Origin of the sequence: Schaalia odontolytica (genome assembly GCF_009730335.1) — a bacterium.
In the GTDB taxonomy this organism is placed as follows: domain Bacteria; phylum Actinomycetota; class Actinomycetes; order Actinomycetales; family Actinomycetaceae; genus Pauljensenia; species Pauljensenia dentiphila.
Window position 1 is genome coordinate 749731 of the sequence record NZ_CP046315.1, and the last position, 115343, is coordinate 865073.

Annotated in this window: 97 protein-coding genes, 1 tRNA gene and 1 riboswitch (2 of these 99 only partly in view); of the genes, 60 read left to right on the plus strand and 38 right to left on the minus strand. The window is 66.3% G+C overall.

Annotation, left to right across the window (positions count from 1 at the left end; genetic code table 11):
* From FOC40_RS03285 to FOC40_RS03300, 4 genes are all read right to left on the minus strand, one after another.
* On the minus strand, positions 1–1087 hold the 5' portion of the coding sequence (locus FOC40_RS03285) for an alpha/beta hydrolase (RefSeq protein WP_003795591.1). 488 nt of this gene lie to the left of the window's left edge; only the first 1087 of its 1575 coding nucleotides appear in the window; its start codon is at positions 1085–1087; its stop codon lies beyond the left edge, outside the window.
* Positions 1084–3747: a bifunctional lysylphosphatidylglycerol flippase/synthetase MprF gene (locus FOC40_RS03290; protein ID WP_003795588.1), complete on the minus strand. Its 2664-nt coding sequence runs from the start codon at positions 3745–3747 to the stop codon at positions 1084–1086. Before FOC40_RS03290 ends, FOC40_RS03285 begins: the two co-directional genes overlap by 4 nt.
* A 146-nt stretch (positions 3748–3893) precedes the next feature.
* Entirely contained in the window at positions 3894–5063 is a 1170-nt protein-coding gene (locus tag FOC40_RS03295) for a glutamate--cysteine ligase (RefSeq protein WP_039929423.1), read from the minus strand.
* 65 nt (positions 5064–5128) lie between these two features.
* On the minus strand, positions 5129–6370 hold the full coding sequence (locus tag FOC40_RS03300; protein WP_039929422.1) for a class I SAM-dependent methyltransferase: 1242 nt from the start codon (positions 6368–6370) through the stop codon (positions 5129–5131).
* Between the two features lie 231 nt (positions 6371–6601).
* Between FOC40_RS03300 and groES the strand changes: the two genes are divergently transcribed.
* Entirely contained in the window at positions 6602–6898 is a 297-nt protein-coding gene (groES, locus tag FOC40_RS03305; protein ID WP_003790486.1) for a co-chaperone GroES, read from the plus strand.
* A gap of 109 nt (positions 6899–7007) precedes the next feature.
* Here groES and FOC40_RS03310 read toward each other — a convergent pair whose 3' ends face one another.
* Together FOC40_RS03310 and FOC40_RS03315 are read right to left on the minus strand one after the other, a co-directional pair.
* A complete protein-coding gene (locus tag FOC40_RS03310) occupies positions 7008–7820 on the minus strand; it encodes a DsbA family protein (RefSeq protein ID WP_003795582.1) in 813 nt (270 codons plus the stop codon).
* 90 nt (positions 7821–7910) lie between these two features.
* Positions 7911–8207, minus strand: a complete 297-nt coding sequence (locus FOC40_RS03315) for a WhiB family transcriptional regulator (protein ID WP_003790481.1) — start codon at positions 8205–8207, stop codon at positions 7911–7913.
* Positions 8208–8499: 292 nt separating this feature from the next.
* Here FOC40_RS03315 and FOC40_RS03320 point away from each other — a divergent pair, with 292 nt between their 5' ends.
* From FOC40_RS03320 to FOC40_RS03335, 4 genes are all read left to right on the plus strand, one after another.
* On the plus strand, positions 8500–9420 hold the full coding sequence (locus FOC40_RS03320) for a MerR family transcriptional regulator (RefSeq protein WP_003795577.1): 921 nt from the start codon (positions 8500–8502) through the stop codon (positions 9418–9420).
* A gap of 117 nt (positions 9421–9537) precedes the next feature.
* Positions 9538–10812 carry an AGE family epimerase/isomerase gene (locus tag FOC40_RS03325; protein ID WP_003795575.1) on the plus strand — a complete coding sequence of 425 codons (1275 nt, stop codon included), beginning with the start codon at positions 9538–9540 and terminating at the stop codon, positions 10810–10812.
* Between the two features lie 100 nt (positions 10813–10912).
* A complete protein-coding gene (gene guaB, locus FOC40_RS03330) occupies positions 10913–12436 on the plus strand; it encodes an IMP dehydrogenase (protein WP_003795571.1) in 1524 nt (507 codons plus the stop codon).
* A 105-nt stretch (positions 12437–12541) separates the two neighbouring features.
* Complete coding sequence (locus tag FOC40_RS03335) at positions 12542–13231, plus strand: transaldolase family protein (RefSeq protein WP_003795568.1); 690 nt, start codon at positions 12542–12544, stop codon at positions 13229–13231.
* An 854-nt stretch (positions 13232–14085) separates the two neighbouring features.
* Here the strand turns inward: FOC40_RS03335 and FOC40_RS03340 are convergent.
* Positions 14086–14838, minus strand: coding sequence for an exonuclease domain-containing protein (locus tag FOC40_RS03340; protein ID WP_003795564.1), 753 nt, complete (start codon positions 14836–14838; stop codon positions 14086–14088).
* Between the two features lie 80 nt (positions 14839–14918).
* On the opposite strand from FOC40_RS03340, the gene FOC40_RS03345 reads away from it, so the two are divergent.
* The 15 genes from FOC40_RS03345 (at position 14919) to FOC40_RS03415 (ending at position 33481) form a co-directional block, all read left to right on the plus strand.
* The gene (locus tag FOC40_RS03345; RefSeq protein ID WP_155844114.1) at positions 14919–16043 is read left to right on the plus strand and encodes a GuaB3 family IMP dehydrogenase-related protein; all 1125 of its coding nucleotides are present in this window, start codon (positions 14919–14921) and stop codon (positions 16041–16043) included.
* 214 nt (positions 16044–16257) lie between these two features.
* Complete coding sequence (locus tag FOC40_RS03350; RefSeq protein ID WP_003795555.1) at positions 16258–18624, plus strand: ExeM/NucH family extracellular endonuclease; 2367 nt, start codon at positions 16258–16260, stop codon at positions 18622–18624.
* Positions 18625–18692: 68 nt separating this feature from the next.
* Positions 18693–20972, plus strand: a complete 2280-nt coding sequence (locus tag FOC40_RS03355) for a bifunctional metallophosphatase/5'-nucleotidase (protein WP_003795552.1) — start codon at positions 18693–18695, stop codon at positions 20970–20972.
* 154 nt (positions 20973–21126) lie between these two features.
* The gene (locus FOC40_RS03360; RefSeq protein WP_003790451.1) at positions 21127–22221 is read left to right on the plus strand and encodes a BMP family lipoprotein; all 1095 of its coding nucleotides are present in this window, start codon (positions 21127–21129) and stop codon (positions 22219–22221) included.
* A 92-nt stretch (positions 22222–22313) separates the two neighbouring features.
* Entirely contained in the window at positions 22314–23879 is a 1566-nt protein-coding gene (locus FOC40_RS03365; protein WP_003795551.1) for an ABC transporter ATP-binding protein, read from the plus strand.
* On the plus strand, positions 23876–25015 hold the full coding sequence (locus FOC40_RS03370) for an ABC transporter permease (RefSeq protein ID WP_003795550.1): 1140 nt from the start codon (positions 23876–23878) through the stop codon (positions 25013–25015). The genes FOC40_RS03365 and FOC40_RS03370 overlap by 4 nt, the downstream gene beginning before the upstream one ends.
* Positions 25002–26282: an ABC transporter permease gene (locus tag FOC40_RS03375; RefSeq protein WP_039929417.1), complete on the plus strand. Its 1281-nt coding sequence runs from the start codon at positions 25002–25004 to the stop codon at positions 26280–26282. The genes FOC40_RS03370 and FOC40_RS03375 overlap by 14 nt, the downstream gene beginning before the upstream one ends.
* An 8-nt stretch (positions 26283–26290) precedes the next feature.
* Positions 26291–26746 (plus strand): cytidine deaminase, encoded by a 456-nt coding sequence (locus tag FOC40_RS03380; protein ID WP_003795547.1) that lies wholly within the window; start codon positions 26291–26293, stop codon positions 26744–26746.
* Complete coding sequence (locus tag FOC40_RS03385) at positions 26733–28019, plus strand: thymidine phosphorylase (protein WP_003795545.1); 1287 nt, start codon at positions 26733–26735, stop codon at positions 28017–28019. The genes FOC40_RS03380 and FOC40_RS03385 overlap by 14 nt, the downstream gene beginning before the upstream one ends.
* A gap of 36 nt (positions 28020–28055) precedes the next feature.
* Positions 28056–29039, plus strand: a complete 984-nt coding sequence (locus tag FOC40_RS03390) for a sugar-binding transcriptional regulator (protein WP_003795543.1) — start codon at positions 28056–28058, stop codon at positions 29037–29039.
* 112 nt (positions 29040–29151) lie between these two features.
* A complete protein-coding gene (gene deoD, locus FOC40_RS03395) occupies positions 29152–29859 on the plus strand; it encodes a purine-nucleoside phosphorylase (RefSeq protein WP_003795542.1) in 708 nt (235 codons plus the stop codon).
* A gap of 20 nt (positions 29860–29879) precedes the next feature.
* Positions 29880–30533, plus strand: a complete 654-nt coding sequence (gene deoC / locus FOC40_RS03400) for a deoxyribose-phosphate aldolase (RefSeq protein WP_003795539.1) — start codon at positions 29880–29882, stop codon at positions 30531–30533.
* Positions 30534–30537: 4 nt separating this feature from the next.
* A complete protein-coding gene (locus tag FOC40_RS03405) occupies positions 30538–32211 on the plus strand; it encodes a phospho-sugar mutase (RefSeq protein ID WP_039929414.1) in 1674 nt (557 codons plus the stop codon).
* Between the two features lie 80 nt (positions 32212–32291).
* Positions 32292–33113 carry a class I SAM-dependent methyltransferase gene (locus FOC40_RS03410; protein WP_003795536.1) on the plus strand — a complete coding sequence of 274 codons (822 nt, stop codon included), beginning with the start codon at positions 32292–32294 and terminating at the stop codon, positions 33111–33113.
* Complete coding sequence (locus FOC40_RS03415; RefSeq protein WP_003795534.1) at positions 33110–33481, plus strand: cupin domain-containing protein; 372 nt, start codon at positions 33110–33112, stop codon at positions 33479–33481. The genes FOC40_RS03410 and FOC40_RS03415 overlap by 4 nt, the downstream gene beginning before the upstream one ends.
* Positions 33482–33590: 109 nt before the next feature.
* Here FOC40_RS03415 and FOC40_RS03420 read toward each other — a convergent pair whose 3' ends face one another.
* The 7 genes from FOC40_RS03420 to FOC40_RS03450 all read right to left on the minus strand — a co-directional run bounded on the left by FOC40_RS03420 (position 33591) and on the right by FOC40_RS03450 (position 41152).
* Complete coding sequence (locus FOC40_RS03420) at positions 33591–33947, minus strand: hypothetical protein (RefSeq protein WP_003795532.1); 357 nt, start codon at positions 33945–33947, stop codon at positions 33591–33593.
* Positions 33948–34096: 149 nt separating this feature from the next.
* A complete protein-coding gene (locus FOC40_RS03425) occupies positions 34097–34852 on the minus strand; it encodes an ABC transporter ATP-binding protein (RefSeq protein ID WP_003795531.1) in 756 nt (251 codons plus the stop codon).
* On the minus strand, positions 34849–35934 hold the full coding sequence (locus tag FOC40_RS03430) for an iron chelate uptake ABC transporter family permease subunit (RefSeq protein ID WP_003795529.1): 1086 nt from the start codon (positions 35932–35934) through the stop codon (positions 34849–34851). The genes FOC40_RS03425 and FOC40_RS03430 overlap by 4 nt, the downstream gene beginning before the upstream one ends.
* Positions 35931–36956 (minus strand): ABC transporter permease, encoded by a 1026-nt coding sequence (locus FOC40_RS03435; RefSeq protein WP_003795527.1) that lies wholly within the window; start codon positions 36954–36956, stop codon positions 35931–35933. Before FOC40_RS03435 ends, FOC40_RS03430 begins: the two co-directional genes overlap by 4 nt.
* A 58-nt stretch (positions 36957–37014) precedes the next feature.
* Positions 37015–38043: a siderophore ABC transporter substrate-binding protein gene (locus tag FOC40_RS03440; protein ID WP_039929583.1), complete on the minus strand. Its 1029-nt coding sequence runs from the start codon at positions 38041–38043 to the stop codon at positions 37015–37017.
* A 251-nt stretch (positions 38044–38294) separates the two neighbouring features.
* Positions 38295–40376, minus strand: a complete 2082-nt coding sequence (locus FOC40_RS03445; protein ID WP_003795523.1) for an NAD(+) synthase — start codon at positions 40374–40376, stop codon at positions 38295–38297.
* Positions 40377–40396: 20 nt separating this feature from the next.
* Entirely contained in the window at positions 40397–41152 is a 756-nt protein-coding gene (locus FOC40_RS03450; RefSeq protein ID WP_003795519.1) for an NUDIX hydrolase, read from the minus strand.
* A 104-nt stretch (positions 41153–41256) separates the two neighbouring features.
* Here FOC40_RS03450 and FOC40_RS03455 point away from each other — a divergent pair, with 104 nt between their 5' ends.
* Together FOC40_RS03455 and FOC40_RS03460 are read left to right on the plus strand one after the other, a co-directional pair.
* Positions 41257–42267 carry an SPFH domain-containing protein gene (locus tag FOC40_RS03455; RefSeq protein WP_003795518.1) on the plus strand — a complete coding sequence of 337 codons (1011 nt, stop codon included), beginning with the start codon at positions 41257–41259 and terminating at the stop codon, positions 42265–42267.
* A 2-nt stretch (positions 42268–42269) separates the two neighbouring features.
* The gene (locus FOC40_RS03460; RefSeq protein WP_003795516.1) at positions 42270–43175 is read left to right on the plus strand and encodes an NAD(+)/NADH kinase; all 906 of its coding nucleotides are present in this window, start codon (positions 42270–42272) and stop codon (positions 43173–43175) included.
* A gap of 279 nt (positions 43176–43454) precedes the next feature.
* On the opposite strand, the gene FOC40_RS03465 is transcribed toward FOC40_RS03460, so the two are convergent.
* The 3 genes from FOC40_RS03465 to pta all read right to left on the minus strand — a co-directional run bounded on the left by FOC40_RS03465 (position 43455) and on the right by pta (position 47075).
* Entirely contained in the window at positions 43455–44210 is a 756-nt protein-coding gene (locus FOC40_RS03465) for an NAD-dependent protein deacylase (RefSeq protein ID WP_003795514.1), read from the minus strand.
* An 88-nt stretch (positions 44211–44298) separates the two neighbouring features.
* Entirely contained in the window at positions 44299–45498 is a 1200-nt protein-coding gene (locus tag FOC40_RS03470) for an acetate/propionate family kinase (protein WP_003795512.1), read from the minus strand.
* A gap of 98 nt (positions 45499–45596) precedes the next feature.
* The gene (pta, locus tag FOC40_RS03475; protein ID WP_155844115.1) at positions 45597–47075 is read right to left on the minus strand and encodes a phosphate acetyltransferase; all 1479 of its coding nucleotides are present in this window, start codon (positions 47073–47075) and stop codon (positions 45597–45599) included.
* Positions 47076–47250: 175 nt separating this feature from the next.
* On the opposite strand from pta, the gene FOC40_RS03480 reads away from it, so the two are divergent.
* The 4 genes from FOC40_RS03480 (at position 47251) to pgi (ending at position 53299) form a co-directional block, all read left to right on the plus strand.
* Positions 47251–47541 (plus strand): hypothetical protein, encoded by a 291-nt coding sequence (locus FOC40_RS03480; protein ID WP_003795507.1) that lies wholly within the window; start codon positions 47251–47253, stop codon positions 47539–47541.
* 168 nt (positions 47542–47709) lie between these two features.
* Complete coding sequence (locus tag FOC40_RS03485) at positions 47710–49041, plus strand: dicarboxylate/amino acid:cation symporter (RefSeq protein WP_003795505.1); 1332 nt, start codon at positions 47710–47712, stop codon at positions 49039–49041.
* Between the two features lie 172 nt (positions 49042–49213).
* The gene (locus FOC40_RS03490) at positions 49214–51469 is read left to right on the plus strand and encodes a 6-phosphofructokinase (RefSeq protein ID WP_003795499.1); all 2256 of its coding nucleotides are present in this window, start codon (positions 49214–49216) and stop codon (positions 51467–51469) included.
* A 150-nt stretch (positions 51470–51619) separates the two neighbouring features.
* A complete protein-coding gene (pgi, locus tag FOC40_RS03495; protein ID WP_003795496.1) occupies positions 51620–53299 on the plus strand; it encodes a glucose-6-phosphate isomerase in 1680 nt (559 codons plus the stop codon).
* Positions 53300–53405: 106 nt separating this feature from the next.
* On the opposite strand, the gene FOC40_RS03500 is transcribed toward pgi, so the two are convergent.
* From FOC40_RS03500 to FOC40_RS03530, 7 genes are all read right to left on the minus strand, one after another.
* Entirely contained in the window at positions 53406–54026 is a 621-nt protein-coding gene (locus FOC40_RS03500) for a toll/interleukin-1 receptor domain-containing protein (protein WP_003795494.1), read from the minus strand.
* A 17-nt stretch (positions 54027–54043) separates the two neighbouring features.
* Positions 54044–56383: a hypothetical protein gene (locus FOC40_RS03505; RefSeq protein WP_131240532.1), complete on the minus strand. Its 2340-nt coding sequence runs from the start codon at positions 56381–56383 to the stop codon at positions 54044–54046.
* A gap of 301 nt (positions 56384–56684) precedes the next feature.
* Entirely contained in the window at positions 56685–57116 is a 432-nt protein-coding gene (locus FOC40_RS03510) for a hypothetical protein (protein WP_039929408.1), read from the minus strand.
* Positions 57117–57260: 144 nt separating this feature from the next.
* Positions 57261–58010 (minus strand): ABC transporter permease, encoded by a 750-nt coding sequence (locus FOC40_RS03515; protein ID WP_003795490.1) that lies wholly within the window; start codon positions 58008–58010, stop codon positions 57261–57263.
* A 3-nt stretch (positions 58011–58013) separates the two neighbouring features.
* Positions 58014–58937, minus strand: a complete 924-nt coding sequence (locus tag FOC40_RS03520) for an ABC transporter ATP-binding protein (protein ID WP_003795489.1) — start codon at positions 58935–58937, stop codon at positions 58014–58016.
* A 30-nt stretch (positions 58938–58967) separates the two neighbouring features.
* Positions 58968–59273, minus strand: coding sequence for an AbrB/MazE/SpoVT family DNA-binding domain-containing protein (locus tag FOC40_RS03525; protein ID WP_003795488.1), 306 nt, complete (start codon positions 59271–59273; stop codon positions 58968–58970).
* Between the two features lie 211 nt (positions 59274–59484).
* Entirely contained in the window at positions 59485–60867 is a 1383-nt protein-coding gene (locus FOC40_RS03530) for an endonuclease/exonuclease/phosphatase family protein (protein WP_131240530.1), read from the minus strand.
* Between the two features lie 163 nt (positions 60868–61030).
* Here FOC40_RS03530 and FOC40_RS03535 point away from each other — a divergent pair, with 163 nt between their 5' ends.
* Complete coding sequence (locus FOC40_RS03535) at positions 61031–61849, plus strand: YhfC family intramembrane metalloprotease (protein WP_231126056.1); 819 nt, start codon at positions 61031–61033, stop codon at positions 61847–61849.
* A 24-nt stretch (positions 61850–61873) separates the two neighbouring features.
* Here the strand turns inward: FOC40_RS03535 and FOC40_RS03540 are convergent, their stop codons facing one another.
* From FOC40_RS03540 to FOC40_RS03550, 3 genes are read right to left on the minus strand one after another with little or no spacing between them, the layout of a single operon-like run.
* A complete protein-coding gene (locus tag FOC40_RS03540; protein ID WP_155844116.1) occupies positions 61874–63475 on the minus strand; it encodes an ABC transporter permease in 1602 nt (533 codons plus the stop codon).
* Positions 63472–64386, minus strand: a complete 915-nt coding sequence (locus FOC40_RS03545; protein ID WP_003795478.1) for an ABC transporter ATP-binding protein — start codon at positions 64384–64386, stop codon at positions 63472–63474. The genes FOC40_RS03540 and FOC40_RS03545 overlap by 4 nt, the downstream gene beginning before the upstream one ends.
* A complete protein-coding gene (locus tag FOC40_RS03550; protein ID WP_050755238.1) occupies positions 64379–65254 on the minus strand; it encodes a MerR family transcriptional regulator in 876 nt (291 codons plus the stop codon). The genes FOC40_RS03545 and FOC40_RS03550 overlap by 8 nt, the downstream gene beginning before the upstream one ends.
* A gap of 136 nt (positions 65255–65390) precedes the next feature.
* Here FOC40_RS03550 and FOC40_RS03555 point away from each other — a divergent pair, with 136 nt between their 5' ends.
* The 4 genes from FOC40_RS03555 to FOC40_RS03570 all read left to right on the plus strand — a co-directional run bounded on the left by FOC40_RS03555 (position 65391) and on the right by FOC40_RS03570 (position 68404).
* Positions 65391–66698: a protoporphyrinogen/coproporphyrinogen oxidase gene (locus FOC40_RS03555; protein ID WP_003795474.1), complete on the plus strand. Its 1308-nt coding sequence runs from the start codon at positions 65391–65393 to the stop codon at positions 66696–66698.
* Between the two features lie 754 nt (positions 66699–67452).
* A complete protein-coding gene (locus FOC40_RS03560; protein WP_003795472.1) occupies positions 67453–67662 on the plus strand; it encodes a hypothetical protein in 210 nt (69 codons plus the stop codon).
* On the plus strand, positions 67644–68081 hold the full coding sequence (locus FOC40_RS03565; RefSeq protein WP_039929404.1) for a hypothetical protein: 438 nt from the start codon (positions 67644–67646) through the stop codon (positions 68079–68081). The genes FOC40_RS03560 and FOC40_RS03565 overlap by 19 nt, the downstream gene beginning before the upstream one ends.
* Before the next feature lie 26 nt (positions 68082–68107).
* Positions 68108–68404 carry a ferredoxin family protein gene (locus FOC40_RS03570; RefSeq protein ID WP_003790375.1) on the plus strand — a complete coding sequence of 99 codons (297 nt, stop codon included), beginning with the start codon at positions 68108–68110 and terminating at the stop codon, positions 68402–68404.
* A 103-nt stretch (positions 68405–68507) separates the two neighbouring features.
* Here FOC40_RS03570 and FOC40_RS03575 read toward each other — a convergent pair whose 3' ends face one another.
* Entirely contained in the window at positions 68508–69539 is a 1032-nt protein-coding gene (locus FOC40_RS03575) for a cation diffusion facilitator family transporter (RefSeq protein ID WP_003795468.1), read from the minus strand.
* Positions 69540–69741: 202 nt separating this feature from the next.
* Between FOC40_RS03575 and FOC40_RS03580 the strand changes: the two genes are divergently transcribed.
* A complete protein-coding gene (locus FOC40_RS03580) occupies positions 69742–70731 on the plus strand; it encodes a malate dehydrogenase (protein WP_003795464.1) in 990 nt (329 codons plus the stop codon).
* Positions 70732–71596: 865 nt separating this feature from the next.
* On the opposite strand, the gene FOC40_RS03585 is transcribed toward FOC40_RS03580, so the two are convergent.
* Positions 71597–72106 (minus strand): GNAT family N-acetyltransferase, encoded by a 510-nt coding sequence (locus FOC40_RS03585; RefSeq protein WP_003795463.1) that lies wholly within the window; start codon positions 72104–72106, stop codon positions 71597–71599.
* Positions 72107–72627: 521 nt separating this feature from the next.
* Between FOC40_RS03585 and purU the strand changes: the two genes are divergently transcribed.
* From purU to FOC40_RS03620, 7 genes are all read left to right on the plus strand, one after another.
* Positions 72628–73482, plus strand: coding sequence for a formyltetrahydrofolate deformylase (gene purU, locus FOC40_RS03590; protein ID WP_039929403.1), 855 nt, complete (start codon positions 72628–72630; stop codon positions 73480–73482).
* Between the two features lie 270 nt (positions 73483–73752).
* Entirely contained in the window at positions 73753–74250 is a 498-nt protein-coding gene (locus FOC40_RS03595) for an adenylyltransferase/cytidyltransferase family protein (protein ID WP_003795458.1), read from the plus strand.
* The gene (locus FOC40_RS03600) at positions 74247–75041 is read left to right on the plus strand and encodes a CDP-alcohol phosphatidyltransferase family protein (RefSeq protein WP_003795455.1); all 795 of its coding nucleotides are present in this window, start codon (positions 74247–74249) and stop codon (positions 75039–75041) included. Before FOC40_RS03595 ends, FOC40_RS03600 begins: the two co-directional genes overlap by 4 nt.
* A complete protein-coding gene (locus FOC40_RS03605; RefSeq protein ID WP_003795454.1) occupies positions 75034–75942 on the plus strand; it encodes a glycosyltransferase family 2 protein in 909 nt (302 codons plus the stop codon). Before FOC40_RS03600 ends, FOC40_RS03605 begins: the two co-directional genes overlap by 8 nt.
* Complete coding sequence (locus tag FOC40_RS03610; RefSeq protein ID WP_003795451.1) at positions 75939–77231, plus strand: hypothetical protein; 1293 nt, start codon at positions 75939–75941, stop codon at positions 77229–77231. Before FOC40_RS03605 ends, FOC40_RS03610 begins: the two co-directional genes overlap by 4 nt.
* The gene (locus FOC40_RS03615) at positions 77228–78571 is read left to right on the plus strand and encodes a glycosyltransferase family 2 protein (protein WP_003795449.1); all 1344 of its coding nucleotides are present in this window, start codon (positions 77228–77230) and stop codon (positions 78569–78571) included. Before FOC40_RS03610 ends, FOC40_RS03615 begins: the two co-directional genes overlap by 4 nt.
* Positions 78568–80085, plus strand: a complete 1518-nt coding sequence (locus FOC40_RS03620; RefSeq protein WP_039929400.1) for an O-antigen ligase family protein — start codon at positions 78568–78570, stop codon at positions 80083–80085. Before FOC40_RS03615 ends, FOC40_RS03620 begins: the two co-directional genes overlap by 4 nt.
* Here the strand turns inward: FOC40_RS03620 and FOC40_RS03625 are convergent.
* Positions 80006–80659 carry a hypothetical protein gene (locus tag FOC40_RS03625; RefSeq protein WP_003795444.1) on the minus strand — a complete coding sequence of 218 codons (654 nt, stop codon included), beginning with the start codon at positions 80657–80659 and terminating at the stop codon, positions 80006–80008. The two genes, FOC40_RS03620 and FOC40_RS03625, sit on opposite strands and share 80 nt — an antisense overlap.
* Before the next feature lie 59 nt (positions 80660–80718).
* On the opposite strand from FOC40_RS03625, the gene FOC40_RS03630 reads away from it, so the two are divergent.
* The 4 genes from FOC40_RS03630 to FOC40_RS03645 all read left to right on the plus strand — a co-directional run bounded on the left by FOC40_RS03630 (position 80719) and on the right by FOC40_RS03645 (position 90257).
* Positions 80719–82206: a flippase gene (locus tag FOC40_RS03630; RefSeq protein WP_003795443.1), complete on the plus strand. Its 1488-nt coding sequence runs from the start codon at positions 80719–80721 to the stop codon at positions 82204–82206.
* A 116-nt stretch (positions 82207–82322) separates the two neighbouring features.
* Positions 82323–85775 carry a fibrinogen-like YCDxxxxGGGW domain-containing protein gene (locus FOC40_RS03635; protein ID WP_003795442.1) on the plus strand — a complete coding sequence of 1151 codons (3453 nt, stop codon included), beginning with the start codon at positions 82323–82325 and terminating at the stop codon, positions 85773–85775.
* A 226-nt stretch (positions 85776–86001) separates the two neighbouring features.
* Positions 86002–89472: a fibrinogen-like YCDxxxxGGGW domain-containing protein gene (locus tag FOC40_RS10555; RefSeq protein ID WP_003795440.1), complete on the plus strand. Its 3471-nt coding sequence runs from the start codon at positions 86002–86004 to the stop codon at positions 89470–89472.
* Positions 89473–89477: 5 nt separating this feature from the next.
* Entirely contained in the window at positions 89478–90257 is a 780-nt protein-coding gene (locus FOC40_RS03645; protein ID WP_419555135.1) for a WecB/TagA/CpsF family glycosyltransferase, read from the plus strand.
* A gap of 853 nt (positions 90258–91110) precedes the next feature.
* Here FOC40_RS03645 and FOC40_RS03650 read toward each other — a convergent pair.
* Positions 91111–91806: a sugar transferase gene (locus FOC40_RS03650; RefSeq protein WP_003795432.1), complete on the minus strand. Its 696-nt coding sequence runs from the start codon at positions 91804–91806 to the stop codon at positions 91111–91113.
* A 309-nt stretch (positions 91807–92115) separates the two neighbouring features.
* Positions 92116–92200, plus strand: a riboswitch (ZMP/ZTP riboswitch).
* A gap of 39 nt (positions 92201–92239) precedes the next feature.
* On the opposite strand from FOC40_RS03650, the gene glyA reads away from it, so the two are divergent.
* From glyA to FOC40_RS03665, 3 genes are all read left to right on the plus strand, one after another.
* Positions 92240–93523 (plus strand): serine hydroxymethyltransferase, encoded by a 1284-nt coding sequence (gene glyA / locus FOC40_RS03655; RefSeq protein ID WP_003795428.1) that lies wholly within the window; start codon positions 92240–92242, stop codon positions 93521–93523.
* Positions 93524–93525: 2 nt separating this feature from the next.
* Positions 93526–94434: a bifunctional methylenetetrahydrofolate dehydrogenase/methenyltetrahydrofolate cyclohydrolase gene (locus tag FOC40_RS03660; protein ID WP_003795426.1), complete on the plus strand. Its 909-nt coding sequence runs from the start codon at positions 93526–93528 to the stop codon at positions 94432–94434.
* Positions 94435–94563: 129 nt separating this feature from the next.
* Entirely contained in the window at positions 94564–95391 is an 828-nt protein-coding gene (locus FOC40_RS03665; protein WP_003795424.1) for an exodeoxyribonuclease III, read from the plus strand.
* Positions 95392–95522: 131 nt separating this feature from the next.
* Here the strand turns inward: FOC40_RS03665 and FOC40_RS03670 are convergent, their stop codons facing one another.
* Positions 95523–96071, minus strand: coding sequence for a 2'-5' RNA ligase family protein (locus FOC40_RS03670; protein ID WP_003795422.1), 549 nt, complete (start codon positions 96069–96071; stop codon positions 95523–95525).
* 132 nt (positions 96072–96203) lie between these two features.
* Between FOC40_RS03670 and galK the strand changes: the two genes are divergently transcribed.
* The 12 genes from galK to FOC40_RS03730 all read left to right on the plus strand — a co-directional run bounded on the left by galK (position 96204) and on the right by FOC40_RS03730 (position 108855).
* Positions 96204–97451: a galactokinase gene (galK, locus tag FOC40_RS03675; protein ID WP_003795420.1), complete on the plus strand. Its 1248-nt coding sequence runs from the start codon at positions 96204–96206 to the stop codon at positions 97449–97451.
* 101 nt (positions 97452–97552) lie between these two features.
* Positions 97553–98416 carry an SGNH/GDSL hydrolase family protein gene (locus FOC40_RS03680; RefSeq protein WP_003795418.1) on the plus strand — a complete coding sequence of 288 codons (864 nt, stop codon included), beginning with the start codon at positions 97553–97555 and terminating at the stop codon, positions 98414–98416.
* Positions 98406–99008 (plus strand): aminoacyl-tRNA hydrolase, encoded by a 603-nt coding sequence (gene pth / locus FOC40_RS03685; protein ID WP_003795416.1) that lies wholly within the window; start codon positions 98406–98408, stop codon positions 99006–99008. Before FOC40_RS03680 ends, pth begins: the two co-directional genes overlap by 11 nt.
* Positions 99009–99061: 53 nt before the next feature.
* Positions 99062–102646 carry a transcription-repair coupling factor gene (gene mfd / locus FOC40_RS03690; protein ID WP_155844117.1) on the plus strand — a complete coding sequence of 1195 codons (3585 nt, stop codon included), beginning with the start codon at positions 99062–99064 and terminating at the stop codon, positions 102644–102646.
* A 54-nt stretch (positions 102647–102700) separates the two neighbouring features.
* Positions 102701–103297: a hypothetical protein gene (locus FOC40_RS03695; protein ID WP_003794515.1), complete on the plus strand. Its 597-nt coding sequence runs from the start codon at positions 102701–102703 to the stop codon at positions 103295–103297.
* 182 nt (positions 103298–103479) lie between these two features.
* Positions 103480–104757 carry a phosphopyruvate hydratase gene (eno, locus tag FOC40_RS03700; protein WP_034511751.1) on the plus strand — a complete coding sequence of 426 codons (1278 nt, stop codon included), beginning with the start codon at positions 103480–103482 and terminating at the stop codon, positions 104755–104757.
* A gap of 106 nt (positions 104758–104863) precedes the next feature.
* Complete coding sequence (locus FOC40_RS03705) at positions 104864–105625, plus strand: FtsB family cell division protein (RefSeq protein WP_003794513.1); 762 nt, start codon at positions 104864–104866, stop codon at positions 105623–105625.
* On the plus strand, positions 105622–106131 hold the full coding sequence (locus FOC40_RS03710; RefSeq protein WP_003794511.1) for a DUF501 domain-containing protein: 510 nt from the start codon (positions 105622–105624) through the stop codon (positions 106129–106131). The genes FOC40_RS03705 and FOC40_RS03710 overlap by 4 nt, the downstream gene beginning before the upstream one ends.
* A gap of 61 nt (positions 106132–106192) precedes the next feature.
* Positions 106193–107161: a Ppx/GppA phosphatase family protein gene (locus FOC40_RS03715; RefSeq protein ID WP_003794509.1), complete on the plus strand. Its 969-nt coding sequence runs from the start codon at positions 106193–106195 to the stop codon at positions 107159–107161.
* Between the two features lie 52 nt (positions 107162–107213).
* Positions 107214–107287, plus strand: a tRNA-Leu gene (locus FOC40_RS03720).
* Between the two features lie 155 nt (positions 107288–107442).
* On the plus strand, positions 107443–108423 hold the full coding sequence (locus FOC40_RS03725) for a Bax inhibitor-1/YccA family membrane protein (protein WP_003794507.1): 981 nt from the start codon (positions 107443–107445) through the stop codon (positions 108421–108423).
* Positions 108424–108456: 33 nt separating this feature from the next.
* The gene (locus tag FOC40_RS03730) at positions 108457–108855 is read left to right on the plus strand and encodes an FKBP-type peptidyl-prolyl cis-trans isomerase (RefSeq protein WP_003794505.1); all 399 of its coding nucleotides are present in this window, start codon (positions 108457–108459) and stop codon (positions 108853–108855) included.
* A 67-nt stretch (positions 108856–108922) separates the two neighbouring features.
* Here FOC40_RS03730 and msrA read toward each other — a convergent pair whose 3' ends face one another.
* Positions 108923–109549 carry a peptide-methionine (S)-S-oxide reductase MsrA gene (gene msrA / locus FOC40_RS03735; protein ID WP_003794502.1) on the minus strand — a complete coding sequence of 209 codons (627 nt, stop codon included), beginning with the start codon at positions 109547–109549 and terminating at the stop codon, positions 108923–108925.
* Between the two features lie 99 nt (positions 109550–109648).
* Here msrA and FOC40_RS03740 point away from each other — a divergent pair, with 99 nt between their 5' ends.
* Positions 109649–111133 carry an AI-2E family transporter gene (locus FOC40_RS03740; protein WP_039929256.1) on the plus strand — a complete coding sequence of 495 codons (1485 nt, stop codon included), beginning with the start codon at positions 109649–109651 and terminating at the stop codon, positions 111131–111133.
* Positions 111134–111244: 111 nt separating this feature from the next.
* On the opposite strand, the gene greA is transcribed toward FOC40_RS03740, so the two are convergent.
* Together greA and trhA are read right to left on the minus strand one after the other, a co-directional pair.
* Entirely contained in the window at positions 111245–111724 is a 480-nt protein-coding gene (greA, locus tag FOC40_RS03745) for a transcription elongation factor GreA (protein WP_003794499.1), read from the minus strand.
* A gap of 115 nt (positions 111725–111839) precedes the next feature.
* The gene (gene trhA, locus FOC40_RS03750; protein WP_003794497.1) at positions 111840–112523 is read right to left on the minus strand and encodes a PAQR family membrane homeostasis protein TrhA; all 684 of its coding nucleotides are present in this window, start codon (positions 112521–112523) and stop codon (positions 111840–111842) included.
* A 187-nt stretch (positions 112524–112710) separates the two neighbouring features.
* Between trhA and FOC40_RS03755 the strand changes: the two genes are divergently transcribed.
* Entirely contained in the window at positions 112711–113472 is a 762-nt protein-coding gene (locus FOC40_RS03755) for an isoprenyl transferase (RefSeq protein ID WP_003794496.1), read from the plus strand.
* Between the two features lie 82 nt (positions 113473–113554).
* On the opposite strand, the gene FOC40_RS03760 is transcribed toward FOC40_RS03755, so the two are convergent.
* The 3 genes in view from FOC40_RS03760 to xseA are tightly spaced (at most 50 nt apart) and all read right to left on the minus strand, a layout consistent with a single transcriptional unit that may run on beyond the window.
* Positions 113555–114490, minus strand: coding sequence for a carbohydrate kinase family protein (locus FOC40_RS03760; RefSeq protein WP_003794494.1), 936 nt, complete (start codon positions 114488–114490; stop codon positions 113555–113557).
* Between the two features lie 43 nt (positions 114491–114533).
* Positions 114534–114764, minus strand: coding sequence for an exodeoxyribonuclease VII small subunit (locus FOC40_RS03765; protein WP_003794492.1), 231 nt, complete (start codon positions 114762–114764; stop codon positions 114534–114536).
* Between the two features lie 50 nt (positions 114765–114814).
* Positions 114815–115343 carry the 3' portion of an exodeoxyribonuclease VII large subunit gene (xseA, locus tag FOC40_RS03770; RefSeq protein WP_003794490.1) on the minus strand. It continues 800 nt past the right edge of the window, so the window shows 529 of its 1329 coding nt (coding positions 801–1329); its start codon lies off the right edge, out of view; its stop codon occupies positions 114815–114817.

Sequence of the window (115343 nt, forward strand, 5' to 3'; positions counted from 1 at the left end):
TCGGAATGTGCTCGCGCCACAGCGGGCCCGCGTGCCCGCCGCTCGGGGGAACGTCCGTGGTGACGCTGTCGGGTTCCTTGACGGCTGAGGCCATCTTGAGAGCGGTGTACGCGCCCCCAACGGCGTCGTCGCCGGCGGCCATCGCGTAGATGCGCATCCCGTCGGGGGTGCGATTAGCCAGCATGGTTGACAGCGTGTTGTCAGCCAGGTACTGCTCGCCCTGGTTGGTCATCTGCCCCTCGATCTGAGTGTCGTAACCGGACAGCGAGGCGGCGGCACCGTAGGTTTCGGGCGTGCGCAGGGCCGTCCAGATCGCGCAGTAGGCGCCGGCGGAGAAACCCCCGATCATCCAGGCGTCTCGATGAGACGTCGTATTGGGGAAGTTGTGTCGAATCATCGCGGGGACGTCGTGGGATACCCACGTGTAGACGGCGGGGCGCCCCTCGATGTCGGCACAGTCGTGGGCTTCTTCGTCGACGTTGAGGGAGGGGCCGACGACGATTGTCGGCGGGATGATCCCCTCGTCGATGGCGTTGTTCAGGGCTTCCTGCACCTGCGCGCCCTGCATGGTGCCGTCGGGGCCGCCAGGGTAGCCGTGGAGAAGCTCAATGACCGCATAGGTCTTGCCGTCATTGGGGGAGTAGTCGCGTGGGGTGATAACGAAGACGGGCTGGGTGATCCCGCTTGACGGGCCGGTCCAGGTGGTCTGGAGCATGCCGTCCTCGGTCTTCGTGAAGGTCGCGTCCAATTCGGATACGGCAGCGGACTGCGCGTTGACGTCGGCCTCGCCGCCGGACTGAGCGGTCGTTCCTACGACGGATAACAGGGCGAGTTTCGCTAGATCACCGCTGGTTTTCACAAGGCCGAGCGAGCGATTGAAAACGAGAGCCCCCGCGGAAGCGATAAGGAACGTGGGCACGAGGAGGATGACCGCGCGTCCCAGCCAACGCCTCGCGCGTCCCGGGCAGCGCGACGGGGCCGAGCGCGCAAGCAGAGAAGCCCCAGCCAATAGAGACAGAATCGCCAGGACGGCGACTACCGCGAGGGTCTTGAGTGAGGTGAGGGGGATGTTTCCCAGGGCACTCATCGGTGCTCCTTTCCGCTCCCATCGGACGAGGCCGTGGCAGCGAGTGCGTCCGCAGCGGATGTGCTTTCCCGCGAGGTCGCTCGGGTCGATCGCAGGTCACCGACCCCCTTCGCGGCGAGCTTGGCGAGGCCTCCGGCGACCGAGGCGACGAGCGTGAGGGTCTGCGCGGGGGATACGTGGGGCACGTAGGCATGCGAGATGGCCAGTCCGACCGTCGCAAGGGAGGCCGGATCCGGCACCGCCAGGTACAGGGACTGCGTGCGGGGCTTGAACTTGCGCTTGAACGCGTGCAGCGAGGTGAAGCCGTAGAGCGGCTCCATGATGGCGGCCAGCGCGTCGGTGAGGGGGCCAAAGGCCGAGGTGTCATCGGCCGAGCGCGACAGGGGAGCACCCGACAGAGACAGGATCTCCAACCCCTCTTCCTGCGCTGCCAGGGCGGCCTTGCCGATGAGGAACTCGATCGCGGGACGCCACCCGGTTGTACGCCGACGCATGACGTCCAGGGTCAGGCCGACGACTGTTCCGTCACGGTAGATTGGCAACCACGAGGTCACGGCGTGGATCGTCGATTCCTCATCGATGGCGACCAGGATGCGCGTCTCGGGGACAGCGAGTTCGGGTACACCGCCGAGCGTAAAGCCCATCTCAGGTAGGGCCTTGTCATCGCTCCACGTATCGGAGATGACGGTGATCTGATCGCGCCAGCCCGCCGGGCACTCCTCCCAGGTGGTCCACACGGCCTCAACGCCCTCGCGGGTTGCGTGGTTCATGGCGGTGCGCACGTCCTGGTAGGCCTTGCCCTTGAAAGCGAGCTCGGGCAGGTCCAGCAGTGACTCTTCGGCGACCTGCATGATCGTCCAGCCCTCCTCGCGCGCGGCCTGCGCGAGCTCCTCGTGGACCGAGTAGAGCGCGGGTGTCAGGCCCGAGTCGGACGCGAAGGCTGAGAACAGCGCGATCGCCTCGGAGGCCTTGCCCGGCTCGTACGCCAGGTCTGTGACCGTCAGCGCGACGCCGCCCGACCCGCGGTAGGCGACCCCGGCCTCGCCGGTAGGGGACACCCACACCTGGTTCCCCTCCCAGGTCTGCATCCATCCGAGGGTGCCCGCTCCGTGGGCGCGCAGGAGAGGGGTGAGGCTCTCGAGCGGGGAGGACAGCGGGATACGGGGCCGGGCGAGCAGCGCGCTCAGGATGATGGCGAGGGTGCCGCCCCAGGCGACGAGGGGCACCCACAGGACGGGTGCCTCGGCGAAGAGAGTCATCGGAACCAAGGACGGCTCGAAGATCGAGGCGGTCGCAGTGGGGAGCAGCGCGAGGGTGTAGTCGTGGAGGATCTGCAGGGGAGTCGCGTTGCCGGTGACGGTCAGGTCGTCGCCGGAGTTGAGGGCTTCAAGGGGGACGAACGAGTCGCTCGTGAGGAACCCGAGGACGAGGACCGCGCCCGCGCAGCCGACCATGAGGAGCAGCCAGCGCCGCAGCAGGGTCGAGGTCGTGGAGGGCTCCGCGTGAATCGTGAAGGAGCGGCGCACCCACCACGTGATGATGCATAGGGCAGCGTTGAGGATCACCGGAACGAGAAGGAGCGAGGCTGTGGTGACGAGCTCGGGCCTGGCCATCCCGTTCTCGTCGGCGCCCTGGGCGAGAGCAACACCCGTCGCAGCGACTGTTGACAGGCCGAGGATCAGCTGGAGAATGAGAGTGCCGAAGTAGGCGGCGCGCCTGCCCTTGCGCAGCCCGTAGGCGAAGATCAGCTGGAGCGTGATCGGGGCCAGACACAGGAGAGTTGTGATGACACCCGTACGCCCCTCAAGCCACCACGCGGGGCCCAGCGACCAGCGCATCTGAGCGAGCGGTCCCTCGGGGGCCGAAGAAACAACTGTCAGCGCCGCAGCGCAGGCCCAGCACAGGGCGGCGACGGAGGCGAGCTGACGTCCGATCGTAATGTCGTTTCCGGAATCGCTGCGTGCGCCGCGAACCCCAGCCAGGCGCGCGGCGACCATGCCCGCGAGGAGTGACCACACGCGCGCATACGAGATCGCAGATCCCAGGATCGCGGCCGACAGGATGAGGATTCCGATGAGGAGGAAACGGGCGCGCCAGCGCCAGTGAGAGGCCAGTGACTGCGCTGCGGCGCCCACGAGGGCGACGAGGATGAGGCTCGTGCCCCACAGGCTCCCCGCATCGATCGTCTGCCCCCACGTGGAGAACACCCTGGTGAGCAGGGGGAGTGTCAACCAGGTGGCAGCGACGCCGACGACCTGGCCGGAGGCAGCTGCGGCCACCCATGCGCGTGTGCCCAGGTGTCGCTCCGCAGCACCGCCCGCAATGATCATCGTGACGATGCCGAGCACGGCGGTGGCGATGAAGTTTCCGGGCACCGCGCCGACGGAGGAGAGAACCGACCACCAATGGGGGCTGGACGGGTCGGCCTCGAGGGCCGTGAATTGATCGCGCCACACCCAGTAGGTCGCCGACACGATCGTCAGGGCGACCGTAAGGACGGCGGTAGCTGGGCATCGTGACAGCCAGCGGATGGTGAGGTGGGCCAGCGAGGAAAGCAATAGCCACACAGTCTGCAGGGTTGCCCCGACGGGGGAAGCGATCCTGACCAGCGCGGATGGTGCGCCCTCGGATTCCGGTGACTGTGTTGCTTCCTGCACCACGGGCGAGTGTCCTCTCAGCGTCAGTTGTCGAGCTACATCAAGGATACGGCGGCATTCTGAAAGTCAGCTGAAAGCAATCTGAAAGAGTATGAGAATGGCGACAGTGCCCCGCACCGGTGAAGATGCGGGGCACTGCTGCGACGGAGTCAGACGTTCAGGGTTGCGAACTCGGCGAGAGCCAGGGGGCGCCCCGCGCTCATCTCCGCGCGCATGAGGTCCACGACTGCGTCGAGGCCCTGGCCGGGTCGCGCGGCTGCCGCAACGGCCCGCTGGCGCTCGTAGGAGGCGCCGATCGTCAGGATCGTCTCCAGGCCTGCGAACTCGCGCGTACAGTTCAGGTCGGTGGCCACGGGGGCCAGCTCTTCCTTCAGTCGCGCGATGCCATCGCGCGCGTTCTCGGTCGTGCCGTCGCGCGAGATGATGAGGGTCGCGTCCATGCCGTATCGCGCCGAGCGCCACTTGTTCTCGGCGACGAACCAATCCGGCAGGGAGGGAAGCGGCTCGCCCGCGTCGTACAAGCGCGAGAAGTGCTCGACGAGGACGTGGGTGAAGGCCGCGAAGGTGGCGACCTCGGTCGCGTTCGTCGCAGCGTCGTACACGCGGTTCTCGATCGTGCCGAAGGTCGGAGAGGGGCGGATGTCCCAGCGGACCTCGTCGAAGCCCTCGATGACGCCCGTGCGGATCATGTCATCCGTGTAGGCCTCGAGATCCTCCCACGTTGCGAACTGGCGCGGGATGCCGGCGGTGGGCAGCTGCTGGAAGACCATCGCGCGGTTGGACGCGTAGCCCGTGTCTTCGCCCGCCCAGAAGGGGGAGGACGCAGAGATAGCCTGCAGGTGGCCCAGGTGGGCGGTGAGGGCGGCCTGGATCGGGAGGATCTTCGCTCGGTCTTCGACGCCGACGTGCACGTGGACGCCGTACAGAAGCATCTGGTGTCCCCAGTAGGCGGTGCGCTCCACCAGCTGTGTGTAGCGCTCCGAGTCTGTGACGCGCTGGCGGCCCGGGCGCGCGAAGGGGTGTGTACCGGCGGTGGCCAAGTCGATGCGCAGGTCCGAGGCCAGGGGGGTCAGGTAGTCGACGCAGTCCATCAGGTCGGCCATGCACTCGGCGACGGTTGAACGCGGCTTGGAGACGACCTCGATCGTGTTCAGCAGCATCTCGCGGTGGACGCCCGGGTCGAGCTTCCCGTCGGTCGTGGCGCGGTCAATGATCGCGTCCGCGCTCTGACGCAGGTCGTGGGAGTCGCGGTCGACGAGCTGGAGCTCCCACTCGACACCGATCGTGGAACGCTGGGAGGAACCGAAGGGCAAAGACATGTCAATCCTTTCGCTTGCTTCCTCCATTGTGGCAGGGCAGCGAGCGGTGTCGGCGGAGAGCTTTCTTACAGGTTTTTAGCCAACCGTCGGCAGATGATTGCGCGGTGGCGTCCGTTCACGCGCGTCGCGATGACGGTCAGCTGCTCGTTGCCTCCGCCCAGTTTCAACGATTTACGCAGGTTGTCGGGGTTGATGTCGGCGCCGCGCTTCTTGATCTCGACGCTGCCCGCTCCGCGCGTGCGCAGCTCGGCGGAAATCGCCTTTGCTCGCAGGTTGGTCACCGCGAGGACCTCGAAGCGGTCGTAGAAGGGGCAATCGGGCAGTTCATCCCCGGTCAGGTAGGCGATCTTGTCGGACACGATGCCCGCGCCGACCTCGTCCGCGAGGCGTCCCAGGAGACCCGAGCGGATAACCGCGCTGTCGGGCTCGGCGACCATAGCGCCCAGGGGCGCGACCTCCACGCGGGCTGCGGGGGCGTTGGGTGCATACCCCTCGGGTGTGGAGAGCGAATGGGCGGCCCCGGCCTCATCCAGGAGGAGACAGGAGCGTCCACGGCCCTCGGGGGACAGTGCGGGGGACCAGAGCGAGGCCTCGACGAGATCGCCGCCCACGCTCACCCACTGCGCGTGCCAGGAGGAGGGGATGCGCTCGTACGCGATGCCCGGCGCCACCTTGATACCGACGCGTTCGATCGTGGAGGCCCAGCCGAGGGCGAGCGAGAGGGGAGGGGACCACTGCTGTGGGTCCGTGATGCGCGCCGACCCGCGCGAGGCGCCTGTGCGGCGGGCCGGGTCTGCGAAGATCGCGTCGACGCCCTCGGAGGCCAGCTCGTCCATGTCGAGGTCGGCGACGTCCCCCAGGCGTACCTCGGATCCCTCGAAGGCCCGCAGGTTCGCGGCCGCGGCCCCGGCGGTATCGGGGTCGATGTCGACAGCCAGCACGTTCATGCCCAGGCCGGCGATCGCCATGGCATCCGATCCGATGCCGCAGCCAAGATCCGCGACGCGCGTCGCGCCGCAATCCTTGAATCGCTGAGCGTGGCGAGCTGCCACGACGAGGCGTGTCGCCTGCTCGAGGCCGTCGCGGGTGAACACCATGTGGGAGGCAAACGGGCCAAATTTTGAGCGTGCTGCCTGGCGCAGGGCCAGCTGGGTGAGGACTGCGACCACGAGGTCCGCGTCGAGGCCGGAGGCGCGCAGGGCGGATCCGAGCTCGGGCAGCGGGATGGGGTTGGTTGCCTGCTTCGCTTGTAGGGACTCCAGCAGCTCCCAGCCGGGGGAGGACAGAATAGGGGTCAGGGCGCTCACCCGCTCATTGTCCCATCTCTTCAGGGACGAGGCCGTGCGGGGCCTGCGGTCGGGCGCGGGTGTCGTCTCGCCCAGGGTGAACGCGCCTGGCACTCAGCTTGCCCGAGTGCCAGGACCGTGCCTACACTCGTGGAGGAAACGCGGGAACACCCGCGACCGGTCCTGCACCTGACCCCCGCGACGGCAGGGAAAGGACGAGCACCTTCGTGACAAAGAAGAAAGGGAGCGACAATGTCGATCTCCATCAAGCCCCTCGAGGACCGCATCGTCATCCGCCAGGTTGAGGCCGAGCAGACCACCGCCTCCGGCCTGGTCATTCCGGACACCGCCAAGGAGAAGCCGCAGGAAGGCGAAGTTATCGCCGTGGGCCCCGGCCGCGTGGACGACAACGGTAACCGTATCCCCGTCGACGTCAAGGTCGGCGACGTCGTCATCTACTCGCGCTACGGCGGCACCGAGGTCAAGTACGACGGCCAGGAGTTCCAGATCCTGTCCTCGCGTGACGTGCTGGCGGTCGTGGAGCGCTGAGCGCTTCGCACACTGAACGCTACAGGGGCGGCCCGGAAGGAATCCTTCCGGGCCGCCCCTTGTGTTCGTGTCTCCCGCGCCGAGCATCCTTGCGGCGCGGGGCCTCGCGTCAGGACGCGGACTGTGCCGCCTGGTCGAGGATTGTGTTGCGGATGTAGGCGGCGTCGCGGTAGCCGCTGACGTACGCCTTATTAATGAACATGGCGGGGGTGCCGGTGATGCCGGCCTGGTGAGCCCGCTCCTTGGCCGCCTTCACCGTGGTAGCGGTGTGGTCGGAGAGCATCGTCTCGCGGAACTTGTCCAGGTCGGGCACACCTGCCTTGGCCGCAAAGTCAACCAGGGCCTGCTCGGAGTACTGGGGGTGACCGGTCGGGTCGGACGCCGCGTACACCACGTCGTGGAACTCCCAGAACTTACCCTGTTCGCCCGCAGCGATGCCCGCCTGGGCTGCCAGGGGAGAGGTCTCGGTGATCTGGGCCAGGTCGTACCACTCTACGCGCAGGGTGCCATCCTCGACGAGGTCGGCCAGTGCGGGGTCGATGTCCTGGGCGTACTTCGTGCAGTAGGGGCACGCAAAGTCAGAGAAAAGAACCATCGTCACGGGAGCGTTAATGTCGCCCTTCGCCTGAGTGTCGTTCTCCTGGTGACGCACGAACGACTTCATGATCTCCAAGTTGTTCGGGTTCGTCTGGCTGGGGGCCGCCGTCTCCGTGTTCTGCGGTATCTGCGCGGCTGCGGTCGGCGTGGCCGCCGGGGTTGCCTGGCTCGCCGGAGAGGTGGAGGGGAGCTGAACACCCATCCACACGCACGCCCCTGCGAGGGCCGCAGTGATCGGTGCGGTGACGAAGAACAGGGTCTTGTACAGGTTGGTGGAGGTATCCTCGGCCTTTTTCTGCGAGGTCTTGGTGTCGTTGCTGGTCATGCGAGCTCCCGGAGAGGATGGGCGTTGTGTCGGGCAGTAAAATGGTGCGGCATCGCGGTGGCGATGCCGCACCGGAAAAATGGATGCGCGTTAGGAGACGCGGCGACCGCGTCCAGAGGAGCGGATCTCTTCGCGTCGTTCTTCTTCAGTCATTCCACCCCAGATGCCGTAAGGCTCCTGAGCGGCCAGAGCGTAAGACCGGCACTGCTCGATAACCGGGCAGGTCGCGCAGATTGCCTTAGCGTTTGCTGCACGGCGTCGGCGCGTGGAGCCGCGCTCACCCTCGGGGTGGAAGAACAGCTCGGTGTCCAGGTCTCGGCACGCCGCTTCGTACTGCCATTCCCACGCGTCGATCATGGGTCCGGGCAGACGGGAGACGTCAGTCATTGGGTGCCTCCTTCATGTCTGTCGTGCCGACATTTTCGGCACACGATGTCGGCAAGAATAGACACTTGTGCGGTAGTTATTCAAGGATCTTTCTCGAATTATGAGCCAGTTCTCAGATCGAGCGTGCCCGTACTGTGAAAACGTGGAGAAACGTATGGTGTGCAGTGTGAACAGATTGTGAATAACTTTTTGAACAACTTGGATGTGGGTGTCATATCCCTTCCTGTGGCGTGCGCGCTGCGAACACGCAAGAATCAGAGCAGGGTACGGACAAGGACCGGAGGGAGCGGACATGCCACGAGCCATACTGGCGCAATCGGCGCACGCCGACCGCTCCCGCACCATGTCCTCGGTGTCCGATGAACTGGGAGTATCCCCCTCCACCCTGCGCACCTGGGAACGACGCTACGGCCTCGGCCCCGCGCAGCGTGAAGCCGGTGAGCGACGTCGTTACCAGCCCGAGGACGTTGACCGTCTGCGCGCCATGATCCACCACGTGCGTGCCGGCATGTCCGCCGCCGAGGCCGCCAAGCGGGCCCTCGCAGAAAGCACACTTCTGCCTCGTCGAGGCCCTGCGAACGCCGCCCAGCTGCGCTCCGTTGCCCTCTCCGACGACTACCAACGCCTCGAAGAAGTGATCGAGGCGGCCGTCGCCAGCCATGGCCTCGTCCATACGTGGTCGCGATTCGTCGAACCCACCCTCAAATCTCTGCGCTCTGCTCCGGGTGGCGAACCCATCGGCAGTGCGCCCGCCCTCATGCTGGTCAACGCCTTCCAGCGCGTGTGCCGCTCCGTCTATCAGTCCCGCCCCGCCCGCTCCCTCGTCGGAGGGGACCGCGTTGCGATCATCTCCGACTCGCTCCACGAGACCGCCGCCCAGGTCATCGGCGTCGCTCTGGCCTGGTACGGCTGCGACGTGCGCATGCTCTCCAGCGAAAACTACGGCGGTGTCAGCACCACCGAACGCTTCCGCGAGTATGTGCGCGGAGGCGTCCCCGCGCTCACCGTCGTCCTCGGATGCGGTCCCGAATGCGCGCAAACGGTGGCAAACCTCGTCGCACGATACGGGGTTCCCACGATCATGGTGGGAGCGGACGCCCCCGAGATCCTCTCGCCACAGGTTCAGCGCGTGCGCACCATTAGTGCCTGCGTCGAGGAGGCCCTCGCCCTCCTCGCGCCCCAGGCCGACCTGGAGCTCGTCGGTCGCTCCTGACGCCTTTGACGGCTCGCGCGCAGTTGCGCCCTCAACTGCGCGCACGCGGCCCCCACGTTCGCCCGCGGTGCCTGGACAGGTGATACCGTGAAGGCACGTACCGGCAGGAGAACAGTCATGAACGCCCCCTGGAACAACGAAGATCTGCGCCGCGCTTTTGACGCCGATTTTGGCGCGCTCGTCGCCTTTGCTTCCCGGTCGAAGGCGCGGGTCGGTTTCGCCTTCCTGCGCGCCGATGGTCAGGTCGACCTCGGGCGTCCCCTCGACGCGCGCATCAGCGCCCGGATGACCCACGTCTTTGCCCTCGCGCAGATGCGAGGCATTGAGGGTGCCGTGCACCTCGTCGACCACGGCCTGGCCGCCCTCGCAGGTCCCCTGCGCGCTCCGAATGGCTCCTGGTACGCGGAGGTTGTGCCCACCTCAGAGAACAGCGCCACCCCCGTTCCTCGCGCGGTCTTGTCCCAGCGTGCACAGTCCGCGATGATCGGTGCGGCCGCCGCTGCCGCCATGGTCGGGCACGAGGAGGCGCGTGGCCTGCTCGCCGACCTCGAAGCGGACCAGGATCAACGCTGGTGGGACGCGTGCGCCGGAGCCGTGCGCGAAGAGGTTGATGCCGCGACCGGCGCTCGTTCGCCCCTGCGTCGACTCTCCACCAACCTCGACACCGCCCAGGCCTACCTGGCCGCCTGGGAAGCGACGGGGGAGCGCGTCTGGTTCGACCGCGCGCGCTCGATCCTGCGCCTCGTCGGAGAGATCGCCGCGCGCTGCGCCTTCGCCCTGCCCGACCTCTACGACGAGGAATGGCGCCCCCTGCCCGCCTCCTGCGATCAGGCTCCCGTTGAGCTCATCCGACCCGGAGATACGCTCCCCGGCCTCGGATTCAAGGCCGCCCGCCTCATCGGGCAGACCTACGCGATCCTCACCCACATGGGCGAAAAACCCGGCCCATGGATGATCGACACCGCGACCGCGCTCTACGACCGCGCCCTCGCCGACGGATGGACCACCGAGGGTGTGGGCGGCATCGTCTACACCCTCGATCCCACCGGCAGTGTCGCCGCCCCCCAACGCATGCACTGGGTCGTGTGCGAGGCTGCCAGCGCCGCCCGCGTCCTTGCCGAGGTCGTGGACTCCTCGCGCGCCGAGGACCTCGCCGTCGACTACGCCCGCGCCATCGCTTGGGCCGACTCCCACGCGCGCGCCGGCATGGGCCGTTGGATCCATGAGGTCGCCCCCGACGGCTCCGTCTCCATGCTCGTGTGGGAGGGGCGCCCCGACGCCCTCACCGCCGCCCGCATGCTGGCACGAGGCGCCGCCCCGATCCATCTGACAGTCACCGGAGCGACCGCAGCCCGCTACGCCTCTCAGGCCAGCCAGAGCGCATCCTCCTGACGATTGCTGACGGTCCCCGGCCTCGTCCCCCGATACCCGGCTTCGAGGCGTGCGCGGAAGCGACTACGCGAAAGCGCCACCGACCGCCTACAATTGGCCTATGGGAGAACTCGCTACACATGATCCTTTCGGCCTGACCGGCCTCACCTACGACGACGTCCTGCTCCTACCCGAGCTCACGGACGTCGTTCCTTCATCCGTTGACACGAGCAGTCGCCTGACGAAGAACACTTCGCTGCGCATCCCGCTCCTGTCCGCCGCTATGGACACGGTCACCGAGGCGCGCATGGCCATCGCCATGGCCCGCCAGGGCGGCATTGGCATCCTTCACCGCAACCTCTCTATCGAGGAACAGGCCGCGCAGGTCCGCCAGGTCAAGCGCAGCGAATCCGGCATGGTTGAAGACCCGGTGACCGTCGGCCCCGACGCCACCATCGACGAACTCGACAGCCTGTGCGGCCACTACCGCGTCTCCGGCCTGCCCGTCGTGAACGAGGACGGTACCCTCCTGGGCATTATCACGAACCGCGACCTGCGCTTCGTCCCCCAGGACGAGTGGGCCACCCTGCACGTGCGCGACTGCATGACCCCGCGCGACCAGCTGGTCGTCGGCCAGGTCGGCATCTCCCGCGAACACGCCAAGCACCTGCTGGCCGAGCACCGCGTCGAAAAGCTGCCCATCGTCGACGACAACGACCACCTGACCGGCCTCATCACCGTCAAGGACTTCGTTAAGACCGAGCAGTACCCCAACGCCACCAAGGACTCGCGCGGCCGCCTCGTCGTCGGCGCGGCCGTCGGCTACTGGGGCGACACCTGGGAGCGCGCCACCGCCCTGGCCGAGGCCGGCGTGGACGTCCTCGTCGTCGATACCGCGAACGGTGGCGCCCAGCTCGCTCTCGACATGATCCGCCGCATTAAGGCCGATCCGACGTTTGAGGGCATTGACATCATCGGCGGTAACGTCGCCACGACCGAGGGTGCCCAGGCGCTCATCGACGCGGGCGTCGACGCCGTCAAGGTTGGCGTGGGCCCCGGCTCGATCTGCACGACCCGCGTCGTCGCCGGCGTCGGCGTCCCCCAGATCACCGCGATCCACCTGGCCGCCAAGGCCTGTGGCCCCGCCGGAGTCCCGCTCATCGCGGACGGCGGCTTGCAGTACTCGGGCGACATCGGCAAGGCCCTCGTGGCCGGCGCCGACACCGTCATGCTCGGCTCCCTGCTGGCCGGCTGCGAGGAGTCCCCGGGCGAGGTCGTGTTCACCAACGGCAAGCAGTTCAAGCGCTATCGCGGCATGGGCTCGCTCGGCGCGATGAGCTCGCGCGGGCGTAAGTCCTACTCCAAGGATCGCTACTTCCAGGCCGACGTCACCTCCGACGACAAGATCGTCCCCGAGGGCATCGAGGGTCAGGTGCCCTACACCGGCTCCCTCGCCCAGGTCATCTACCAGCTCGTCGGCGGCCTGCACCAGACCATGTTCTACCTGGGTGCCTCGACGATCTCCCAGGTCAAGGCCAACGGCCGCTTCGTGCGTATCACCAGTGCGGGCCTGCGCGAGTCGCACCCGCACGACGTGCAGATGACGACGGAAGCGCCGAACTACCACTCCTCTTCGGCGAGGTAATCGCAGGCAGAGTGTTCGTAATGGGCGGGAGCAGTCGGTGGGCTGCTCCCGCCCGCGCTATCCTAGGGGTGCGAAAACTCACAACAGCGCAAAGGAGCTGCTCACATGCTCATCCTCATCGATCATGCGAACGTCGATTCCATCGCCAAGACCCTCGAATACCTGCCCATCGACGGCGTGACGACCAACCCGACGATCCTGTACCGCGAAGGCAAGGAACCCCTCGAGGTCCTCCACGCGATCAAGTCCGTCCTGCCCGATGGCGCCCAGCTGCACGTTCAGATCGTCTCCCAGCGCGCCGACGACATGGTCGCCGAGGCCCGCGCCCTGCGCGGCGAAATCGGCGGCAACCTCTTCATCAAGCTCCCCGTCACGCGCGAGGGCTTTGCTGCTATCCCGCGCATCGTGCGCGAAGGCATGCAGGTGACCGCTACCGGCATCCACTCCTCGATGCAGGGCTTCATGGCCGCCAAGGCCGGCGCCCGCTACGTTGCCCCCTACGTCAACCGTATGGACAACTACGGCATCGACGGCGTGCGCGTCGCCTCGGAAATTCACCGCACCCTGCGCTCCTACGACCTGAAGGCCGATGTCTTGGCCGCGTCCTTCAAGAACTCCGAGCAGGTCCTCGAGCTGGTCCGCCAGGGTGTAGGCGCCATCACCGCCGCCCCCGACGTGCTGGCCGCCCTCATCAAGAACCCCGCGACCGACGCCGCCATCGCGGACCAGAACCGCGACTTCGGCTTCCTCGTGGGCGAGCGCCGCACGTGGCTGGACCTCATCAAGGAAAAGTGAGCCTGTAGCGCCACCGGTGTTCCAGGCGCCGTCGGGCCCGCCGGCGCTCTCCACACTGGTGGCGCGTGGCGCGTGTTAAGCACCTCGCGCACGGACGCGATGACGCGGCTCTGTTATCTGGATGTGTGCCGCATTTATGCTTGTTGCTAAGTGGTGTTACACCACTTAGCTGGGTATTGCACCAGTTCGGAGGTGGCGTCATGCCCCCTAACTGGTGCATGACGTCCAGGTTTGAGGCACAACCAATCGCAACAATGCTCGTCGCTGAGGGTGTAGCTGTGTTGGCGCTCCCGACTTCTTCGGTTGCTTGGGGCATGCTACTCGAGCGGTTCGAGAGACGCCGGAACTGGATAGGAAACAACCTTCTGGATAGGTTAATAACCTATCCAGAACTGTTTTTCTTATCCAGAACAGCGTTTCCTGTCCAGAATTCCAACGCGTACCTGAAGGCCGTCTGGATAAGCAGGTTCCCTGCTAGCTATGCCGCCGGCACCCTCCAAGCCTTCCTCACCAATGTCGCGCGTAATTCCCCTACGACTACCGCAAACCTTGAAATGGCATCGTTGGAATTGCAACGTTTTGGATGGTGCTCGAAGAATGACCGCGGGTAATTATGTGCGACTTTATCCGGCAAGGTGTGGTGATTCCGCTGTGGCCACGCTCTGCTCTGCCGCGGCCCGTCGCCCGCGGCGCCCCAGGATTCCACCGGAACCCCGCCACTGCCTCGTCCAGGTATCTCCACGCAGCTCGTACAAGCGCCCTCCAGGCTTTTCATGCAAGCCCCGTGCGCGTTGGACACCTCAGACACAACGAAAACGGGGGCCGGCACCCGCCGACCCCCGCCCGAAGCGTTCTTACTCCTGGTCGTCGCCGCGGCCTCGCGGCGTGATCTGGGGCCATTCGCGGTCGATGTTCGCGTCCTTGCCCTGCTCACGCAGGTACTTCTCGAAGTCCTCGGCCCAATCCTGGTGAGCCTGGAGCTGGTAGTCCATGAGCTCCAGGGCGCTCATGGACGCCAGCTGCGGGTACTTGTCCACCATGCCGGCGAGCACGTCGAGCGTCATGGCGACATCGACCTCGGCCGTGTGAGCGTCGGGGGAGGCGACCGCCCCGTAGACGGGCGCCATCTCCGTCAGCGTCTTCTTGCCCTTGCGGAAGCGGTCGAGCTTACGGTCCAACACCAATGGGTCGACGATTAGCATCGGCGCGCCCTCCAGGCGTTCCTCGAAGGAGCCCAGGCGGTGGCGGCGCAGCTCCTGGTTGACCAGCGTGATGTCGTAGGTGGCGTTGAAGGCGACGACCGGGTAGCCGCGCAGCCAGTGCTCGACGATGGAGCCAGCCAGTTCGTGCAGAACCTCCTCGATGGGGCGGCCATCGCGTCGTGCCTGCTCGGTCGTGATGCCGTGGACGGCCGTGGCCTGCTCGGGGATCTCGACGCCCGGGTCGGTCAGCCACGTGGCCACCTGGTCGGGGGCGCTGACGCCGCTGCGGTAGGACGCGCCGTCGATGCGCAGCACCAGCGCGGCGGTGACGAGGCGGTCCTTGAGCGCGCGCACGCCCGTCGTCTCGGTGTCAAAACCCATCCACGGGTCGTCGATCCAGCTCATGATTGCTCCTAGCCTTGCCGGTGACCCCAGTGTGGCAGAGGGTGGGCACATCTGCGTCCCGTAGGCAGTAGAATCGGGTCATGAGCGACGAAGTGGAAATCGGTCGTGGCAAGCGCGGACGCCGCGCCTACACGCTGGACGATATCGCCCTCGTGCCCTCGCGGCGCACCCGTGACCCTGAGGATGTCAACGTTGGCTGGCAGATCGACGCCTACCACGTCGATATCCCCCTGATGGCCGCCCCGATGGACTCGGTGATGAGCCCGGAGACCGCGATTGCTTTCGGTCGTCTCGGTGGCATCGGCGTGCTCGACCTGGACGGGCTGTGGACCCGCTACGAGGACCCCACGCCGATCCTCGACCGCATCGCTCACCTGGGTGAAGAGGAGTCGATCGCGACCCTTCAGCGTGTCTACTCCGAGCCGATCAAGCCCTCGCTGATCACCGCGCGTCTCAAGCAGCTGCGCGAGGCCGGCGTGGTTGTCGCCGGCAAGCTCTCGCCCCAGCGCGTGCAGAAGTACTGGCGCGCGGTCGTGGACGCGGGCGTCGACCTGTTCATCATTCGCGGCTCGACCGTGTCTGCCGAGCACGTGTCCTCGCGCCGCGAGCCCCTCAACCTCAAGCGCTTCATCTACGAGCTGGACGTCCCCGTCATCGTGGGCGGCGTCTGCACGGATACGGCGGCCCTGCACCTGATGCGAACGGGCGCGGCTGGCGTCCTCGTCGGCTTTGGTGGGGGAGCGGCCCACTCGACGCGCCAGTCCCTGGGCGTGCACGCGCCCATGGCGACCGCGATTGCGGACGTGGCCGCTGCCAGGCGCGACTACATGGACGAGTCCGGCGGCCGCTACGTGCACGTCATCGCGGACGGCGGCATCGGCCGCAGCGGCGACCTGGCGCGCGCGATCGCTTGCGGCGCGGACGCCGTCATGCTCGGCGCAGCCATCGCCCGCGCGGAGGAGGCTCCGGGACGGGGCTGGCACTGGGGATCCGAGGCGACCCACCCGGACATGCCGCGCGGCCAGCGCGTCCACGTCGGCACGACGGGCACGCTTGAGCAAATCCTCTACGGCCCCTCGACGCGCGCGGACAGTTCCCTGAACTTCGTGGGAGCCCTCAAGCGGACCATGGCCTCGACGGGATACTCGGAGGTCAAGGACCTCCAGCGCGCCCAGGTGGTCGTCTCCCCGTACTCGGCGTCCTGACTCGCGCTCACTGAGCGTGACGAGGCCGGGGCGGCCGTGCGCTCGTGTGTGTGCTCCCGACGAAGGCTTGTATTTCAGGGAATGTTCTCAATCGCTTCCGCACGTATGCGCACGACGTTACACTTGTTATAACTCGTGTTGCCGTTGGTAAAGACGTCTGCGGCATGGGGCTCGTCGGCCCCTCACGGTGAGGTGAGGTTGAGAGGATATCCCGATGAGGTACGGGACACGAACACTAGCTGTGTTCGGCGCGCTTGCGCTGTCCGCGGCGGGGCTTGTACCCGCGTCGTGGGCGGTCGATGCGCACCGGTCGGATTCTGCGCAGTCCGGTCAGGTAACGCAGTCGGGAGGGCCGGGAGTGTCGCAGGCTGATGCGGTGCAACCCCAGTCGGCCGCTGCGCAGCCTGTTCAACCGACGCAGCCGGCGGAGACTTCCCTCCCCGAGGGATCCGCGCAGTCCGCAGAGTCCAGCGCCGGCCTCGTCGATACTGCGATCCCCGACATTCAGGCCGTAGGCGGCGGGGACGATTCCGCGATGGTGGGGGCCACCGTGACGACGGTCGGCGTCGTGACCGCCGCTTACCCCGCCAACGAGTCGGGGCTGGGCGCGACGATTGATGGATACACGATCCAGACCCCCGGCTCGGGTGGAACGTGGGAGCCGGGGCGCACGCGCTCCGACGGCCTCTTCGTCTACGCGGGCAAGAAAGGCGAGATCCCGGCCCCGGGCACCTGCGTGCGCGTCACCGGCACGGTCGGTGAGTTCCCCGCGACGAGTGCGAAGGGCAACCCCCAGAGCCTCACCCAGCTGGCCGTGACCTCCGTCAGCGTGGTCCAGGGATGCCAGGAACCGACGCCCATCCCGGCGACCCGCGTCCCCACGTCGGACGAGGCCGAGGCCCTCGAGTCCATGCTCCTCGCACCCCAGGGCACATGGACCATCACCGACAACTACCAGACGAACCAATACGGCACCCTGACCCTCACCCCGGGTGAGAGCCCGCTGCGCTCGGCCACGGACGTGGTGGCTCCCGGGCAGGCCGCCCGCGACTACGAGGCCGCCAACGCGGCCCGCGCGATCGCGCTCGACGACGGCACCAACACGAACCTGCTGAAGGGGGCCGCCACCGAGGTGGCCTACGCTTACCTGGCGAACGGCTCGCCCGCGCGCGTCGGCTACCACGTGTCCTTCACCAAGCCCGTGGTCCTCGAGCCCCGGCACGGTTCATTGGTCTTCCAGCCGACCTCCATGGTCGCTGGGCACCCCGATCGTTCGCCCGTGACCATCACCGGGGAGCGCCCGAGCCCGCCCACGGTTGGTGGGGACACGCGAGTAGCTACGTTCAACGTGCTCAACTACTTTTCCGACCTGGGCGTTGACGAGTCCGGTTGCTCGGGTTACCCGGACCGTACGGGTGCCTTCGTGACGGCCAAGAAGTGCAAGGTGCGCGGCGCATTCTCGCGCGAGGCCTTCGCCAACCAGGAGGCCAAGATCGTCAGCGCGATCAACGCTCTGGGTGCCGATGTGGTCGCCCTCGAGGAGATCGAAAACCCCGTCGCGGTGGGCGTGGGAACGGACCGAGATGCCACCCTCGCGCGCCTCGTCGAGGCCCTCAACAAGGCAGCGGGCGATGGAACGTGGGCGTACGTGCCCTCGCCGCCTTCCGTCCCCCAGGGCGAAGATGTCATCCGCATCGCGTTCATCTACAAGCCCGCGACCATCGCCCCCGTCGGCCCCTCGCTGATCCACGACGACCCGGCATTCACGGGACTGGCGCGACAGCCCCTGGCCCAGGAGTTCGCGCGCGTCACCGGGCAGAGAGCCGCCCCCGCCACCTTCGTCGTCATCGGCAACCACTTCAAGTCCAAGGGGTCCGTGCCCGAGGGCGCGCCTCCCGGCAACGTCGACAACGGGGATGGGCAAGGAAACGCGAACGCGATCCGCGTCGCCCAGGCCACGTCGCTCGCCTCCTTCGCCGCCCGCTTCGCGGACAAACCGACCCTCCTCGTCGGCGACTTCAACTCCTACTCGCAGGAGGACCCAATCAAGGCCCTCGAGGCCTCGGGCTGGGCGCGCGTGTCTGGAGCGGGCGAGGCCTCCTACGTCTACGCCGGGCGCTCCGGCTCCCTCGACCACGTCTTCTCGAATGCGGCAGCGAAGCCCCTCCTCTCCGGAGTCACCAGCTGGGCCGTCAACGCTCAGGAGTCCATCGCCTTCGAATACTCGAGGGCAGGGATGAACGCCCACCTGACCATTGAGGCCGACAACCCCTACCGCTCCTCGGACCACAACCCCGAGATCATCGGCCTTACGCTCCTTCGCGCCGATGATACCGCGCCTTCGCCCACCGCGCCTGAGACCCCTGCCCCCTCCGAGACCCCCTCACCCGCACCCCGGCCCGGCACCGCCCAGATGGACCCGGTCTTCTCCCACGGGGCACCCCCGCGCGCGACGCGTCCCCAGCGCGGCCTTCCGCACACCGGCTCGGACACCGACCGGGCGATCGGCCTCGGGATCATCCTCGCCGCAGCGGGCGGCGGACTCATCCTCCTCTCGCGCCGTACCCGTCGCCGCGGCTGACACCGGGCACGTCAAACCCACCACCCAGGATGCGGCACCGACACCGCACCGATGAAAGGAACACACCCATGCGCAGACCATGGACACGCCTCGCCCTCGCTTCGGCGGCCGCCCTGACCCTGGCCTCCCTGCCGGCTGCCGCGCTCGCGGCTCCGCCAGGTGCCGACGCGCCGATCACCCTGGACCTCTACAACCTCACGGACGTGCACGGACACATCCAGCAGGTCGCCAAGAAGGGCACAGTGCGCGAGGCGGGGCTGCCTGCGATGAACTGCTACCTGAAGAAAGCGCGCCAGGCGAACCCGAACTCCTCGTTCACGCTGCTGGGAGACAACATTGGCGCGTCCCCCTACATCTCCGGCGCGCTGAAGGACAACCCGACCATCGCGGCCCTCAACACGATGAACCCCCTGGCCTCGACAATCGGCAACCACGAGCTGGACATGGGGCAGGCCGTCTTCAAACAGCGCGTCGACGGGTCCAACCCGGGCGAGTTCGTGCAGGCCACCTTCCCGTACCTGGGAGCCAACATCGAGGGCATGGGTACCTACGGGGACGGCACGCCCTACCTCGGGGACTACAAGCTGTGGACGTCACCGTCGGGCATGAAGGTAGCTTTCATCGGTGCGATCGCTCAGGACGTTCCCTACAAACTCAGTCCTGGAACGACGGCCGGCCTGACCTTCACGGACCCCATCAAGCGCATCAATGACCTGGCAGCCGAGCTCAAGGGCAGTGGGAAGGCCGACGTCGTCATTGCGATGCTCGACGACGACGTGAAGAACAACTACCCGAAGGTCGGCAAGGACGTGGACGGCCTGATGGGCGGCGACACCCACGTGCCCTACGAGTTCGACCACGTCAACTCCCACGAGCGTTTCGACTCGGCCAACCCCCTGCTGGCGGGTATCGCGTCGGGCTCCTACACGGACAATCTGGGACTCATCCGCCTGACGATCGATCCCGTGACGCGTCAGGTCACGAGTGCTGACTCGATCCTCATTCCGGCCGCAGAGGTTGCCCAGTGCGGCTCGGACCCCGACACCCAGGCGATCGTCGACCAAGCTGAGTCCGACTCGAAGGAAGCCGGGAAGCGCGTCGTCGCCACGGGCTACACGGAGGCCTTCAGGCGCGGCGTCTTTACGACGCCCGAGGGGGCCACGGACCCCGGATCGAACCGAGGCATCGAATCCTCCCTGGGCGACCTGGTGGCGGATTCCCTGCGCGAAACGATCCTGACCCCGGATGGAAAGAGCGTTGACATCGGCATGATCATGGCGGGCGGCCTGCGTGCCGACCTGGTGCCGAACGAGGACGGCACGATCACCTACGCGCAGACGTATGAGGTCATGCCTTTCTCCGATGAGCTGGGATACGTCACCCTGAAGGGATCGGACGTCAAGGACGTGCTCGAGCAGCAGTGGAAGACGGACCTGAACTCACAGAACTCCAGGCCGATGCTCAAGCTGGGCCTCTCCTCGAACGTGCGCTATACCTACGACCCAGCCAAACCCTATGGCCAGCGCATCACGTCGGTGACGATCAACGGTGAGCCGCTGAAGGCCGACGCGACGTACACGGTCGGCTCCGTGTCCTTCCTGCTGGAGGGTGGCGACTCCTTCGAGGCCCTGACCCGCGGGGGAGCTGCCACGACGAACGGCAACCTGGACCGCGATTCCTTCAACGCCTATCTGGGCGCGCACTCGGGAGGCCGGGCCCGTTCGGTCCAGGCTGAGGGAGGGCTGAGCCCGCGCGAGGCCAAGTCCTCCATCGGCCTGACCCTGCCCACCGAAGCGGTGGCCGACGGCTCGACGGTGACGATTCCGCTGCGCGGCCTGTCCTTCTCCGAGGGGCCCTCCATCACCTCGAAAGTGCGCGTGAGCGCCGGGGGAGCGCAGGCCGTGGCCGAGGTCGACAACTCCCTCGTGGACGCGCACGCCTCCGACGCCGCCTCGGTCATCACGACGGATGGTGCGGGACAGGCGAGCGTGGACGTGACGGTCGTGGGTGCCTGCGAGGGCAAGGCGGCCGGCGAGGTCGTGAACGTCCCTGTCACGGTCGCCACCGACTTCGCGACGGTCGTCGAGGCCGGGGATGGCCTCACGATCCCCGTGACCTGCGCCGGAGACAGTGCCGCCCAGCCGTCCCCGACCCCCGACGCCGGTGGTGACGCGACGCCGAGTGCTCCGACGCCCTCCGCCTCGCCCAGCCCGAGTGCTAAGCGGGGCGGGCTGGCCCGCACCGGTGCCTACGCCGAGGCGCTGCTCGGCGCGGCGGCCATCGCCGCAATCGGCGGCGCGGGGGTTCTCGCTCGTCGACGTGCGAATCGTTACCAAAGCGAGAACTAGTTGTTCTTGACACGCCGGTGGCGGCGCGGGAGACTCGGATCAGACGTAAAAGTCGATCATGACAAATGTTCGCGCATCGGCTGCGTGGACACGATCCGCGGCCCGCGCCGCCACCGGATCAAGGAAGAATCCACATCAACGGAGGAAAACACTCATGAAGCACCTCACGAAGCTCCTCGCCGCTGCGGGAGTTGCAACGCTCGCCTTGGCCGGCTGTGGCGGCGGCGGAGGAACCGCCACCAGCCAGTCCGGCGGGGCGAAGGATGCCACCTCGTTCAAGGCCTGCGCGGTCTCTGACGCCGGCGGCTGGGACGACAAGTCCTTCAACGAGTCCGCTTACGAGGGCCTCAAGGCCTCCCAGACGAGCCTCGGAATCCAGATCAACACGGCCGAGTCCAACTCGGACGCGGACTTCAACCCGAACGTTGAGTCCATGGTCTCCGACGGCTGCAACCTGATCATCGGCGTCGGATTCAACCTGGAGAAGGCCGTCCACACCTCCGCCGACGAGAACAAGGACGTGCACTACGCCCTCATCGACTCCAGCTTCAACGACGGTAACAACAACACGGTGACGCTGGACAACGCGCGTCCGCTGCTGTTCAACACCGCTGAGGCCGCCTACCTGGCAGGCTACGTGGCCGCGGGCATGACCAAGACCGGCAAGGTCGCCACCTTCGGCGGTATCCAGATCCCCTCGGTGACGGTGTTCATGGATGGCTTCGCTGACGGCGTCGCGGCATACAACAAGGCCAAGGGCACGAACGTGCAGCTGCTCGGCTGGGACAAGGCCACGCAGAACGGCTCCTTCACGCAGTCCTTCGACGATCAGACGCTCGGCAAGGAGCAGGCGCAGCAGTTCATCTCCCAGGGCGCGGACATCATCATGCCCGTTGCGGGACCGGTCGGCCTGGGCGCTGCGGCGGCCGCCAAGGCGGATGGAAACACCTGGATCATCGGCGTTGACTCCGACTGGTACGAGGCCAACCCCGACTACTCCTCGATCGTGCTGACCTCGGTCATGAAGGAGATCGGTGCCTCTGTCGAGCAGGCGATCCAGGACTCGGTGAACGGCAAGTTCAGCTCGACCCCGTACGTGGGCACGCTGGCCAACGGCGGTGTCTCGATCGCCCCGTTCCACGATTTCGACGACAAGGTGTCCGCGGAACTCAAGGCAGACCTGACCAAGCTCACGGACGACATCAAGTCCGGCAAGCTCGTCATCGAATCGCAGAACGCCCCGAAGTGATGCGACGCGTGTGGGGCTGGTGGCGGTGACGCTGCCAGCCCTACACGAGCATCGGGGCGGGGTGCGCCCACCTGCTGGGGAAGGTCGAAGGTATGAAATTAGAGTTGCGGGGGATCACGAAGAGGTTTGGTCCCCTCATCGCCAACGACTCGATTGACTTAACGATCGAGGAGGGGCATATTCACGCCCTGCTGGGAGAGAATGGTGCGGGCAAGTCCACGCTCATGAACGTCCTGTACGGGATGCATGCCCCCGACGAGGGGCAGATCCTCATCGACGGCGAGCCCGTGACGTTCAAGGGCCCCGGCGACGCGGTCGCGGCGGGCATCGGCATGGTGCACCAGCACTTCATGCTCATCCCCGTCTTCACGGTCGCCGAGTCGATCGCACTGGGCTTCGAGCCGACAGGCCCTGCCGGGATTATCAGTCGCGAGCGCGCCCGCCAGACGGTGCGCGAGGTCTCGGCGCGTTTCGGCTTCGACCTGGACCCCGACGCCCTCATTGAGGATCTGCCGGTGGGCGCCCAACAGCGCGTGGAGATCGTCAAGGCCCTGTCGCGCCAGGCGAAGGTCCTCATTCTCGATGAACCAACCGCGGTGCTCACCCCGCAGGAAACGGACGAGCTGATGACGATCATGCGTCAGCTCGCCGATGCTGGGACCTCGATCGTGTTCATCACCCACAAGCTGCGCGAGGTGCGCGCGGTCGCCGACGAGATCACGGTCATTCGCCGCGGTCGGGTTGTGGGGCACGCGTCCCCGAGCGATTCCGAGGCCTCGCTGGCCACGCAGATGGTTGGGCGCGAGGTGCTCATGCGCGTGGAGAAGGATCCCGCGCGTCCCGCTGGCGGCGGCCTGGCCTTCGAGGATGTGTCCCTGCTCGGCTCGGGGGGCGCCCCCCTCCTCGACCACGTGTCTTTCGACGTTCGTCAGGGAGAGATTCTGGCGGTCGCCGGCGTACAGGGGAACGGCCAGACTGAGCTCGCCGAGGTGATCCTGGGCCTGCGCACCCCCGACAGCGGTGTGATCCGGCTCGAGGGCGCGGACATTACCCGCGCGAGGCCTCGCGAGTCCCTGGACGCGGGAGTCGGTTTCATCCCCGAGGACCGGTCGACGGACGGCATCATCGCCTCGTTTTCGATCGCGGACAACCTGGTGCTCGACCAGTTCCGCTCCTCCTCCTTCTCGGCTGCGGGTTCCCTCAAGCGCGGCGCAATCGCGCGCAACGCCCGCGAGAAGGAGACGGAATACGACATCCGTCTGACGTCGATCGAGGACCCGGTCTCCTCCCTGTCGGGCGGCAATCAACAGAAGGTCGTCGTGGCCCGTGAGATGTCGCGTGACCTGACACTGCTGGTCGCCAATCAGCCGACGCGCGGCGTCGATGTCGGCTCGATCGAGTTCATTCACCGCAGGATCGTGGATGTGCGGGACCAGGGCTGCGCGGTCCTGCTCATCTCCTCGGAGCTTGACGAGGTCGTCTCACTGGCCGACCGCATTGCCGTCATGTACCGCGGCCGCATCGTCGGCATCGTCCCTGCGGACACGGGCCGCGATGTCCTCGGCCTCATGATGGCCGGCGTCCCCCTGGACGAGGCCGTGGCCGACTCCTCGGGATCGGCTCAGGAATCCGGGGCACCAAGGCAGGAGGAACAATGAGCGCACGTACGAGTAACGGGCTGGGCATCGCGACCCGGGTCTTTGGCTCCCAGTGGTTCGTGTCGGTGCTGGCCGTCCTCATCGCCTTCGCGATTGGAGCGATTCTCATCGCGCTGTCGGGGGCGTCCGTGGTGGATGCCTACTATGCGATGTTCCGCGGCTCCATCGTGGATCCGAACGCGGCGAACGTTGTTCGCATGATCAAGCCACTGACCGACTCCCTGTTCTATTCGATCCCGCTGATCATCTCGGGCCTGGGCTTGGCGCTCGGCTTCCGAGCGGGTCTGTTCAACATTGGCGGCAAGGGCCAGATCATCGTCGGAGCGCTCGCGGCTGTGTGGGTGGGCTTCGCGGTGAGCCTGCCACCGGTCCTGCACACGCTGGTGGCCCTCCTCGTCGCGGTGATTGCGGGTGGCCTCTATGGCGGCATCGCTGGCGTCCTCAAGGCAAAGACGGGCGCGAACGAGGTGATCGTGACGATCATGCTCAACTCGATTGCGACGCTGGGCTTGGGGTACACCCTCACGCAGAAGGCATGGCAGGTGCCCGGAACGAATCAGCCGGTGACACCCAAGGTCGCGGAGAGCGCGGCGCTCGCGCGACTCCTGCCCGCCCCCTTCAAGCTGCACGTCGGGTTCCTGGTTGCCCTGGTCGCCCTCGTCGCCTTCTGGTGGCTGATCGAGCGATCCACGCTGGGATTCCAAATCCGTGCGGTCGGCGCCAACGCGGCAGCCGCCCGCACGGCCGGTATCTCGGTCGAGCGCATCACGGCGATCACGATGGTTCTCTCGGGCGCGTTCCTCGGCCTGGCAGGGGCGAACGAGGCATTGGGGACCATCGGGTACGTCTCGCGTGACGTGGCCGGTTCGATCGGCTTCGATGCGATCACGGTGGCCCTCCTGGGCCGCAACAAGACGTGGGGAACCTTTGGCGCGGGACTCCTCTTCGGTGCCTTCAAGGCGGGCGGTTACACGATGCAGGCTAAGGGCGTGCCGATCGACATGATCCTCATCCTGCAGTCGGTCATCGTCCTGCTGATCGCAGCGCCCGCGCTCGTGCGGTGGCTGTTCCGTCTGCCCGATGTCCGCGCGCTCGCGGCTAACACGCGAAAGGGGAACGCCGATGAGCACAAGTGAGTCCGGCATGGTCACTCAGGTCGAGGCCAAGCCCTCCTGGAAGCTTCCCGGCATCTACGTGGCCGCCTGCGTGCTGCTCGTGGTCTTCGCGGCCACTGCTCGTGGCGACATGACCCTGCGCCTGAACGACAAGTCGCAGTCATACTCAATTCCCGACATCGTCACCGCGGGCGCGCCCATCGTGTGGGTGCTCGCGGCGGCGTCGATCGCCATCACCCTGTGGACGGTCGCGGCGACGCTGCGGCGTATCACCCAGCCCGAGTGGGCACGCGTCGGCGGCATGGTGTTCGTCGGGCTGTCCACGATCCTGGGATTCTTGTTCTACGCGGGCTCTGGGTCCTCGGGCGTCGTCACGCTGACCTCCACCCTGGTGTCCACCGTGGCGATCTCGACGCCGCTGATCTTCGGCTCGCTCTCGGGTGTTATCTCGGAGCGCGTGGGCGTCGTCAACATCGCGATCGAGGGCGATCTCTTGGTCGGCGCCTTCGCGGGCGTCATGGCGGCCTCATACTTCCAAACCCCTTATGCGGGCCTGGTCGCGGCTCCCCTCGCGGGTGCCTTCCTGGGATCCCTCCTGGCCCTCTTCTCCGTGAAGTACGGGGTGGATCAGATCATCGTCGGCGTTGTCCTGAATGTCCTGGCCCTGGGCCTGACGACGTTCTTCTACGGCACGATCATGAAGGACGCTCCCGGAAGCCTGAACACCAACCAGTTCTCGCTGTCCGACATCAAGATTCCCGTCCTGTCAGAGATTCCGATCGTCGGCCCGGTCCTGTTCAACCAGTCGATCCTCGTGTACTTGATGTACGCGGCCGTCATCGCCTTGGCCTTCTTCCTCTTCCGCTCCCGGTGGGGCCTGCGGCTGAGGGCCTGCGGTGAGCACCCGCGCGCCGCCGACACGGTCGGCATCAACGTGGGGCGTACGCGCACACTCAACACGATCCTGGGGTCGTCCTTCGCCGGCCTGGGTGGTGCGTTCTTCACGATCGGTTCCGGCCTGGCCTTCACGGACAATATTTCTGCGGGCAACGGCTACATCGCCCTGGCCGCCATGATCCTGGGCAAGTGGAACCCGCTGGGAGCTATGGGTGCGGCCGTCATGTTCGGCTTCGCGCAGGCCCTGGCCCGCATGCTGCCCAACATCGAGCCCGCGATCCCCGCCGACCTCGTCTCGATGATCCCCTACGTGGTCACGATCGTGGCCGTCGCGGGATTCGTCGGCAAGTCGCGCGCACCGGCCGCTGAAAACATCCCCTACGTGAAGTGAGATCCCGCATGGATCCAACAGAAATTGACTGGGACGCCCTGCTGGCCGAGGCTATCGACGTGATGAAGCACGCGTACTGCCCCTACTCGAACTTCCCCGTGGGGGCCGCGGGCCTGACGGCAGACGGCTGGCTCGTCAGCGGCTGCAACGTCGAAAACGCCGGCTACGGCGTCACCCTGTGCGCCGAGTGCGGCATGGTCTCCGACCTCATCCGCTCCGGCGGCGGTGCGCTCGTCGCGGTCGTCGCCGTCAACGGCAACGAGGAGCCGGTGGCCCCGTGCGGGCGCTGCCGCCAGCTTATCTACGAGCACGGCGGGCCCTCCTGCCTGGTTCTCATGCCCGATGGCGTCGCGCCCATGACCGAGGTGCTGCCCGGCGCTTTCGGACCCCACGACCTGTCGAGCGTCGCCCAGGCGGCACCGGCCTCGTCGGAAGAGAAAGAAGGACACGATGGCTCTCTTTGATGCCGTTGACATCATCCGCGTTAAGCGCGACGGGGGAGTGCTGACCCCCGACCAGATCGACTGGACGATCGACGCCTACACGAAGGGCGTCATCAAGGACGAGCAGATGGCCGCCCTGGCCATGGCGATCTTCCTGCGCGGCATGGACCGGGGCGAGATCGCCCGCTGGACGGACGCGATGATCCGCTCGGGTGCACGCATGGACTTCTCCGGCATCGGCAAGCCGACCGCCGACAAGCACTCCACGGGCGGCGTGGGAGACAAGATCACGCTGCCCCTGGCGCCGCTGGTCGCGTGCTTCGGCGTGGCCGTCCCCCAGCTCTCGGGTCGAGGCCTGGGGCACACGGGCGGCACCCTCGACAAGCTCGAGGCGATCCCCGGGTGGCGCGCGCAGCTGAGCAACGACGAGATCATGACCCAGCTGGGGCAGGGCTGCGGCGCGGTCATCTGCGCGGCGGGATCGGGCCTGGCACCCGCGGACAAGAAGCTCTACGCCCTGCGCGACATCACCTCGACCGTCGAGTCGATCGCGTTGATCGCCAGCTCCATCATGAGCAAGAAGATCGCCGAGGGTACGGGAGCCCTCGTCCTGGACGTCAAGGTCGGATCGGGTGCCTTCATGAAGGACCTGGACGCCGCGCGCGAGCTCGCCCGCACGATGGTCGACCTCGGACGCGACGCGGGGGTCGCCACGCGCGCCCTCCTCACCGACATGTCGGTGCCGCTGGGACGCAAGATCGGCAACGCCCTCGAGGTGGAGGAATCCGTCGAGGTGCTCGCCGGCGGCGGGCCCGCCGACGTTATTGAGCTGACGTGTGAGCTCGCGCGCAATATGCTTGACCTCGCGGGGGTCCGCGACGCCGACGTGGAGGCCGCCCTGGCGGACGGGCGCGCGATGGACCGCTGGCGCGCGATGATCCGCGAACAGGGCGGCGATCCGGATGCTCCGCTTCCGCGTGCAGCCCACACGCACCAGGTGCTCGCCGAGGCCGATGGGACAGTGGTTGGCATGGACGCGCTCAGCGTGGGTGTCGCCTCCTGGCGCCTGGGTGCGGGGCGCGCGGTCAAGGAGGATCCCGTGCAGGCGGGCGCCGGCATCGAAATCCACGCCAAGCCGGGCGAGTGCGTCGCGGCGGGCCAACCCCTGCTCACGCTCCACACCGACGACGAGTGGCGCATCGAGCGCGCCCTTGAGTCCCTCTCCGGCGCCATCGAGATCGCCGACGGGGTCACCCCCGAGCCGCGCAGCGTCGTCCTGGAGACGGTGTCCTAAGGGCGGAGCGGCGCGAGCGAACAGGAAGGAGGAATCGTGGAACGGCGTGACGAACAGGCGATCGAGGCCGTCAAGCTCTACTACCAGCAGGGCTTGAGCCAGGCCGAGGTCGCCACACGCATGGGCCTGTCGCGCCCCACGGTCGCCAAACTCCTCGCGCATGGCCGCGAGCGCGGCTTCGTGACCATCGAGATCCACGATCCGCGCGAGGATGCTTCGGAGATTGCGCTGCGGCTGGAGCAACGCTTTGGACTGGCCTGCGCTCGCGTTGCCCATGGCACGGGCGCGACCGAGGGTGAGGCTATTGAGCAGGTCGGTCGAGTCGGTGCGGATGTGGTGACTCAGCTCGTGAGCGACGGCATGAGCGTGGGGATTTCTTGGGGGCGCACGATGAGTGCGCTCGCGGCCCACTTGACCCGCGCCCCTCGCGTGGGCGTGCGCGTCGTCCAGCTCAAGGGAGGGGCGTCTTTCTCCGAGAGGGCGACGCACGATTATGAGATCATGCGTTCCTTCTGCGAAGCCTTCGGTGCGGAGCCGCGCTACCTGCCGCTGCCCGTCATTTTCCAGGACATGGCGATGCTCTCGATTGTGCGTCGCGACCGGGCGATCGAGCGGATCCTGGAGGAGGGGCGCGGGGTGGACGTGGCGGTGTTTACCGTCGGATCCCTGGGGTGCGAGGCCCTCTCGCTCAACCTCGGCCAGCTCGAGGACGACGAGGTGGAGGCGCTCCTGCGCGACGCGGTCGGGGACGCATGCTCGCGATTTTTCACGCGCGAGGGCGGCGTCGCCCTGGCGTCGGTCGACAGCAGGACGGTCGGCATCACGCTCGACGAGCTGCGCTCTCGCCCTGTGCGGGTGCTCGTTGCTGGAGGGCGTGTGAAAGCGGAGGCGCTGGACACGGCGCTTCACATGGGGTTGGCCACTCACCTGGTGGTCGACCAGGACCTGGCCCTCGCGCTGCTGGAACGGCCGCGTGGGGCAACCCCGCGCGGGGTGCGTGATCGCACCCCAAGCGGATGAGAACATTTGTCAAACCACTCGTTGACACATTTCAGTTGCACGGCATAGCCTTGCGACAAGGGTAAAGAAGCCTCGACGGAGCCCCGGGCTCCTCGACACCACAGGAGGACACATGCGCTCGACACCGCACATCAACCCCACCGCCCCCATCGCGCCGACGATCCTCCTCCCCGGAGACCCGCTGCGTGCGAAGTTCATCGCCGAGACCTACCTGGAGGACGCGCAGCAGTTCAACGCCGTGCGCAACATGCTGGGCTACACCGGCACGTACCGCGGCACCCCGGTCTCCGTCATGGGTTCGGGTATGGGCATCCCCTCGATTTCGCTGTACGCCCACGAGCTGATCCACGAGTTCGGCTGCACGCGCCTCGTGCGCGTGGGTACGTGCGGTGCCCTGCAGCCAGACGTCAACCTGTACGACGTGGTGGTTGCCCAGGCGGCGTGCTCGAACTCGGCGTTCCTCGATCAGTACCAGATCCCCGGCTCCTACGCTCCGATCGGCTCCTTCCGCCTCATCGACGACGTGGTGCGCCGCGCACGCGAGGCGGATGTGCCGATCCACGTGGGCAATATCCTCTCCTCCGACACGTTCTACAACGCGAATCCGACCTTCAACGAGGCCTGGCAGCGCATGGGCGTGCTTGCGGTCGAGATGGAGTCCGCGGGCCTGTACGCCACCGCCGCCCACGCGGGCGTCGAGGCCGTGGGTATCTTCACCGTCTCGGACTCCCTGGTGACGGGCGAGGCCACCGACGCCCAGGCGCGTCAGACGTCCTTTACCACCATGATGGAGCTGGCCCTGCCCCTGGCCCAGCTGTGATGCGACAAGAAAGTAGTTCCATGAACAAGCGTGACGTGGCCGCGATGATTGACCACACGATCCTCAAGCCCGAGGCCACCCAGGCGGACGTGGCCCGCATCGTCGAGGAAGGCGCCGCGGCCGGCACCTTCTCGGTGTGCGTGTCCCCCTCGATGCTGCCCCTCGACGTCCCCGAGGGATTGCAGGTCGCCTGCGTGGTCGGCTTCCCGTCGGGAGCCGTCAAGCCCGAAGTGAAGGCATTTGAGGCGGCCCTCGCCGTCGCGGACGGCGCCGACGAGATCGACATGGTCATCAACATTGAGCTGGTCAAGGATGGACGGCTTGCCGACTTGGAGGGGGAGATTGCTGCCGTTCGCCGGGTCGTTCCCTCCCCCCGCGTCCTCAAGGTCATTATCGAGGCTGCGGCCCTCACCGACGATGAGATCGTCGCCGCCTGCCGGGCGTCGATGGCGGCTGGCGCTGACTTCGTCAAGACGTCGACGGGTTTCCACCCCGCCGGGGGCGCATCGACCCACGCGGTCGCGCTCATGCGCGCCACGGTCGGAGAGGCCCTGGGAGTCAAGGCCTCGGGTGGCATCCGCGACGCCGAGACAGCCCTGGCAATGATCGAGGCCGGAGCCTCCCGCTTGGGAGTGTCCGCAACCAATGCCATCCTGGCAGGACTGGAGGACTGAGACGATGGAGCTGCTCGAGCGCGCCCGCCAGTGGGCGAGCCACGACCCGGACCCCGCGACGGCCTCGGCTCTGAGCTCCGACATTGAGGCTGCGGAGCGCGGTGATGAGGAGGCTGCGGCCCGCGTGGGTGCGGCCATGAATGGCCCCCTCCAGTTCGGTACCGCCGGCCTGCGAGGCGTCGTGGGTACGGGCGAGTCCCGCATGAACCTCGCGGTCGTCATCCGCGCGACTGCAGGCCTGTGCGAGGTCGTTAAGCGCCACGCCACGGGGACCCCAACCCTCGTTGTCGGGTGCGACGCCCGCTACGGGTCCTCCGAGTTCGCCACGGCCGCGTGCCGCGTCGCCTCGGCTGCCGGAGTGCGGGTCCTCGCGCTGCCCCAGGCGAACCCGACTCCGCTCACCTCCTTCGCGGTGCGCCACTTCGGCGCCGACGTGGGCGTCATGGTGACCGCCTCCCACAACCCCGCCCCGGACAACGGCTACAAGGTCTACCTGGGCGGCAGCGTCGTCACCGGCGACGGGCAGGGCGTTCAGATTGTGCCACCCTTCGACGCCGAGATCGCCGAGGCCATCAAGGCCACGCCGCCCGCCGACCAGGTGCCCATGAACGACGACCTCATCGAGGCGGTCGACCCCCGCGACGAGTACGTGGCCTGCGCGTCCGCCCTGGCCTCGGGCGAGGCATCGGCGCGTGAGGACCTGCGCATCGTCCTGACCGCCATGCACGGCGTGGGCGCCGCGATCACCTCGCGCGTCCTGGCTGAGGCCGGTTTTTCCAACGTCTCCCTCGTGGCGGCGCAGACTGATCCCGATCCGGACTTCCCGACCGTGCCCTTCCCCAATCCCGAAGAGGCCGGCGCCCTCGACATGGCGATCGAGCAGGCGCGTGAGGAGGGGGCCGACCTCATCATCGCGGTCGACCCCGATGCGGACCGCTGCGCGCTCGCGGTGCCCGACCCCACCTCGGAGACCGGTTGGAGTCCGCTGAGCGGAGACCAGATCGGCTCGCTGTTGGGTGAGTTCCTGGCCGCCCGCGGTATGACGGGCTCGCTCGCGAACTCGATCGTGTCTTCGCGCCTGCTCTCGCGTATTGCCCGTGCCCACGGCCTGGAGCACCACACGACGCTCACCGGTTTCAAGTGGATCGCCCGGGCACCGGGCCTCGGCTTCGGCTACGAGGAGGCCATCGGCTTTTGCCCCGATCCGGGCAACGTGCGCGACAAGGACGGCATCGCGACCTCGGTCGTCGCCGCCTCCCTGGTGGCCGCGCTTAAGGCGCAGGGGCGCAGCGTGTGGGACGAGCTGGAGCGCCTGGCGCGACTGCACGGCCTGCACGTAAGCTCGCCGCTGACCTTCCGCGTCGAGCAGATCGAGCAGATCGCCAGCGGTATGGCGCGCCTGCGTGCCCAGCCACCGAGCGTCCTGGCCGGCTCTCCCGTCGTCGAGGTCTCGGACCTGTCGCAGGGATACCGTGGTCTGCCGCCCACGGACGGCGTCCTCGTGCTCACCGAGGCGGGGGACCGCGTCATCGCGCGCCCCTCGGGCACTGAGCCAAAGCTCAAGTGCTACCTCGAGGTGATCCTGCCGGTCGCCGAGGGGGAGCCGCTGCCCTGTGAGCAGGCGCGTGAGCGTCTCGACGCAATTAAGGGAGCGTTTGCCGAGATTATCGGCCTGTAGAGGCGAATCGGGACTCCGTCAGCGTATTTTCTGTGGGTATAGCCCTGCGTGAAGAAATAGATAACGCTATACTTACGTATATGGCAACTCACAGTGAATCGCTGGCGGAGGCCCTTCCCTTCGCCGACCGGCCCGTCGAGAAGGCGCCCGGCCACTGGGTGCTCGCGCGCGCCGGAAAGACGGTGCTGCGCCCCGGCGGCCTCGCCCTGAGCACCTGGGCCCTCAAGCGTGCCGTCTTGCCCGGTTCGGACGTCGTCGAGTTCGCGCCCGGCCTGGGCGTCACGGCCTCGGCGATTATTGAGGTAGGCCCGGCCTCCTACGTGGGCGTGGAGCGCGATCCGAACGCGTCCGCGCGCGTGAATGCAATCGCCTCGGGCGTGGGGCGCTGCGTGAACGCCGACGCGGCCGAAACCGGCCTGCCGGATGAGAGCGCAGACGTCGTCATCGGCGAGGCCATGCTCTCCATGCAGGGAGAGAAAGCCAAGCGAGCCATCATGAGCGAGGCCGCGCGCATCCTACGCCCCGGCGGCCGCTACGTCATCCACGAGCTGGGGATGCGCCCCGACTCCATCGCGGAAGAGCCTGCCACCGAGATTCGCCGCGCGCTGGCACGCGCCATCAACGTCAATGCCCGGCCCCTCACGGTCGCCGACTGGAGGCGAGCACTCGAAGAGGTTGGCCTCGTCGTGGAAGAAACACGCACGGCCCCCATGGCCCTCCTCAAGCCTGGCCGCGTGATCGCCGACGAGGGCGTGCTCGGAGCCCTGCGCATCATGCGCAACGTCGCGCGGGACAAAGACCTGCGTGAACGCGTCACGACGATGGCGCGCACGTTTAAGAAATATGATCGACACCTGTGCGGCGTCGCCATCGTCGCACGCAAACCCAAGGAGAGCCAATGAGCCTGTCGCCCGAATCGAACACCGAGGTCCCCACGCCCATCATGACGGACCTGCAGGACATCGCCTCGATGATTCAGATCAACGAGGAAGCCACGGTCTCGCGCACCGTCATGAACGCAGAGGGCGTGCGCCTGGTCCTCTTCAGTTTCGACAAGGGTGAGATCCTCAGCGAGCACACCGCCGCGATGCCCGTCATCCTGCACACCCTCGAGGGCGCCCTCGAGATCGAGGCCGACGGCCGCACCGTTGTTCTCAAGCCCGGCGACGTCATCCACTTCGGCACGCGCCTGCCGCACGCCGTGCGCGCGCTTGAGCCCTCGAAGCTGGCACTGTACATGCTGGATCGTCGCGAGCGCCCCAAGGCCTGAGACCCCGACACTGTGCGGCGGGCCCCGTCCTCGTGAGGTGATGCACGAGGCCGGGGCCCGTTTGTCGTATCCGCGCAGGGTGGGCGGGGCGGCGGCGCCCCGCGGAGGGTTATGTCAGCGACGCCCTGCCGGCGCCCTTCGCGACCAGCCAGAGGCCGACCTCGACGATGAACCCTGAGACGATGAAGACGATGGGCACGGAGATGCGCGTGTCCATGAGGGTGGTGGCGGCCAGAGCGATGCCGTGGGCGGTGCCCAGGACGCCGCTGCCGAAGAGGATGGGCCAGGCGGTGCGGTGCGCGCGCTCCCAAGCCTGCGAGCCGGGCTCGACGCCCTGAAGGCGCAGCCCCAGGGGAGGTCGGCACATGCCGGCGCGCGCGGTGAGGCCCGAGGCAAACAGATAAAGGCCACCCGCGATCAGAGCGACGGCGAGAATCAGGAAGGCGGCGATTAGTCCGACGTGCACGGGAACCCCTCGAAAAATAAGCGTTTCACGGCCGTTTCACGAAGGGCCGCGCGACCATTCTACCCGGCCCCGGCCTCGTCGCCGCTGAGGCGGGCGGGGAGCGGTGACTGAGCGGCTGCTGCCAAGCATCGCGCCCGAGCCGGCCTCGATCAGAAGTAGCAGGCGATCGGACCGTTGGGACCCGGCACGACGGTGACGGGGGTGTTGAAGATGTCGGTGAGGACCTCGTCGCGCATGATCTCCTCCGGGGTGCCCATGAAGGCGACGGTCCCTTCCTTGAGCGCACAGATCTGCGAGGCGTAACGCGCCGCGAAGTTGATGTCGTGCAGGACGATGACAATCGTGCGCGAAAACTCGCGGGCCGCGCGCTCCAGCATGCGCATCATCTCGACGCTGCGCGCGATGTCCAGGTTGTTGAGGGGCTCGTCCAGCAGGACGTACTCCGTCTCCTGAGCGAGCACCATGGCGACGTAGGCGCGCTGACGCTGGCCGCCCGAGAGCTGGTCCAGGTAGCGCCCTTCGAGCTCCTCCAGGTTGAGGAAGCCGATGTAGCGGTCGATGATCGCCTCATCTTCGGCGCTCAGGCGTCCCTTCGAGTGGGGGAAGCGTCCGAAACCCACCAGCTGGCGCACCGTAAGGCGTGAAATGAAGTGGTTCTCCTGGCGCAGGATCGACAGGGTGCGTGCCAGCTCGGAGGACTTCGTCGTGGCCACGTTGAGGCCGCCGACCTCGATTGTGCCCTCGTCGATGCCCAGGAGGCGCCCGATCATCGTGAGGATCGTGGACTTTCCCGCGCCGTTGGGGCCCACGAGCGCCGTGATGCCGCCCGCGGGGATGTCGAGGGACACCTCGCCGATGCGCACCGACGGCGAATACTGCTTGACGACGGAATCGATGGAGATCACAGGCGACCCTTCCGCAAGATAGTGACGATGAACGCGAGTCCGCCGACGAACTCGATGATGATGGCGACGACGCCCTGCGTGTTGAACACGTGATTCATAACGAAGTACGCGCTGGCAAGGATCGCGGCGCCCAGGGCGACGGACATCGCGAAGATGTAGCGGTGATCGTGCGTGTCCGAGAACTGGTAGGCCAGCGTCGCCACGAGGAACCCGAGGAACGTCATGGGACCCACGAGGGCCGTCGACGTGGCCATGAGGATCGACACCAGGACGAGGACGAGCACGGAGGTGCGACGGTGATTGAGTCCCAGGTTGGTTGCGGTCTCGCGGCCGAGCGAGAGCACCGACAGCTGGCGAGTGAGCAGCACGAGGGCGATGGCCGCGGCCGCGACGAGCGGAACCGCGATCGGGAAATACTCCTTCTGGGCGTTCGCGATCGACCCGAAGAGGCGCGCGGTCAGCACGTCGAACTCCGAGGGCGTGAGTAGCCTCTGCATGAAGGTGGAGATCGACCCGAGGCCCGCGCCCAGCATGACGCCGATGAGGAGCATCGCGTGCATCGAGGCCCGCTGCGAGGTGAGCAGCCACGAGTAGAGCGCGAGCGTTAGGGCGATCATGAGGGCGAGCTGCCCGACGAAGTTGCCGACCGTCGCCGACGCGTTGAGGCCTGCGACTCCCAGGAAAAAGACCGTGGAGGTGTGGATCGCCCGGTACAGGGACTCGAATCCGAGGATTGAGGGCGTGATGATGCGGTTGTTCGCCACGGTTTGGAAGGCGACCGTCGCCATGCCCTGGCACACCGCGACGATGGCGATCGCGAGGACCGCGAAGGCGCGCCGGCGGGCGAGCCTCCAGAACACCGGGGTGCCGAAGTGTGCGGGGTTCTTCCACGCAAGGAGGCCGATGCAGGCGAGGATCGCGACCGTGCACACGACCCCGAAGAGGATCCACCAGCGGCGCCGTGCGGCCGGGGACGTGAAGGCGCCGGTATGCCGGGCGGGGCGCTTCGTGCGCGCGGACGAAGTCGGGGTGGGTGCCGGGGTGGAGGCCTCGCGGTGCGCGGGGGAAGTCAGGACGCTCACAGGACGGCTCCCTTCTTGGCCTGGCGCAGCACGAGCACGATGAAGACGAAGGCTCCGAGGATGCCGAGGATAACCGAGACGGGCATTTCGAAGGGGGAGATGATCGTGCGGGCCAGCAGGTCGGTGATCGTCACGAGGGAGATGCCGGCCAGGCACACCCAGGGGAGGTTGGTGCGCAGGTTGTCTCCCATCGACATGGCCACGAGGTTGGGGACGATGAGGCCCAGGAACGGCAGGGAGCCGACGACGACGGTGACGACGCCGGTCGCCACGGCCACGAGCCCCGTCGCGATGAGGACCATGCGGTGGTAGTTGACGCCGAGGGAGATGGCGATGTCCTCGCCGAGGGACACGGCCGTCAGCCTGTCCGCCATGATGAACACGATCGCCACAACGACGGTGACGATCCACAGGACCTCGTACTGGCCCTCGTAGACGGAGGTGAAGGATCCCTGGAACCACGCGGAGACGCTCTGCAGGGTGTTCGTCTCGAGCGCCAGGAATGTCGAGATCGCGGAGACGACCGCGCCGAGCATCATGCCCATGATCGGCACGAGCAGTGAGGAGCGCAGAGAGACGCGGCGCAGCAGCGCGAAAAACACCATCGTGCCCACGAACGCGAAGACGATCGCGCAGGTCATGCGCACCAGGATCGGCGCGCCGGGCCACACGATCATGATGACGAGCAGGCCCAGCCCCGCCCACTCGGTCGTGCCCGTCGTCGAGGGCTCGGCGAATCGGTTCTGGGTGACCAGCTGCATGACGAGGCCGCTCATCGACATCGCGGCCCCGGACAGGACAAGCGCGATCGTACGGGGAACGCGCACGGCGAGGAAAATTTGCCACCCGTCGTCCTGGGAGAGGATCGAATATTCGCCGGTTGACAGGGATAGGACGAGGAGCGCAGCCACGGCGAGCGCGGCCAGGGCGAGCGCGACGGGGCGACGCTTTGACGAGGCCGGGTTGGCCTCGCGCTCGAGCGCCGCGTCCGTGGGCGGGGCGGTGGTGGGGGAGTGCGTCATAAGAAAACGTGGTGCGGGTGCCGCCGCGACAGGCGGCACCCGCAAAGGTGTCAGAGGGTCACTTCTTCGCGGCTTCGAAGGCGTCCGCGATGGAGTTGAAGATCTCCGTGTAGGTGATGATGGACTCGTTGGTGTACGTGTCGTTGGGCGCGTACACGACGTGCTTGTTCTGCAGCGCGGCGATGTTCTGCAGGGCGGCGTTGCCGTTGATGACGGTCTCGGCCGGGGTGTTGGAACCGTCCTTGGTGATGGCGGCGTCGCGGTCGAGGACGAAGATCCACGCCGGGTTCGCCTCGGCGATGGCCTCGACGGAGATGTCGTCGCCGGTGTGCGAGTCAGTCGCACCCTCGACCTCAAGGGCGGGCTTCAGGCCGAGCAGGTCGAAGACCGGGCCCCACGTGCGACCCTTGCCGGGTGCCACGTAGCCGATGTTGCCTCCGGAGACGTCAACCGCCATGACGGTCGAGGAGCCGTCGTAGGCCTTCTTCGCGCGCTCGATCGAGGCGTTGAAGTCGTCGACGAGCTTCTTGGCCTCGTCCTGCTTGCCGAAGATCTCGCCGAGCTCGGTGACCTCGCGGATGAGCTCCTCATTGAAGGGCTTGCCCTCGCGCGGCTCCAGGTTGATGAGCGGGACGTCGGGCGCGAGCTCCTTGATCTGCGTGTCGAACTTGGAGAAGCGCTGACCGGAGATGATGAGGTCGGGTTCGGCGGCGACCAGTGCCTCCAAGTTGGGGTCGCGGTGCATGCCCACGTCGGCAACGTCCTCGCCGTTGAATGCGGTGACGGTGGCGGGAATCAGCTTCTTCGGGGCGGCGACAAGCTGCACGTCCCACTGCTGGAGCACCTCGAAGGTGCGGTTGTCGAGGGAAGCGGCGCGGGTGACGGGCAGCTTGATCTCCACCGGGCCGTCGTTCGCCTCGACCGTCACGGACGAGGGCTGGGTGGCCTGCGTGGTCTCGCTCGCGGCCGCGGAGGACTCGGAGGAGGACTGAGTGGAAGAGGAGGTGCTGGCGCCGGAAGAGCATGCGGCCAGGCCGAGAGCGGCAACGGCGGCGATGGTGGCCAGAGAGGTAGTCGTACGAGACATCATTTCTCCGTAGAGGTTATCTGTGCTGGGGCTGAATAAGGAAAAGCTAGGCTTACCTAACTGCCAGACCAACCATACAGAGATTCTTTAGCCTCGTGCGTGTGAATGCGCCCATAGTTTCGAGGGTGAGGTGCGGGTGGTGTGCGGTCTGGTGAGGCCAGGAAGTGATTGCTCCGAGTATGTCAAGGGGCGGTGCTCGAATGAGTACCGCCCCTCAGAGAACAGCTCGGGTTCCCGAGCGAAACGTCAGGTCAGTCGACCAGGCCCTTCACGGCCTCGTCGAGCTCTGCGGCCCAATCCGCGCCCGACACGTCCGAGGGCATGCGCCAATCCCCGCGCGGGGATAGGGAGCCGCCGGCCATGACTTTCGGGCCGTTGGGAAGGGCGCTGCGCTTGAACTGCTGGCTGAAGAAACGCCACAGGAACAGGCGCTCCCACTTGACGATCTCCTCAAGCGAATACGCAACCTTGTCCTCCTCGGGGAAACCGACCGGCCAGGAGCCGACCGAGGCGTCCGACCAGGCCTTCTCCGCCAGGAACGCGATCTTCGAGGGGCGCGCGCCGCGACGCAGCACGTGGTACAGCGTGAAGTCCTGTAGGTTGTAGGGGCCGATCTTGTCCTGCGTGGACTGCATCTTCTCGCCCGGCTTGGCGGGAACCAGCTCAGGGGAGATCTCGGTGTTGAGGATCGACAGGAGCACCTCGCCGACGTGGTCGTCGAACTGCTTGGAGGCCACGACCCAGCGGATCAGGTGCTGCATGAGGGTCTTCGGCACGCCCGTGTTCACCGCGTAGTGGCTCATCTGGTCGCCCACGCCGTACGTGCACCAGCCCAGCGCCAGCTCGGACAGGTCCCCCGTGCCCAGCACGATGCCTCTCAGGTGGTTGGCCAGGCGGAATAGGTAGTCGGTGCGCAGGCCCGCCTGAACGTTCTCGAAGGTCACGTCGTAGGTGGCCTCACCCTCGCCGTAGGGGTGACCGATGTCGGCCAACATCTGCGTGGCCGCCGGACGGATGTCGATCTCCTGGAAGGACGTGCCCAGGTACTGGCACAGCAGGGTCGCGTTCTTCTTCGTGCGCTCGGAGGTGGCGAAGCCGGGCAGCGTGTAGCACAGGATGTCCGTGCGCGGACGTCCCAGCAGGTCCATCGCGTGCGCGGCCACGACCAGTGCGTGCGTCGAATCCAGGCCGCCCGAGACGCCGATGATGATCTTCGGGTTGCCGATTGCGCGCAGGCGCTGGACCAGGCCGGCGACCTGAATGTTGTAGGCCTCGTAGCAGTCCTGCTCCAGGCGGGTTGGGTCGTTGGGGACAAAGGGGAAGCGGTTGACAGGGCGCTCCAGACCCAGGTTGGTGCGCGGCGGATCGAGCGTGAACTCGACCTCCTGCGGGGCCATGCGCTCGTCGCCCGCGAAGTAGCGCTGAGCGTTGTCCGTGAACGAGTTCTGGCGCTTGCGCTCGGTGCGCAGGCGCTCCAGGTCCACGTCGGCGATCGTGATGTGCGCGCCCTCCTGGAAACGCTCGCCGATGGCCAGGCGGTCCCCGGCCTCGTAGATCATGGCCTCGCCGTCCCAGGCGAGGTCCGTGCTGGACTCGCCCATGCCTGCCGCCGTGTACACGTAGGCCGCCGAGCAACGCGCGGACACCGAGCGCACCATGAGCTCGCGGTCGGCGCCGCGTCCCACGGTGATGGGGGAGGCCGACAGATTCGCCAGGACGGTCGCGCCCGCGAGCGCAAGCTCGGTGGCTGGGGTGACGGGCACCCACATGTCCTCGCAGATCTCGATGCCGATGGTCAGGCCGGGCACGTCGTCAGCGGACAGGAGGACCTGGCCGAAGGGGACCCACACGGGGCCGCCGCTGAATTCTTCGACGCCGCCCCACGGCACCTCGATGCGCTCGCAGGCGCGCGGGGGCATGGTGACGAAGTGGCGCTTCTCGTAGAACTCGCGGTAGTTGGGTAGGTGGGACTTGGGGACGATCGCCAGGACGCGGCCGCGGTGGATGGCGACGGCGCAGTTGTACAGGGCGTTGTCCTTGCGCAGGGGCGCACCCACGACGAGGAAGGGCAGCAGGTCGGCGCTGGCCTCGACGATCTGGGCGAGGGCCTTCTCGACGTTATCGAGCAGCACGTCCTGCAGGAAAAGGTCGTCGATGGCGTATCCAGAGACGCACAGTTCGGGGAAAACGCCCATTGCGACGCCGCGCGCATCAAGCTCGCGGGCTGCATCGATGATCTCGCGCGCGTTCTCGAACGGGCGAGCGGGGTGCACGGGCAGGGTCACGGCGGCAACGCGTGCAAAACCCTGATCGTAGAGGGAATGAAAGTTCATGGTTCTCCTTCGGTACTGGGCTATTCTTGCGCACTCGGTGCGCTCGCGCTCTTCATCGACGAGGCTGGGGTCGGGGTGGGCGGTCGGCGCAGGGGTGGGTCGAGGACGAAGGCCGTAGCATCGACGCCCGGGACGAGGCGGTAGAGGGCGGCCGGGCGCCCGGCACCCTCGCGCACCGTGCCGCCCGTTGGTTCGATGAATGACGCGGTTTTTGTTGCTTTGCGATGAAAATTGCGCGGGTCGAGCGCCGACCCCCAGATGGCTTCGTAGGTCGTGCGCAGCTGTGTGATCGTGAACTCGGGGCCGCAGAAGGACGTGGCAAGGGGGGAGTATTCGATCTTGGAGCGGGCGCGCTCCACGCCGTCTGCGAGGATTTCCGCGTGATCGAAGGCGAGGGGCGAGGTGGGCGCAAGGAGGGCGTCGACGGGGTGCCAGAGGGCTCCCGCGGCGTCGCCGCCCGAGCGGGTTGGTGAGAACGAGGGGGCGAGGAGGAGGTAGGCGACGGAGAGAACGGGCCCGCGCGGGTCGCGGCCTTCTGGTCCGTAGGAGAAGAGCTGTTCGAGGTGTCCCGGCGGAGTGATGCCGGTTTCCTCCTCGAGTTCGCGTGCTGCGGTCTCCTCGGTCTGTTCACCCTCGCGCAGAAAGCCACCGGGAAGTGCCAGGTGGTCCTTGAAAGGCTCAATACCGCGCCGCACGATGAGCGCGTGGAGCGTGTGGTCGATGACCGTCAGGGCGACGATGTCGACCGCGACGGGGATGGTGAGGGGAGAGGTCATAGTGCAAGCCTAGCTTATTTGTGTCGAGTTGACATTAAATGCGGTGAGGGGTTATCGTCATCCTGACATAAACAAGTGGTTCGCCACCCAACCAAGGAGTCATCATGGGAACCCTTCGCCACCACCCATTCCTCATCCGCTACCAGGGAGGCGCCGGCGATCACGTCGTCCAGATCCGCGCCGGACGCACGATCCGATCCGGCGTCGGCCAGTCCTTCTGGCTGCGAGCCGGCCGCTGCGCGCTCGCGGAGGTGCCCACCGCCAACCGCGCCCACAGCTTCCTCGTGCAGGCGACCACCGCCGACCAGCAGAACATCAACGCGCAGGTTGCCATCACCTACCACATCGAAGATGCAGAAGCCGCCGCCGCACACTACGACTTCGGGATCTACCCGCGCGAAGCGGGAGCAGACGCCCAGGGGCTGTGGCAGATCGACGAGACCGTCACCCGCATCGCCTTCTCCGCCCTGGCCTCGGCAATCGGAGAGATGACGCTCACAGATGCAATTAGCGGTTCTCTTGAAAAAGTAGGTGACGTGCTCGCCCAGGCCTTCAAGGCGGATGATCAGCTGCGCGCCACAGGCGTCACGGTCGTCGATGCCCGCCTGCTGAGCCTGCGCCCGGACGAAGGGGTTGAATCCTCCCTGCGTGCCCCTCTCCTCGAGCAGCTTCAGGCCGAGGCCGACCGCGCCCTCTACGAGCGCCGAGCGCTCGCGGTCGAACGCGAGTCCCAGATCTCCGCAAACGAGATGCAATCCAAGCTCGACCTGGCCCGCAAGCGTGCCGACCTCGTCGATCAGGAAGGCCATAACGCCAGGCGCGAAGCCGAAGAGAAGGCCGCGGCGGACGCTATTGAGGTCGAAGCGGAAGCGCGTCGTATCACTGAGAAAGCTAAGGCGTACGAGGTCGACTGGAACACCGCGGGCCGCGCCCGCATCGCCAACGACGCCGCCTACATCCAGGCGCTCGCGCAGGCTGGGCCCGAGGTGGCGCGTGCCCTCGCGCTGAAGGAAATGGCGAAGAACATGCCGTCCTTCGGGAACATCACCATCACCGCCGACGTGCTCAGTGACCTCGTCGCGGCCTTCACCGGCTCCGCGAAGGCGGGGCAGTAGGCATGCGTCGCCGCGCCGTCATCGTCCGACGCCCCACCGAGTTCGACGAGCTCATGGACCGCTATTCCACGCGCGGCCAGGTCGAATTCGTCCTGCGCAGCCGAGGGCGCACCCTTGAGTCCGTCGAGCGTGCGCACGAGTCTCACGTCGCCGCCCTGGCTCGCGTGCGGGCGGGCATCCCGGACGGGTGGGCCAGTGCCGACGTGGAGCGTGATTCCCTGTCGCGCTTCCTCTTCGCCCCCGAGGACGTCATCGTCGTCGTCGGACCGGACGGTCTCGTGGCCAACGTCGCCAAGTACGTCGACACCCAGGTCGTCGTCGGGATCAACTCGGTTCCCGAGTCTCAGGCCGGTGTGCTCGTTCGCTGCGCGCCCGAGGAGGGCATCTGCGCGCTGCGCCGCCTCGACGAGGACGCCGACCTGCGCGTCGATCACCTCACGATGGTGCAGGCGAGCGTTGACGACTCGCGATCGCTGCGGGCCCTCAACGAGGTCTTCATCGGGCATCCGAGCCACCAGAGCGCCCGCTACGAGCTGCGGTCCGGGTCCGTCGTCGAGCGACAGTCCTCCTCGGGCCTCGTTGTCTCGACCGGGACCGGGGCGACCGGGTGGGGAGCCTCCCTCAAACGCGGACGCCACATGGGGGAGTTGCCCGCGCCGACCTCGTGCTCGCTCGCGTGGTTCGTGCGCGAGGCGTGGCCCTCACCCTTCACCGGCGTCGAGTACACCGAGGGCATCCTGGATGAGGGCGAAGACCTAGGCCTCGTCGTTGCCTCCGAATCCCTCGTGCTGTTCGGCGATGGCATGGAGTCCGACCGCTTGACCCTCACGTGGGGCCAAAGCGTGCGGATTTCGCGCGCCCCGCGCGCCCTGTCCCTCGTCGACCCCGCCGGGCTGGGGGAGGGCTGAGCCTGCGAGGCGGTGTGTGACGGCTTCTGGATAGGAAACAGAGATGTGGATAGGTTACGGAGTTCTGGATAGGTTACTAAGCTATCCGGAAGAGTTTTTCCTTTCCAGATCAACGTTTCCTATCCAGTTCTCGTACTTGTGCGCTGCTGCAGGATAGGGGCCGCCCGGGCTTGCACCCGGGCTTTGCGCTTAAGGACAACCTATCCGCATGTGGGCAGAGGAGGGGGCGCCTGTGCGTTGGGGCCGTAGCCTGTGAGGGATTCCCGTGCGCCGCAAGCCCTACGCGGGAATGATGCCCTGCGCGCGCAGCTTGTCCATGACGCGGTCGAGGGTCGCGCCCACCGGCTCGCGGATGATCAGGTCGGCGTGGGCGTCGGCCGAGGTTGGGGTGGCGTTCATCAGCACCAGGTGATCCCCGGAGAAATAGTTGATGAGGCCCGCCGCCGGATACACCACGAGGGACGTGCCAGCCACGATTAGCACGGATGCGCGAGAAATAGCGGTGACGGCGGCCTCGATGACGTCCTGATCGAGGGACTCGCCGTACATAACGATGTCGGGGCGCATCTGCGAGGCACACGAGGGACACGCGGGCACGGGATCCCCATCAACCCTGACGGAATCGCCTAGTGATGCGACGGCCCCACAGCTCGTGCACACGAGCCGCTCCCAATTGCCGTGCAGCTCCCACACGGCGCGCGACCCGGCCCGCTGGTGCAGGCCGTCGATGTTCTGCGTGATGACCGCGTCCAGGCGCCCCGCGGCCTCCAGAGACGCCAGTGCCCTGTGCGCGCCGTTGGGCTCCACCGGATGGTAGATCTCGTGGAACCACTCCCAGTAGGCCTGTGGGTGCCGCTCAAAGAAGTCGATACTCAGGACCGTCTCGAGGGGAATCTCGCGCTCCTGAAAGTAGAAGCCGTTCGCCCCACGAAAGTCCGGGATACCAGACTCGGTGGACACGCCCGCCCCGCCGAAAAACACGGTCGATGGTGATGCGGCGATCCAAGCCGCCAGGGTTGAAACATCGCTGTTCATGAGGCCCTCCTCGAGGTGGCTACTCGCCCAGGATACGCCCGAGGCCGGGGCCCCACGTGGGAACCCCGGCCTCGTCAACGCGAAGCGATCAGGCGAAGGTCAGCGCCTGGCGGGCGATCGCCAGCTCCTCGTTGGTCGGGAAGACGTAAATCTTCACGGTCGAGTCGGGAGCGGAGACGACGCGCGGCTCGCCGGAGCGAACCTTGTTCGCCTCGACGTCGATCTTGACACCGAAGGGAGCGAGTGCCTCGGCCAGCTCGCGGCGCACGTCGCTGTCGTTCTCGCCGATGCCGGCGGTGAAGGTGATGACGTCCAGGCCGCCCAGCTCGGCGGTGTAGGAACCCACGTACTTCAGCAGGCGGTTGATGTACACGTCCATGGCGGTACGGGCGCGCTGCTGAACCTCGGGGGCGTCATCGTTGTGGATCATTTCCCATACGGAGCGCATGTCGGACTCGCCCGTCATGCCCTTCATGCCGGACTTCTTGTTGAAGAGGGTGTCGACCTCGTCGACGCTCATGCCGGCGACGCGCTGCAGGTGGAACACGACGGCCGGGTCGATGTCACCGGTGCGGGTGCCCATCATGAGGCCCTCGAGGGGGGTCAGGCCCATGGAGGTGTCGATCGGGTGGCCGTTCTTGACGGCGGACACGGACGCGCCGTTGCCCAGGTGCATGACGATCTGCTTGAGGTCGTCGCGGCCTTCCAGCTTCGCGATCTCATGGGAGACGAACTGATGGGAGGTGCCGTGGGCGCCGTAGCGGCGCACGGAGTACTTCTCGGCGGTCTCGGTCTCGAGGGCGTACAGGGCCGAGCGGGCGGGCAGCTGCTGGAAGAACGCGGTGTCGAAGACGGCGACGTGGGGGACGTCGGGCATGAGCTCGCGCGCCACGTCGATGCCCTTGAGGTGGGCGGGGTTGTGCAGCGGAGCCAGCGGGCACAGCTCTTCGATCAGGTCGCGGACCTCGTTGGTGATGAGAGCCGGGCCGTCGAAGTGGCGGCCGCCCTGAACGACGCGGTGACCGACGGCGACGATGCCGGCCTCGGCCAGGGTCGGGCCCTCCGTGTCGAAGAGGCGCAGAACCTCGCGCATGCCGACGGTGTGGTCGGGAACCGGGAGCTCTTCTTCGGTGACGGCGTCGCCGTGGACGTGCTTGATGACGCCGATGGGGTCACCGATGCGCTCGACGAGGCCCTTGGCGATGGCGTCGCCGGTTTCGGGGTCGACAAGCTGGTACTTGATGGAGGAGGAGCCGGAGTTAATGACGAGGACGGAGGACGAGGACACGCGTTCGCCTTTCGTGTTGTGGGGATAGGAAAGAAAAAGTACGAGGCCGGGGCTCGGTTCGCATCAATACTAACCGGACCCCGGGACCTCAGTCCCGTTCAGCCCTGGGCCTGGACGGCGGTCAGGGCGACGGTGTTGACGATGTCTTCGACGAGGGCGCCGCGCGACAGGTCGTTGACGGGCTTGTTGAGGCCCTGCAGGACGGGGCCGACAGCGACGGCGCCGGAGGAGCGCTGGACCGCCTTGTAGCCGATGTTTCCAGCTTCCAGCGAGGGGAAGACGAAGACGGTGGCCTTGCCGGCGACCTCGGAGCCGGGCAGCTTGGTGGCGGCGACGGCCGCATCGACGGCAGCATCGAACTGGATGGGGCCTTCGATGGCCAGCTCGGGGGCCTTCTCGCGGGCGAGGCGGGTGGCCTCGACGACGACGTCGACGTCCGGGCCGGACCCGGAGGTGCCGGTCGAGTAGGAGAGCATGGCGACGCGCGGGGTGACGCCGAACTGGGCGGCGGTGCGCGCGGAGGTCACGGCGATGTCGGCCAGCTGCTCGGCGGTGGGGTTGGGGTTGACGGCGCAGTCGCCGAACGCCCATACGCGATCCTTCATCGCCATGAGGAAGATGGAGGAGACGACGGAGACGCCGGGGGCGGTCTTGATGATCTGGAAGGAGGGGACGATCGTGTGCGCGGTCGTGTGGGCAGCGCCCGAGACCATGCCGTCGGCGTCGCCCATGTGGACCATCATGGTGCCGAAGTAGGACACGTCGGTGACCTTCTCGCGGGCCTGCTCAAGGGTGACGCCCTTCTTGGCGCGCAGGCGCGCGAACTCCTCGGCGTAACGCTCGAGGTAGGCGGGATCGTTCACGGAGATGACCTGGGCGGCGCTCAGGTCGAGGCCGAGCTTGCCGGCGCGCTTGGCGACGTAGTCGGCGTCGCCCACGAACGTGATGTCGGCGATGCCGGCGGCGAGGACCTGGGCGGCGGCCTGCAGAACGCGGTCGTCGTCGGGCTCGGGCAGGACGATGCGCTTGCGCTCGGCGCGGGCGCGCTCGATGAGGTCAGCCTGGAAGGCAAGCGGGGTGACTGCGGTGGGGGCGGCGGTGGCGCGCAGGGTGGCTGCGGCCTCGTCGCCCAGCGGCAGGTTCAGGACGGGGACGTCGGCCTCGACCGCGGGGGCGCCACCGGTCAGGACGACGGCGACGACGGAGGCGGCAGCAGCCTCGGCGCGCAGGCGGGCGGCGGCGATCTCTTCAGCGAGGAGCTCGGCGCTGGCGCCCTCGGCGTCGAAGGCGAGGATGACGCCGGCGCGGGTGGAGGCGGCGAGGTTCAGGTTCCAGGCCACGTGGTCGAAGGCGCGGTTCGAGGCCTCACGGGCGGGGGTGATGAGCGCGTCGTCGCCGACGGCGCGGACGGCTTCGACCGCGGCGGGCAGAGCAGAGGCGGGACGGAGGGCGGCGTCGGTAGCCGTCGTGCCGGCCAGGGCGTCGACGGTGGCGACGCCGAGAACGCGGGCCAGCTCGTCAGTAGCGAGGGCGGCTGCCTCCGACGAACCGGGGGCGACGACAATAAAGCGGGACACTCGAATGCTCCTTTGATGCGAGAAATATGTTGCGGGTCTCAGGGACCTTTGGACCAATACTAAACCCGCATGCCCCTTATTCCTATTCTTTTGAAAAGACGAGGCTGTGGTTGGCTTGGTGGGACGCAGATGAGCGCGCGCACGATGACGAGCGCTCGTGCGATAGGGTAGGGGCGTGAATGAGGAGGAAAAGACCGCGCGCGCACGAGTGGGTGCGTGGCTTGGCGCTGCCCTGAGTGCGCTCGGCGTTCTCGGCGTGATTGCGCTGGCCGTGAGCGATCATCGCCATCGCGCGGTCCTTCTCATGGTCGCTGTCCTCGTTGGCATGGGTGCTCTGCGTTTGTGGATGCCGGGACGGCCCTGGTTTGCGTCGCGAGCTCGTCTGATGGATGTCGCGGTGTACGTGATTCTCGCCGCGATTATTTGGTGGTTCGCCCCCTACGTCTCCACCCTGGCGGTGCGCTAAACCCCTGGGAACAGTGGTGTTGCGAGCGGTGGCAGGCCTGCGCGAGCACGACATTTCTTCCGTGATTTTTGCCGCATCTATCCCGAATCCTGGTTATCGCTTCAAGAATTCGTAAAGCTCGTGCATGCTATGAGCGCCCCATCATCCCTAATTGTCAAGGTGAAACACATGCGCGAGTTCCTGCGTAAATCCGGAATCCTCGTGTGGGTGATCGCTGCGATCATCCTCGCGACCGTCCTCGGATCCGTCCGTATTGGCGGCGACCACCTGGTTCCCGTCGAGATCGGGCGTATTTTTGCGACCTTCTCGGCGATCTTCAGCCAGTTCCTGTCCTTCTCTATCCCGCTGATCATCATCGGCCTCGTGACCCCCGCTATCGCGGACCTGGGCCGAGGCGCGGGCAAGTGGCTGGGCATCACGACGGCGATCGCCTACGCGTCGACGCTCTTCTCGGGCTTCCTCACCTACCTGGTGTGCGCGTCCCTGTTCCCGCGCCTCCTCGCTTCCACCCAGCTGGCGGATGTGGCTGAGCCGGGCAGTGCCCTCGAGTCCTACTTCACGATCGAGATGCCTGCGCCGCTGCAGGTGATGACGGCGCTGCTCCTGTCCTTCGTGGTGGGCCTGGGCCTGTCGATGGTCCCGCGCGGCGTGCTGCGTAAGGGCTTCATCGAGTTCCGCGCCATCATTACCCGTCTCATCGAGACGATCATCATTCCGCTGCTGCCGCTGCACATTTTCGGCATCTTCCTGAACCTGACCTACACGGGCGAGGCCGCTTCGGTCATCCGGACGCTGGTGCGCGTGGTCATCGTGGTTCTGGTCCTCGAGGTCATCATCCTGCTGACCCAGTTCTGCTTCGCGGGCCTCGTTGCGCGTCGTAACCCCTTCAAGGCCCTCCTCACGATGATGCCGGCCTACCTGACGGCTCTGGGCACCTCCTCGTCCGCGGCCACCATTCCGGTGACCCTGCGTCAGACGAAGAAGAACGGCGTGTCCGACGCGGTCGCGTCCTTCACGATTCCGCTGTGCGCGACGATCCACCTGGCTGGCTCGACCTCGAAGATCTTCTCCTTCGCGTTCGCTATTGTCCTGACCCAGGGCCTGACGGTGAGCTCCCTGCAGTGGGTCGGCTTCATCTTCATGCTGGGCATCACCATGGTCGCCGCCCCCGGCGTGCCCGGCGGCGCCATCATGGCGGCCACCGGCCTGCTGAGCTCCATGCTGGGCTTCAACGACGCCCAGGTAGCGCTCATGATCGCCACCTACATCGCCCTGGACTCCTTCGGTACCGCCACCAACGTGACGGGCGACGGCGCGATCGCGCTCGTTGTGGACCGCATGGCCCACGGCTCGATCGGCACCGAGGGCGACCCGGAGAACGCTCGCGAGCTGGCGTTTGACGGTATGGCCTACCTGGACCGCGTCTCCGTCGAGGGCGTTGTCAGCCCCGAGGAACTGGCCGAGTCTTCCGCCCGCAATAGCAGCGAAACTGTCGCCTAGTCTCCAGTGACTGTGTGAGCGCGCGCCCGCCGGCTTCGGCGGGCGCGCGCTTGTCGTTTCCTCGGTAAATGGGAGTAAGGCCCTAGTAGCGGAGGCGCAGGTCACGTAGAATAGGGAATGATAGGCACACTGGGCCTGACGGCCCGCTCGGTCAACGAAAGATGGCAGAAAAATGAGCACAGTTCGTATTGGTGTCCTCACGTCGGGCGGTGACGCCCAGGGAATGAACGCGGCTGTTCGAGCCGTCGTGCGTACGGCGCTGGCGCGTGGCGCGCAGCCCTACGCGATCTATGAAGGCTGGCAGGGTGCCTGCGTGGGTGGCGATTCCATTAAGAAGATGGAGTGGTCGGACGTGTCCTCGATCCTGGCCGAAGGCGGCACGGTGATTGGCACGGCTCGAAGCGCTGACTTCCGCACTTACGAGGGCCGCCACCGCGCGGCCGCGAACCTGCTCGAGCACGGCATCGATCACCTCGTCGTGATCGGTGGCGACGGCTCCCTGTCGGGTACGAACGAGTTCCGCGGCGAGTGGGCTCAGCACGTCGCCGAGCTGGCTGCCGAGGGCGTGATTTCGCCCGAGACCGCCGCCGAGCACCCGGCTCTCATCATCGTCGGTCTCGTCGGCTCGATCGACAACGACTTGGTGGGCACGGATATGACGATCGGCGCCGACACTGCGCTGCATCGCATCCTGGACGCCATCGACCAGCTGACCAGTACGGCGGCCTCGCACCAGCGCACGTTTGTCGTCGAGGTCATGGGCCGCCACTGCGGTTACCTGCCCCTCATGGCTGCTGTTGCGGGCGGCGCCGACTACGTGTTTACGCCCGAGGATCCGGCGGGCCCGGGTTGGCAGGACGAGCTGGCGGAGCACCTGCGCCTCGGCCGCGAGGCTGGTCGCCGCGAGTCCATTGTCCTGGTGGCTGAGGGCGCGCATGATCGCGATGGCAACGAGCTGTCGACTCAGCTGATCGCCGACACGATCCAGGAGCGCACGGGTGAGGACGCGCGCGTGACGATCCTCGGCCACGTGCAGCGCGGCGGCACCCCCTCGGCCTACGACCGTTGGATGTCCACGCTGCTGGGCTACGCGGCCGTCCAGGAGATCCTGGCGTCCTCGGCTGAGGATGAGCCCGTCATTCTGGGTGTGCGTCGCAATCGCATCACCCGCATCCCCCTCATGAAGGCCGTGCATGACACGCGCGCGGTCAAGGACCTCATCGCGGCCGGCGACTATACGGCGGCCCAGGCCTCGCGCGGCTCGTCCTTCTCGTCGATGGTGGGCATCAACCAGATTCTGTCCACGCCCCCGCAGCTCACCCCTGAGCCGACGGGCGAGATCAAGCGCGTCGCGATCCTGCACGCGGGCGGTCTGGCCCCCGGCATGAACACGGCGGCTCGCGTGGCCGTGCGCCTGGGTATCGCGCGCGGCTGGACGATGCTCGGCGTCGACGGCTCGTGGAGCGGCCTGGCGGACGACCGCGTGCGTGAACTGAGCTGGTCCGACGTGGAAGGCTGGGCTTTCAAGGGCGGCGCAGAGCTCGGGACGAAGCGTGACGTTCCGCCGGTCGAGCAATTCTACGCGCTGGGTCGCGCCATCGAGCGAAACGAGATCGACGCGCTGCTCGTCATCGGCGGCATGAACGCCTACCTGGGCGTCCACGCGATCACGTCGGAGAAGGACCGCTACCCGGCGTTCCAGATCCCGATGCTGCTCATCCCCGCCTCGATCGACAACAACCTGCCGGGCTGCGAGCTCGCGATCGGCACGGACACGGCGATCAACAACGCGACGTGGGCGATCGACCGCATCAAGGAGAGCGCGGCGGCCTCCAAGCGCTGCTTCATCGCCGAGACGATGGGGCGCCGCTGCGGCTACCTCACCCTCATGAGCGCCCTGTCGAGCGGCGCGGAGTACATGTACATCAACGAGGAGTCCCCCTCCCTCGAGCAGATCGCCGCGGACGCTGATCGGATGGTCGCCTCCTTCAAGTCGGGCCGACGTCTGTTCCTCACGCTGCTCAACGAGTCGGCGTCCCAGTACTACGACCGCGAGTTCCTGGCCGACGTGTTCAACGCCGAGTCCGAGGGGATCTACGACGTGCGTCACCAGGCCCTCGGTCACATGCAGCAGGGCGGCTCACCCTCGCCGTACGACCGCCTGCTCGCCACGCGCCTCGTGGCGCGCGCCTTCGAGCAGCTCCTCGACCAGTTCGAGCGCGGCGACCGCGGCGCCTACTACATCGGCCAGGTCGGCAACGCCGTCGAGGCACGCCCGGTCAAGAACATGTTCGACGACCTCGACATTGAGAATCGTCGCCCCTTCGTCCAGTGGTGGCGTGACCTCGTTCCCGTCCAGCGCATCGTGTCGCTGCAGAACCCGGGCATCGAGGCGACTCCGATCCCTATTGACGATCCTGTCGCCTGACCGGGGTCTCCCGACGCCGTACGAGGCCGTGGTTCCGTGAGCACTTGCGGGCCACGGCCTCGTCGTTTCAGAAGCGAGAAACGAGGGTGACCAGGGGAGCAGACCCCGCTAAACTAAAGTGCGAACCAATCTCTACTGTCAGGAGACCCCATGAGTGATATCCCCGTGATCGACCCGACGATGACCCCCGCGTGGGACACGCTCGACCAGCTGGCCGACAACTTCGATCCCGACCTGCGCAAGCTGTTCGCGGACGACCCCAACCGCACCCAGACTTTCACCTTCGACGCTGCCGACCTGCACGTCGACCTGTCGAAGAACCTCGTGTGCCCCACGCTGGTGGGCCACCTCCTCGCCCTCGCTGAGCAGACCGGCGTCCTGGAGCTGCGCGACCGCATGTACGCGGGCGAGCACATCAACGTCACCGAGGATCGCGCCGTCCTGCACACCGCGCTGCGCCGCCCCGCGACTGACTCCCTGACGGTCGGCGGCCAGGACGTGATCGCCGACGTGCACGAGGTCCTGGAGAAGGTCTACGCCTTCGCTCGCCGCGTCCGCTCCGGCGAATGGGTCGGCATCACCGGCAAGCCCGTCAAGACCGTCGTCAACGTCGGCATCGGTGGCTCCGACCTGGGCCCCGTCATGGCGTACGAGGCCCTCAAGCCCTACGTGCAGGAGGGCCTGGAGTGCCGCTTCATCTCCAACATTGACCCCACCGACGCGGGCGAGACCACGAAGGACCTGGACCCCGAGACGACCCTCGTGATCGTCGCGTCCAAGACCTTCACGACGCTCGAGACCATCACGAACGCCAAGGTCGTGCGCGCCTGGCTGCTCGACGGCCTGCGTGAGCGCGGCATCGTCACCGACGAGGCCTCCGAGAAGGAAGCCATCGCCAAGCACTTCGTCGCCGTGTCCACCGCCCTGGACAATGTCGCCGAGTTCGGCATCGACCCCGCCAACGCCTTCGGCTTCTGGAGCTGGGTAGGCGGCCGCTACTCCGTAGATTCCGCGGTGGGTACCTCCCTGGCCGTCGCGATTGGCCCCGAGGGCTTCGCTGACTTCCTTGCCGGCTTTCACGCGATGGACCGCCACTTCGCCGAGGCCGCGCCCGAGAAGAACGTGCCCCTGCTGATGGGCCTGCTCAACGTGTGGTACTCGAACTTCCTGGGCGCCGACACGCACGCCGTCCTGCCCTACTCCCAGTACCTGCACCGCTTCCCCGCGTACCTGCAGCAGCTGACCATGGAGTCCAACGGCAAGTCCGTGCGCCGCGACGGCAGCCCCGTCACCTACGAGACCGGCGAGGTCTTCTGGGGAGAGCCCGGCACCAACGGCCAGCACGCCTTCTACCAGCTGATCCACCAGGGCACCCGCATGGTCCCCGCCGACTTCATCGCGTTTGCGAACCCGACGTGGGCGCTGGGCGATGGCGACGCCGACATGCACGAGCTGTTCCTGTCGAACTTCTTCGCCCAGACCAAGGCCCTGGCCTTCGGTAAGACCAGCGAGGAGGTGCGCGCCGAGGGCACGCCCGAGGCCATCGTCTCCGCCCGCGTGTTCACCGGCAACCGTCCCACGACGTCGATCATGGCCCCGTCCCTGACCCCTTCGGTCCTGGGCCAGCTGATCGCCCTGTACGAGCACATCACCTTCGTTGAGGGTGCCGTGTGGGGTATCGACTCTTTCGACCAGTGGGGCGTCGAGCTTGGCAAGGTCTTGGCCAAGCAGATCCTGCCCGCAATCGAGGGTTCGCGCGAGGCCTTGGAGGCGCAGGATCAGTCGACTCAAGCTCTCATCGAGTACTACCGCGAGAATCGCACGAAGTAGTCTCGCCTGAGCGATACTCGGGGGCCGTGCCGTGTGTGGCACGGCCCCCCCGACGAGTATTTGGGGAAAAGAGAAACGGCGCGAACTTAGTAAAGTATCCGTGATGCTATGTCGACGCGCGTACTTTCTTTCTCAACCAGGTCACTATGGGGATTTTGTAATGCATCGCATTAGCGACTTGGGGATTTTCCGCAGAGGCTTGTTCGATTCGGCACCACTCCTCATCGCTGAGCGCACCGAGAGACGCGATGACGTTGGCAATGCATCGCGTGTTTCGGAACGAGGAGGAATGCACCAACGCATCAAGAAGCGATGTCTTTGTTTCTTCCCGTGTCTGAGTCTCAGATAACAGCCAAGAAGCCACCATCTGTGCAGTCCGTTCTGAGGATTCGGTGTCGAGAACCTCGAGGTCCTGCCGGGCCGCGAGGAAGCCAACGGATCTTTCCTCGCCGTCATACCGTATCCACAGGACCGGTAGATTCCGTCCGATTGCCCATCCAATCTCCTGTTGGCACCACGCGCTCTTCGTGTAGCCAGTCGTGCCGATGCATAGGAGAGCAGAACTAGCTTCAAGGTGTTTGCGGATCGTCAATGCCCAATCTGCGCCTGGACGGATTGAGTGTCTGGCCATGGTTGCGTCGATGCCCAGGATTCTCAGTTCGCCTTGAAGAGCCGACGCGTAGGCGTCGCCTTGTTCGTCTTCGTGGTAGCTCAGGAACGCTTGCATGTGCTCTCCCGACGGTGTCAGTGGTCCGCGTTGTGGCAGTGCGCAGGTGACGAAGCGAGCCCCTTTGCGAGCAAGGTGCCAAGCTCGGATGCTCGCTGCGTGGTTGCGAGGAGCCGTAGGTCATCCTCGGACAGCCCGGTGCGCGACGGATCAAAACTCTCTTTGATCTCCTTGATTGCGTTCCGATAGCTCGTGCACTGTCTCATCTCCGTCAGGGCTGCGTCCGGAACTGGCAGATCGAGCCCGAGGCCGAGTTCGCGTGCCAGAAGAGCAGCCGCACCACCGAATCCTCCCGCGACAAACAGCGGCTGACCTTTCCGAAGCGTATACAGTGCTTCCTCGATGATTCCCGGATAGTCGCCAATGTATCCGTTCGGGTTTTCCGGCGACTGCCGTAGAGTCTTTCCGCCGATCAACAGGCGAGCGTTGCAGAAACGGGGGAGAGCCTCCCTGATGCGCGTCAGTGCGCGCTTGGTGTCTTCTGCTGTCCCTTCCCAGGGGTTGAAAGCCTTGAGGTCGTCGTTCATGTTGCCCTCTTTGTCGAGGACGCTGATCGATGCGTATGGAGCGAAATGATTGGCTGCGCGGTCGAGTCTCTCGATGGAGGCCGTGTCTCGCAGAACGACATGCGGGACGGTGAGACTAAACATTTTATCGTAGTGGAGGAGGCACTCTACCTGCGAAGGAGTGGTGCTGTGGCGTGCGTAGGCCTTCATGGACGTGGTGTAGCTTGCGACGGTATCCATGATCGCGTTTGTTAGATCTGGAACGTGTGTCCCCGGAGCGCCGGCGTAGAGGATGCTTCCCCCGCCGATCAGCACCATTTGTGCTACCTCAGCGACTGCGCTCTCAAGATGTGTGGGGCTCAGGCCAATGCGGTCCAGATCTTCAGACAAGGCCATTGAGATTCCGAGTTTCTTGCCTATGAGCGGGCGATCTCGCGAGAGGATCGGGGTTGTTAAAGTGGGTTCACAGCGGCCAAACGTGCCACCTGCAGCGAAGAATGAGCGCGGTGTCAACAAATGCACCTGCCCATTGTCGTAACCTGCCTGCTCACAGAGGGCGACCAAGAACTCTTGCTCAGCGGGAAGAAGCGGTGGATCGGGGTGGATGAGCCACAGGTGATGATCGTCTTTAAACTTGTCCCGGTGCTCCTGGATGAACTTCAGCAGGATGGTGGGCTCGGGCGGGGAAGGGGGTGCACTATCGAAGCCGGGGTGATTCGCGGATTTGGGTTCGGTTGTACTATTGGTGGCAGCGTACACTGCTGCGGGGATTTCCTGGCAGCGCCAGAGGGCAAATTTGAGGGTCTCGTCGACGAGACGATTCAGAGCAGAGATGATGGCGTTGTCAGTAGCATCTGCTGTCTGATTTCCCTCTGTGGGGTTCTGCCCTTCAATAATCTGCGGATACGCGACCGTCGGGACGTGATCGAGCAGGAAGGACCCGCGCGACTCTCCGGCGCTGAGCGCTGAGAGGCAGACGATGGGCATGCCCGCTTGTTTTGCCTCAAACACTTCCCATTGTGTCCACTCGCGGCTCGAGTAGCTATCCGTGCGCACCATGAGGAGCGCACTCGTACGGGCTCGTTCGCGTATTGAGGAATCCCACTCACTGTCCGCTTGAATGTCGTACACGTCGAAAAAAGTGTCCAGGCGAGTCTGTTCGGCGAGTGCCTTCACCTTCGCGACGACGCCTCGTGGAGTGGTGCCCGTGAGGTCAGTAGCGGGGATGTCGCCACGGGCATGCGAGATGAATACTCGGAGGCGTGGACTTTCTGATGGGGACAGCATTCCCGCCTGCTTCCAGAGAAGACGTTGGATGATGGCTTGTCCGATATCGCGAGTCAGTGCCCGCGGAGCGTAGGCGTTGTCATTAAGGACCAGTCCCTGCCGACTCGTGAGGGAGCTGATGACGCCTACGGACGTATTGAGCCCCTTTGTGTCGATGATTGGGAAAACGAGGAGACTGGGCGAGTGAGATGCTAATGCGTTGTCGCGAACCGTGCACAGACTCTTCAGGTACGAAGCCCACTCGCTGTTGTCGCGGTGTGAAGCTCTGATCATGTGGCGGCCGATGACTGGAATGATGACCGTGAATGGAGAAGTGGTGTTCTCTGGTGCGCGCCGTTCAGAAATGATCTTGCTGTCGATCCCGTTATCGACTTGTCCGTCGCGCGTCACAATGGGGCAGGGGGTCTCGTTCTCGGGGGTCAGGGGCAAGGACCGAGAGAAAACCTCAATTGCGCTGCCAGCTAGTCCCGAGAAACGCTCCGAGTGGTAGTGGGTGACCAGTTCGTCGAATACGGCTTTACCTGCCCGGTCGTGAGGATGCCAGACGACGTAGATATCGAGCACCGTTGGGGAGGGGGCGGCGAGTTCATGCACTAACGCAGGGGCGGGTATGCTGTCCGTCATACTGTCTCAGTCTAGGCCCGCAATCATTGGTTGACAAGCTGCTGTAGACCGTCATTCAGGGGCTTTATGTTGTCGTGTCACTTGTTGAACTGTCGCGGAGTGTGCGTGATGGAAGTGCGTGCGGATGCCCAGGATCAGTGGACTCGAGCTCTCATCGAGTACTACCGCGAGAATCGCACGAAGTATTCTCGCCTGAGTACCACTTCGGCACCGTGCCGTGTGTGGCACAGCCCCCTATGCATTATCGGGTTGTGCGCCGACGCCAGTAGCCGATCAGGCCGATCGTGAGGGCGGGAGCCCACAGGAGCAGCATCGGGGCGTAGGCCGCGACCAGGATGGCCACCTGCCAGCCGTTCATGCCGTCCGCGGGGGTCCTGCCGTCGGTAAGGCCCAGCCAGATGGAGCCGAACCTGATGATCAGGGTGGCGCTGATGCGGTAGAGCAGGGCGTTTCCGATCCCTCCGAGCACTAGGGGTAAGAACGTGGGGATCCGTCTCGATCCGAGAAGGGGACACCATCGGGGAACGCGCTCGCCCCAGGGGTAGATGAGTCCGAGGCACAGGGTTCCAGCGAGGGCCTGGATGGCCTCGAGGCCCAGGATGTAGGCGGTGGCCGAGGCGTTGGATCTGAAGAAATCTGCCTGGGAGAAACCGAGGTCAGCTCCGCAGAGCATCGCGATCCTCCACACCACCGGTAGAAGGGCGCTGATGAAGGCTGTCCAGCAGGCTGCGCGCACCAAGCCGCTCGCTCGGACTTCCGGTTGAGCGGCCGGGTCGGCACCCCTCACGTTGTCTCGGTGCGACTGAGAACTCATGCATTATTCCCAGCGGAAGAAACGCGCCGCTGCGGCGGCGCAGACGGTGCCGAACACAAGGAGAATGAGAGCGGCTATCCAGTGCTCGCCCCATCCCTCGCCATCCCACAGGCCTCGTGTGAGATAGGTGAGTTGCGTCATCGGCGAGTACTTCGTGATGGAGAGGATACTGGGAGGGAGCATCGCCAGGGGAACCGCGGCGCCCGAGGTGAAGATGAGTGGGTACATGAGGATGTTTCCTAGCCCCTGAGCCGCACCGACGTTGCGGAACCGCCCGGCGATGAGGTAGCCCGCTGCCAGGAAAGCCGCTAGACCGAGCATAGTAGCCGCGAGTGTGGAGATGAACGCTCCGGCTGATGCTGGGCGTACCCCGAAGCCGAGTACGGCGATGGCGTACATGGCGGCGAAGGATACGAGGCCGAGTGTCAAACGGGAGACAACGTCGGCGGCCAGGTAGAGGGCCGGGTTGAGTGGGGTGGCGCGAAAGCGGCGCAGTACGCCCGCCCCCCGCTGGGTCACGAGGTCGACGGGGACGATGATGAGCGCGCTGATCGCGATGACGATCCCGGGGAAAGCGGTGAAGTTTGCCTCGAGGAATCCTTTTCCTCCGAACTCGGGTAACGGGTTGTTGCCGAAGATGAGGCCCATGCACCCGATGAAGGCGGGGGCGAACAGAAGCGTGAAGATGACGCTGACGGGTTCTCGCAGTGCGCGCATCGCGGTGACGCGGCACAGTTGAATGAAGGTGCGCATGGCTCACGCCTCCTGACGCATGTTGCGGCCGGTGAGTGCGAGGAACACGTCCTCGAGGCCGGGGGAGCTGGTGCGGATGTCTGTCACGGTGAGGCCCGTGGCCTCGATGGCTGCGATGGCAGCCTGGGGGATGCCGCTGCCCGACCACAGCATCGAGACGGAGGTCCCGGCGATCATCACGTCGCTGATGCCGTCGATCTCGTCGACGATGCCGCGGGTGAGCTGCTGGGAGGTGCGCAGCTGTACCTTCGTGCCCTTCGCGATGGAAGCAATGAGGCCGGGCACCGTGTCGAGTGCGATGAGGCGGCCGGCATCGATGACGGCGACGCGGTCGCACAGGGCCTCGGCCTCTTCCATGTAGTGGGTGGTCATGACCACGGTGGCTCCGCCCTGTCGGATGGAGCGCACGACAACCCACATGGCCAGTCTCGCCTGCGGGTCGAGGGCTGTGGTCAGCTCGTCGAGGAACACGACCTCGGGCTTGCCCAAGAGGGCGAGAGCGATGAAGACTCGTTGGCGCTGTCCGCCCGAGAGCTTGTCCACGTAGGAACGCCCCTTGGCTGCGATGCCGAGCTCGTTAAGGAGTTGAGCTGGGTCGGCGGGGTTGGAGTACATGGAGGCGAAGAGTGCCATCGCCTCGTTGACGGTGATCTTGGGGGGCAGGGCTGCTGTCTGTAGCTGGACGCCGATCCTTTCTCGCCATCGTGTGGAGGGACGGGAGGGATCCTCCCCCAGGACGTCGATGGTGCCGCTCGTGGGGCGGCGTAGGCCCTCAAGGCATTCCATGAACGTCGTCTTGCCTGCCCCGTTGGGGCCGATGATTCCGAAGATCTCGCCGGGGTGGACCTCCAGTGATACGCCGTTTACGGCGGTGAGGTCGCCGTAGCGCTTGGTGACATCCGTCGCGCGGATAGCTGGGGTTGTCATGACTTCTTCTGAAGATGCTGTTGACAGGTGTCACGAGGCGGGGGCTGCGTCTGCGGGGCCGCTGTCCGCCTCGGGGGGCATGGTGCCCGCCATGGTGTTGCGTACGAGAGCCGCGATGGGGTTCGTGTCCGCGTGTTGGGAGACGAGAACCGATAGTGGGATGAGGGCGAGGCCTTGGGATGGGTCGGTGAGGACGACCAGCTGGTCGCCGGGTTCGAGTCCGAGGGACTTGCGAGCCTGGGCGGGGATCGAGACCTGTCCTCGAGTTCCCACGGTGACGGTTCCGAAGAATCCGCGACCTCCGGGTCCGTAGTGCGCGGGGTTGCGTGGTGTCATGTGTGTGTCCTCTCCGTCATGTCAGATATAGCATGCAAAACACGTATACATGTATTATCTGCCTCGGAGAGATTCTCGTGTGAGTATTGAATTGTGATCTAGGCCATGCTCAATGCGGTTGTGTGAGCTCTCTGGGCATGCAGCTGACGCCTTGGGGCGCTAACCGTTGTCCCAAGGCGTCAGCAAGCGCGGACTATGCCCGGCTTCTCAGTTAGGCACGGTGCCTGGCCAGGAGAAGGGCCCCTCCTACTCCCGCAGCCACGACGAGGCCAAGAAGACCCGAGTGTGCCCCCGAGTTCGCGAGCCTGGGCCCCTCGCCCGAAGGGGGAGGCGTCTCGGGGTGGCTCGCGCTCGGGCTCGGCTCACTCGGTGCAAAAGAGCGCGGAAAACGCAGCTTGGACCACACCAAGCGGTGGTCCGAGGTCGGAAACGGATACAGACCGGTCAAACGGAAAGCCTCGTCCTCGCGCGTCGGCCAGAACACCCCCGCGTCCTCGACCTGGGTCCCGGTGTTTGGCAGGACGTAGTCAATGCGCAGGTTCCCCGGCCGTGGAGTGTCGTTAAAGTCGCCGGTATCGTACTTGGGCTCCGTCCTGTGCGTCAGGTTTGCTCCTCCCTGAAGCTCGGCTTCGCGCTGGCCTCCCAGCGAGGTCGGCGCCGTGTCCGCCACTCGGGAGTTTGTCAGCAGCTGATCGATGGCGCCCGGGTAGGAGTCCCCGTCAAGGGGGTCCGAGTTGTAGTCCCCGAGGATCACGAAGTTGGCATCCGCGCTCAGACCTCCCCGCACTCCGTTGTCGTCGTACAGGTAGTCGGCTCGGTTCGAGACGTAGTCCGCCCACAGCCGGATCTCGTCGAAGTTCCGCTTCTTGTTACGCTGCTCGGCTCCGTCGAATGACGGGGGCGTTGTGTGCGCCGCCAGCACGTGGATTGTCGTGCCATCAACATCGACCGGCAGGTCCGCGTGAGTCTTCGAAGACAGGGGGAAGCTGTCGAGTACCTCGTCGGAGTACCAGCCGGTGCCGTCGCTGTTGGTGGGCAGGAGAGCGCCTGGCATGTCCTTCCATAGGAAGTGCTGGAAGGTACGAACCTGCTCGTCCTTGATCGGGTACTTGGAGTAGACGACGAATCCGTACTGGCCTGGGAACTTGCCGAATCCCCAGGCGTCGGAGGGTCCGGAGGTGCTTCCGTCCCCGTCCAGGTCGAAGCCGCTGGGGATGCCCGTGTTTACCGAACCCGACCATGAGTAGGGGTAGGACACGGGCCGGGAGCCGTTGTGTGGGATTTCGAGGTAGTTCGTGCGAAAGAGGTCAACCGCGGCCGCGGTGGCGTCGTAGTCGAACTCGTTGATCAAAATGATGTCTGGGTTCACCCGCTGGATGGTCTCTGCGACGTTCGATGCCTGGGCGTTGTCTGCCGTGGCCAGGTCGTCGAGAAGCTGACCCGGGGCGTCTCGGTTAAGGCTAGCGTTGAAGGTGGCCACCGTGAGGACATCGGTTGTCGACGACCGTGGGGGATCGGCGAGCGCGGGGGCTGCCGCCAGTAGGCACAGGGATAGGGGAAGGCACGCCGCGGTGGCTGCCGAGAGGGGCTTCATTGCCAAAATCTCCTTCATCACCGTTGGGATGTGTACGACAGATGGTAGATCCCCGGGTGGGCAACAAACAAGGATGCGGTAGTAGTGGGAGGAGAAGGGCGGGTAGCCTGAACGACGCGACTGCTAGTCGATGCAGCCCTGCGAGTAAGGAATCGAGGTTTCCATGGTTTCAACAGCTTCCCTGGTATCCATGGGCGTGAGTGCTCTGGCCGCGCTCGTCCTGCCGATCGTCATCCTCGTCGCCGCTCGGCGCAGGTGGCGTTTTTCCCTGTGGTCCGCCGCCGTCGGTGCGCTCGTGTTCGTCGTGTTTGCTCTCCTCCTCGAAGGGGGAACGCACTCGCTTGTATTCGCGGCCGTCCCAAGCCTGCGCAGTAGCCCCGCCCTCTACACCCTCTACGGGGCGCTCGCGGCCGGAGTGTTCGAGGAGCTCGGGCGGGTGTGTGGCTTCGCCGTGCTGCGAGCAAGCGATCGACGCCCCGACGACGTCGGGCGCGCCCTCGGGGCGGGCATTGGACACGGAGGCATCGAGGCAATGCTGCTCGTGGGAGTGGGGATGGTCTCCAGCCTCGTAACCTCGGTGAGCATCATCAACGCGGGGGCCAGCGAGGCGTTCCTCGCCGGCTTGCCCGACGCCCAGCGCGACACCGTCGCCCGCCAGTTCGACTCACTCATCAATACCCCCGCGCCGCTCTACCTGCTGGGCATCGGCGAGCGCGCCATCGCCATTGCCTTGCACATCACCCTGTCGGTCCTGGTCTGGATGGCGTTCACGGGGCGGATCCGCCGCTGGTGGATCCTCGGGGCGATCCTCGCCCACGCCCTCGCGGACGCTGGTGCTGCCCTGTATCAGAGCGGGGCGGTGAGCGTGTTCGTGGCGCAGGGGTGGGCGCTGATCGTCACCGTCATCCTCGCACTGGCGATCAGGCGAATCTACGTGTCCGCCACGGCGCCGCTCGCCCGCGGGGCCGCGCAGGCCTCGTGAGCGAGCGACGGGCGGGACATGAGCTCACGCGGGAATGTCGCGCACGCGGTAGGCGATGAGGCCGCCAGCACAGCACGCGATGCCCACGCCGAGCTGGACGGCCAAGGGGAGCCAGTGGGTCGTCCCCCACGGGTCGGCCACGTGCCCGAGGACGGACAGGTCCTGTGCCCACGCCGGCATGTCGATGAGGCCCCCGAAGAGACGCGCGAAGGAACTCCACGCGATGACCGCCCACGCCAGGGACCGCCACTGGGGCGCAGCTCCCACCAGGAACACGGCGATGCCCGCCGCCGCCACGACCCCCGGTAGCTGGGTGAGCGTGGAGACGAGCGCGCGACCGGCAGCGTGGTCCTCGCTCACCTGGGTGGCCGTCGCCGCCGCCAGCGCTGCCCCGGACACGAGGAGCAGGACCACCCCGGCGCCGATGGCGTCGGCCACCGCCGCCACGAGCGTGCGCGTGCGCGGGACCCCGCAGGCCAGCACCGCCTCGGACAGCCCCCTCTCCTCCGACGCAGCCAGGCCGAGCACCCGCTGGACGACCGCAGTGTCCACGAGGGCCACCATCACGACCGCGAGCAACGTGGTGTACTGGACGACGGGCCGCATCTCGGGGGCCATCTTGTCGACGTAGGCGGCGCTCGCCGGGTTGTTGGCGATCAGGTCGGACAACCCGCCCGACATCGCGCCGAAGAGCGCCCCCGCGAGCGCCAGCGCGAAGGCCCAGGCCGCCAGGCGCCGAACGCCCAGGCGCGCGGTCAGGCCCAGCGGGCTGCGCACGCGCCACCGCCTGGCGGACACCGAGCGGTCGGCCAACACCGCCCCCAGCAGCTCCCGGCGGGAGTGAAGCAGTGCCGCCAGTGCCACCAGAGCAGCGACCACGAGCGCAAAGACGGCGAGTACCCATACGCGCTCCGCCCCGAAGGGCTCGGCGACATCCCGCCAGGCCAGGGGGCTCAGCCACCGCAGCCACGCGGCTCCCGTCTCGTCGGCCAGGACGCGGACGGCGAAGGCTGCCCCGAACACTGTGAAACTCAGTCCCCGAGCGGCTGAGGTGTCCCGCACCAACTGCGAGGCCACCAGGGCGATCCCTGCGAAAGCCCATCCCTGGGCGATGGCCACGCCCCCGAACACGAGCGCCCCCCGTAGGGGCGTCTCGCCCACGACGGCATCCACGCCGATCAGCGAGACCGCCAGACCCGTGCCCGTGAGCGCCATCGCGCCCAGCGCCCACGCGGTCGCCGAGGCGAAGGGCACCCAGCGGCCGGCGCCCGCCCCGAGGACGACCTCGACGTGCCCGTCCTGCTCGTCACGCCTGGCCAGCACGGTCGTGAGCATGATCGCCATGATCGCCACGAACCACAGCAGGTACCCGCCGTCCTCCCAACTGGCGAACTCTCCCACGCCGCCGGTGGCGGGGAGGGGCCCGAAGAGCAGGCGCACGCCGGGCGCGTCGCGCATCTGGGTGAGGAGTGCGGTGCGCTCCTCGAAGGAGGGGTAGGTGCGCTGCAGGGCGATCGGATGGCCCAGCAGGAACAGCCACAGCGGCACCATCCACGCGAGCGCCTGCCACCTGTAGCGGCGCGTCGCCAGCCCCAGGCACCGCCGCAGTCCCGTGAACGCGCTCATGACCGTGCCCCCTGGTTCCCCGAGTAGTGGCTCATGAACAGGTCCTCCAGGCTGGCGGGCTCCACCTGGACGTCCTCCGCGCCCAGTTCCGCGACCACGCTCAGGACCCCGGGCACCAGGGAGGAAGGGACGCGGGTCTCCACGCGGGTGCCGGTGGGGCGGACGTGGGCGCCGAGCGCAGCCAGGGTCTCGACGAGGCGGGGGCGGCGCGCGTCCGATTCGCCGACGCCGATGCGGATGGCGGTCTTTGCCAGGGAACGCAGGTGCGACAGGTCGCCGCTCTCCACGGTGCGCCCGTCCTTGATGATCGTCACGTGCGAGCACAGGTCCTGGACCTCCGCCAGGATGTGGCTGGACAGCAGGACGGTGGCGCCCCCGTCGGCGGCCTCGCGGACCGTGTCCGTGAAGACCCGCTCCATGAGGGGGTCCAGGCCAGAGGTCGGCTCGTCGAGGATGAGCAGATCCACGGGCGCGGACAGGGCGGCCACGAGCGCCACCTTCTGCGCGTTGCCCTTGGAGTAGGTACGCACTTTCTTGGTGGGGTCCAGGTCGAAGCGCTCGGTGAGTTCCTCCTCGCGGGCGCGGTCGCGCGAGCCGCGCAGGCCCGCCAGGGTGTCGAGCACCTGCCTGCCCGTGAGGCTGGGCCACAGGCTCACCGATCCGGGTACGTAGGCGAGGCGGCGGTTGATGGCGGAGGCCTCGCGGGCGGGGTCCATCCTCAGGACCCGGGCGCGGCCGCCGTCGGTGTGGTACATGCCCAGCAGTACGCGGATCGTCGTGGACTTCCCCGCGCCGTTGGGGCCCAGGAATCCGTGGATCTGGCCCTGCCCGACCCCCAGGTCGAGGCCGTCCAGGGCCTTGACCCTCCCGAAACTCTTGATGAGGCCCTCGGCCTCGATGAGATTAGACAATGTTCCAGTCCTTTCCTGTTTTCTCTTCGAGCACGGGCCCGAACTCCGGGTCCGCCTGCAAGCGGCGGACCAGGTCGTCGATGACGCGCCTCTGGTCGGGCTCGGGGTAGCCGATCTTGGACAGCCGGGCCACCCGCTTCCACAGCAGGTGCCCGGGCCCGCCACTGGGCAGGTCGCGCAGCAACGCGAGGGCGGTGGCCCTGTTGCGCTCGAGGACGGCCCACTCGGCCTCCTCAAGCTCCTCGATGACGCGCTCCCTCTCCTCGTCGCCGTAGGCGCCGGGGTAGCGGCTGCGGTCGAGTGTGGCGAACGTGGTGAGCATGCGGACCACCGCGCGGCGGTCCTCGTCGCTGAACCCCTCAATGAACGGGCTCAGCGAGGCCGGGATGAGGCCTGAGATCGCCAGCGCCAGGACCATGCGCCGGTCCGTGTGGATGATGGGCAGCGTGGCCGGGTCCTCGACGAGGTCCTCGAGGTGATCGTAGAAGCGCTCCAGGACGATGGGCAGGGGCGAGAGCGCCTCGCCGGAGCGCACCCTGGCCACGAGCTCATCGATGCGGGCGCGCTGGTGGTGCAGGACCTCGATGCGGGCGTCGATCTGCGCCCGCGTGGCGAGCAGATCCGCCTCGACGGCGCTGCGCCCCTGGGCGGGTTCCTCGGGCAGCATCTGGGCGATCTTCGCCAGGGGGATCCCGGACTCGGCCAGCCACCGTATGCGCAGCAGGCGCGCCAGGTGCTCGATGCCGTAGTCGCGGCGCCCCGCGACGAGTGGGGGCACGGGGAGCAGGCCCAGGCGGTGGTAGTAGCGCACCGTCCGGGTCGTGGTCCCCGCCAGGTCGGCCATCACTTTCACTCTCATGGGTACCATCGAACACTGTGACGCTACGTCGCTGTCAAGGGTGCGAGAGTCGCGGACCATCGTCGCGGACTCGGCGCACTCGCGATCCTCCCTGATCGACGCCGATCGTTCACGGAACGCTCGCGTGAGTCGCTAGTATGGCGTCATGAAAACCTTGGTGGTCGGAGCAGGGATCTCGGGACTTGCATGCGCTGACGCGCTCGCTCGGAGCGGTCAGGACGTCGAGGTCTACGAGGCGAGCGCGCGAGCGGGTGGTCGCATTGAAACGGCTACGGTGGCCGGTTGTCGGGTTGAGGTCGGTGCGAACTTTCTGTCCTCGACATACCGTGTCATCCCGCGCATGGCCGAGCGCCTCGGCGTCGCGCTCCGCCCGATTCGTGCGCGCGCAGGAATCATCGTCGACTCGCAGGCTGTGACCTACGTCCCCAACGGATTCGCGATGGTGCGAGCGGGCGTGATGGGCTGGCGCGAAGCCGCCCGGGCGGGATGGCAGCTTGCCCGTCAGTTCCCGCGCCTCGCGAAAGCCAACCCGGCTGATCCCGCCCACTGGGCAGACATCGACGTGCCCGCCGACGAATGGTGTTCCGCGCGCTTTGGCGAGGCCTTCACCCGCGCGGTCATCGGATCCTCGTTTAGGGGCTACTACTTTCAGGATCTTGCCGACACCTCGGCCTGTGCGGCGCTCGCCATGGTCTCCTACGGCGCGCGTCCCTTCGTCACGCTCACCGCGGATCCTGGGCTCGAAGCGATCCCTCGGGCACTGGCCTCGGGACTGTCGATCCATTACGAGGCTCCCGTCGCTCGCGTCGAACGCGATGGGACCGGCGGCGCTTTGGTGCTCGCTAACGGAACTGTGGTCGAGGCGGATCGAATTGTCCTGGCTGTTCCCGGACCCGTGGCCGCTTCGCTCCTCGTGGATCCCTCCCCGCTTGAAGCTCAGCTCCTATCGACACCCTACAGCTCGGGGCTCCTGGTTGTCCTCGCGTGCCGTCGTCGCCTGAGCGAACGCGAGTTGGGCGGTGCATACGGTTTGCTGGCGTCGCCGAGCCAGGCTGGCCCCATCGCCGCGCTGTGTGTGGCGAGCCGCGCCGGGCACGCGGCGCCGGGCGTAGATGCCGTGACCGTCATGTTTGATGGGGAGGCTGCGCAGCGCTCGATCTTCATGGGGGAGTCCGACACTGAGGTGACCGCTCGGGCGGTCGCGGTGGTGTGCGAGCTCGCGCCGACTGTGGGAGACGCCGTTGATCTGGAAGCGAGCCGCGTCGTCAGGATCCCTCACGCGATGCCGACCTGTCGGGTTGGGCGAGTCAGTCAGGTTCGCCGCTATCGCAAGGAGCATACGGGGCCGGTGGTTCTCGCGGGTGATTACTTGGCATTCCCGTGGTCGGATTCGGCGGCGCTGACGGGCCTGTGGGCAGCGAACTGCGCGAGGGTATCGGGCGAGCGAGACTGAGGAACATGCGGTTGCGCAGAGTCGAGCGTGCTCGGGTCATCGCGTGTTAGCAAGATCTGTGGGGCGGTAGCGGTTTGTGGCGCTGGCGATCGTAACTGGCGAAGCTGTCGTGGGCTGCGTAGGGATAGTTTGTCTCGTGCCGTCTGGTGGTCCATTGTCTCGCACCTATGGTGCCTGAAGAATCCGGCTTCATAGCACACCGTGATATTACCGACGATGAGCGTCGGATAATTCATCATGTTTGTCGATTGAATTTCCCTTTTGGGTCTGAATGAAAATATGTTAGACAATTTATGTGATGAGAGTGTAAGTGTACCGAGGTGGAATCGGCGTGTAATTCGTTAGACCTTTCTGTGTCGGATGACTAGCTCTTTATGGAGTAATGAACATTTCAGTACAAGCTGACAAATGGACCGAGATCGTCCGCAATAAACGCGCTCTTAGCACCGTCCGCGCCACTACTGGCATAGGACACTTTTGGACGCGTAAGGTCCGGAATCGCGGGAAATTAATCTGGGACCAAGGTCGGGATTGACCTGGTTCGCTCTCGATACCATTGACCGCACAAAGTTCAGCGAGTGCTACTGGTAGCCACGCTTCATGATGATTAACGGTGATCAGAATAGTGGCTCGACGTCGACAAATACCTGGATTTTCATTCAATGATGATGATGCGAGACATGGTCGCGGGGCGATGTCAACAAATTGATTTCCCAGCCTCTCAATTTCATGAAAGGTGGTCGCAGTGCTGAGCATGCTCACCCAGGAGCGCCACGCGAACGATCTGTCGCGTGGACACCGCTTCATCCTGCTCGTTCTGGTCTCCATCGGCAGCTCCATCATCTACACCCCCGTCTACCTGCAGTACGTCTTTGAGGACCCGTTGGGTAAGGCGCTGATTGCCTCGAGTACGGATGCCACCTCACGATTGAGGACGGTCCGGCCATGGTGGCGCATGATCTGACCCGCCCGGGTCTGATGATCATCGGGGATGCCGCGGGCTTCACCCTCAACATGGGCCTGACCATCCGCGGCATGGACCTGGCGGCTGGCTCCGCGCTGGCGGCTGCCGAAGCCATCGAGAAGGCCTTCCAGACCATGGACTTTGGCCAGCAGTCGATGGACCAGTACCGCGCCCTGCTCGACGAGAGCTTTGTCGGCAAGGACATGGCGACCTACGCGAAGGCCCCGGCCTTCCTGGAGCGCCCGCGCATGTACAAGGACTACGGCAAGCTCGCCGCCGAGGTGTTCTACGGCATCTTCAACCATGACCTGACGCCGAGGCGCCACATCCGCAAGGTCGGTCTCGACGCCCTCAAGGCGTCGGGCCTGAAGCTGACGCAGATCATGGGCGATGTCCTCGCGGGCATCCGCGCCCTGTGACGAGATTTCTGAAAGGAGGACGAGCAATGGCTCAATTCGTCATCGAGAGTGTCCCCGCCCGCCTGGCTGGGAACACCTACTACCTGGATGAGGAAGAATCCCACATCGAGGTCAATCAGGAACTCGCTCGCGCCACTGGCGCTGGCGCTCTCCTCGAGCGCGTCTGCCCCGCGAAGGTGTACTCGGTTGAGGCCGACGGGACCGTTGGCGTTGAGTATGCGGCGTGCCTTGAGTGTGGCACCTGCTTGGCTGTTGCACCGAAGGGCGTGCTCAAGTGGCACTACCCGCGCGGTAGTTTCGGCATCATGTTCCGCGAGGGCTGATTCAAACCCCACAAGGCGTGGCCGAGAGTTGTGCCTGTGGTGAGGCGGTGGGAGCGTGAAGCTCCCGCCGCCTCACCGTTTGTGTATGGAGGTGAAGTGTCGCTTAGTGCTCAATGTGCTCGTGTTCGCGGTGTTGCGGGCATTCGAGCTGGAACGTGGAGTGCGCGATGGGGAAGTGGTGGCACGCGCATTCGCCCAGCTGGTGGACAATTCTGTCCCGGCTTGGCCCGTCGGCGTGTTCCGACACGGTCACGTGCGCCGTGACGGTCACCAGGTGAGATGAGACGGCAGCGACGTGTAGGTCGTGCACGTTGAGCACGCCGTCGACGTTCAGCATGTGTGCGCGCAGCTCAGTGACGTCCACGTTCGCTGGCGCCTGCTCCATAAGGATTGCGACAGAGCGGCGCAGGAGGGTGAGTGCGCGCGGTGCCATGAGCGCTGCAATAAGGAGTGAAGCGATCGCGTCGGCGCGGGTCCACCCGAAGGCCCACTCGGCACCCGCAGCGACGATGACAGCGACCGAACCTAGGGCATCGTTCGCGACTTCCAGGAATGCTGCCTTCATGTTGAGGTTCGCGTCGCGCCCGCCCGCGAGGATCGCCAGCGACACGACGTTGGAGGCTAAGCCGATGATGCCGACGAGGAGCATCGGTCCGGCCTCGACCTCGGGCGGAGAAAGTAGTCGCCACGCGCCCTCCCACGCGACGATCGCGCAAATGATCAGCAGCATGCCGGCCTGTAGGGCGGCGGCCAGGACCTCGGAGCGCGCCCACCCCCACGTGCGCTTGTCGTCCCGTGGGAGCCGTGTCAGGTGCGCGGCGATCAGTGCGATGACGAGGCCGGAGGCGTCCACGACCATGTGCCCGGCGTCCGCCGCCAGCGACAGGGATCCGGACCAGAAAGCGCCGACCAGCTCGGCGACAACGACGGCACCCGTGACCGTGAGCGCCCACCCGAGGCGCTTGGTCGAGGCCCCCGCGTGGGAATGATCGTGGGAGTGGCCGCCGTGCCCGCCGCCCTCGGAGTGCGCGTGGTCCTGGGAGTGGGCCACGGCCTCGTCGATGTGGGACGAGGCGGGGGTCGATTCTTGCGCGTAACCGGCGCTGGGGGAGGGGCTGGGGCGGTTGTTGAGCATGCTCCTACTATACGTTCCGAATGGGCTCCGTGAGGAGAGGTCCAACCGCTCGGTATGTCATAGATCACTGCCAGGCTGGATGGTCTTGGGACTGGGTGCCCGGGTTCCACTGTGACGGACGACGTATCCTAGAGGACAGAGCGCGGGGAACACCGCGACTGAAGGGCACACGCCCACAGGAACTGTAAAGGAGCGCCACATCATGGCAGAACCTCGTATCGTCACCGTCACGGGCGCAGCCGGCAACATCGGCTACGCCCTCCTGTTCCGCATTGCTTCCGGCCAACTGTTCGGCCCGGACGTGCCCGTCAAGCTGCACCTGCTGGAGATCCCGCAGGCCGTGAAGGCAGCCGAGGGCACCGCGATGGAACTCGACGACTGTGCGTTCCCGACCCTGGCCGGCGTTGAGATTTTCGACGACGTGAACCGCGCGTTCCAGGGCACCAACGTCGCGTACCTGGTGGGCGCCATGCCGCGCCGCGCCGGCATGGAGCGTGCCGACCTGCTCGAGGCCAACGCGGGCATCTTCGGCCCCCAGGGCAAGGCCATCAACGACGGCGCCGCCGATGACGTGCGCGTCCTCGTCGTGGGCAACCCCGCGAACACCAACGCCACCATCGCCCAGAACGCTGCGCCGGACGTCCCCGCGTCGCGCTTCACCGCGATGATGCGCCTCGACCACAACCGTGCGGTCGCGCAGCTCGCCCACAAGACCGGCGCCGCAAACGCCGACATCAAGGACGTCGTCGTGTGGGGTAACCACTCGGCCGACCAGTACCCGGACGTCTCCTTCGCGAAGGTTGCTGGCAAGCCCGCGACCGAGCTCGTGGACGAAGAGTGGCTGTCCAGCTACTACCGTCCCACCGTCGCCAAGCGTGGCGCCGCCATCATCGAGGCGCGTGGCGCCTCCTCGGCCGCCTCCGCTGCGAACGCCGCGATCGATCACATGTACTCCTGGATCCACGGTACCCCGGAGGGCGAGTGGGTCACCGCCGGTGTCATGTCCGACGGCACGCACTACGGCGTCCCCGCCGGCCTGAACTTCGGCTTCCCCGTCACCTCCGATGGTGGCGAGTGGCAGGTCGTCGACGGCCTCGAGATCTCCGACGCGACCCGCGCTGGAATCGACCACAACATCAAGGCGCTCCAGGAAGAGTACGACGCCGTCAAGGCGCTCGGCTTCATCAAGTGAGGCTACCGCCCTCGTGGCGGTTGGTGGGAAGGGCGCGCGCCCGGCTGATTGGCCGGGCGCGCGCCCGCATGTATGGGGGGGTTGTTGTGGGCTGGCGGGGTTGTTGTGGTGTTGTTGCGGTGTTGTTGTGCGGGTGTAGTGGGGTCGGGCAGTGTTGTTGCGGGGTTTGTCAGTGAGTGTGGCGCGGTCGTGCTGCTTTGGTCGCGCGCGGCAGCAATGCACTAGATAGCGAGGCATTGCACTAGATAGCGCGGCAATGCACTGCATACTTCCCAGTGCAATGCTGCGCTAAGTGGTGCAACGCTACTGAGCAACAAGCCCATGCGCGGCATGGCCTGCTCCATTGCTGCTCCAACACGATTCCAGCCGAGCTGTGCCGGGCAGCCCTGCGCCGGTTAGGGAGCATAGGGCCGGTTAGGGAGTATTACATTAGCTCCGAGCTGGTGTAATACTCCGCTAATTGGTGTAACACCACTGAGGACCAGGGGCATTGTGGTCTGGTGCTCACCGCGCTTCGGTGAGAAGTGCTGTAACTGGCCTCTGGCCTTTGGCGTGGTGCGCAGTGTCGGACCTGTTGGCGGGGCTGCGCTGCCCCTGACGTGTATCCGCGCTGTCGCTTGTTGCGATCGGGTCGTGCACCCGATCAGTGAGCATTGCACCCGCTCTGATCGGGTGCAATGCTCCTTAACGGGTGCAATGCACCTTATCGGGTGTAGCTCCGCAAAAGCCGCATGCAATTCCCGCGTTGGAACATCAGGCATTTAATCCGAAACATTGAAATCATGCGGTTTATGAGGTGTCGTTGATCTGTGTTCGCGGGGAATTGCATGCGAAAGTGTGGGACGTATCTGCGGCCGATTGGGCGTTATGGTCGCGAGCTGCCGTCGCGTGGTTCCTCTTTGATCCAGTCGTAGGCAACGCGCTCCGTGCCGTTGGCCACCGTGATCGTTCCGCACTCTTGGAATCCGAAGGATTCGAGCGCGCGTCGCATCGGTATGTTCTCTTCGTGAGTGTCGCATCGTAGATAATCCGCGTGTTCCGCCGCAAATCTGAAGATCGCCCGCGCAACCCCATGCCCACGCACCGCGGCCACGCGGTGGATGACGTGGTAGTCGGCATTGGAGTGCCAAGCGCCGGCGATCTCTGTGTAGGTTTCGTCCGGACCTGGCGTGAAGGTGAAGACGGCGAGAGGTCCATCCTTGTCGGTGATGAGGAAACAGTGCTCGCTCGCGATGTCTGCCTCCGCATCGATCCGCCCTGGGTAGCAGTCAGGCCACTGGGTTGCGTTCCCATTCTCCCGCATGAACGCGCGAGCGTGCTCATAGGCACCTTCGATGAAGGCGAGGTCTGAGCGGGACGCGAGTCGAATCTGCATCCCCCAATGATAGGAGGTGTTCGTGGCCCCTCCGATAGGTGGTGGCCTGGGCCCTATGGGCGGAGTGGTAACCCGATTGGTAGTAGTGGTGGCAGCGCGCCCAGGCTGTCACCTAAAGGGTTAGCGTGCGCATCAAGGGGTTAGCGTGCGTACTAAGGGGTTAATGTGCGTATCAAGGGGTTAACGTGCACATAGAGGGGTTAAGGGCGCCACCTAGCGGGTCGACGTGCCAGCCTTGCGTCGGCGGGTGCGGTTCGAAGCTGGCCCGGACGCGAGTTAACAGTTATTTGGGAGCAGACTAAGCGTGCGTGAAACGCGCGTGAAACCAGCGCGGCCGGCCCTGGCGACCCGTGAAACGCGCGTGAAACCGTGGTGCCGCCTGTCCAGACAGTAACCCCGACCGCAACAACGCACCAACGCAACCCCGCCCAGCAACAACCCCACCCCGCAACCCCGTGGCATCTCCCGCAAACGGTGCCCCGGCCTCGTTCATGGGTATGAACCTGGCTAGACTGGCTCCCATGACTGAAAACGCGCAGCTTGTTGTGACCCTGTCCTGCCCGGACCGCCCCGGCATCGTGCACGCCGTGACCGGCGTGATTGGTGGGTCCGGCGGCAACGTCATCCAGTCCCAGCAGTTCGGTGACTCCGACACGGGTACTTTCTTCATGCGCGTCGAGGTCGACTCCCCGAAGGGTCGCGCGCCCATCGATGAGGGCCTGGCCCGCGTCGCCGAGGAATTCGCCGCCACCTACCGCGTCGACGACCTGGGCCGCAAGCTGCGCACCATCATCATGGTCTCCCGCGAGGGCCACTGCCTCACTGACCTCCTGTACCGCCAGCAGACGCAGGGCATGCCCATCGACGTCATCGCGGTCGTCGGCAATCACCCGGATCTGGCGCCCGTTGCCCAGTTCTACGGCGTCCCCTTCCTCAATATCCCCGTTACGAAGGACACGAAGGCCCAGGCGGAGCGCCAGCTCCTCGACCTCATCGCCTCCGAAAACGTTGAGCTCGTCGTCCTGGCGCGCTACATGCAGATCCTCTCCGACGAGGTCTGCCGCGCCATGCAGGGTCGCGTCATCAACATTCACCACTCCTTCCTGCCCTCCTTCAAGGGTGCGCGCCCCTACGCGCAGGCCCACGAGCGCGGTGTGAAGCTGATCGGCGCGACCGCTCACTACGTGACCGCCGACCTCGATGAGGGTCCGATCATCGAGCAGGACGTCACCCGCGTCTCCCACGCCGACTCGACGCCGGACATGGTGGCCCTCGGCCAGGACGTGGAGCGCCGGGTCCTCGCCCAGGCCGTCCGCTTCCACGCGGAGCGTCGCGTCCTCATGAATGGCAACCGAACGGTCGTCTTCTCGCGCTGACGCCCTCCCGAGGGAGTCAAGACGAGGCCGGGGCGCGGTCCGTGGGCATGCTGAGCCTGACCGCCCGAGCGGCGCGTTGGCCTCGTGACACCCGGCTGGCGTGTCGCAACCTCTCACAAGGGTGTGTGCGGCCATGCGGTCACATTTACGCGATATGACGCCCCTGTGTGGAGTCTCTTGTCACTTGGTGGGCAAGGTTCAGACGTGATCTTTCGGTCATTTAGCGGGTAAGTGTCGCATTGACCGCCTGATAAATGGCACACTTGTTACGTGGACGAAACGACTCAGCAACGCACCCCCATCACCGGCTACGTGCCCGGGGGTTTTGACATGTTCCACCAGGGACACCTCAATATCCTGCGCGCCGCGCGTGAGCGCTGCGATCGCCTCGTCGTCGGCGTGACCTCGGACGAGGCCCTCATCCGCATGAAGGGCCGCGCCCCCGTCATTCCGCTCAAGGAGCGCTGCGACCTCGTGTCGTCGCTGCGTTTCGTGGATGCGGTTGTCGTCGACCTGGACCAGGACAAGCGCCTCGCGTGGCGTCTCCAACCTTTCGACGTCCTCTTCAAGGGTGACGACTGGAAGGACACTCCGAAGGGCGCCGCGCTCGAGGCCGAGATGGCCGAGGTCGGCGCGCGCGTCGTCTACCTCCCGTACACGCCGTCGACGTCGTCGACGAAGCTGCGCCGTTTCATTGCGCCCGAGGACTTCTCTGACGAGGCCCCGGCGAAGGACAGCGACCAGGCGGCGGAAGGGGAGGCGCAGTGAGCCTGCCCGTCGTGCTTGAGCCGGCTTCCTCGTGGGGGACTCGTTTTAGTGCTTACCGCTCCGCGCTGGCTGCCGCGCAGAAGCCGGGCGCGGGTGTACCCGCGTACATGCGCTGGGTGAACCGCGGCGCTGCGCGCGTCGTGGCCGCCGCCTGCGCGGCCTTCGGCTGGACGCCGAACTTCGTCAGTTTCGTTTCCGTGTGCTTCTCGACGCTGGGCCTCATCGTCCTCGTCGCGTGTGACCCCGCGTGGTGGACGGGCCTCATCGTGGGCATGGCCCTCGCGGTTGGCTTCATGTTCGACTCCGCAGACGGCCAGGTCTCGCGCGTCACGGGCGCGTCCTCGAAGACTGGCGAGTGGGTGGACCACGTCGCCGACGCGTTCCGCTCCCCGGCGATCCACTTCTGCACCGCCGTCGCCGTCATGGTCTACCTCCCTGAGTCGTGGTGGCTCGCCGTCGTCGCGCTCGTCTACGGCTGGGTGACGTCGGGCCAGTTCATGAGCCAGATCCTCGCCGAGCAGTTCGTGCGTGCCGCGGGCCGCAAGCAGACGCGTGGCGGCAACCTGCGTTCCTTCGTGCTGCTGCCCACCGACCCGGGCGTGCTGTGCTGGTCCTTCGTGCTGTGGGGCTTCGGCGTGCCTTTCATGGTGCTCTACACGTTCCTCGCAGTCATCGCGGTTGCGCATTCCTCGATTTCGCTGCGCCGTCGTTTCCGCGACCTGCGCGCCCTGGACGCGGCCGCTAAGGAGGCCGCCAAGCAGGCCGCCACGCAGGGGGAGCCCCGTGCCTGAGCTGTCCGTCCTGCTGCCTGCGCGTAACGCGGCGGGCACGATCACGCGCGCCGTGGCCTCGACGCTGGCGGCCATGCCGCGCGACGCCGAGCTGGTCGTCGGCAACGACTCGTCGTCTGATTCGACTGTCGGCGAGGCGATCCGTGGCGCGTCGCGTGGGGGAGTGGTCGATCCTCGCCTGCGCATTGAGGACATCACCCCGGGCGAGGGCGGTGTCTCTCGTGTTCTCACTCAGCTCATGGAGCGCACCGACTCGCGCCTCGTGGGTCGTATGGACGCCGACGACGTGTCCCTCAAGGGCCGCTTCAAGCGCACGATGCGCGCCATCGAGCGCGGCGACGACATGGTCTTTACGCAGATGATTGAGCTGCGCGGTTCCCGCCCGGTGCCCCGTATGCCCTACGAGATCACGCCCGAGGACATGGGCTGGCACCTGCTGCTCACCAACCCCGTGTGCCACCCGACCATGCTCGCCACCCGCGAGATCATGGACCGCGTCGGCGGCTACCGTAGCGTTCCCGCCGAGGACTACGATCTGTGGATGCGCGTGGCGTCCGCGGGCGGTCGAATCCGCCGCATCGCGCCCTGGGGTCTGCTGTACCGCATCCACCCGGGACAGGTCACCGGAAACGCCTCGTGGCGCTCGGATTCGTGGAAGAATCCCGAGCAGGCGCAGGCCTTCGCTGACCTTTCGGTGTCTCTGACGGGCCAGGAGCTGCCGCGCCTGGTCTCGCTCGTTTCGCTTCCTCGCGACGAGGCTGAGCGTGAGCTCGACAGCTTCGTGCAGGTCTACACTCAGGGGGTCGCGTCTCGACCCGCATCGTCTCGCCGCGCTCTCGAGCGCCGGCTCAATGCGCGCGCCGCGTGGGTGCGCTCTCACCTCCAAGGAGAACAGTCATGATCCTGACCCCTCCGCCCACGGGCGGCCAGCAGATCCTTCGTCACGCGCTGGCACGCCGCTGGACCTCGATCGTTGCGGGGACCGTGGCCGGCCTGGTCGTAGGTGTCGCAGCCGCCTTTGGTGTCCCCGCGTCGCACTCGGCGACCGTGTCGATGACCGTGACGTCTCCGTCGATCACCCCGGCTCCCGCCGTGCGCGCCTCGCTGTCGAACACGACGGACATGGTGACCGAGCAGGGCATTGCGAAGTCCGCCGCCGTCCTTGATGTCGCGGCTGCGCGCCTCGGCAATGGTGTCACCGCCGAGGAGCTTCGCTCCAACATGGAGGTGTCCGGCGACACGAACGGCACGATCGTCAAGATTGAGTACGTGGCTCCCACGCGCCAGCAGGCCGTTGACGCCGCCGACACGATCGCCAACGCCTACCTGACCGAGCGCACCGCCCTCGTCGAGCAACGCGCCGACGAGATGGCAGCCGGCATCAACGAGCAGATCGAGGCCCTTGAGGCCGAGCTCGCCTCCCTCCAGCCCCTGACCGACGAGGACGGCAAGACGAAGGACAACCCGCGCGCCGCCGAGATCCGTACCGAGCTGACCAAGCTCGCGAAGGATGCCGAGCAGCTCGCCCCCTACCACGCCACCGCCGGCCGCGTCATCACCCCGGCCGCGGCTTCGAGCGACGAGGTCTCGCCCTCGAAATCCCGCCTGATTCTCATCACGACCGTGGTCGGCCTCTTCGCCGGCCTGGTCCTGGTCCTCATCCGTGAGACCCGCTCGCGCTCCCTGACCTCGCCCACGCAGCTCGCCGACCTGACGGCGCTGCCCGTGTGGAGTGCCGACGAGGGCGCCCCCGAGCCGTGGCTCGCCCCCACCCGCATGCTCGCGATGGCGATAGACCGCGATCACTGGGTTGACCTGATCGTCGATGCGTCCGATCCGCAGGCCCGCGACCTGCACCGCGTCCTGTCCGCCTCGCTGGCCGAGACCCGCGTGCCCGCGCCGCGCCTCATCGACATCAACCAGCCCCTTGCCTCCCTCCTCGACGAGGTGCGCCCCTCGCGCCATGTCCTCGTCGCCGTTCGCAAGGGCCACGACCTGAAGGCGCTGCACGCCCTCCTCGATGAGCTGGCGATCATCAACCGCGAGGTGAACGGCTTGATTTACCTGGGTGACCAGGTGGCCGCGCCCGCCTCCGCTCCGACTACTCCCGCTCAGTCGGCCGAGGTCATCGAACCCGAGGCTGAGGAAGAAGCCGCGGAAGAGACTTCCTCGGAGAAGGGCAAGAAATGAGTGCCGAGGAGACCACCGCAGCCGACCACAAGGCTGCCTCCATCTGGCACGTTGACCGCACTGCGCGCGTCTCTCAGCTGATTTCGGGCGACCCATCGGATCCGCGAGCGCTCGTGCTCGTGCGCGACAACGGCCGTAACTCGGCGTTCGTCGACATCGAGGGCACGGACCATCCGGAGACCGATCCGCGTGTGCTCGAGGTCGAACCGGCCCCTGCGCGCGGCTGGGAAGAGGGCGCTGGCGCCGACGTGGACGCGACCGTTGTCATGTGCACGGTCGGCTCGTGCGACATGCTCGAAGACGCGGTGCGCGCCATCCTCGCGCAGGATCACCAGCGTTTCACGCTCGTCGTGGTGGATAACGCGCCGCACACGGGCCTGACGCGCGAGAAGCTCGCGGGCATCGACGATACGCGCCTGAGCATCGTCTCTGCGTCTCGTCCCGGCCTGTCTCGCGCCCGCAACCGCGGCGTGTTGGCTGCTCGCGGCGAAGTCATTGTCTTCACGGACGACGACGCGATCGTCGACCCGCACTGGCTGACCGCCATGATTGACCCGTTCACGGCCTCGCCGTACGTGGCTGCGACGACGGGTATCGCGCTGCCCCTGGAGCAGCGCTACGCGCCCCAGCGGTGGTTCGAGTCGCGCGGCGGATTCCCCAAGGACATGTCCCCGCGCGTGTGGTGCGTCGGTGATATCCCCGAGGGCCTGGAGGTCCTGGGTGAGAAGGGTGACGGCGGCCCGCTGTTCCCGATCACGACGGCCCGGGTGGGCGCAGGCGTGTGTATGGCCATGCGTCGCGACGTCCTCATGGAGGTCGGCCCCTTCGATCCGGCGCTGGGCGCCGGCACCTCGACGCGCGGCGGTGAGGACCTCGACATGTTCGCGCGGATCCTGGCCACGGGCGACGTCATCATCCACACGCCCGACGCTCTCGTGCACCACCGTCACCGCGTCGACGAGGCCGGCCTGGATAAGCAGATCCGCGGCAACGGCTCGGGTATGGCGGCGCTCCTGACGAAGGCGATCATCGCCAAGCCCTCCGTACTCGGTACGCTGGCGACTCGTGTGCCTGGCGTCCTCAATCGCGTCAAGCCCGGTGGCGCTCGCGTCGCCGGCACCGACGAGGACGTGCCCGGCTCGCTGACCAAGTCCGAGATCAAGGGCTTCCTCGAGGGCCCCTTCCTCTACCTGTCGTCGCGCACGCGCAACAAGCTCGGCGCCCCGCGCCAGGCCGAGCGGGCCCCCGCGCAGGATAGCGTGACCGCACCGAGCAGCGCTGGGGAGGCCCAGGCCTCGTCCGCGACGGAGACGACCGGCGAAGGGAACGGTAACGCGTGAGCCCACGCCGAGGACTCTGGGCCAAACCCGCCCCCGCCCAAATTGGGCCGTTGCGAGAGGACGCGCAAGATCTGCCTGCGTGGCCCTTCGTTGTGGCCTATTCGGCGTACTTCCTGTGGTGGGTTCTCGGCTCCGGTGACCTGATGTGGCCGCTGTTCGCGTCGATCATGCTCGTGTTCATGATCGGCCGACACGGCCTGCGCTTCCCGCCCGGATCCATCCTGTGGGTATTCTTCCTGGCGTGGGTGCTGGCCTCGATGACCATGCTCGACACGGGCGGGCGCGTCATCGGCGCGTTCTACCGCTTCCTGCTGCATATCTCGCCTGGCATCTTCGCGGTCTACGCCTTCAACGCACGCAAGTCCCTCAGCGTGCGCACGATCGTAGGCACGATGTGGGGCTTCCTGGCATCGACCACGATCGGCGGCTTCATCGCCATGGCGGCGCCGACGCTGCGCTTCAAGACTCTCATGTACTACCTGGTGCCGCGAGCCCTGCACTCCAACGACTTCGTCAAAGAGTTCACGAAGCGCGCGACCACCCAGTGGACCCCGTCGTCGTGGATCCTCTCCGACCCGCGTCCGTCGGCCCCCTTCATCTACTCCAACACCTACGGCAACGTCTACTCGCTGATCTTCCCGCTCGCGCTCGTTTTCGCCTACGTGCTGTGGCGCGAGCGCTCCAAGTGGCGTTTCATCGTGGCGGCCGTGTGCGCTCTGTCGGTCATCCCGGCAGCCGCAACGCTCAACCGCGGCATGTACATCGGCCTCATCGTCATTGTCGTGTGGGTGGGTTTCCAGCGCCTGCGCGCGGGAGCTTGGCGTACCGTCCTGGGTATCGTCGCGGCCATCGTCGTGGGTGTGATCGCGTGGCTCGCCACGCCGGCCTCCCAGTCGCTCCTTGAGCGCGTTGCGGCCTCCTCCTCGACGGAAGACCGCGCCTCCAACTACGTCGAGACGCTCTACGAGCTCCAGCAGTCCCCGCTCCTGGGCTTCGGCGCCCCGCGTCCCTCAGCCTCGCCGTGGCTGCCCTCCCTGGGCACGCAGGGCCAGTTCTGGACGGTCATCTTCTCCTACGGCCTGGTCGGCCTGGTGCTGTTCCTCGCCTTCTTCCTGCGCATGTTCCCGCGCATCTGGCGAGCCACGGACGTGTACGGCTCGATCCTGGGCGGCATCATCCTGGCGACCCTGGTGGAGCAGTTCTACTACGGCATGAACACCGGCCTCATGATCTCCGTCGTCGCGGTGGCGCTCCTGTCGCGTCACCTCGAGGAGGAGAGCGATCCGATCAAGCGCGCCGAGGCCGAGCGTGACGGCCGCGCGAACGCCGGTAGCATCGCCGGGACAGTCCGCGCCGAGCGCGCGGTGCGCATGGGGCAATGGACAAGCCCCGCCGCGAACGACGGGGCTTTTGCCACTCACATGCTTGCTCGACTCAACAAGTCGGGTCGTCGGGGAACGAGAAGCCGGACAGCTTCCACGCGCCGCCGTCCTTCACAAACAGAAAATAGGTGAGGGCGCGGGTCATGGTCGTGTCGTCCGTCAGCGCAGTTCCCGCGTCGTTGAGGACGCGAACGTTGGACGAGTCGACGCACGCCGAGACCGTGACGTTTCCGGCACCGTCATCGCTGAGGATGTGCACGTCCTCGAGGGTGGGTGAGCCGGTGGTGCGGGTGCCGTCCCTCGTCCACTCGAGAGCCTGCGCGTCGAACTCCTCCAGCGCTGAGGCGGTGAGCACGGAGGACAGGTCGGTCGCACGAGCCTGCTCGGGATCCGTGTACGCGTCCCATAGGGTGTTCATGACGAAGGTGGCCTGTCCGGTGGCCTCGGCGTCCGTGGCCAGCGAACCGGATTCGTTCGCGGGCCCGCCCGACTGCGGGGTGATGGTCTTCGCGACGGACTGTGGGATGTCGGACTGCGGGTCCTCTTCGGCGCTCTGCGCCCCGGACGCCGCGGAGGCGGCCATATCTGTCTCGGAGGAGCCCGTCAGGCGCAGGAAGCCGGCGATGACGAGCGCAATGATGAGGAGAATCGCGGCTGCCAGCAGGCTCTTCTTGCGGGCAGGGGAGAGCGAGTTGATGAAGTCCATGTGTATCCCATCGGTAGGTTATAGAAAAAGGCTACCGCGCGGTAGCGGGAAGGTTGATCATGAGTGAGGCAAATCAAGCCAGGCGTTCCCTCGCGCGCGGGGGCATCGTCGGCTTCGTTGGAGCGGCTGCCTCCGCGGTCCTGGGCTTCGCGTTCACGATCATCCTGTCGCGCATGCTGGGTGCCGAGGGCGCGGGTATCGTCACCCAGGCAACCGGCGTCTTCGCGATCGTCATGGCCCTGGCCAAGGTGGGCCTCGACTCCACCGCCATCTACCTGATGCCGCGCCTATCTTTGGATGCGCCCGAGGAGATCCGCGCGACCCTGTCCTTCATGGCCTCCATGACTGTGGGCGTGTCCACCGTGTGCGTCCTCATTCTCGAGGCCGTGGCTCCCCTGATCTGGAACGCCGAGGTTGCGGCGTCCACCCGGGCCGTCCTGTGGTTCGTACCGATCGGTGCCCTCACCCTGGTCGCATCCGCCGCCCTGCGGGCGCTCGGCAACATGCGCGAGTACGTCCTCATTCAGAACCTGCTGCTGCCCGGCCTGCGCCCCCTCCTCGTTGCGCTCGCGGCCGCGTTCACCGGGTCGCTGGCCTTCGTGTCTGTCGCCTGGGCGCTGCCCTTCGTCGTCGTCCACGTTGCCGCGTGGTGGCTGCTGCTGCGACACATGCCCTCGGCGGCCGACTCGGTGGGTCGCTGGCCGACCGCTCAGCGGCGTCGTCAGGTCGTGTCCTTCGCGCTTCCTCGCACCCTCACCGCTGGTCTCGAGCAGGCGCTGCAGTGGCTCGATGTCCTCCTCGTCGGTCTCCTGGCGGGCGATGCGGCCTCGGGCATCTACGGTGGCGCCATTCGCTTCATTCAGGCGGGCATGGTCGTCGACACGGCTTTGCGGGTCGTCGTCTCCCCGCAGTTCTCCAAACTCCTGCACCAGGGTAAGACGAAGGAGCTGCGCGACCTCTACAGCACGGCCTCGATCTGGCTCGTCCTGTTCGCGGCCCCCATCTACGCCCTCATGGCGATCTACGCGCCCGCGCTCATGCGCATCCTCGGTGATGGCTTCGCTCCCGGCGCGAACGTCCTCGTGGTCCTGTGCATCGGCTCCATCGTGACTTTCATGGCGGGAAACATTCACTCGCTGCTCATCATGAGTGGACGCTCCGGGTGGGCGGCGGTCAACAAGATCGTGGTCCTTACGCTCAACGTTGTGGGTAACGTCATCTTTATTCCGCGTGGAGGAATGGTTGCCGCGGCGATCGTGTGGGCTGTGTGCATGGTGCTTGACGCGGCCATGGCGACCATTCAGGTCTCGCGGTTTATCGGTGTGACACCGAAATTGTCGGAAGTGGTCAAGCCGATCCTTGTTGTGGGCGTGTCTGCGGTGATTCCGGGCGGGTGTATAGCGTGGTGGCTGGGGCGCGACTCTTTCGTTGCGACCATTGTCGGATCGGCACTCGCGGTCCTGGTTTTCGCTTGTGTTTGCTGGGTGTTTAGGGATCGTCTGCACCTGTCGGGACTTGGGTCCCTAGCGAGGCGTCGCAGGGGGTAGGAATGGGGTGTGTGGCGCACCTGTGAAAGTCTGACGTGACCATTCGGTTGATTGAACGGGGATTGTTGTGTAATTCTTTATGCAACAAGTTTCTGTTCCCTCCGAAAGGTCGTGTCATGGCTTCTGCGATTTCGCGCCTTGCAATCCTTGCAACTGCGCCGATTGTCGCCTGCGCTTCCCTCGCGCTCGCTCCGATGGCTCACGCTGTTGGCACAGGTCAGGGAGATTCTGCACCCGGTCAGGCTATCGTTCGCGACGGTTCGAGCGCCGCGACTGCCGCCGCGTCGTGCTGGGACATTAAGCAGCGCAATCCCAGCGCTTCCGACGGAGCGTACTGGCTGCAGACCCCCGCCATGGATCACCCTGCACAGTTCTTTTGTGACCAGACGACAGATGGTGGCGGCTGGGTCATGATCGGCCGCGGCCGTGAAGGCTGGGAGGCCTGGAGTGGCGGCAAGGGAGATCCCGCGAAGCTGACCACCCGCGGGCGTGACGCGAGCGCTTTCGACGTTGTTCAGCTCTCCAATGACACCGTGAATCAGCTGCTCAATAACGTGCCGGTTAAGGATCAGGCCGACGGCGTGCGCGTCATGCGTTCGTCGAGCCCCTCCGGACATTCCTACCAGTCGTTGGATATCCGCTTCCAGAAGATGACCGACTTCGTGTGGCCTTTCAAGATGGCACATCCCATCAGTATCTCGATGGACAAGCGCGGCCCAGTCAGCGACATCATGTGGAACACCTCCGGCTACGATCAGGGCTGGAACGCCCTGCAGGTCTACCCGTCTGCCCGTACCGGCTGGCAGATCGGCTGGGGCTATGGCCCCGTGGCCGCCAGTTGGGGTGGTGACGTCACCTCCCGTGGCTCCTTTTTGCGCAAGTCTGGTCAGACAGTGTTCCCCTACGCGGAGGCCTACATGCGTCCACGCCTGAGCTCCGAGGACGCGTCGTTCTCCCGCATCTCCGATGAGGGACTTCCGGCCAGCACCGTCACTCGCGCCGTCTCGCAGTACGCAGCTAAGACCTCGTGGGGCGTGAGCGGTAACCTCAACGGCTCGTACGCCGAGGGCAACATCCAAGTCCAGGCCTTCGCCCAGGTCGGCTCCACCATGTACGTCGGTGGCAACTTCACCGGCGTCAAGCAGGGCGACAAGGGCACCGAGATTTCCTCGCGCGGTCTCGCGGCCTTCGACGTGTCCACCGGCGACTTCACCGGCCAGACCTTCGACTTCAACGCGCAGGTCAAGGCCCTCCTCGCCCTACCCGACGGCCGACTCCTCGTCGGTGGTGACTTCACGCAGGTCAACGGACAAACTCACGTCGGAACCGCCGTCATCGATCCGTCGACCGGCCAGGTCGACTCGTCGTGGAACCTGCAGGTCTCGAATGCTCTTCGTGGTGGTGCAGTGAGCGTGCGTTCGCTCGCCTACTACGATGGCAACGTCTACATTGGTGGATCCTTCACGCATCTCAGCGGTGGTGGTCGCTCCAAGGTCTACGCCCGAAACGCCGGCCGTGTTGACCTCTCCTCGCGCCCCGACCGCTCGTGGAACCCCGAGATTAACGGCTCGGTCCAGGCTGTGGGCGTCTCCGAAGCCAACAGCTCCTTCTACGCCGGCGGCCACTTCACCAAGGCTCACGGCACCGAGCGTGCCTGGTACGCCGCCAAGTTCTCCACTCAGCCCGGCGCCGCCCAGGACACCTCCTTCGTGTTCGAGCCCTCGACGACCACCGCAGGCAAGTACCAGCAGACCATCGCGACGGCCGGCAACCGCGTGTACATTGGCGGATCCGAGCATTCGCTCTTCGGCTACGACGCCGGCTCCAACAAGCGTGTTTCCGGCTCCGTGACCTTCAGTAGGGGTGGCGATCTGCAGGCCAGTACCGTGTCCTCGAAGGGCATCATCTATGCGTCTTGCCACTGCTCCGATGCCTCCTACCAGGACATGTACTTGTGGCAGATGGACTCCAGTTGGTCGCGTGTCGACGAGATCAAGTGGGTCGGCGCGTGGGACGCAGCCACCGGCGAGAACCTGAAGTGGACTCCCTTCGAGCTCTCCTCGCGCCGCAAGACCGGCGCCTGGGCGCTGACGACCGATAACTACGGCAATCTGTGGGTGGGCGGCGACTTCACCCTCTCCCACACCGATGCCACGCGCACCCAGTGGAACGGCGGCTTCGCCCGCTACGATAGCCGCGACAACGTCGCGCCCGAGGCGCCCTCCTACCTGCGCTCCTCCGCGTCCAACGATTCCACCGTGACCCTCGCCTGGAAAGGCATCGCCGACGCCGTGTCCTACGAGATCCTGCGCGACGATCGGCCGATCGCCACCTCCGAGACCACCACCGTCGAGGTGCCGCGCGGCGGCGAGAACCGCTACTTCGTGCGCGCCGTTGACGCCGAGGGCAACCGCTCCGCAACCACCGCGGTCTACACCGCCCCGGCCCCCGGTCAGGTGGACGCCTCCAACCCGGTCCTCCTTGAGGCCGATGCGACGTGGAACTACCGCTCTGACGCCAGCGCGGCCCCCGAGAACTGGGCCCAGGCCTCGTTCGACGACTCCGCGTGGCCGACCGGCGCAGCCCCCCTGGGCTACGGCGATTCCGCGATCGCGACCCAGATCGCCACCAAGGGCTCGCGCCCCGTGACGACCTACTACCGCACGCACTTCCGGGTCGCCGACGCGAAGGGCCTCAAGGGTATTAACGTCAAGTACCTGGCCGACGATGGCGCCGTCGTCTACATCAACGGCGTCGAGGTGGACCGTACCCGCATGGGTGCCGGCACGGTGAGCTACACGACCCGTGCCGATGCCGCTCCCAACTTCGCTGCGGCCTCTGCATCGCCCTCCGAGATCTTCGTGCCCGCGTCGGCCCTGAAGACCGGTGACAACGTCATCGCCGTGGAAACGCACGTCAACTACATGCGCACCGCGACCGTGGCCATGCAGGCCTCCATCTTCCGCGTGGAAGGCACCCCGGACGACAACAGCTCCGTTCCCACCGAGCGCAGCACCGAGCCGACCGACGCGACGCAGCCGATCAACGCGGCCTCCGTCAAGTCCGGCACAGTCATCCACACTGGGGACGAGTGGAACTACTGGACCTCGACGGATGCTCCCGCCTCCGACTGGGCGACGACCGGCTCCCTCCAGAGCTGGAACCGTGGCTCCGGCCCGATCGGCTGGGGAGACTCCGCCGCGGTAACCGCCCTCGATATCGCCAAGAAGGATCGTGCGATCACGTACTACTTCGCGCGCGACATCGACCTGGGCCCGATCACCCCGAACACCACGCTGACCGTCAAGGTGCGTGCGGATGACGGCGTCGTCCTGCGAGTCAATGGCACGATCATCGACATGAAACGTATGTCCGATGGCAAAATTACTCACACCACCTACGCGAACTCGGCCGTGAGCGCCGCCAAGGCAGCCTCCGATCTGCTCGAGGTCACCATCCCCGCCAGCCTCTTGACGAGCGGCGTGAATCGCATCGGTGTTGAGGAGCACCTCAACTACAAGGGCTCGCCCTCGATGACCTTCGATCTGAACGCGACTCTTGTGAAATAAGGGAAGAATCGTTGTTCTTCGCCCGCGTTTGTGTGAGGCATGAGCCAGAGACATTCGTTCATTCCAGCTCGTGAATCGTGCTGACAAGTGCAACCCCCACCTTTTTGGCGGGGGTTGACTTGTATGTGGTAAACGGCTCCCACCTGGTCCTAACCAAGTGGTTGAGCGGTGGCAATTATCGTGACACTATAGAAGTAACCATTTACACGATACCCGTGAGGACCCCATGAGTTTTATGCGCCGTTGCTTGGCGCTTGGACTGGCATCAGTGACCAGCCTGAGCGTGCTTGCGTTCTCCCCGGCTGCCCACGCCGCCACCGACCCGCTCCACGATGGCCTGAGCGCGGCCACGGCCGCGGCCTCGTGCTGGGAAATCAAGCAGAACGACCCGCGTTCCCAGAATGGAACGTACTGGCTGCAGACCTCGACCATGGACGCGCCCGGCCAGTTCTTCTGCGATCAGACCACTGACGGCGGCGGCTGGGTTCTCATCGGTCGTGGCCGTGAAGGGTGGGAGACGTGGAGCCAGGGACAGGGCGACCAGGAGAAGCTCAAGACCCGTCCGCGTACCGCCGGTGACTTCGAAGTCGTGCAGGCCTCACACCAGACGGTCAATGGGTTACTGGGCGGCACCTCTGTCTCCGACCTTGAGGACGGCCTCATGGTCCAGCGTGCCTCGAACCACAAGGGCACCGCCTACCAGACCGTGCGCATGCGCTTCCCGAAGATGCGTGACTTCATCTGGCCGTTCAAGAGCGCTCACCCGGTGGATGTGAAGTTCGACCACGAATGGTGGGTCCAGGGTGGCATTGTGTGGGCAGGCTTCGGTACCAACACCTCCTGGGGCTACGTCAACCTCATCGCCTCCGCGCAGAACAAGTACACGCTCGGCTGGGGCTACGGCCCCCTCGCAACCTCCTGGTACGACACGTCCTCCTCGACGTCGTACTTCCACCGCAACGGCTCGATCATCAACCCCTACGCCGAGGCCTACGTGCGCCCGCAGCTGCGCTCCACGGACGCCAGCTTCCGCGCCATCGGTGACGGTGGGACGCCCGCCAAGAAGCAGAAGGCTACCGCTTCTGAGTTCGCGTCGCCGATGTCTTGGGGCGTGGCCGGCAACCTCAACGGTTCCGTCCAGGAAGGTAACATCCAGGTTCAGGCCTTCGAGCAGATCGGCTCGACGATGTACGTGGGCGGTAACTTCACCGGCGTGAAGAAAGGCAAGAACGGCCAGGAAATCGCCTCCAGTGGTCTTGCCGGCTTCGACGCGACGACGGGGGAGTGGAACGGTCAGACGTTCTCCTTCAACAACCAGGTCAAGGACCTCGCCGAGTTGCCCAACGGCAAGCTTCTCGTGGCCGGCGACTTCACAAAGGTGAACGGTGAGACCCACGTCGGCACCGTTCTGATCGACCCTGCGACCGGCCAGATCGACCCGTCGTGGACCCTGCAGGCGCGCACCGGCACCAACGGTGGCCGTGTCTCGGTCAAGTCCATCAAGATCATCAACGACCACATCTATCTGGGCGGTATCTTCACGCACTTCCAGGGCAACGGCGCGTCGTGGACCTACGCCCGTAACGGCGCCCGCCTCGACATCAATGGCAAGCCCGACCGCTCGTGGAACCCCGAGTTCAACGGCTCCGTCATCGATATCGACGTCGACGAGAACGAGGCCTACTACTACGCGGCCGGCTACTTCACCCGAGCCCACGACCGCGTCGTCGAAAACGCTGGCCGCCTGTCCACGGCAGCCGGCGCCGAACTCGACCAGTCCTGGACCTTCCGTCACTCCTACCTGATCGGCAAGTACCAGCAGACCGTGACGGCCGCCAACGGCCGCGTCTACTTCGGTGGCTCGCAGCACTCGCTCTTCGGCTACAACTCCGACACGATGACGCGCACCTCGGGCTCCATCACCATGTACAACGGCGGTGACCTTCAAGCCAGCACCCGGTCCGCCACTGGCGTCGTCTACGCGTCGTGCCACTGCTCCGACTACGCCTTCCAGGATGCCTACCAGTACCTGACGCTGGGCACCACGTGGACGCGAGCCGACGAGATTCAGTGGGTCGGCGGCTGGGACGAGGCCACGGGCCGCCAGCTCGGTTGGACCCCCTACCGCCTCGGCTCCCTGCGCTCCAGCGGCGCGTGGGCCCTCGAAATGGCTGACGACGGTGCCCTGTGGGCCGGCGGCGATTTCAACTACTCCTACACGTCGCTGACCTCGGGCCAGTGGTCCGGTGGCTTCGTGCGCATGCCCGCCCGCAACGCCACCGCCCCCGCGGTTCCCGCGAACCTGCGCGCCTCCGACGGCAACTCCAAGGATGTCACGCTCAAGTGGTCCTCCGTGCCCGGTGCCGTCTCCTACGACATCCTGCGTGACGATCGTCCGATCGCCACCACGACCTCGAACTCCGTGACCGTTCCCCTGGGCGGCAAGAATCGCTTCTTCGTGCGCGCGGTGGCCTCCGACGGCCTGCGCGGTGCCTCGACCCATGTCTACACGGTCGACTCCAACGGCAAGCCCACCCAGCCCGACGGTGCCACGCTGCTCGTCGACGAGGATGACGCCTGGGCGTACCACTGGTCGACCGATCCGGTCGCCGAGAACTGGGCCCAGACCTCGTTCGACGACTCCGCCTGGAGTCGCGGTGCCTCGCCGATCGGCTACGGTGGCCCCGGAATCAACACGACACTGACCCCGGGCGCGGCCAAGAACCGCCCTGTCACCACCTACGCGCGCATCAACTTCACGGTCGCTGACCCGACCGCCATCGGCGGCGTGAACGTTGCCGTGACGGCCGACGACGGAGCCGTGGTGTACGTCAACGGCAACGAAGTAGACCGCCAGCGCATGGACGATGGAACGGTTGACGCCTCGACCTTCGCGAACGCGTCCGTCACGACGCCCGCCGCGCGCGCCGACCGACAGCTGGTCTTCGTCCCCGCGGACAAGCTGGTCGCCGGTACGAACACGCTGGCCGTCGAAACGCACCTGAACTACCGCTCCAGCTCGTCGATGACCATCGACGGTATGGTCAAGGTCGTCACCAAGGGCGACGAGCCTACTCCGGAACCCGATCCCGAGCCCGATCCGGAGCCGGCGCCCCAGCCGCAGCCGGACGTTCCGCTCACGCCCGACCCGGACAAGCCCCTCGAGGTGCTCGATGTCTCCGCGATGAACCTCGGTAACTTCCTGTACCCCGGCATGTACTGGAACTACTGGAACTCCAAGGAAACTCCGGACCCGGCGTGGAACTCCACCGCCGACCTGTCCTCGTGGAAGCACGGCGCCAGCCCGCTTGGCTGGGGTGACCGTGACGCCGGTACGCCCTTCACGCTGCCGGCAGCGGACCGAGCCATCACGAACTACTTCGTGCGTGACGTCAACTTCGGTACCCTCAGCGCTGACTTCGAGGTCATTCTCAACGTCCGCGTTGACGATGGTGCAGTCATCTACATCAACGGCACCGAAATCAAGCGCGTGAACATGCCCGAAGGCACGATCGACGCCAATACGCGAGCCTCCTCCAACGTGGGCCTCGCTACGGCGAAGAACAACATTGTGCGCATCGCGGTACCTCGCAAGGTGCTCAGGGACGGCGTCAACCGTATCGCGGTTGAAACGCACGCCAACTACGCGAATGCGGCATCCGTAACCTTCGATCTCAAGGCAAGCCTGGTGAGGTGATCTCCATGACCGCGACGTCAACTCCCGCCGGCGGCGAGGCTGAACCCGAAGCTGCCGGCGCGGTCGGCGCCCCCGCGACCGATCCCGCGTTCGACGCGATGGCACAGCGCGTGCTCACTCGAGGGCACACGACCACGTGGCTCAACCACTGGTCCCTCCTGCATGCCGACTTCCGTGCGCTTGCCCGCATGCACGCTGTCGGCTTCGATGGGACCCTCCTGCAGATGCGTCTGCGCGCAGCAGGCCACGAGGTCGCCCGCACCTCTGCGGACCTCGTCCTGCCGCACGTCTTCGAACGCCTTGAGGATGGCACCCGCATCGCCCTCATCGGGGCTGTGCCCGAGGCCGGTCAGGCCGCAGCCGATCGCCTGCATCGCTTCGATGTACAGGTCATTGACGGGTATGAGGGGCTTCGTCGGCTGAAGGCCGATCCTTCGGTGCTCACTGCCTTCGATCCGCGCCTCGTGATCGTCGGCCTGGGGGCCGGCCTCCAGGAGGTCGTCGCGTCGTTCGTTCTCGACCTCCTGCCCGAGGCGTCTGTGTGCACCGCGGGCGGTTGGATCGACCAGTACGCGCGCGCTGCCGACGACTATTTCCCGACCTGGGTGCACGCCGCCCGCCTCGGGTGGGCCTGGCGCATCGCGCACGAGCCCAAGCGGCTCACCAAGCGCTACACCGTCGAAGCCCTCGACTTCGTCGCTCACGCGCCCGAGCTCATCTCGCGGCTCGAGGCAATGGGTAGCTTCGACGATCTCGGACTGGTCGGTGGCGTGACGCTTCGCTGACCGAGGTTGACGCTAGTCGTTGTGGAGGAGACCGGACCCGCAGGGGTCCGGCCTCCTCCACGTTGCCGAATAGGCTGGCGCTGCCCACTGGTGGGTCGTGAAGGCTGCTGGCGCGTAGGGGCTGTTGTTTCTACCTGCTGTCATCTGGCATTGTGTGCGCCTAGTGTGGTCAGCCCCCCGTATCTGGCGACGTGCGCTTCAGGCGACTGCAACGGGTTGTTCTGGATAGGAACGGCAGTTCTGGATAGGTTACTTTCCTATTCAGATCGCTCCAACCTATCCAGATCGCCATAACCTATCCGTATCGTCATGGCATATCCTCCCGGCCCATGCCCGCGGCAAGTGGGGCTCGAGGCTCTTATCGGTCAATCCTGTCGTCCTGTGTCTCGAAGCTCGGTCAGCAACAGGGTTTGCGTGAAGGTGCGCGCTCGCAGGTCAGGGTCTCTTTCGTGTGAGAGCCTGGTCGGCTTTCGGGAGTGCATGAGGGACGCGCGTGGGGGAGGGGGAGTGGCGCTGAGCGTGTCTCACAACGCTTCCGGATGGATGCTTAAAAGGGTTATGCAGTGAATGGTGTAGCCCACACAAACCATTATGAGGGTGCGACGGATCCCTGGGATGCGGGTGGCAAAGGGGCTCCTGTGTGCCGGTGTCACACTCTCGTGAGACTTATGAACTGCTCATTGTGTGAGCACTGCCATGAGGTACTGCGATGGGGCCTCACCGCGCTGTCCAAGCCGGTGTGAATTGCCTAGAGGTTGCGGTGATGTGCGGCCGTGGTGGGGCGTTAAAGATAAAGGTGTGGCCCGAGCCAATTGGCTCGGGCCACACCTAATCACACACAGAGAGGAAAGGCTTAGTAGGCCCCCTCGTGACGCAGGATCGCGGGGATGGTCTGAAGTATGATCCACGCGTCGAGGGTGAGGGAGCGGTGCTGGGCGTAGGAGAGGTCCAGGTGGACGGTCTCATCCCAGGAGAGGTTCGAGCGGCCGGAGATCTGCCAGAGGCCCGTAATGCCGGGGCGAACGGCAAACTTGCCCATGACACGCGACTCGTACTGAGCGACCTCGCTGGGGAGCGGGGGGCGCGGCCCGACGAGCGACATGTCGCCACGCAGCACGTTGAACAGCTGGGGAAGCTCGTCGATGGAGGTCTTGCGCAGGAAGGCCCCGATGCGCGTAACACGCGGATCGTTCGCCATCTTGAACATGATCGAATTTCCGGCAGAGGAGTCCGCTTCGTTGGCTTCCGTGAGGGAGGCCTTGAGTTCTTCAGCGTCCATGCGCATGGTGCGGAACTTGTACATGGTAAAAGTTGTTCCGTTGAGGCCAATGCGCTCCTGCGTGAAGAAGGCGGGGCCTCCGTCGTTCAGGCGCACCATGAGGGCGACGATGATCCAGAGTGGCGTCAGTAGGATGATTCCGACGAGGGCAGCGAAAAAGTCGCACATGCGCTTAATCGCATTGTCGGCGGAGGCGGCAAGATCCGACGCGTGCTCGAATGCGAGAGCCGTCGAGGCGGCTCGTGCAGTGGGCTTCGTCAAAGTTGTCATCTGTGCGTCTTCCTTCTACTTCCTCAAACTCAAATGCTGCGTGATGGTTAGAGCGGTGAAAACCGCTCCGAACTGGGATATCTACTGGGTAGATATCAACTGCGCAACTCAGTCACCGTTAGGTGTTAACTCTAGTCTATCCACATGGTTAGCTTGGTTGCTAACCAAAGGGTCAAGTACAAGCGAAAAATAGCTGTGATTTCGTGCACGGCGAGAGTTTTCCAGGAGCGCTGGAAAACTCATGTGACCGGCTGGTAGGGCGTTGACACCTTGGCAGAATGCATGGAAAACCACCGAGCGATAGACTGGTAGGTGTGTCGTGACTGGCGAACAGGTGGGCCACCACCGGGGAGCGACGCGTCGGCATCGATAGCCGCCCGCCTGGGCTAGAGGCCACTGCCAACCATCATCGGATGATCAATAGGAGAACCCCATGGATTCCCTCAATGACATGACACTTGCGCAGCTGGATCCTGAGATTCAGGCCGTTCTGGACGCCGAGCTTGGTCGCCAGCGTGACACTCTTGAGATGATCGCCTCGGAGAACTTTGTCCCGCGCGCCGTCCTCGAGGCGCAGGGCTCGGTCCTTACGAATAAGTACGCCGAGGGCTACCCGGGCCGCCGCTACTACGGTGGCTGCGAGTTCGTGGATGTCGCAGAGTCTCTCGCCATCGAACGTGCGAAGCAGGTTTTCGGCGGCGACTACGTCAACGTTCAGCCCCACGCCGGTGCGCAGGCCAACGCCGCCGCACTCATGGCTATGGCGAACGTCGGCGACCCGATCCTCGGCCTGTCGCTGGCTCACGGCGGTCACCTGACCCACGGCATGCGCCTGAACTTCTCGGGCAAGAACTACAAGGCCGTCGCCTACGAGGTTGACCGCGAGACCATGCGCATCGAGCCTGAGAAGGTCCGTGAGGCTGCCCTCGCGGAGCGTCCGCGCGTCATCATCGCCGGCTGGTCCGCCTACCCGCGTCACCTTGACTTCCAGGCCTTCCGCGACATCGCGGACGAGGTCGGCGCCGCCCTCTGGGTGGACATGGCTCACTTCGCGGGCCTCGTGGCCGCGGGACTGCACCCGAACCCCGTCCCCTTCGCTGATGTGGTGACGACGACGGTCCACAAGACCCTGGGTGGTCCTCGTTCTGGCATGATCCTGTCCTCGCGCGGCGAGCAGTGGGGCAAGAAGCTGAACTCTTCGGTGTTCCCCGGCCAGCAGGGCGGCCCCCTCATGCATGCGATCGCTGCGAAGGCCATCGCCATGAAGGTCGCGCAGACCGACGAATTCAAGGACCGCCAGCGCCGCACCCTCGAGGGTGCGCAGATCATCGCCGAGCGCCTGGGCGCTGACGACGCGAAGACGGCCGGCATCAAGCTGGTCACGGGCGGCACCGACGTGCACCTCGTCCTCGTTGACCTGGTTGACTCCGAGCTCAACGGTCAGCAGGCCGAGGATCTGCTGCACGAGGTCGGTATTACCGTCAACCGCAACGCCGTTCCCTTCGACCCTCGTCCGCCGGCCGTCACCTCGGGCCTGCGCATCGGCACCCCTGCCCTTGCGACGCGTGGTTTCGACGCCGAGGACTTCGCCGAGGTTGCGGACATCATTGGCACGACCCTGTCTCAGGGGGCGTCCGGCGGCAACGTTGAGGTGGACGCCCTGCGCGCCCGCGTCAAGAAGCTGACGGACAAGCACCCGCTGTACGCCGGGCTCTGATCGTGAGGGCTCCCTGGGAGGGCCCCGCCGGGGTCCTGGATGGCAAGGCGACCGCTGCCGCCATTAAGGCGGAGCTGAAGGAGCGCGTCGATCGTCTGCGCGAGGCCGGGGTTGTCCCGGGCCTCGGTACGATCCTCGTGGGCGAGGACCCCGGGTCCGTCGCCTACGTCGCCGGCAAGCACCGCGATTGCGCTCAGATCGGCGCCGAGTCGATCCGTGTGGACCTGCCCGCCGACGCGACGCAAGAACAGGTGGAGGCCGCGATCGATCAGCTCAACGCGGATCCTGCCTGCACGGGCTACATCGTGCAGCTGCCCCTGCCGCGCGGCATCGATACGAACGCCGTCCTGGAGCGTATCGACCCCGCGAAGGACGCTGACGGCCTGCATCCGATGAACCTCGGACGCCTCGTGCTGCGAGGCTCGGGGCCCATCGATTCGCCTCTGCCGTGCACGCCGCGCGCGGTCATCGAGCTCATGGAACGCCATGGGATCGACCTGGCCGGCAAGAACGTGTGTGTCATCGGTCGAGGCGTGACCGTGGGTCGTTCGATCGGCCTGCTGCTCATGCGCAAGGAAGTGAACGCGACGGTCGACGTGTGCCACACGGGTACGACCGACCTGGCTGATCACGTGCGTCGTACGGACGTCATCGTGGCCGCGGCGGGCTCCGCGGGGATTATCACCCGCGACATGGTGGCCCCCGGCGCCATCGTCCTCGACGTCGGCGTGAGCCGCGTGCAGGGCGAGGACGGCAAGGCTCGACTGATGGGCGACGTCGCGGACGGCGTCGATGAGGTGGCCAGCTGGCTCAGCCCCAACCCCGGCGGTGTTGGCCCGATGACGCGGGCCCTCCTCGTGACGAACGTCGTCGAGGCAGCCGAACGCCAGGCGGGAATCAGCGCGAACTGACAGGCGCGCGTGGCCTCGGTAAACATGGAGGTCGCGCGCGAACGCAGCGGAGGCGCGGTGAGGATGTCCATTCCTCGCCGCGCCTCCTCGTTCCTCTAGACTGAAGAAAACTCGCGTAAGGAGAAAACGATGACTCTGACGGTGACCACCGTGAACCTGAACGGCATCCGCGCCGCCCACAAGCGTGGATTCCTCGACTGGCTGGAGGCAAGCGATACGGATGTGCTGCTCATGCAGGAGGTGCGCGCGCCTGAGGAGATCTCTCGTGAGATCATGGGCGAGGCCTGGGAGAGCGTGTGGGTTCCCTGTCGTATCAAGGGGCGCGCGGGTGTAGGCGTAGCAGTGCGACGCGGGCGCGCGGTCTTGGAAGGCGAGCCTCGCCTGATTCTCGACGAGGCCGAGACGGACGTGGATTCGGGTCGTTGGCTTGAGGCCGTCGTGCGTCCCGAGGGCGGCGACACCCCCGTGCGCGTCGTCTCCGCTTACTTCCATTCGGGCGAGAAGGATACTCCCAAGCAGGAGGCCAAGATGGCGCACCTGCCCCGCATCGGCGCGCGCATGGCTGAGCTCATCGCCGAAGAGGCTGGCGGTGGCATCTCCTCGCTCGTGTGCGGCGACTTCAACGTTGTGCGCTCGGAGGCTGACATTAAGAACTGGAAACCGAACCACAACAAGCGCGCCGGCGTCCTCGACGAGGAGATCGCCTTCCTCAACCGATGGGTGGAGGAGGGGTGGCGCGATACCGTGCGCGACCTGGCCGGCGATGTGCAGGGCCCCTACTCGTGGTGGTCGTGGCGCGGCCAGGCCTTCGTCAACAACGCGGGCTGGCGCATCGACTACCAGTACGCGACGCCCGCCCTGGGCGAGCGCGCGCGTTCCTTCGAGATCGGCCGCGCCGACGAGTACGCGGAGCGCTTCTCGGATCATGCGCCGGTCTCGGTGACCTACGAGATCTGACATTTCAACGACGAGGCCGTGGCCTGGGAATGCTCCCTGGGCCGCGGCCTTTCGTGTGTGTTGAGGTGCCCGTGGATGGCCGTTGCCTCCGGCGCCCGGATACCAGTGTGCGCAGGGCTGGTGGCAGGGAATCAGTGGCCGGAGGCGTCGAAGTCGAAGAGGGCCATCGACGAATAGATGCCCGAGGGGGCGATGCGGTCCAGACGGAAACCGGGAACGATCCAGGAGGCCTCAACGGTTGCGCCGATGTCGAGTGCCATGTCCAGGGCGACGTCGTCGACGTCCTGAGCCAGCGTTACGTGAGGGTGATACGGAAAGCGCGTCTCGTGGTCGAGGGGGCCGGAGCGGATCTCCTCGGCGAGGTCCGTGCAGTCGGAAGCACCTTCGGCCAGCGTCATGAAAGCGACGTTGGAGACGGGGCGGAAGGAATCGGTGCCGGACAGGGTGACGCGGAAGGGGGAATGCCTCGATGCGATGGAGCGCAGGTGGTCGATGACTTCGGCGCGCGCTTCTCGTGCGACGGGCGTGGGCGGCATCAGCGTGATGTGCGCGGGGATGCGTGATCCTGCAAGGTCTCCCAGGCGCAGGCGCAGGTCGGTGAGCTGTGTGACCCACGGTTCGGGGATCGCGACGACGACGCCGAGCCAGTCCTGGTCGGGGAGTCGTTGGGGGAGGAACATGGGGCCTGCCTGTGTCGCGGTTGTGGTGGCTCCACTGTACCGGGTGTCGGGGCGGGTTCGATGAGGCCGTAGCGCTTGAAGGATGTGAGGGCGTTCACGTAGCCTTGGGGAAGTGAGACCAAGGAGGATCTTGTGACTGATCTCGTGTGGGCCGACGCCGCTACTCCCGATGAAGGGGCCGCGCAGGCCGCAGACCTGTTCCGTGACGCGTTTGGCTACGAGCCTCGGGGCGTGTGGAGCGCGCCCGGGCGCGTCAACATCATCGGCGAGCACGTGGACTACAACGGCGGTCCGTGCGTTCCGATCGCACTGCCGCACCGCGCCTACGTGGCGCTGTCGCCTCGTGAGGATCGGACGATTCGCCTGATTTCGCCGCAGACGCGCGAGGCGATCGACGTCCTCGATCTCGACGTGATCGGTCCGAAGGGAACCCCCGGCGAGGTCGCTAACCACTGGACCGCCTATCTCGCCGGTGTCGCGTGGGCCCTCGAGCAGGCTGGATATGGGCCGCTGCCCGGTTTTGACGCGGCTCTGTGGTCGTGCGTGCCGCTGGGAGGTGGCCTGTCGTCGAGCGCCGCGCTCGAGTGTGCGACTGCGGTTGCCCTTGACGAAGTGTGCTCGCTGGGTCTTGCGGGCACGATCGAGGCCCCCAACGACGAGGGGCGCAAGGTGCTCGTGGATGCCGCGCGCGCCGCGGAAAACCAGGTGGCGGGTGCGAACACGGGTGGCCTGGACCAGACGGCGTCCCTGCGCTGCCGCGAGGGGCACGCGCTGGCCCTCGACTGCCGCGACATGTCGACGCGCCAGGTTCCCTTCGACCTGAGCGCGGTGGGTCTCGAGCTTCTCGTCATCGATACGCGTGCCAAGCATTCGCTGGCGGACGGCCAGTACGGGTCGCGCCGCGCGGACTGCGAGGAATCGGCGCGCATCCTGGGAGTGGGCCAGCTCGTGGAGGTTGAGGACCTCGGCGAGGCCACGGCCGCGCTGGGTAATGAGCGCTTGGCCGCCCGCACGCGCCACGTCGTCTCCGAAATCGCGCGCACGCGCGCCTTCATTGAGCTTCTCGATGAGGGGCCGCTGGACGGCACGCGTCTGGCGGTCGCGGGCGCTCTCCTGAACGATTCGCACGACTCGCTGCGCGACGACTACGAGGTCTCCTGTGAGGAGCTGGATGTGGCTGTGGAGGCTGCCCGCGCCGCGGGCGCGCATGGTGCGCGCATGACGGGCGGTGGCTTTGGCGGAAGTGCGATCGCGCTCGTCGACGCGCACGCCGTGGAGGGTGTGGCACGAGCCGTCGCGGCCGCCTACGCGGAGCGAGGTTGGGAGCCTCCCCACTTCATCCGATCCCTCCCGGGAGCTCCTGCCGGACGCCTGGACTGAGCGATCTGTGACAAACCGAGGGGCCGGTGCTTCAGCATTTGAAGCACCGGCCCCGGCCTCGTTACACTGAGGAACAGCAGACACGAGGGAAGGACATTCCGATGGGGATCAGCAAACGAGCATGGCAGGTAGCGGGCGCGGCAGCCGGCGGTGCGAGCCTCTTTGGTGGCGGCCTGGCGATTGGACGCCTCCTGCGGCTGGATTCCCAGCGCGGTGACTACCGCAAGGCATGGGAAAACCACAACCTGGCGACCCTGGACCGCCTGCGTGAGCTCGACGAGCATCCCGAGGGTGAGCGTCCCTACCTGATCGTCTCCCTCGGCGACTCCTCCGTGCAGGGTGTGGGCGCCTCGCGCGTCACCGAGTCCTACCCGGCCCGCCTCGCCTCCTCGATCGCCGCGCAGATGGATCGCGAGGTCCTTCTGCTCAACCTGTCCCTCTCCGGGGCCACGATCGAGTCCGTGGAACTCACTCAGATCCCGCAGATGCGCGGCCTGGGCCTCCTGGACGGCCCCTACCGCCCCGACCTGGTGACGCTGACCATCGGCGGCAACGACGTCATGACCGAGGACATGGCCCCCGGCCAGTTCGAAGAGCGCCTGCGTCGAGTCCTCGTCTTCCTGCCTGCCGACGCGCTCGTCTCCACGATCCCGTCCTTCGGCATCATGCCCCAGGAAAGTCGTGCGCAGGACATGTCCGACCGTATCGGGTCCGCAGTCTCCGACAGCGACGCGCACCTTGTCGACCTGCGTTCCCTCACCCAGGAATACTCCCTGCCGACCTACACGTTCGCCTACCACGCTGCGGACTTCTTCCACCCGAATTCGGCGGCGTACACCAAGTGGGCGCAGCTCTTCGCAGACGCGTGGGCCACGTCTCGACGTGAGGCAGCCCCCGTCGTCGAGGATGCCCCCCAGTGGGACATGCTCTCGGCGCGGGTGGCACAATCGGAGTATGACGACTGACGGACCGTGGCTCGTCGTCGGGTTGGGTAACCCCGGCGCACAGTATGCCTTCACCCGACACAACGTTGGGTACTTGACCCTCGACGTGCTCGCCTCGCGCGGCGGCGCGACCCTGACCTCGCACCGCTCGCGCACGCACACCGCCGATGTCCGCTTAGGGATCGGCCCCGGCGGCGTGCCTGGACCCCGCGTGATTCTCGCGCGTTCCGACAGCTACATGAACACCTCCGGCGGTCCGATCAGCGCGCTCGCCACCTTCCACAAGATCGACCCCTCGCGCATCCTCGTCATCCACGACGACATGGACCTGCCCGCACACACTCTGCGCCTCAAGGTCGGCGGCGGAGAGGGCGGCCATAATGGCCTGAAGTCCCTCAGCCAGCACCTGGGCACGCGCGACTACGCACGCCTGCGCATCGGCGTGGGCCGCCCGCCGGGGCGCATGGACCCCGCCGACTACGTGCTCGCCACCCTGCCCTCCAAGGAACGCCCCGAATGGGACGTGACCTTTGAGCAGGCCGCCGACGTCGTCGAAGACATCGTGACCAAGGGATTTGCTCCCACCCAGATGGCCCTGCACACCGGGTCCTGATCGAGGCGGCGCCCCTGGGCGTCGCCGCGCACTCTCACCGCGAAAGGCAGCGCGTGCTACTCACCGGACTTCTCCCGGACATCACCACCGATCCCGCGATCGAGACGGCCATCGACTCCGTCGAAGCCGGCCGTTCCGGCACGATCGTCGCGCCCGTCGGCATCCGTCCACCCCTCCTTGCGGCCGTCGCCTCCCGCGCGGCCACGCCCCTCGTCGTCCTCACGGCCACCGGGCGCGACGCCGAATCGCTGACCAACGCCCTGGCCTCGTGGATCCCGGGCGTGGCCATGCTGCCCGCGTGGGAGACCCTGCCCCACGAGCGCCTCTCGCCCCAGGTCGATACGATGGCGCGCCGCATCGCCGTCCTGCGCCGCCTCGTCCACCCGATCACGGGAGACGACAGCGCCGGGCCGATGTCGGTCCTCGTCGTCCCCATCCGCGCCTTCCTCCAGCCGATCATCTCCGGCCTGGCGGACCTCGAACCCGTGCGCGTGCGCACCGGCGACATTCTCGACCTCACCGAGACCACGAACCGCCTGGCCGAGCTGGGCTACGAGCGCGTCGACATGGTCGAAGGCCGCGGCCAGATGAGCGTGCGCGGCGGCATCCTCGACGTCTTCCCGCCCCAGGAACCCCACCCCCTGCGCGTGGAGCTGTGGGGGGACGAGGTCGACGACATCCGCGCCTTCTCCGTCTCCGACCAGCGAACCCTCGGTGAGGCCGCCGACGGCCTGTGGGCCGTCCCCTGCCGCGAGCTTCTCCTCACCCGGGCCGTACGTGCCCGGGCCCGCGAGGCCGCCGACCGCCTGCCCGGCGCCGCCGAGATGCTCAGCCTCGCCGCCGAGGGAATCGCCGCCCCCGGCATCGAATCCCTGGCTCCGATCCTCGTCGGCGGCATGGAATCCCTCCTCGACCTGCTGCCCGCAGGCTCGCCGATCCTCGCCTCCGACCCCGAACGCATCCGTGCCCGCGCCGCCGACCTCGTCGCCACGACCGAGGAATTCCTCGCCGCCGCGTGGAGCGCCGCCGCCGGGGGAGCCGACACCCCGCTCGAGGCCTCCAAGGCCTCGTTCCTTGACCTGGCAGACCTGTGGGGGAGTGGGAATCGCCCCTGGTGGGAGCTCACCGACCTGCCGCCCGCCGACCTCGCCTCCGCGATCGACGAGGCCGAGGCCGACTCGCCCTCTACGGACGGCCCCGCGCCCGTCGTCGTCTCGCCCACCCTCATGCGCGTGGGCGCCCGCGACGTGCACCCCTACCGCGGAGACTTCGCCCGAGCCGCCGCCGACCTCACCGACCTGGCCCGCGACGGCTGGCGCATCGTCGTCACCACCGAAGGGCCCGGCCCGGGCCGACGCATCCGCTCCATCCTCATCGACGCCTCGTGCCCGGCCGCGCTCGCGGACAACGTGGAAGCGCGCCCCGACCCCGGCCTCGTGACCATTACGACGGCGCAGGCCGGCGTCGGCTTCGTCACTCCCCACCTGAAGGTCGCGATCCTCACCGAAGGCGACCTCACTGGGCGCGCGGGCGCATCCACGCGCGACATGCGCCGCATGCCCTCGCGCAGGCGCAAGGGCGTCGACCCGCTGACCCTGCACCCCGGGGACTACATCGTCCACGACCAGCACGGCATCGGACGCTTCATCGAGCTCGTCTCCCGCACGATCGGGCGCGGGGACGCCGCCTCGACGCGCGACTACCTGGTCATCGAATACGCGCCCTCCAAGCGCGGACAGCCCGCCGACCGGCTCTTCGTGCCCACCGACGCGCTGGACCAGATCTCGAAGTACACCGGATCCGACGATCCCTCCCTGACCAAGATGGGCGGCGCCGACTGGGCCAAGACCAAGGCTCGCGCCAAGAAGGCCGTTAACGAGGTCGCGAAGGAACTCATCCGCCTGTACGCCGTGCGCCAGCAGACCAAGGGCCACGCTTTCGGCCCCGACACGCCCTGGCAGCGCGAACTCGAGGACGCCTTCCCATACGTTGAGACCCCCGACCAGCTCGTCACCATCGACGAGGTCAAGGCCGACATGGAAAAGCCCGTTCCCATGGACCGCCTGCTCACCGGCGACGTCGGCTACGGCAAGACCGAGATCGCCGTGCGCGCCGCCTTCAAGGCCATCCAGGACGGCTACCAGGCCGCCGTCCTCGTGCCCACGACCCTGCTGGTCACCCAGCACGCGGAAACCTTCGCCGAGCGCTACGCCGGCTTCCCCGTGCGCATTGGCACGCTCTCGCGCTTCTCGACCCCGAAGGAAACCGAGGAGGTCAAGGCGGGGCTGGCCTCGGGCGAGGTTGACCTGGTCATCGGCACGCATTCGCTGCTGACCGGCACCGTTTCGTTCAAGAAGCTCGGCCTCGTCATCATCGACGAGGAGCAGCGCTTCGGCGTCGAGCACAAGGAGACGCTCAAGGCGCTGCGCACCGACGTGGATGTCCTGTCGATGTCCGCCACGCCTATCCCGCGCACGCTCGAGATGGCGATCTCCGGAATCCGCGAGATGTCGATCCTCCAGACCCCGCCCGAGGAGCGACAGCCGGTCCTGACTTTTGTCGGCGCCTACACGGACGCCCAGGTCAGCGCCGCGATCCGACGCGAGCTCCTGCGCGACGGCCAGGTCTTCTACGTGCACAATCGCGTCGACTCGATCTCTTCGGTCGCCGCCCACATCACCGAGCTGGTTCCCGAGGCGCGCGTGCGCACGGCCCACGGAAAAATGAACGAGCACCAGCTCGAGGCCGTCATTCAGGACTTCTGGAACCACGAGTTCGACGTGCTCGTGTGTACGACCATCGTCGAGACGGGCCTGGACATTTCCAACGCGAATACGCTCATCGTGGATCGCGCCGACACCTTCGGCCTGTCTCAGCTCCACCAGCTGCGCGGGCGCGTCGGACGAGGCCGCGAACGCGCCTACGCGTACTTCTTCTACCCCGGTGACAAGGCGCTCACCGAGACCGCCCACGAGCGCCTCAAGACGATCGCCGCCAACACCGAGCTGGGAGCCGGCCTAGCCGTCGCTCAGCGTGACCTCGAGATTCGAGGCGCCGGAAACCTCCTGGGAGGGGCACAGTCCGGCCACGTCGAGGGGGTCGGTTTTGACCTCTACGTGCGGATGGTCTCCGACGCGGTTGCCGCCTATCGAGGCGACGCCCCCACTGAAAAGACGGACGTGCGTATGGACCTGCAGGTCGACGCGCACATTCCCGACGGCTACGTGCGCGGAGAGCGCCTGCGCCTCGAGGTCTACGCCAAGATCGCGGCCATCTCCACGCCCGAACAGGAAGCCGACGTGCGCGAGGAACTCGTCGACCGATACGGTCCCATCCCGCCCCAGGTTGACCTGCTCTTCGCCGTCGCGCGGCTGCGCGAGATCGTGCGCCGCGCGGGGATCACCGAGATCGTCACGCAGGGCAAGTACCTGCGCGTCTCGCCCGTCGAGCTGCGCGATTCCCAGGTCATGCGCCTCAAGCGTCTGCACCCCGGAACGGTCATCAAGGCCGCGGTTCGCCAGGTTCTCGTCCCCCTGCCGCTCACGTCTCGCGTCGGCGGTTCCCCGCTCACCGACGGCCCGCTCCTGGAGTGGGTGGAGATTCTGGTGACCAAGATTCTCGTGCCTTTTGGCGAGTAGTGCCTGTGGTGGAATACACTGGTCCTATTGCGTTGCAACACATCTGAGGAAGGAATGCTCGTGCGCTACACACGCCAGCTCGCCACCGCCGCCCTGATTGTGGCCGCAGGACTGGGAATGGGGGCGTGCTCCGCCCATCCCGGCGCTGCCGTCATCACCAACAATGGCGACTACAGCATCGCGGAAGTTGACGAGGCCGTGAGCCAGATTGCCGCAGTGACGGGCGGGCAGTCCTCCATCGGCGCGTATCAGGTGCGCGCCAGCCTCATGAACGAACCGCAGCTCGTCGCAGTGGCCGACTCAGTGGGCATCAGTGTGACCGACGAGCAGGTCGACCAGGCTATCGAGCAGATTGCGACGCAGACCGGTGCTCAGGTGCCCGTAATTGGGCGCGGCACGCGCGCGACCGTGCGTTCCCTGCTCCTGAATCAGCAGCTCAGCCAGGTCGCTCAGGTGAACCCGGGGGCTGTGTCAGCCATGAACGAGGCCTTCGAGCAGGCCCGCGCCGCAGCGAACGCGCGGATCAACCCGCGTTTCTCCCAGCCGACCCTGGGTGGAGGCCAGGCACCGACCATGCCCCTCTTTGGTGACGCCGTATCTGGAGCCAAGGACGATCCTACGGCAGCGCTCCTGGGTGGCAGCGCCCAGTGAGCCTTGTGAGTATTCGCTCACAGCGCCTCCGGCAGGGACTAATGTCGCTTGTCCGGGTGCACAACCGGGGTTGATAGCCCCAAAAACCACAACGTCCCCCTCGCCGGGGGTGACCACATATGGCGGTCCGTATTACCGTTGTACTGACCGCTTCCACGCAACAACATCGATTGGAGAATGACGTGGCAGTTATTGAAGGCATTGGTGCACGCGAGATCCTCGACTCGCGCGGTAACCCGACCGTTGAGGTTGAGGTCGTCCTCGAGGACGGCACCGCTGCGCGCGCGTCCGTTCCCTCCGGCGCGTCCACCGGCGCGTTCGAGGCCGTCGAGCGTCGCGATGGCGACAAGGGCCGCTACCTCGGCAAGGGCGTCCAGGACGCCGTTGACGCCGTCGTCGAGCAGATCGCCCCCGAGCTCATCGGCGAGGAAGCTGACGATCAGCGCTACATCGACCAGGCCATGCTGGACCTGGACGGCACCCCCAACAAGGGCAAGCTCGGCGCGAACGCCATCCTCGGCGTCTCCCTCGCCGTCGCCAAGGCTGCCGCGAAGTACGCGGACCTGCCCCTCTACAAGTACCTGGGCGGCCCGAACGCTCACGTCCTGCCCGTCCCTATGATGAACATCCTCAACGGTGGCTCCCACGCGGACTCCAACGTTGACATCCAGGAGTTCATGATCGCCCCCATCGGCGCTCCCTCCTTCCGTGAGGCTCTGCGCTGGGGCGCCGAGGTCTACCACACGCTCAAGGGCGTCGTGAAGGAGCGCGGGCTGTCCACCGGTCTGGGCGACGAGGGCGGCTTCGCCCCCAACCTGGACTCCAACGCTGAGGCCCTCGACCTGATCGTCTCCGCGATCGAGAAGGCAGGCCTGAAGCCGGGCGAGGACGTCGCCCTGGCCCTGGACGTTGCCTCCTCCGAGTTCTTCAAGGACGGCCTGTACCAGTTCGAGGGCGAAGGCCGCTCGACCGACTACATGGTGGAGTACTACGAGAAGCTCATCTCGAACTACCCGCTGGTCTCCATTGAGGACCCGCTGTCCGAGGACGAGTGGGATGCCTGGAAGGCCCTGACCTCCGAGATCGGTGGCCGCGTCCAGCTGGTCGGCGACGACCTGTTCGTCACCAACCCCGCCCGCCTGAAGAAGGGCATCGAGCTGGGCGCCGCGAACGCGCTGCTCGTCAAGGTGAACCAGATCGGTTCGCTGACCGAGACCCTCGACGCCGTCGAGGAAGCGCACCGCAACGGCTACCGTTCGATGACCTCGCACCGCTCCGGCGAGACCGAGGACACCACGATCGCCGACCTGGCCGTCGCCACCAACTCCGGCCAGATCAAGACCGGTGCTCCCGCTCGTTCCGAGCGCGTCGCCAAGTACAACCAGCTGCTGCGCATCGAGGAGCAGCTGGGCGAGGCCGGCGTTTACGCTGGCCGCTCTGCCTTCCCTCGCTTCAAGTGAGCCTAGGCAACTAGCCGCATAGCTCCGCGCGGGCCCGTAAGGGTCCGCGCGGAGTTTTTCGGCGTGGGGCTGAGCCAAAGACGTCAACTTAGGGCACGATAGAAGAATGGCTAGCCGTCGTCCTTCTTCTCGCCCCTCTTCGCATCGTCGCTCCTCCGCTTCGGAGGCAGCGCGTACGACGCGTGAGATCAACGCGGAAAAGTCGCGCCAGCGCAGGGCGGCCGCGAAGGCTTCGAAATCCTCGAAGAGGGCCGAGGCCTCGGCGAAGCGCCAGAAGTCGGCGCGGGGAGCACAGAAGAATGAGGGGGCAAAGCGCAGCTTCTTCCGCAGGAATAAGGGCGCTGAGAAGGGCACGTCGCGCTCTTCGTTTGTACGCCCCGCCGCGGAGGGCTCTTCGGTCCTGTCCATCGGTGGCCTCGACGTGTCCACGCGACTTCTCGTCGTCCTGATCGTCGCCGCGATTCTGTCGGTCATGCTGGTGCCCAGCCTCTACCAGTGGTGGCAGCAGGAGCGTGAACTCGCGCAGATTAAGACGCAGGTCGCCGAGCAACAGCAGAAGAATGCCGACATGCAGCGTCAGCTCGACCTGTGGAATGACCCCGACTACATCTCCACGCAGGCGCGCGAGCGCCTCGGATTCGTTCGCCCCGGTGAGACCCAATACACGGTGGTGGATCCGGGGCCGCAATACCAGGACTCGGCGCTGGCGGCCGCAGCTGCATCCACTGGACCGGCGCGCCCCTGGGTACATCAGCTCGGTATCCTAGTGGGGAAGGCGGACCAGCCGCCGAGTGCGACGCCTATCCCGTCGGCTGAGAGCAGCCAGTCGGGCCAGGCTCCCACCACCAGCCAAGAAAGCGGAGAATGAGCCTCGTTAACACCACCGACGCCACTGAAGAGGACCTGGAGGTCCTGCGTTCCCAGCTGGGCCGCGTGCCCCGAGGGGTCGTTGGTATCGCCGCGCGCTGCGTGTGCGGTCGGCCCACGGTCGTGGCCACCGCGCCGCGCCTACCTGACGGGACGCCGTTCCCCACGACCTACTACCTGACGCACCCGGCGGCAGTGAAGGGCGCTTCCACGCTTGAGGCCGAGCACGTCATGGAGACCCTCAACGAGGACCTCGCGGCTGATGAGGAGCTGCGCGCCGCCTATGCGCGTGCCCACGAGGCCTACATTCAGGCGCGCCTGACCCTGGGCGACGTCCCGGAGATTTCGGGCGTGAGCGCCGGCGGAATGCCCACGCGCGTCAAGTGCCTGCATGCCCTCGTCGGCCATTCTCTGGCTGCCGGCCCCGGCGTGAATCCGATCGGGGACCGAGCGCTCGCGATGCTCGACGAGCGTGGCCTGTTCTCCACCTCCCGTTGCTCCTGCTGAGCGCTTTTTGCCCGTGCCCGCCCCGGCCTCGTCCGGGACTCACCCCCGTAGAAACGAAGCGATGACCCGCGTAGCTGCCATTGACTGTGGAACCAATTCGATCCGACTGCTTGTCGCCGATGGACATATCGGCGAGGACGGCCGCCCTCACCTTTGCGATCTGACCCGCCAGATGCGCATCGTGCGCCTGGGGCAGGGCGTGGATGCGCGCGGCTACCTGGACCCCGCGGCGATCGAGCGCACGGTGGAGGCCGTGGTCGAGTACCAGCGCATGATTGAGGCCCTGGGCGCGACGAGCACTCGTTTCGTGGCGACCTCCGCCACCCGAGATGCGTCCAACAGCGCGGACTTCGTGCGCCAGATCAAGGCCATCATCGGTGTGGAGCCCGAGGTCGTCGTCGGCACGGAGGAGGCTTCCCTGTCCTTCAACGGCGCGGTGAGCGGCCTGGGCGAGTCCGTGACCGCCCCGATGCTGGTCGTCGACATCGGCGGTGGGTCGACGGAGCTGGTGCTGGGTGCGACCCGCGTCGAACAGGCGATTTCGATCGACATGGGCGCCGTGCGCGTCACCGAGAAGTTCTTCTCCCACGTGGATCCGGCAGGCGGAGTGCCCGTCGAGGACCAGGAGCGCGCGATCGCGTGGATCGATGAGCAGCTGGACGGCGCGGAAAAGTCCGTGGACCTGGCACGCGTGCGCTCCCTCGTGGGCGTCGCGGGCACGGTGACCACCCTGACCGCCCAGGCACTGGGGCTCACCTCCTACCAGCCGGAGCGCATCCACGGTGCCCGCCTGAGCGCCGCCCAGTTCGAGGAAGCCGTGCGCTTCATGGTCGATCAGCCGACCTCCGTGAAGGCCTCCCTGGGCTTCATGCCCGAGGGACGCGAGGACGTCATCGCGGCAGGCGCGCTCATCTGGAGCCGCATCGTCACGCGCGTTCTGGCGCGCGCCGAGGCAGCCGGGCACCCGATCGAGCAGGTCATCACCTCCGAGCACGACATCCTCGATGGCATCGCACAGGCGATGATCTGAGCGGAGCTTGAGGCGCACGCCAGCCTCCCGTAGGCTGGACGTGCGCGTGCACGCCCCCGTGGCCCAATTGGCAGAGGCAACCGACTTAAAATCGGTGTGTTGTGGGTTCGAGTCCCACCGGGGGTACAGACCAGCGGTGTCATTGACGAGGCCGTGGCCAGTTCGTGGAACTCGCTGCGCGTGTGGATGCCGCGTTGCGCTGCGCGCATAATGGTACGTTTCCCACCCGTGGATGCCTCGTGCGACACTAGAGGCACTGCATCACTGAATGAGGAGGAAAAATGGCCAACCCGGTGATGAATTCGATCGTGAAGGACTGGTCTACTCAGTCGACGACTCCCGCCGGCTACCCCGAGATGCCGGGGTACCAGCCCGCTTCGGCGCAGGCACAGAACCCCTACACGGGTGCGACCAACCCGTACGGCACCCAGCAGGGTGTCGACTATTCGGGGCAGCCGGTCTACGGCACTGCACAGGCTGGCGCCGAGGGCTACCCGGTGTCGTCCAGCTATGAGGAGCAGATGGCCTCGTACGAGGCGATGATGAACGCTCCCGCGGCCGACGCGGTGGATCGTGGAACGATGACCTACGACGACGTTGTGGTCAAGTCCCTGATCTGTTTCGGTCTGCTGCTCATGGGTGCGACCGCAGGATGGCTGACGGGCATCGTGACGCTCGGCGCGGCTATGCTCGTGGCTCTTGGCGCGTGCGTGGTGACGCTGGGGCTGGGTCTGTTTATCCGGTTTTCGAAGACGGTCCGCCCGGCCGCGATCATCGCCTACTCGCTGATCGAGGGCTTTGTCCTTGGTGCCCTGTCCTTCGCCTTCGAATTGATGTACCCGGGCATCGTCGTCACCGCGGTAGTTGCGACCCTCGTCGTTATCGGCGTGACCCTGGCGGCCTTCACGATGGGCTTCGTGCGCAACTCCTCGACGCTCGCCCGCGTCGCTGGCATTGGTTGCACTGCGTTTTTCTTCTACTACATGGCCAGCTTTGTCCTCTCGGTCACCGGCCTCGTGGACATGACGGCCGTGAACAACGCAAAGATCTTCGGTATTCCGCTTGGCATCATCATCGGTGTTCTCGCCGTCTTCATCGGTGTCCTGTGCCTCGTGCGCGACTTCGATACCGTCAAGGTTGGTGTCGCCAACAATGTGCCTGAGAAGTACTCGTGGCTGTGCACCTTCGCCATCATGACCGACGTTATCTGGATCTACCTCGAGATCCTCAGGATCCTGTCCTACCTCATGCGCCGCGACTGACGCGTCGCTTCACCGACCCTAAGGAAAGACATCATGGAAAACATCTCTGTCGCCGACGAATTCGGCCGCAAGCCCACCCTGTCCTTCGACGGCACCCCCTCTGATGAACTCGTCGTCGAGGTCCTGCACGGCGGTGACGGCCAGGTCGTCGAGGCCGGCGATACGATCACGTGCCACTACTACGGCGCGGTCTTCGGCTCCGACGTCGACTTCGATAACTCCTTCGACCGCGGCGGCGCCCTGTCCTTCCAGATCGGCGTTGGAATGGTCATCCCCGGATGGGACGAGGGCCTCGTGGGCAAGCGAGTGGGCGACCGCGTCCTGCTGTCCATCCCCTCCGAGCTCGGCTACGGCGATCGCGGCGTCCCGCAGGCCGGCATCCCCGGCGGTGCGACCCTCGTGTTTGTCACCGACATCCTGGGCGTGAACTGATCTCACGCGATGTGGGGCGGGCCGGCACACACGTGCCGGCCCACCCCACATCTGTCTCACGCGTTGGCTACTCGTGGGGGAGCGCCGGGCAGGCAACGCCCGTGCGGGCGTGGCACTCGTAGCCGCCCGGGTTCTTGAACAGGTACTGCTGGTGGTAGTCCTCCGCGTACCAGAAACGTGCGGTGGAGTCAGCATCTGGAGCGGGGGAGATGACTGTCTGAATCGGGCCGAAACCGCGCTTGGTGAGCACCTCCTGGTAGGCCGTGCGCAGGGCGGTCGCGTCGCGCAGCTGCTCGGGCGTGGTCGTCCAGATCGCAGAGCGGTACTGGTCGCCGATGTCGTTGCCCTGTCCGCCCACCTGCGTCGGATCGTGGATCTCAAAGAAGAGGCGAACGAGGTCAGCGGCACTCGTGAGCGCGGTATCGAAGACGACGCGCACGGTCTCCGCATGACCCGTCGAGTGAGAACACACCTGCTCGTACGTCGGGTTGGTCGAATGCCCGCCCATGTAGCCGGTCGCCGTGGTCACGACCCCGGGCGCATTCCACAGGGCCTTCTCGACGCCCCAGAAGCACCCCGCTGCGAGGTAGATGACCTCCTGGCCCGCCCTGGCCTCGTCCCTCATGTTTGAGCCGAGGACCGCGTGCGTGGAGACGTGAACGTTCGTGTGTGCCTGCTTGAAAAACGATGTCATACCTCCCAGTATGCGCCCCTCGTGGTAGGTAAGCGCGCTGCGCGAACGGAAATGCGTGTGCGCGCGAGTATGCTGAGGGGTGAACGAAAAGGAGGGACCGTGGCCGACACTCAGGAACAGCCGCGATGGAAGCTATCCGACCTCATCGGCAGGCTCTCAGCTGCCCTGCCGTCGAAACACGCAGATGAACCCGCACCCGCGCCTGTCATGGTGTCCGTGCGCGAGGAACACGAGGATGAGCGCGACGTGGCAGCTGCCGTCCCGCGTACCCTCCGTGTGGCCGCAGCGATCTCGTGGCGCACTCTGGTCGTCGCCGGCCTGGTCTTGGCTGTGCTGTGGGGCATCGCGCGCCTGACGATCGTCATCATGCCGGTCGCGATCGCGCTGACGGTGGCGGTGCTTCTCGAACCCCTCGTCTCCTGGATGCGCCGCCGCCTGCACTTTCCCTCGTCGCTGGCCGCAACTGTCGGTCTGCTGGTCTTCTTCGCTGTCGTTGCTGGTGCGCTGAGCCAGGCTGCCGCCGAACTTATCCAGCAGGTCCCGCAGCTGGCCTCGGAGGCCGCGGACGGCTTCCGCAAGTTGCTCGACGCGATTGTGCACAACGAGTTCCTGCAGGACGGCCCTCTCAAGATCGATACGACTGTCCTGACGGCCGCGGCCGAGCAGCTACGTTCCGAGCTGGTGAACTGGCTGAATAGCAATAAGGAAACGCTGGCGACCGGTGCCCTGAGCATCACCTCGTCGGTGGGTACGCTGGCGACCTCCGGCCTGACGATGCTCTTCTGTCTATTCTTCTTCCTGAAGGAGGGGCGCTCGATCTGGCTGTGGTGTGTGCGCCTGCTGCCCGCCCCCGCCCGCGTTCCCGTCCACGAGAGCGCGATCCGCGGTTGGGCAACTTTCGGCTCCTACGTGCGCACACAGATCCAGGTGGCGGCCATCGACGCGATCGGTATCGCGCTGGGCGCATTCTTCCTGGGCGTGCCCCTGGCCATCCCGATCGGTGTCATCACCTTCTTCGCTGCGTTCGTGCCGATTCTGGGCGCCCTGACCTCCGGCGTCATCGCGGTGCTGGTGGCGGCCGTGAACGGTGGCTTGACGAAGGCGATCATCATGCTCGTCATCATCCTGGTTGTCCAGCAGGTCGAGTCCAACATCCTGCAGCCGTTCATGATGTCGAATGCCGTCTCCCTGCACCCCGTCGCCGTCATGCTTGTCATCACCGCCGGTTCCGCGATCGCGGGCATTGCGGGCGCGGTTTTCTCGGTGCCGATCGCCGCCTTCATCAACGCGACCGTCATGTACCTGCACGGGTATGACCCGATGCCCGAGCTGGCGACCGCCGAGGATCGCCCGGGTGGCCCTCCGGGCATGCTCGAGGAGAAGATCGCCGCCTCCTACGCGGGTAAGCCGGATACGCGCCCGTACGTTGCTCGTGAGGAGTTGAGTGAGGACGAGGTCGTGGCGTCCGTGGATCTTCACGTCGAGGCCCGTGTCGAGTCGGAGGGGGACGCGACCCAGGAGGAAACACCGGCTGATGAGAAGCAGAAGCCGGGAGAGCCTCCGACACCCCACGTGGAGGTGTAAGGCCTCCTCGCGAGCAGATGTAATGCGCAGCGGGTCCCACCAAGTGGTGGGACCCGCTCATTGCGTGTCAGCTGTGCGCGCGAAGCCTCATGGGTCTACGCGCCTCTGAACTCAGCCTTCGAAGGGCTTGGCGTCGAGGATCTCGACGTCGATCATGCGGCCCGTGGGGGCTTCGAAGGAGAGCTTGTCGCCGGCCTTGTGGCCGATGACCGCGGCGCCCAGGGGAGCCTGTGCGGAGAAGACCTGAATTCCCAGGTCACCGCCGGCGTCACGCGAACCGAGCAGGAACTTCTGCTCGCGGCCGGCCACCAGAGCCGTAACAACCATGCCGGGCTCGACGATGCCGTCGTCGGCGGGGGTCTCGCCGACCTCGGCGTGCTCCAGCATTTCCTGGAGGGCCTGGATGCGGGTCTCGTTCATGGACTGCTCGTTGCGCGCAGCGTGGTAGCCGCCGTTCTCGCGCAGGTCGCCCTCCTGGCGGGCGGCATCGATGAGGCGCGCGATCTCGACGCGCTTGACCTCGACGCGCTCCTTCAGCTCGCTTGCGAGCAGGTCGTACTGGGCCTGCGTGAGCCACTGTGTGTCAGCCATGGTTCCTCCAATGACGTGTCAGTAATCGAGCGCCGACACACGGGTGCCGGCGCGCATGGTGTCGAGTGTAGCAACATTGCGCCTGGCCACGGGTGCAGCCTGGCCGGGCGGCGCGTCAGGAATTCAGGACCGCCAGGTAGACGGCGACGCAGTGGCAGGCCCACGCGGCGACGGTGAACGCGTGGAAGATCTCGTGGAAGCCGAACCAGGTGGGGGAGGGGTCGGGCTTCTTCGTGCCGTAGACGACCGCGCCGAGCGTGTAGAGGACTCCTCCGGCGACGATCAGCCACACCACGATGGGGCCGCCGCCCGCCCACAGCTGGGGCAGATACCAGACCGCCACCCACCCGAGTGCGACGTAGACGAAGGTGGTCAGCCAGCGCGGTGCGCTGGGCCAGAAGAGGTTGAGGAGGATGCCGGCGATCGCCCCTCCCCACACGACCGACAGGAGAACAGTCGCGTCAAAGCGGTCCAGGAGTGCGATCGTGATCGGCGTGTAGGTGCCCGCGATGAGCAGGAAGATGTTGGAGTGGTCGAGGCGCTTCCACATGATCTCCCAGCGCGGGGCCCAGTAGAAGCGGTGGTAGGCGGCCGAGACGCCGAAGAGGATGAGGGAACAGGCCAGGTAGACGGCGGATCCGATCTTCGTGGGGGTCGTGGGCGCCAGACAGACGAGGACGATGGATGCGGCCAGGGACAAAGGGGCGGCGGCCAGGTGTAGCCAGCCGCGCAGCTTCGGCTTGATCTGCACGAGCTGGCCCGAGAACCATTCCTTGGGCGTGAGCGATGCGATCCTCATCTGTTCCCCCTGTCAATCTGTCAACATTTCTTACGAGTCCGTAGGTTACTACGCCGTAACTTGTTGCGATAGGCGTGTTCTCGCTCTTCGAGAGTGCTTGTGTTTCCTTGCCGTCCTACGGCGCGATACCCTTAATGTCATAAGAGTACGCCGCACCACGGGGTGCGACAGTAGCAGGAGGGACATCATGGCCCAGTGGAACATGCTCTACGACATGTACGAGCGTCGCCTCAAAGCCGAGCTGTCTGACGCCGCCGTGCCCGCCCACATCGGCGTGATCCTGGACGGTAACCGTCGTTGGGCGAAGTCCCTGGGCGCGACCGCCTCGCAGGGACACCGCGCTGGCGCCGGGAAGATCAGCGAGTTCCTCCAGTGGTCCGACGACGCGGGTGTGTCGATCGTGACGCTGTGGCTCCTGTCCACCGATAATCTCTCGCGCGATGCCGGCGAGCTGGGCGAGCTGCTGCGCATCATCTGCGAGGCCGTCTCCCTCCTGGCGGACCAGGGGCGCTGGAAGCTGGCCGTCGTCGGCGACCTCTCCCTGCTGCCCGAAAAGGTGGCCGAGGACCTGCGTGCGTCCGTCGCGCGCACCGCCGGCGTGCAGGGAATGACCGTCAATATCGCGGTTGGCTACGGCGGACGACACGAGATTACCGAGGCCGTGCGATCCATGATGCGCGAGGCGTCGGCCCAGGGGCGCACCCTCGACGAGCTCGCCGACTCCTTCACGGACGCGGATATCACCGCGCACGTGTACACGAAGGACCAGCCCGACCCCGACCTCGTCATCCGTACCTCGGGCGAGCAGCGCTTGTCGGGCTTCATGCTGTGGCAGTCCGTGCACTCCGAGTACTACTTCTGCGAGGTCTACTGGCCGGACTTCCGCCGCGTCGACTTCCTGCGTGCCCTGCGCTCCTACGCGCAGCGGGAGCGCCGCATGGGCAAGTAAACGCGCGCCAATCGTGCCGAGCGTTCGATGTACGAGGCCGGACCCCGTTGTGGGGACCGGCCTCGTCACGTGTGTGGCGATCTTAGGAGAGCTCGTGCGCCCAGGGAGGGTTCGCGCCCTTGCGCGAGACGGTCACGTCGGAGACGGCGCTGGCGCGGTCGATGATGGCGCGGACCTGCTCCTCGGGCAGGGCGCGCAGGGTCGCGCGCGCGTCGGCGCCGCGCAGGCCCATGCCCCACATGGCGTCGATCATGCCGCCCATGAAGGAGTCGCCCGCGCCGACCGTGTCGACGACCTTGACGTCGCTCGGTGTCTTCGTGAAGCGCACGCCCGAGGAGGTGACGGCGAGGCTCCCGTGCTTACCGTGTGTGACGACGACGAGCGAGACGCCCATGCCGAGCCAACGATCCACGACCTCGTCGATGGGCGCGCCGCCTGTCAGCCACTCGATGTCCTCGTCGGAGACCTTGACGACGTCAGCCAGGGCGATAAAACGCTCGAGGGAAGCGAGCGCCGCCGCGGGCTCGCCCATGATCGAGGGGCGCGCGTTCGGGTCGAAGCACACGAGCGCGTGCTCGCGGCCGCGGGTCAGCGCGTCGAGGACTGCGGAGGCGCCGGGCTCAATGATCGCGGAGATTGAACCGGCCTCGATGATCTGCGCGGTAGGCGGAACGGTGATTGGAGGAGCCGGCGCCCACTCCAGGTCGAAGGTGTAGGAGGCGGCCCCCGACTCGTCCAGGCGTGCCAGCGCCGTCGACGTGTGCGAGGCACCGCGTGAGGCCCCGGTGACGTGCACGCCGGAATCGTACATGTGGAAGTCGATGAGACGGCCGCGCTCGTCCAGACCGATCCAGGTCGCCAGCGCCACCGGCCGGTCCAGACGCCCCAGCGTTAGGGCGACGTTCGCGGGAGAGCCGCCGGGGATCTCAACGGGGAAGTCGGGTTGCTCGTACGTGATGACGACGTCGATGAGCGCCTCGCCGATCGCGAGAATGTGGGGGCCAGATTGCACCGTCATGGCGTCTCCTCACCTGCGTGTGAGCGGATCTACAGAATGTACATTAGCGTGCTTCGGGGGAGGGCGTGGAGGTGCGCTCAGAAAGACGAGCCTGGGCGCCGTCCAGGATCTGGGAACAGCGGGCTGCCAGGGCCTCGCCGCGTTCCCACATCGTGAGAGTGTCCTCAAGCGGGGCCTGACCGCCCTCGAGGGTCTGGACGATGCGCACGAGCTCGTCGCGCGCCTCCTCGTAGCCGAGGGACTGGGGATCGGGGAGCTGGTCGTTCGTGGTCATTTGTGTTCCTTTGGGTGAGAGGTTCGGGGACGAGGCCGGGACCCTGAGTGTCAGGTGCCTGTGTTGGGCGCGTCCGCGGGAGGAGTGGGGTTGGTGGCACCCACGACCTGGGCGACCATGCGGCCCGACGCGAGGATGCCTTCGATGAGGTCGCCCTTCTTGATCTGCGCCGAAGAGGTGATGAGCGCGCCGGAGGGAGTCTTCAGCAGCACGTAGCCGCGGTCCAGCGTCGCCTGCGGAGACAGGGCCGTCAGGGTCGCGCGCGAGCGAGTCAGCTGCTGGCGCTCTGAGGCGAGCCGACGCTCGATCGCCGATCGCATCGCCGTGACCCGCTGCGTGAGGGCTACACGGTGCCCCTCGACGATCGCCTCCGGGCCTTGGAGCACCGGGCGTGACGCAATGAGCGTCAGGTTCGAGCGCTCTGTCGCCAGGCGCGCGCCCAGCGCCCCACGCATGCGGGTCAGCGCCTGAGAGATGCCGTCGTGCTCGCGGGCGCGGTCCGGCACGATGCGGCGAGCCGCATCCGTCGGGGTCGAGGCCCGGTAGTCTGCGACCAGGTCCAGCAGGGGAGAATCCCCC

Bases quoted from the DNA above. Each gene is read 5' to 3' on its own strand.
- FOC40_RS03295 (WP_039929423.1), bottom strand. From the start codon at position 5,063: ATGTCTTTGCCCTTCGGTTCCTCCCAGCGTTCCACGATCGGTGTCGAG.
- groES (WP_003790486.1), top strand. From the start codon at position 6,602: ATGTCGATCTCCATCAAGCCCCTCGAGGACCGCATCGTCATCCGCCAG.
- FOC40_RS03310 (WP_003795582.1), bottom strand. From the start codon at position 7,820: ATGACCAGCAACGACACCAAGACCTCGCAGAAAAAGGCCGAGGATACC.
- FOC40_RS03315 (WP_003790481.1), bottom strand. From the start codon at position 8,207: ATGACTGACGTCTCCCGTCTGCCCGGACCCATGATCGACGCGTGGGAA.
- FOC40_RS03320 (WP_003795577.1), top strand. From the start codon at position 8,500: ATGCCACGAGCCATACTGGCGCAATCGGCGCACGCCGACCGCTCCCGC.
- FOC40_RS03325 (WP_003795575.1), top strand. From the start codon at position 9,538: ATGAACGCCCCCTGGAACAACGAAGATCTGCGCCGCGCTTTTGACGCC.
- guaB (WP_003795571.1), top strand. From the start codon at position 10,913: ATGGGAGAACTCGCTACACATGATCCTTTCGGCCTGACCGGCCTCACC.
- FOC40_RS03335 (WP_003795568.1), top strand. From the start codon at position 12,542: ATGCTCATCCTCATCGATCATGCGAACGTCGATTCCATCGCCAAGACC.
- FOC40_RS03340 (WP_003795564.1), bottom strand. From the start codon at position 14,838: ATGAGCTGGATCGACGACCCGTGGATGGGTTTTGACACCGAGACGACG.
- FOC40_RS03345 (WP_155844114.1), top strand. From the start codon at position 14,919: ATGAGCGACGAAGTGGAAATCGGTCGTGGCAAGCGCGGACGCCGCGCC.
- FOC40_RS03350 (WP_003795555.1), top strand. From the start codon at position 16,258: ATGAGGTACGGGACACGAACACTAGCTGTGTTCGGCGCGCTTGCGCTG.
- FOC40_RS03355 (WP_003795552.1), top strand. From the start codon at position 18,693: ATGCGCAGACCATGGACACGCCTCGCCCTCGCTTCGGCGGCCGCCCTG.
- FOC40_RS03360 (WP_003790451.1), top strand. From the start codon at position 21,127: ATGAAGCACCTCACGAAGCTCCTCGCCGCTGCGGGAGTTGCAACGCTC.
- FOC40_RS03365 (WP_003795551.1), top strand. From the start codon at position 22,314: ATGAAATTAGAGTTGCGGGGGATCACGAAGAGGTTTGGTCCCCTCATC.
- FOC40_RS03370 (WP_003795550.1), top strand. From the start codon at position 23,876: ATGAGCGCACGTACGAGTAACGGGCTGGGCATCGCGACCCGGGTCTTT.
- FOC40_RS03375 (WP_039929417.1), top strand. From the start codon at position 25,002: ATGAGCACAAGTGAGTCCGGCATGGTCACTCAGGTCGAGGCCAAGCCC.
- FOC40_RS03380 (WP_003795547.1), top strand. From the start codon at position 26,291: ATGGATCCAACAGAAATTGACTGGGACGCCCTGCTGGCCGAGGCTATC.
- FOC40_RS03385 (WP_003795545.1), top strand. From the start codon at position 26,733: ATGGCTCTCTTTGATGCCGTTGACATCATCCGCGTTAAGCGCGACGGG.
- deoD (WP_003795542.1), top strand. From the start codon at position 29,152: ATGCGCTCGACACCGCACATCAACCCCACCGCCCCCATCGCGCCGACG.
- deoC (WP_003795539.1), top strand. From the start codon at position 29,880: ATGAACAAGCGTGACGTGGCCGCGATGATTGACCACACGATCCTCAAG.
- FOC40_RS03405 (WP_039929414.1), top strand. From the start codon at position 30,538: ATGGAGCTGCTCGAGCGCGCCCGCCAGTGGGCGAGCCACGACCCGGAC.
- FOC40_RS03410 (WP_003795536.1), top strand. From the start codon at position 32,292: ATGGCAACTCACAGTGAATCGCTGGCGGAGGCCCTTCCCTTCGCCGAC.
- FOC40_RS03415 (WP_003795534.1), top strand. From the start codon at position 33,110: ATGAGCCTGTCGCCCGAATCGAACACCGAGGTCCCCACGCCCATCATG.
- FOC40_RS03435 (WP_003795527.1), bottom strand. From the start codon at position 36,956: ATGACGCACTCCCCCACCACCGCCCCGCCCACGGACGCGGCGCTCGAG.
- FOC40_RS03440 (WP_039929583.1), bottom strand. From the start codon at position 38,043: ATGTCTCGTACGACTACCTCTCTGGCCACCATCGCCGCCGTTGCCGCT.
- FOC40_RS03445 (WP_003795523.1), bottom strand. From the start codon at position 40,376: ATGAACTTTCATTCCCTCTACGATCAGGGTTTTGCACGCGTTGCCGCC.
- FOC40_RS03450 (WP_003795519.1), bottom strand. From the start codon at position 41,152: ATGACCTCTCCCCTCACCATCCCCGTCGCGGTCGACATCGTCGCCCTG.
- FOC40_RS03455 (WP_003795518.1), top strand. From the start codon at position 41,257: ATGGGAACCCTTCGCCACCACCCATTCCTCATCCGCTACCAGGGAGGC.
- FOC40_RS03460 (WP_003795516.1), top strand. From the start codon at position 42,270: ATGCGTCGCCGCGCCGTCATCGTCCGACGCCCCACCGAGTTCGACGAG.
- FOC40_RS03465 (WP_003795514.1), bottom strand. From the start codon at position 44,210: ATGAACAGCGATGTTTCAACCCTGGCGGCTTGGATCGCCGCATCACCA.
- FOC40_RS03485 (WP_003795505.1), top strand. From the start codon at position 47,710: ATGCGCGAGTTCCTGCGTAAATCCGGAATCCTCGTGTGGGTGATCGCT.
- FOC40_RS03490 (WP_003795499.1), top strand. From the start codon at position 49,214: ATGAGCACAGTTCGTATTGGTGTCCTCACGTCGGGCGGTGACGCCCAG.
- pgi (WP_003795496.1), top strand. From the start codon at position 51,620: ATGAGTGATATCCCCGTGATCGACCCGACGATGACCCCCGCGTGGGAC.
- FOC40_RS03500 (WP_003795494.1), bottom strand. From the start codon at position 54,026: ATGCAAGCGTTCCTGAGCTACCACGAAGACGAACAAGGCGACGCCTAC.
- FOC40_RS03510 (WP_039929408.1), bottom strand. From the start codon at position 57,116: ATGCTCTGCGGAGCTGACCTCGGTTTCTCCCAGGCAGATTTCTTCAGA.
- FOC40_RS03515 (WP_003795490.1), bottom strand. From the start codon at position 58,010: ATGCGCACCTTCATTCAACTGTGCCGCGTCACCGCGATGCGCGCACTG.
- FOC40_RS03520 (WP_003795489.1), bottom strand. From the start codon at position 58,937: ATGACAACCCCAGCTATCCGCGCGACGGATGTCACCAAGCGCTACGGC.
- FOC40_RS03525 (WP_003795488.1), bottom strand. From the start codon at position 59,273: ATGACACCACGCAACCCCGCGCACTACGGACCCGGAGGTCGCGGATTC.
- FOC40_RS03530 (WP_131240530.1), bottom strand. From the start codon at position 60,867: ATGAAGCCCCTCTCGGCAGCCACCGCGGCGTGCCTTCCCCTATCCCTG.
- FOC40_RS03535 (WP_231126056.1), top strand. From the start codon at position 61,031: ATGGTTTCAACAGCTTCCCTGGTATCCATGGGCGTGAGTGCTCTGGCC.
- FOC40_RS03540 (WP_155844116.1), bottom strand. From the start codon at position 63,475: ATGAGCGCGTTCACGGGACTGCGGCGGTGCCTGGGGCTGGCGACGCGC.
- FOC40_RS03550 (WP_050755238.1), bottom strand. From the start codon at position 65,254: ATGGTACCCATGAGAGTGAAAGTGATGGCCGACCTGGCGGGGACCACG.
- FOC40_RS03555 (WP_003795474.1), top strand. From the start codon at position 65,391: ATGAAAACCTTGGTGGTCGGAGCAGGGATCTCGGGACTTGCATGCGCT.
- FOC40_RS03560 (WP_003795472.1), top strand. From the start codon at position 67,453: ATGCTCACCCAGGAGCGCCACGCGAACGATCTGTCGCGTGGACACCGC.
- FOC40_RS03565 (WP_039929404.1), top strand. From the start codon at position 67,644: ATGGTGGCGCATGATCTGACCCGCCCGGGTCTGATGATCATCGGGGAT.
- FOC40_RS03570 (WP_003790375.1), top strand. From the start codon at position 68,108: ATGGCTCAATTCGTCATCGAGAGTGTCCCCGCCCGCCTGGCTGGGAAC.
- FOC40_RS03575 (WP_003795468.1), bottom strand. From the start codon at position 69,539: ATGCTCAACAACCGCCCCAGCCCCTCCCCCAGCGCCGGTTACGCGCAA.
- FOC40_RS03580 (WP_003795464.1), top strand. From the start codon at position 69,742: ATGGCAGAACCTCGTATCGTCACCGTCACGGGCGCAGCCGGCAACATC.
- FOC40_RS03585 (WP_003795463.1), bottom strand. From the start codon at position 72,106: ATGCAGATTCGACTCGCGTCCCGCTCAGACCTCGCCTTCATCGAAGGT.
- purU (WP_039929403.1), top strand. From the start codon at position 72,628: ATGACTGAAAACGCGCAGCTTGTTGTGACCCTGTCCTGCCCGGACCGC.
- FOC40_RS03610 (WP_003795451.1), top strand. From the start codon at position 75,939: ATGATCCTGACCCCTCCGCCCACGGGCGGCCAGCAGATCCTTCGTCAC.
- FOC40_RS03615 (WP_003795449.1), top strand. From the start codon at position 77,228: ATGAGTGCCGAGGAGACCACCGCAGCCGACCACAAGGCTGCCTCCATC.
- FOC40_RS03625 (WP_003795444.1), bottom strand. From the start codon at position 80,659: ATGGACTTCATCAACTCGCTCTCCCCTGCCCGCAAGAAGAGCCTGCTG.
- FOC40_RS03630 (WP_003795443.1), top strand. From the start codon at position 80,719: ATGAGTGAGGCAAATCAAGCCAGGCGTTCCCTCGCGCGCGGGGGCATC.
- FOC40_RS03635 (WP_003795442.1), top strand. From the start codon at position 82,323: ATGGCTTCTGCGATTTCGCGCCTTGCAATCCTTGCAACTGCGCCGATT.
- FOC40_RS10555 (WP_003795440.1), top strand. From the start codon at position 86,002: ATGAGTTTTATGCGCCGTTGCTTGGCGCTTGGACTGGCATCAGTGACC.
- FOC40_RS03645 (WP_419555135.1), top strand. From the start codon at position 89,478: ATGACCGCGACGTCAACTCCCGCCGGCGGCGAGGCTGAACCCGAAGCT.
- FOC40_RS03650 (WP_003795432.1), bottom strand. From the start codon at position 91,806: ATGACAACTTTGACGAAGCCCACTGCACGAGCCGCCTCGACGGCTCTC.
- glyA (WP_003795428.1), top strand. From the start codon at position 92,240: ATGGATTCCCTCAATGACATGACACTTGCGCAGCTGGATCCTGAGATT.
- FOC40_RS03665 (WP_003795424.1), top strand. From the start codon at position 94,564: ATGACTCTGACGGTGACCACCGTGAACCTGAACGGCATCCGCGCCGCC.
- FOC40_RS03670 (WP_003795422.1), bottom strand. From the start codon at position 96,071: ATGTTCCTCCCCCAACGACTCCCCGACCAGGACTGGCTCGGCGTCGTC.
- FOC40_RS03680 (WP_003795418.1), top strand. From the start codon at position 97,553: ATGGGGATCAGCAAACGAGCATGGCAGGTAGCGGGCGCGGCAGCCGGC.
- pth (WP_003795416.1), top strand. From the start codon at position 98,406: ATGACGACTGACGGACCGTGGCTCGTCGTCGGGTTGGGTAACCCCGGC.
- FOC40_RS03695 (WP_003794515.1), top strand. From the start codon at position 102,701: ATGCTCGTGCGCTACACACGCCAGCTCGCCACCGCCGCCCTGATTGTG.
- FOC40_RS03705 (WP_003794513.1), top strand. From the start codon at position 104,864: ATGGCTAGCCGTCGTCCTTCTTCTCGCCCCTCTTCGCATCGTCGCTCC.
- FOC40_RS03710 (WP_003794511.1), top strand. From the start codon at position 105,622: ATGAGCCTCGTTAACACCACCGACGCCACTGAAGAGGACCTGGAGGTC.
- FOC40_RS03715 (WP_003794509.1), top strand. From the start codon at position 106,193: ATGACCCGCGTAGCTGCCATTGACTGTGGAACCAATTCGATCCGACTG.
- FOC40_RS03725 (WP_003794507.1), top strand. From the start codon at position 107,443: ATGGCCAACCCGGTGATGAATTCGATCGTGAAGGACTGGTCTACTCAG.
- FOC40_RS03730 (WP_003794505.1), top strand. From the start codon at position 108,457: ATGGAAAACATCTCTGTCGCCGACGAATTCGGCCGCAAGCCCACCCTG.
- msrA (WP_003794502.1), bottom strand. From the start codon at position 109,549: ATGACATCGTTTTTCAAGCAGGCACACACGAACGTTCACGTCTCCACG.
- greA (WP_003794499.1), bottom strand. From the start codon at position 111,724: ATGGCTGACACACAGTGGCTCACGCAGGCCCAGTACGACCTGCTCGCA.
- trhA (WP_003794497.1), bottom strand. From the start codon at position 112,523: ATGAGGATCGCATCGCTCACGCCCAAGGAATGGTTCTCGGGCCAGCTC.
- FOC40_RS03755 (WP_003794496.1), top strand. From the start codon at position 112,711: ATGGCCCAGTGGAACATGCTCTACGACATGTACGAGCGTCGCCTCAAA.
- FOC40_RS03760 (WP_003794494.1), bottom strand. From the start codon at position 114,490: ATGACGGTGCAATCTGGCCCCCACATTCTCGCGATCGGCGAGGCGCTC.
- FOC40_RS03765 (WP_003794492.1), bottom strand. From the start codon at position 114,764: ATGACCACGAACGACCAGCTCCCCGATCCCCAGTCCCTCGGCTACGAG.